Here is a 110,102-nt window from a genome sequence, read left to right as displayed (position 1 = left end):
TCCAATACCAGGTGCTGATCAAGCCCTCCCCCGACGGCATTCAGGAGACTTATCTCGCGTCATTGGAGGCTCTGGGCATCAGGGCCGCTGATCACGACATCCGCTTTGTGGAAGACAACTGGGAGTCCCCCACCCTCGGTGCCTGGGGTGTGGGCTGGGAAGTGTGGCTGGATGGCATGGAGGTCACTCAGTTCACCTATTTCCAACAGTGCGGTGGTCTGGATTGCAAACCCGTGTCGATTGAGATCACCTACGGCCTCGAGCGCCTGGCGATGTATCTCCAGGATGTGGAGAGCATCTGGGATCTGAGCTGGAATGCCCAGCGCAGTTACGGCGATATCTGGCTTCCTTTCGAGAAGGGTCAGTGCCATTTCAACTTCGAGGCGTCCAACCCAGAGCGGCTGAAGCAGCTGTTCGCGATCTATGAAGCCGAGGCCACGGATCTGATTGCCCAGAATCTGCCCGCTCCGGCCCTGGATTTCGTGCTCAAGTGCTCGCACACCTTCAATCTCCTCGAGGCCCGTGGCGTGATCTCGGTGACCGAACGCACGGCCACCATCGGCCGGATCCGCACGCTGGCCCGCCAGGTGGCAGAAGCCTGGCTGGCTGAGCGAGAAGCGCTCGGATTTCCCCTGCTGGAGCCGAGTGCGGCGGCTGCAGCGGTCTGATTCTTTTGCGGCCAATGGGGGAATCCTCGGTGCATCACTGATGCGGGTGCAGCATGAATTCGGCCCTGGCCACGGCGTTGCTCTTGCTGCTGGGAGCTCTGGGAGCGGCGCTGTCCCAGACCTGGCAGCACTGGTGCACGCTGCTCGCGGTGCTGGGTTTCGGTCTTGCCGTCCTGCGCCGATGGCTGCGGCTTTCTGGGCAATCGCTGGGCCTGATCACCCTTTTGCTGGCGCTGGTGATCGCCCGCTCCGGTCTGGCCGCTGAGCCGCGCCCCCACCCCCTCGATCCCAGTCACCGGATTCCGATGAAGGGCCCGGCTGAGGTGGTGACCCTCCAGGGACGGCTGCTGAACGAGGGACAGGTCCGTAATGGGCGTTGCCGGGCTCTTGTGGAGGTGAACCATCTCGATGGTGAGCGGCGCAGGGGGCGGACTGAACTCACCGTCGAGCCCTGTCAGCAGCCTCTGCATCTGGGCGATTGGATCGAAGTCATAGGGCCGCTACGCAGGCCGCGGCCTGCCGCCCACTCCTTGCTTCATGGGGGAGCGGAGCGGTTGGTCGCTCGAGGCAGTTGGAGTCAGATCCGCACTGACTCCATCCGGGTTTTGCGCCAGTCCTGGACGCCCTTGGCGGATGGCCGCCGGCACATTGCCGAGGCCTTCAGCGAGGCCGCCGGGCCAGCGCGCGGTGGACTGCTGGCCGCTCTCGTGCTGGGGAGTGCCCAAGTGAATCTGATGGCGGATCTGCGTGAGGCCTTCCGCGTGGCGGGGTTATCCCATGCTCTGGCCGCTTCGGGGTTTCATCTTTCCGTGCTGCTTGGCACCACCCTGGCGGCCACCCGCTCAGGTCCGTCTGCTCTGCGCATCGGGGCCGGGGGGAGTGCCATGGGCTTGTTTCTGGCGTTGGCCGGTGCCCAGCCCTCGGTGGTGCGGGCCGTGCTGATGGGGGCCGCCGCTCTCCTGATTCGTGAAGGGGGGCAGCGCAGTCGCCCTATCGGCGTGCTGGTGCTCACCCTGCTGCTCATGCTGCTGATGCATCCAGCCTGGGCCCGTTCCGTGGGATTTCAACTCAGCGCTGCAGCAACCGCTGGTTTGGTCTTGTCGGCGGCCTCCCTGGAACAGTGGCTTTGCACCCATGGGCCGGGGTGGCTGCGCCCTTTCGCCCCTGCCCTGTCCGTTCCCCTGGCGGCCCTGGCCTGGACCCTGCCCTTGCAGTTGCTCCACTTCGGTTCGGCCCCCCTCTACGCCCTGGTCAGCAATCTGCTGGCGGCTCCGTTGCTCGCTCCGCTCACCCTGTCGGCGATGGCGTTGGCCCTGCTTGTGCTGGTAGCGCCGGCGCCGATCACCGCCTTTGTTCTGCCCTGGCTGATCTGGCCCGTTCAGCAGTTGGCAGGCGTGCTGATCGCCGTGGTGCACTGGATCAGTGGCTGGCCATGGGCCCAGTTGCTCACCGGCCGTCCCCAACCGCTGGTGGTGCTTGCGTTCGCCCTTGCCTTGATCCCCTGGTGGTTACCCGCGCTTCGGCGTTGGCGTTGCCACGCCATTCCTCTGGCTCTGTTGGCCGTGGTGGTGCAGGGGTGGGTGCAGTTCAGTGATGACCTGATCAGGGTGGAGCAGTGGGGACGCCAGTGGCTGGTGCTGCGGCATCGCGGCCGTGCGGCTTTGTTGAGCAGCCATGGCGATGGCCTGAGTTGCCATGTGGCTAGGCAACTGGGCGAGGGGCTTGGCCATTCCCGTTTTGATTGGGTGGCGGTGATGGACCCTGTGGCCATGGACCAGTCCAAGTGTTGGAGTCCCCTGGCACATACCGTTGTGGCGGAGCACCAGGGGCAGCTGCCTCTGCGGTCCGGGCAGACGTTGACAAGTGCAGGCCTCGGTTTGCGCGTGACGGGTGCCAGAGGTCGACACCTGCAGGTTCAGGTGGGACAGCGGGTGTTTGCTCTGCGTCGCAGAGATCTGTTACCCCCACGTGGCGAGGTGGCTTGGGTGGGGCGTGGGGCGGAGCTCTAAAGTGATTGAGCGCATCACTGCGCAGGGAGAGGTGGCAGAGTCCGGTTGATTGCGCACGACTCGAAATCGTGTAGGGGTCACACCCTCGTGGGTTCGAATCCCACCCTCTCCGTTTTAATGAAACGACTGTTGAGACATCAGCGCTGAACGATTTGTTTTTGGCTGACTCAACTTGTTGGAATGGCCTGTCGGTGTTTGGTGCTTTTGCTTGAGTGCCTTCAGGTTGGTCATGATCCGAAAAATGCGTTTGAAGAACGAAGGAATCTTTGTTTTGATGAATTTACGACTGTGCATTAGTCGGGGTGATCGATGCTCAGAGTGTTCTTGGGTCTATCGTCGTTAATAGCCAGTGATTGTTAATAGGCTCAAGTTGAATTCGACCTGCCGCAGGTAATTCTGTGGCTTTTGTCTTTAAAGATGATGGCAAAAACATTTGAGAACCTCTGGGGTTAGAAGTTTTTCGGAGCCAGATGAGTTTTCGAGGGCGAGTGCCCCCGTTCCTCACCGGAATGGCCTCAGTTCCATGCCAATGCTGTTTGAAGGTTGCGGGCGACACCTGGCTGATGCCTTCACCACGCCACGCTGTGGTCATGAAGCATTTGTGTGTCGGTCAGGTTCTGCTCTGTCCAGCCAGCGGCATGCACTGGCAGGTGATGCACTCCATTCCAGGCCGACTGCGACTGCGTCGTGTGGACTGTTCCCTAGACCCTTCTCAGGTGCAGGCACTCATCCATCAGGCACTCCAGCGTCGTTGGGTCCGCCGTGTTCGGGCCAATGCCATGGCCGGCAGCCTCACGTTGGAGGGAGACCCGCGTCGTCTCACGCACAAACGAGCAGTCCTCATGCTCCTGCAGCAGTCGGCGCAGCAAGAGGTGGCTCTGTCCCTGTCCATAGCGCCGTCTGTCAATGCGCAGGCACTGCGTCGACTGTCTTTTGTGCTGGCCCTGTTCGGTGTCAATGCGCTTCTTGACCTGCCGATGCTGCTGCTGTTGCTTCCAGTGGGTCCGCTTTTATTCCTGCCGTTGTTGCGGGCCTTTTGGTCCGAACGGCGTGCAGGGCAGATTCCAGCCAAGACCCTGGATCTTCTTTGGTACGGCTCCCTCGCTTTTCGCGGTCATGGTCAGGCATTGCTGTTGGAGTGGGGGATTGAACTTGGCAATCATTCGCTCAAGCGTTGGACGCCTGGCCCTGAGCAGTGCACGTTGCTTCGGGAGCGTCTCGAGGACTTTCGCCAGCGTTGTTCGGTGAGGCTGCAGGCATCCGATGGGTCCGTGGCAGAGATTCCCAGTTCCAGCCTCAGGGCTGGTGATCATCTGCGTCTGTTGAAAGGCGAGCGATTGCCCTGTCACGGACAGGTGGTGCAAGGTGCAGGAACCGTTGCTTCGCTCTGGGCCGATGGTCGCTCTGTGCAGATCCCAGTCAGGCCTTTTCAACAGCTGCCTGCTGGGATCCGGCTGGTTAGTGGTGATCTTGTGATCCGGGTGATCGCAACAGAAGATCCCTTGCAACCAGAGGATCACTGCACCCAAGTCATGGCCTCGGAGGTCGCTCCACCTCCAATCATTGAGGCATCACGACGTCTGCACTCGCGCACCGTCCCTCTGATCCTGATGGCGGGAGGTGGTTTACTTCTGTCCGGACAGTCCAGCCGTGCGGCAGGACTGCTTCAGTTTGATCCCCTAAGCGACTGGGAGTTGAGCTGTTCATTGCAGTTAGGCGCTCTCCAACGGGATGCCTTGAATCTGGGCATGGTTCTGCAAAGACCTGAGACCTGTGCAGCGATAGCGGCCAGCCATCAGTTGTTGATCACGGAATCGGTGCTTGGCCGTTTCATGTCGATGGAACTGGAAAGCCTTCACCCATTAATGGATGCGAGTGCCGACGAACTGGTGCAGATCCTGGCCGGGTTCCGTTGCAAGCAACGACCATTCGGACTCACGGCTTACACCACGCTTCTTCAAGCCATGGATCTGGATCCATGCAGCGTGGAAGAGATCGAAATGAATGGTTCTCTCGGATGGCGTGGTCTGGTGTTGGGTGAGCGGATTGAGATTGGAGGCCCGAATCTTTTGCGTGCCCGTCAGCTCCAGCATTCAGGGGATCTCGGTCCTATTGGTCACTGGACCTGGATGTATGTGATTCGCTCCGGTCAATTGATTGGAGGGGTGGCCTTCAAGGTGAGTCAATCGCGACGGGTTTTAAGAGCTTTGCGAAGACTGGAACGCAATGGTGTGCAGATCACGCTCATGATGCGTTGGGACATGCAGTTCGCCAATCTGTTGCGCCAACGGCTCGATCTTCCCGAGCAGAATGTTGTGTTTGAGCCTGATGTGTCCAAGCAGTTGTCCTTGCTTGAGCAGGCTCGCTCCCAGGGACCGGTGATGCTGCTTGCAGGAGAGGATGCCGATATTCCCTTGATCGCAGCTGCTGATGTGGGGATGCGGATCTCTGACCTGGATCAGGCGTTCTCCCAGGAGCTTGCCGATGTTCTGATCGCAACTCGCTGTATTGATCAGCTCCCTGTGCTGGTCAATCTTTGCCAACGGTTCCAGAGACGGCAGACAGAGCAAGTGGTTTGGGTGCTCATGCCTCACTTGTTTGTGGTGTTGGTGAACCTTGTGATCCCACTCAACCCTTTGATTGCAGTGATTCTTGTGGATCTCCCCATTCTCACCGCGGATATCTTCAATTCCCGTTCTGGTGCATGCCTCACGCTTGGCAAGAGGGCTTAAGAGTTCAACCGCGTTTGGATGTCACGGTCACGGCAGGTTGGGTTGGCTTGTTGGTTTCAAGGTCCGCACGAGCTTCAGCGAGAAGGTCCGTGAAGGTTTCGCTGACCTCTGAAAAGCCGTGTCCCACTCCTTTCAAGAGTGCTCCTGTCGTGTCGGCCAGACGAATTCCAAGCTTGAGCCCCTGCTTGGTAATGGTGCGGCCGCTGTTGCTAACCGAGCGGCTCCAGTCGGTTTCCTTTCCACTAACGGCCTTGACGGCAGGTGCTACAGCAACAAGCGCAGCGCCGACGCCCATGGCCAGGAGAAATTCGAGTTCGAACATCGTGGTGAAGGGGCCGGAAGGAAAGGCCGATGAACATCCATTGAAAATTACTGCTTTATGCCGAAATAGCGGCGACTTGTGCTCATCAGGAGACAGCACCGAGCCACTCGATGGCTCCCTCTTCGAGGGTGTAACAAGCCGCTTCGATCCGAAGAGTTCCTTGCTTCACGCGCTCCTGCATTAACGCACTGCCATGAACCAAGCTGCGAGCCGATTCCATGCTGTTGGCTCGGCAGGCTGCCCCCACATCATTGGCGATACCAACGCGTTTGAGATTGGAGCGGATGGTGCCAACCAGATCGCTGAGTGCTGGAGTGAGCGTTTCCTCTGGAGTGCAGGCTGCTGTTACGGCTCCGCAGCGTTCGTGCCCCATCACCACAATGAGATGGATGCCCAGCGACAGCACGCCGTAGTCGAGAGAGCCAATGGTGTCGCTGTAACTTGTATTCCCTGCGGTGCGGACCACGTAAAGATCCCCAAATCCTGCATCAAAGAGCAGCTCAACGGGAACGCGCGAGTCGGAACAACTCAAGATGGCGGCCATCGGGCGTTGCCCATCCACCAGCTGCTTGAGCCTGTGAGCAGAGGAGTGGGGGTGTCGGGACTCTCCCGCCATAAATCGATCATGCCCCGCCTTCAAAGCTTGAAGACTCTGCTCCGGCGTCATCGTCATGTCTGTTCTCGTAGAAGGATTTTGGCCGCAGGGTGCCATGAATTGTCTCGTTGTTCTGGACACGGTGTCGTCATGACCACCCCGTTCTGAGTCGTTCACGACCAACATGACGCGGTGGTCCGTTGCTTGCCCGTGGCTGATGAGATGCTGACCCTGTCGAGACTCGAATCCGAGCTGGGACTCTCGCGCGCTGAGATTCTTGTCTTGGCTCAGCGGATTGGCATCAGTCCTGAGCGTCGAGGGCTGCGTACATTCCTGCGGGCGAGTGACGTTTCACGTTTGAGAGCTGCAGTCACCAGCGATGGTGGGGAGCTTGTACCGACCGAGCTTGAGCTGGTTCAGGCCCATGGCGAGGGTGATGCGTCGTCTTTGCCGGTCGTCAGTGGCGATTCCAATTGGATGAAAGCTGAGCAGTTCGCAGATCTGAGGCTGTTCAGGGAGCGTCTCGAGATCCTTGAACAGCTTGTGCGAACTGGCATCGAAGTGGACAGCCGCGAGCTGGCGGATCTTCTTCAGCTCAGGCGCCTACCTCCTTTGCAGGATCTCGACGATGGGAAAGGCTTTGAGAGACGAGGACTTCGTTGTCTGCGGATCCAGCGGTCGGGTCAGCGATCCTCATGGCGACTTGTGAAGGCTGCCAGCTGAGGTCTTGCATCCCCAGCGGGGTAACCCACCCGTTCAACGCTCAGGATGTTGTGCAGCTCAGCAATCAACATCGGTAGGTCGGCAAGAAGGATGGTCTGAAGCGGCGGGATCCAACCCACAACCGTTGCCAGGGTCGAAATGAGTTGTGTGGTGGTGATCAGTCCAAAGTTGCTGTTCTCTGTGGACTGCAATCTGCGGCTCAGCTCGATCAGTCTGGGAATCCATCCGGCGTTCGTGGGAATCGTCAGATCGCAGAGTTCAGAGATGAAGAGGCTGTCGTCTTCGACGCGCATGCCGATTGAGACATCGGCCAATTCAAGGGCTGCGAGGTCCTGGATCAGGTACCCCAGATACGCCACCCCAGTTTGGGATTGTCCTTGAAGGCGTCTCACCAGTGCGACCCGCTTGGCTCCGTCGCAACCTCCATGGATTTGGCCATCAGGAAGTCCCAGGCTGTGAACGCTGGCTTTCAGTTGTTTCGACGGAAGGGTGGAGACCACATGGAGCTTGATGCCTTGTCTCTTGAGCAAAGATGACGCTTGAATCCAATGATCATCAGGACACATCGTCATGGTGATCCTGCCGATTGCGTTGCCATCACGACGAATGGTTAGGGGATGCAGGATCTCAATGGCATCTGAGGAGGAAGGCGATTCCGTCACATCGGGCTCTACCAAGTAGCGCTGGCCATCGGCGGTCACCACATTGAAGCGTCGGGTTGCTGACTCGATCGTTACCGAGTCAATTGCTGTGGGCTTGTCGATCTCGCGTAGCTGATCGGCCCAGATCGAGGGGCCTCCCTCTTCTACTAACCAGGATTGGATTCCCGCGAGAAGTCTCACTAGGCTTCCTTCTGCTAAGCCATCCTCGATCCTGTGCTCCTCAAGGTTGATCCCACGGTGGTGGTTCAGGCTGCTGAAGGTCACCACAAGATGCTTGATCTTGCCAAAACTGCTCAGCGTGTTGGGGTTGTGAAGAGTGACGTTATGCAGCTTCAGATCAGCTACCGCTGTCAACCTGGCACCACTCACGCTCTGTTCCCAGTTGTGCAGGGGGGTGAATTGCAGGGGCGCGAACGCAGCATGGCCGGCACCAGTGGCAATCAAAGCACCGCTGCTTAGCAGCAGAAAAGGATTCATCCAGCGACCGATGGTTGCGAGATCGCCCGCTAAAACGTTGTCCTCGAGGCAGCTGTGTGTCTGCTGTTCTTGCAATAAGGCATAAGTGGGGTCGTTGTCGAGTTCCGTCTGCAGGCTCAGGACTCCCTGGCCTTTAATCACCAGCGCCCCGGCTTTGACGCCATCGCCTTGCTTCAACCAGCGTGGTTGCCAGTCTCCATTAATGCGTTTATCAATGACAAGCAGATCCCCGCACTCCACGCGCGAACGCAAGGGACACATTTGTTCGGCATGAATTCGATACTTTTGCCCGCGTTTCGCATCGGAAAGGCAGATGGGCTGTTGATCGGGATCCGGCGACGTGAGATGAATTCGCTCTTCGAGTCGCTGCAACAAGCGTTTTGGGCTTCCGGTTTCGTCGGAGGGCAGCATGGATTGCTGCATCAAGCCCGTTCCATCGTGAATGCTGAGATCCACGAGAACTTCCTCGGGAAGTCCTTGAATGAGCATGAGCCCGGAGAGTCCAAGCTCCATTAAGTCGTAATCGGTCTCCCCCTTGAAGAGAGATCGCAATCCTGCAAGAACCCTTGGCCAAATCATCACCGACGACAGGCCGACCAGCAGGGTGAGCGGCAGAGGGATCAAGAGATCAAACAGCAAGATCCCTGTGCAGACTCCACCGTGCAACAACACGCGGCTTGCGCGTTTTGACCGCACCAAAGCCTCGCAATCCGGTTCGAGTTGCGTGCCACCTGGATCGAGTGCCAGAGCAAGCAGCTCCTCCAGCTTCGGGCGGTGGTCGGAGCTCACATGAATGCAGAGACTTCCGGCAAGGGGGTTGATGCGGAATCCCAGCAGCCAGGGACAACCACCCAACACCAATCGGGTGTGGCGTAGTGTCTCAACGTTGAAGAGTGAAGGGTTCCAGCGAACCCTGACTCTGCCGGGAAGGTCACTGACCACTGTCCAGGGTTGGACATCTGAGGTGATCGAAACCATGGTTGTCATGGCAATCAGGGGGCGGATTGAACGAAGGGACGTCGCATCAGCAGTGAGAGTTCAAGACACCAAGTCGCCAGAAGAATCAGAACAGAACCCGGGGACAATGGCAGCAGGTGCGCTGGTAGGCCGATCAGTAGAAGCAGAAAGGCCATTAGGGCGAGAATCAAACTGAGTGCCAACGTGATGACATTGCCAATGGGTGGCAATGGGGATCTGATCGTTTTTACGGAAATCGCCAACACCTTGGGAGGAGGAGGCGTGACTCCCAAAGCATCGAGGGACGCCACCAGGGCGTGGGTTGCGACGTGCCAATTCAGTTCACCCTGAGCTGCTGTGGTGTGGAACGAAATCGAACCGGCCAGCCTGTTGCAACGGAACTGAATGCTGTGGTTGGTGAGGCGTTTGGAGAGTTCCCGTTCGAGTTGACTCCAGCACATGGTGGTCGCCGAATCAATCGTGTAGCGGCAACGCAGGGCGTTGCGGTGGCGCAAGGTCAGGCAGTCGCTGCTGCTCAAGCCACCGCCTCAGCGATCTCCAGCGGGTGGTAGATCTGCGTTGTTTCGCAGTAGCGCCAGCTGTGTCCGTCAGGATCTTGGAGGCGGCTCCAAGAGGGAAGTCCCCCTTTCTTGCGCATCGAGCTAATCCTTTGATGGGTTGTTCCCAAGCGCTTGGCAAGATCACTGGCGCGCAACGGTGCAGGCAGGTCGCAGCTTTGCGGTTCTGATAGGGGGGAAGGACGGAATCTGAGCGTGCGCATGGCATTACCAGCAGCGACCAAGGAGGACCCGTTGTTGATCAGCACCGCTGTGATCGGTCCCAGGGGGAAGAAGGTTCCGATGAGCAGTGCGCTGAGGTTGGGAACGCCAACGATGCCGATGTTCTCGCGGATGAGTTTGAAGGTGAGCCGAGACAGATCCTGTGCAGCGATTAGATCGGAAACACGATCGTTCGTGAGCACGATGTCAGCGGTTTCCCTGGCCAGGTCGCTGCCAGAAGCGAATGAAACAGACACATCGGCGTAGGCCAGAGCCGCTGAGTCATTGATGCCATCTCCCACGAACACCACCCGCTTGCCTTGGTCTTTGAACGCTTTCACCAGATCTGCTTTCTGATCGGGTAGCGCTTCCGCGTGCACTTCATCTGGATGTAGACCAAGCCGTGCGGCCACAGCGTGAGCAACGGTTGCGATGTCGCCGGTGAGCATGTGCGCTTGGATGCCGCGGCGGTGCAGTTCTTGCACCAGGGCGTGGCTGTCGGGACGCAGGGTATCGGCGGCGTGGAAAACACCGACGATGGCACCGTCGACGGCGAGAAAGACAGGTGTTGCTGTGTCCAGCTCTGGGCGAATCGGTAGTTCTGGCTCAGTCAAGCCTTCTTCGCGCAGCAATCGGGAGTTACCGATCAACACGGAATGGCCTTCGATCACAGCGGAGACTCCACGCCCAATCTTGTAATCCCAGGCATCAGGAGTGGCAGGATGCTGTTCTGAGAGTGCCGCGTATTGAACGATGGCCTCTGCAATCGGATGGTTCAGTCCCTGTTCGGCGGATGCCGCCAAATGCATCAGTGTCTCGGGCTCGAACGATGGGTCGAGCACATCGAAATGAACCACCGAGGGGTGCCCTTTGGTGAGTGTGCCTGTCTTATCGAAGACAACAACGTCGATCTCATCGAGGAGTTCGAGCGCACGTCCACTACGGATCAGGAGTCCTTGGCTACCTGCGCGTGTCAGGGCAGCCATGATCGCCGTTGGCACAGAAACCCTGAGGCCGGTGCCTAGGTCGAACATCAGCAGGGAGGCCGCCTGGGCGAGATTGCCTGCGCTTAGAAGCAGTGAGACTCCTGCCAACGCAAGAGTCGGCAACACAAAGCGGTTGGCAACCCTTGCTGCGACATTGCCCACCCGAGTGTCGAAAACAGGAGCTGAGTCGATCAGCGCTGTGATTTGACCGATGCGGGTGTCACAGCCCACAGCCGTGATGCGCATGATCATGGTTCCTTCAAGCAGGATGAATCCAGCCAAAACTTCATCACCTGCCTCAGCGTGTCGGGGGACAGATTCACCGGTGAGCTTCACAACATCGAAGCTGACTTCGCCTTTTTCAACGATTCCATCGCAGGGAATGCTGTCCCCTGGATAAAAAATGGCTCTGTCATTTGATCTGAGTTCAGAGCTGGGCACGATCGTTTCGTTGCCAGCATCATCAATACGGCGGACATCCGCCTCAAGGCCGGCCAGGAGATCGGAGCTAGCTGAATGCGCGATCCGTTGGGTGGCATCACGAACCGCTTCACCGCCCTCGATCATGCTGATCATCAACGCCGGGCCAACAAGGAACCCCTCGAGACTGTGAATACCCACGGCCAAAGCGTCGAGAGCATCGACGTTGATGCGGCGTTCATCCCGAAGGCCTTCCCATGCCCGACGGAAGCTCAGGCGGGCCGCGATGAGAATGAAGATCGCCACGCCCAGAGGTGGCAGCGATAAGGGGCCGGCGAGCAGTGCCAGTGCCAAGGAACTGACGGGAAGAATGATCCGGGAGGGGACGAAGGGCTCCTCCGCATCGCCATCCCTCAAGGCAACGTCCTGAACCGGAGGGCAGGCGTTGAATTGATGCATCAGTTCCCCATCGCTGGGGAGGGAATTCATCCAGCTGATCACGTCATTGTCACTCCATCCTGAGGTGGATGGAGGCAGGGTGATGATGAGTGATTGAGCCCAGGTGTTGACCCTGGCTGAGAGGATTTCAGGCTGACCGATCAACCAATGCTTCAACGCTTCAGGAGACTTGCGATCGCGAGGAAGACTCAAGCGGAGTCGCTGATCACTGCGATGAATGAGCTGAAAGCCAAGCGACTCCTCCCTCATGTTGAAGCAACCAGAGATGGTGGTGGAATGCGTCACTCGACAGTGACTTCAGTGACTTTCTTGGATTTGCTCGACTTAACAGCAGGCTCCTCTGTCCCTACAGAGGACTCCATTTCATGCTTGGCTTCAGCAACCAGATCTCCAAGCCCCTCGGCTGCTTCCGCCGCTCCGCGCGCAACTCCCTTGGCAGCAGCACCAGCTGCACTGGCCACGGTGACCCCCAATTTGATTCCACTTTTGGCCATGGACCGCCCGGTCTGGTTCATCGAATCGCCCAGTTGGGGATTGCCGAAACGCTTCACCATTGGTGCCAATGCAACTAGTCCGGCACCGACACCGAAGGCAAGTACGGTCTCCAGCTCGAACATTGCATGAACCACTCTTTCGAGGAACCTACTTGCTTTTTTTCGATTCAGCGATGTCAAAATTGATAGGAGGGCTTGAAACGTAGTGGTCAATACATTGCAAGGACAGACAGTGCCATCGCTGGTCTTCCTTTGCGCTGATCACTTGGAAATGGCCTCTGATCTGTTGATTGCACAACCTGATGAGGGCCCGGTGCTTGACCTTGCCGGGGATTTGTCGCTGGTTCTTCCAAGCGACTTTCCTCGCATCGTGAAGCCCTTCGCGATCGAGGCGCATTCCCGCATGCTTTGGAGTGAGCTGAAACAGCCCCTTACTCCTTGGCTTCTGATGCTGGGATTCGAGGATGTTGACCCCAAGCCTCCCTGGCTGCTTCCAGGACTCCGGGATCTCCAGGCCTTGCTATGGCTAGCTGAACAGCTGGATCACAAGATCAACTCCAGCGGTGATGGGGTTGTGACGGTGGTGCTTCCACCGGCTACCCAGGCTCTGGCCATGCTTCAACTGGCTCGTCAGGGCCCGGAGCTGCTCGATTCCCTTTGGGACCCCCTGTTGACCTGGTGGACCGAGACCCGGCGGAAGCTTTCACATTTTGACCGAATGCTGCGCTTGCAATTGCCTGCTGCTGACGCTCTAAGACCACCCGAGGTATGGAGAAGGCGGTTGCAGACACTCTCCACCTGTTTGAACAACCCTGCTCACAGCGAATTGGTGCTGGCGCTGATTGGAGATGCCGCACGCTGGCCTGTTCTGAGACGACGCTGCGCCCTGATGCCGCTCAATTCCCTTCCACTCAGTCGCATCGTTCTGCAGGGTCAGGGCTGGACCATGATCCCCTTGTCAGATTCGGGACTACCCATCCTCATCACTGCGCGCGACGGATTGGATCAACGGGATGCCATTCGACAATGGTGGGGCTCAGCATCGACGCCGCCTCCTTCTGTGCACTGGGGTCGTGGGGATCAGCAGGGGCGATTGACGCTCACTTGCCGTGTTTTCGCTCCCGGTGTCGAAAAAGCGGATCTGCGCATCACTTGCCGAGATCAAAAACTGGAAATCTCCGCATTGGAACAACGTCTGCACATCCCCTTGCCCGAAGAATGTCATGGATTCACACCTTTATCCGCAAGAGTTAAAGGCGTTTGCATCGAGATCGAATTCCGCTGAGAGGTAGGCGATGGCTCTGGCCTCCATCCCAACCACCAGGCCATTAAAAAGAAAGGCGTCCCAGGTAGGACAGGGAGCGCCCATCCCGCCACAGCAAGGGCCATTAGAACTTTGATACCACCCGTACGCGATCGCTGAAGCACGCCGGCCAATCCGCGTTCAGGGGGAATGACAAGGTGCGCGCAGGGAGCTTGCAGCACGTTCTTGAGGAGTTGTAATCCAATCTCGATGGATTGTTCCTTGTCGACACACCAGAGCACGAGCCCTCGTCCCGCCAGTGCGGAGCGAGCCATGACGCCCGATTCATCACGCTCAATCAGCCAGATCACGCTCCGCAGCATCTCTGGGCTGGGCTCAGACTTGAAGCGGATGCGGGCTCTGGCATGGAGTCGATGCTCCACCCCAAAGTGAGTGGTTTTATGCGCATCAACGCTCATGGCCGTGTCAAAAAACCTCCCTTAACTTAAGCATTGGGAGTAAAGACTCGTTTGGAACCGGTTCCTGACCTCTGAATGGATTTGAATCGTGAACAGGTGGTTCTGACGGCCTCCCCTTTTCCCCATCGGCTGTTCAGTGCGTTTCATGATCTAGAGCGCGCCAAGATCGCTGGCTCGATTGGTGTTGTTGTTGCCCTGATCATCTTCTGCTTGATGGGGGCGCGCTGGAATGTGCTTGATGAAGCCTTTTCTGTTGGGTTTCTCAGCGCTATGTTGCTCGACCTTGTCCGTTTCAATGTTTGTGCATCACGATTGAATCTTCCGCAGACACGAACGCTCTTCGGCCATGAAAGAGCTCGTCGCATGCGACTGATTCTCAGGACGGTTTTGTTTACATTTATGAGTATTGCCCTGTTGAGCTTAAGCATTAGCGACATTCATTCTGGTCAGAGTTTCTTGCCGGAATGGTTGAGAATTGTTGTTTACTTTCTGTCTATGTTCGCTACGTGGATGCAATTGCACAATGGTTTTGGCATCCACTATGCCAAGAGTTATTTTCAGCTCAACCCTCGCAGTGGCGAGAGCGGTGAGTCCCCTCAGGGATTGATCTTCGAAGGAAATGAACCAATTTTTACCGATTTTCTTTACGTCGCTTTCGCGGTAGGCCTCACCTATGCCATGAGTGATGTAACACTTGAAGATTCAAGGATTCGTAGAGTGGTGTGGTTTCACTCCATTGTGAGCTTTCTTTTTTATTCAACGGTGATTTCTGCTGTGCTCAACCTGGTCACTAGTGCCTGATTAGGAATGAAACAGCAGAACGAGCCCAAGGCTGACCTGATGAAATTCGCGTTCTTCGCGAGTGAGATCGAGTCCGACTTCCAGTCCCTCTTTGAGGGCATCGTCAAAGGGAGGGGTGAGAGGCTGGTTGTTGGATTGCCAGAGCGCGGCGATGCCCACAGGCGTGGCATGCCATCGAAAGTTGCCGGTTTCACCGATTGAGGGCTCCTTGAGGGACTCCTCGAGCAGGCTGTTGAGAGGGGTGCTGGTCGTTGCCATGCCCCAAGCTTCGGGACAAGTCGCCTCGGCGGCAATTGCCTGAGAGACTTCGTGATGAATCTGTCGCGTTGTGAGACGGCTTGATGCGGAGTCAAGGTCGTGTGCATTGGTTCTGTGCCGTTGCTGCTACTGGCCCCGCACGGCTGACGGATCGTTGTCTTTGCGGTTGATTGGGATGAGACGCAAGGGACAGGGATTGGTCGGTTCATCCCGGAAATCCGTGCTGAAGCCTTCGGCTTCCGGGATGAGCCGCCGTGCTTCTCGACGGCATCTCGAGCTGATTTCCGCTCCTGCCTCGAGCCTGACAGCCCTCACCCTCGTTCGCCGTCAAAGCCGAGTGGGGAGAACCATCAAGCGCAGTGGTGATGTGCTCTTTTCACTCGCCGTTCTCGCGTTGGGAGCACCGTTGTTTGGCTTGTTGGCAGCACTGGTGAAGCTCAGCTCTCCGGGACCGGTGTTTTATGTGCAGAAACGCGTTGGCCGGGGATACCGTCGCTTTGGCTGCATCAAATTCCGCACCATGCGAGCCGATGCGGATGCCGTGCTGGCTCAGGTGTTGGAGCGATCGCCAGCCATGCGTGCTGAGTTTGAGCGTGATTTCAAGCTGCGGGAAGATCCGCGGATTACGCCGATTGGCCGTTTCCTCAGGCGATCAAGCCTCGATGAACTTCCCCAGTTCCTCAATGTGTTGCGTGGAGAGATGAGCGTGGTGGGGCCCAGACCGATCGTCGATAAGGAAATTGAGCGCTACTCCGACTACATGGACGAGGTCCTGGCCGTCCGCCCAGGACTGACTGGGCTTTGGCAGGTAAGCGGTCGCAATAACCTCAGTTACGCAAAACGGGTTCGACTGGATCTGGCGTATGCCAGAGGTCGTTCATTCTTTCTGGATTCCGCCATCATTTTGCGCACATTTGGAGTTCTTCTGTTGCCGATGGATCGTGGCGCTTACTGATCCATAGGAATGAGGCATTACTCGAAAGAGCAGATCCAGCGTCTCCGCTTCCGTCATAGGGGTTACTTCCTACTCCTGGTCAATAAGTTGCTGTTTCTGCTTTTGCTCCCGTTTGCGGTTCAATATCCGTTTTTTCTGTCGGCTCTTCTGATCTCCTTGGCAGTCGTGCTGATGGGATTTGTTGTGCGTTACAGCCGAATCAAGCGTCAAATCAGGTCGATCTACGTTCTCGGATTTCTAGCGATTGCACTCGAAGTGATCTGGCACTTGGCCTTGTTTTTTCTGCCGGCTTTTGGTCATTGGCTCACGCTGCCGCATGTGCTCGTCTGGACTGTTTTTTTCTTCGTGAATGTTTTGTGGATGATTCGGTCGCTGATCCGAGAGCCGTTTGTGACTGTGGCTGTGGTGATGGGGGCTGCGCAGGGGTACCTCCTGATTGGGATTGCGGGTGGAGTTCTGCTGACTGCAGCTCTCGAGCTGCATCCATCGGCCTTTGATCTGTCCGTATTGACCCAGGGTGATCATGCGTCTCTCACAGGGGGCGGGGCGCTGGCTGTGGAGCGTTACGCCCCGGTGCTGATGGCGGCCTCGTTCAACCTGCTCACCACTGTTGGATCCGGAGTGATGAACTCTGCTGATGTCACGTCCCAAGTCATCGTCACGGTGATCACTGTGAGTGGCCAGCTGTATGTGGCCATTCTCATTGCCCTGATCTTGGGACGTTTTCACACCCGCTAAGTCATTGCTTCGTGAGCAGGCTCAGTCCTCCCGCTGCAAATAGCCACAGCGATTCCAGTCGCGCCGACAGATTGAGGATGGTTCGTACTCCGTGCGGGTCGGCTTCAGCGCCTCCAGCCTTCAGAAGGGGTTTGTCGATCCACGTGTCCCCATAGCGGTTGCTGCCTCCAAGCTGAACATCGGCGCAATGGGCGTAGATCGCTTCCGACCGTCCAGCGTTCGGTGAGGGATCCAGGGATCCATCCCGTTCCGCCGCCCGTACCAATGAGGGCCACATCCACCAGCTGCGGCTGATCAGGGGCAGCGTCACCATCACCAATCGGCACGGCAGCCAGGTGAGGGCGTCGTCCAAACGGGCGCCTGCTGTCCCCAGCCAGCGCAATCTTCCGCGCTTGTAGCCCAGCATGGAATCAAGGGTGCTGCTGGCCTTGAAACCCCAGGCGAGCGCGAGAGGGCCAGGACCCTGGAGCCAGCCTGCTCTCCAGAGAACAACGCCAACGAGCATCCAGAACAGGGGCGCGAAGACGCCATCAACGGCATTTTCACTGGCCGTTTCCGCTGCTGCGCGCAAAATCTCATTGCCGCAGAGCTGGTTCGTCTCCCGGCCCACAATCCAGCTCAGTCGCTCCCGTGCAAGGGTCGGCTCTGCGTCGTCCTGGTCTGGGAGGGCCTTCACCACGGCGATGACACTGTCGTGAAGGCTTCGTGCCGCCAGAGCACTGGCCAGCGCCATCACGAGGATCAAACCAGCAGCCCACTGCCAAAGTCCGCTGGACTGCAGCCAAAAACGCTCGATCAGCCATCCAGCGCCAACGCTGGTCAACACCAGCGCCGTCGTAATCAGACCACCACTCAAGCGCAGTTCCCTGGGACGATCTCCCGCCCAAGGTTCCAGCCGTTGCCTGAGATAGCGGATGGCTTGCCCCATCCACACCACGGGATGGGGCAACCACCGGGGATCTCCGATCAACCAGTCGAGACCGGCAGCGGCGATCACCAGGACGATGGGCTGAATGGTCCCTGGCTCAGGAGGCTTTCAACCAGCTGAACATCGACCGCAGGCCCTTGCCCACTTCCTCGATCTTGTGGTGACGGTCCTGTTCGCGGATCTTGTTCATCTCCGGCTTGCCGGCTTCGCATTCCGCCACGAAGTTCTTGGCGAAGGTGCCGTCCTGGATGTCGCTGAGGATGCGCTTCATTTCCGCCTTGGTGTCGGCCGTGATCAGGCGCGGACCGCTCACGTAGTCGCCGTATTCGGCGGTGTTGGAGATGGAGTCACGCATGGCCGACAAGCCACCCTTCACCATCAGATCCACGATCAGCTTCACCTCGTGCAGGCATTCGAAGTAAGCCAACTCGGGCTGGTAGCCAGCTTCCACCAGGGTTTCGAAACCTGCCTTCACCAGTTCGGAGAGGCCGCCGCAGAGCACAGCCTGTTCACCGAACAGATCGGTCTCGGTTTCCTCTTTGAAGTTGGTCTCCAGAATTCCGGCTCGGGTGCCACCAATTCCTTTGGCGTAGGCCATGGCCAGGCCTCGGGCTTGCCCAGACGCGTCCTGCTCGATCGCGAACAGGGCGGGCACGCCCTGACCGTTCTGGTATTCCCAGCGCACGGTGTGGCCCGGTCCCTTGGGGGCGATCATCACCACATCAACGTCGGCAGGAGGCTTGATCAGGCCGAAGCGGATGTTGAAGCCATGGGCGAAGCTCAGCACCTTGCCCGCTTTCAGATGCGGTGCAATTTCCTTGGCGTAAACGTCCTTCTGGAACTCATCGGGCAGCAGCACCATGATCCAGTCGGCTCGTTCTGCAGCCTCCGCCACAGAGAGCACTTCGAGGCCATCGGCCTTGGCTTTCTCAGCGGAGCGACTGCCTTCGTACAGACCGACAACCACCTCAACACCGCTGTCCTTGAGATTGAGGGCGTGGGCATGACCCTGGGAGCCATAGCCAACGATGGCTACCGTCTTGCCGCTGAGCAGCGAGAGATCGGCATCGGTGTCGTAGAAAAGCTGAGCCATCCGGACGGTGGTTGTGGAGCTTGGTAACGACTGAGCTTACGCAAGCGCCGGGTGGCTCAGGCCTCGTTCGGATGAGCGATCACGCGATCGATGAGGCCATAGTCCTTGGCCTCCTGGCTGCTGAGGAAGTAGTCACGATCGGTGTCCTTCTCGACTTTCTCGAAGCTTTGGCCGCTCATCTCTGCCATGGAGCGGTTGAGCATCTCTTTCATGCGCAAAATTTCCTGGGCTTCGATCTCGATGTCGCTGGCCTGCCGCTGCGCCGTTCCGCCCAGGGGTTGGTGGATCATGATCCGGCTGTGAGGCAGTGCCAGGCGCTTTCCTTTGGTACCGGCTGCAAGCAGAAACGCGCCCATCGAGGCGGCCAGGCCGACACAGATGGTGACCACGTCACTCTTGACGTACTGCATCGTGTCGTAGATGGCCAAGCCTGCTGTTACCGAGCCGCCGGGGGAATTGATGTAGAGGTAAATCGGCTTGCCGCTGTCCTCGGAATCGAGATACAGCATCTGAGCGACGAGGCTGTTGGCGACGGCATCATTGACTTCTGAGCCAAGAAACAAGATCCTCTCCACTCCCAGGCGGGTGTAGATGTCGACCCAGCGCTCCATCTGGCTGCCGGGAAGGCGGTAAGGGACGCTTGGGGTTCCGATGGGCATGGTTCCTGGGGGATGACGTGTGGGAGAGGGTGGGGATGAAAGGTGTTCAGGCGGCGGGAACCGGCGCCGGAAGATCCTTACGACTGGTGAGGACGCGATCGATCAGTCCGTAGTCCTTGGCTTGCTCAGGGGTGAGATAGCTCATGCGGTCGGAATCTTTCGACAGTTCCTCCACTGAGCGCCCGGTGTTAGTGGAAAGGATTTCAAGCATGGCGCGCTTGTTATGGAGAACCTCTTGCGCGCGGATCTGAATGTCGGTGGCTTGGCCGCGGGCACCACTACGGGGTTGGTGCAGCACGATTGAAGCGTGGGGAAGAGCTGCGCGCTGCCCTTTCGTGCCGGCTGAAAGGATCACTGCCGCCGTTCCCATCGCCTGGCCGATGCAGATGGTGTGAACAGGCGGTTTCACGTAACGAAGGGTGTCGCAGATCGCGAAGGCCTCGGTTTCAAAGCCGATGGCGTCACCGGTGTACCAGCTGGTGCCAGTGGAGTTGATATAGAAGTAAATCGGCTTATCGGGATTGTCGAACTCCAGATACAGGAGTTGGGCGATGATCAGCTCTGTGACATCGATGCCCACCTGACGCTTGGTGTCGTCATCTGAAAAGAGAGGAAGCCCGAGGTAGACGATTCTTTCCTTGAGCAGCAGCGACGGCAGATCCGGCGGTGGCGTTCTCATCACCGACGAGTCGCCGTAATACGGGGCTGACGTGGTCATCCGCTTCTCATCTCCTGTCGTGGCAGGAGCCTAGCGGGATTCCGGCGCCGGACGCTCATTGCTTTTGGACTTCCGGGGTGCTTTGGACGCCTTGCTCTCCTTGCCCACCACGCTTGGGGCACGATCTTGATCCAAACGGGCGAACACCATGCGTCCGCTGGGATTCTGGAGGGCACCAGTGATCACCACAGGGCGGCGTTCTCCAATCGCCGAGCGGGCATTTTCCACCACCACCATCGTGCCGTCCTCCAGGTAGGCCACACCTTGGTGATCCTCTTTGCCCTCTCGCACGATTTTTAGATTGAGTTCATCGCCGGGCTGCACTTCGGGACGCAACGCAATCACGAGTTCGCTGAGATTCATCACCTTCAGATCCTTCAGGCGGGCGACCTGGGCCAGGTTGAAATCTGCGGTTACCAGGGTGCCACCGGTGTCTTCAGTGAGCTGAAGCAGACGGTCATCGGTGCCAGCACCGTCGTAGCGGGTGGTGTTAATCACCAGGCGGCGCTCGTAGGCCTCTCGCAATTCATTGAGCAACTTGAGTCCACGGCGCCCTTTGCCGCGCTTCTCCAGGTTGTTGGAGTCAGCAAGCTGCTGCATCTCATCAATCACGGTCTGCGCCACGATCACCTTGCCTTCAAGCAGGCCGCAGCCGACCATTCCCCGGATGCGTCCGTCGATGATCACGCTGGTGTCAAGAATCTTGGCCGTTGCTGGTGTCAGAACACCATCAGCCACCAGCAACGCTTCCGTTGAGGTCGGATTGAAAAGCCTCAGAAGGGTCCGTCCGTGAACTTCGGCCAGGTTGTATCCCAAGACGCCGAAGAATCCGTTGCTGAGGATGGCTGCCAGGGGTTTCACCAAGGAGCTGGCTCCTGCCAAAGGCAGCAACAGGATTGGTGCTAGCAGCAGGTTGGCCACCAGAAGCCCGAGGATCAGTCCCACAGCCCGACTCACCAAGAGATCGGTGGGCATGGTGCGGACCTGCCGCATCAATTGCTGCCGCAGCCTGCGGAAGACCAGCCCTGCCACGATGCCGATGCCCGCTCCGGCAGCCGTGAGCCCGAAGCGCACCCACTGGGCATTCACATCATCGAGAAGCTCCTGGGGCAGCAGGTGCACTCCCATCCAGCCGGTGGCTGAACCGGAGATGAGAAACAGAATGAGAATGAGCGCTTCAACCATCGTGTTGGATTCCGGCTGCTCACTCCGTTTGAAGGCAGCATGCATCATCGTCGATCGTTTGGCTCGGGATGATGTCCGCACCCGCGCCCCGAAGCGCGTATCTCCATATTCCTTTTTGCCATCGCCGCTGCTTTTACTGCGATTTCGCAGTGGTCCCTCTCGGTGATCGCGTCAATGCGCTGGATGGTCCTGGCAGTCGTTCCATTGCGCTCTATCTGGACCAGATTCTTCAGGAGATCCGTGCGTCGCCACCAGGTCCTCCGCTGGCAACGGTCTACATCGGTGGCGGCACCCCGTCTCTGTTAACACCGGATCAGGTGGGATGCCTACTCGATGCCCTTGCGGATCGTTTCGGCCTGCAGCAAGGGGCAGAGATCACGTTGGAAATGGATCCAGCCAGCTTCTCTCTCGCTGAACTCACGGCGCTGGTCCGTCATGGGGTGAACCGGGTGAGCCTCGGTGGGCAGAGCTTCGATGACACTGTTCTTGCCGCTCTGGGGCGGCGGCATCGCCGGACGGACGTGCTTGAGGCCTGCCGCTGGATGCACCGCTTCCTGCAGGAGGGACGTCTTCGTAGCTGGAGCCTGGATCTGATCCGCAATCTTCCCGATCAGAGTGATGCGGCCTGGTCTGCTGCGTTGACAGAAGCTGTAGCGCTGCACCCTCCTCACCTCTCGATCTACGACCTCAGCATTGAGGCCGGCACCGTGTTCGCCAGACGCGAGCAGCAGGGCACGCTCATGCTGCCCGATGAGGACGGAGCCGCCGATCGAATCGCTTTCACGACGAAGCACCTTTTCGATGCGGGCTACTGCCGCTATGAGATTTCCAATTTCTCCAGGCCGGGGCATGCGTCCCGCCACAACCGCGTGTATTGGAGTGGTGCGGGATGGTGGGCCTTTGGTCTCGGCGCCACCAGTGCCCCCTGGGGCGAGCGATTCGCCAGGCCGCGCACTCGGGAGGCCTATGCCCTGTGGCTCGAGCAGCAACAGCGGGAAGGGCCCCATGCCTCGCTGCTGCTGGATAGTGCGCAGCCGCTCAGTCTCGAAGACCGACTGTTGGTGGGGCTACGCCGTCGGGAAGGGGTGGATTTGCTGCAACAAGCCCAGTGCTGTGGGTGGACGGCCCAGCGCTGTTCCTTGTATCTCCCTGCGTTGGAACAGCGTTGGCAGGAGTTCCTCACGCAAGGCTTGATGGTGAAACGGGGGCATCGCTGGCGACTCACAGACCCCCTTGGCATGGCCCTCAGCAATCAGATCCTGGTGGAGGTTGTGCAGTGGTGGGATCTGCTGCCGGCTGACGCTGCTCCTCCAGCCAGGAGCGAAGCGCTGCAATGCCCAGAGTCCTCCCATCCAGGCGCGCGGGGCTGAAGGGTGGTTGCCTGGGTGTCAGCCCCAGGAGATCGGCCGTCACGCTGACCTGGCCATCACAGTCCTGCCCAGCGCCGATTCCGATCACAGGGATTTGAAGGTTTCTGCGCATTCGGCCTGCAAGGGCCTCCGGCACGTGCTCCAGAACCATCGCAAAACAACCGGCCGTCTCGAGGCTGGTGGCCTGGCGTAGTAAGCGCTCCTGGCTCACTGGATCCTTCGCTTGGCGGCGGTACCCCAGCTGATGCACGGATTGGGGTGTCAGACCTAAGTGGCCCATGACGGGAATTCCCATCCTCACCAGCCGCTCGATCACCTCCACCACCTCCGGCTCGGCGCCTTCCAGCTTCACGCCGGCTGCTGAGGAGTGCTTCAGCAAGTGCCCTGCAGCGGCCACGGCACGGTCGAGACCGCACTGGTAGCTGAGAAAGGGCAGATCGGTGATCACCAAAGGCTGCTCGGATGCAGGCTTGCGCAACCCTCTGCAGACCGCCTGGGTGTGAAGCAGCATCTGCTCAAGGGTCACAGGCAGCGTGGTGGTGTGCCCAAGGCTCACCATCGCCAACGAGTCCCCGACCAGCACGATGTCAGCTCCTGCTTCTTCGACGACTGAGGCGCTCAGGGCATCCCAAGCCGTGAGCATCGTGATGGGGCGGCCGGATTGTTTGAACCGGATCAGATCAGAGGCTCTCAACCTCTTCCTCTAGGCAGCGGGAGTCCATTGCTAACATCCGAAGTGACTCGGACCCATGCGGTTCAGACGCCCAAACCTGGTCAGATCCGGAAGGCAGCAGCCACACGGGATGCTCGGGACAGGCGTGGATTCCGGGTCACCCCTCTTCATCTCCTGCTGATCGGCAGCGCATGCTCAGCGGAGGATCACCTTCAGTTCGCTTGATCCTGACGGGATTGACGCTGACGCAAAAACTCGGGAATTCTGGCTCCAGACTCTGACGTTTCAGGGGCTACATACGCCGAAGGTGCCGCTTTGGGAATGCTGCGCTCACTGCGATAGGGCTGACCGTTTTCGAACCCGGTGGCAATCACTGTCACGTGAATTTCCCCTTCGAGAGCCTCATCCACCACAGCTCCCACGATGATGTTGGCTTCGGGATCCACCACGTCGTAGATCACTTCGGACGCGCTGGTCATGTCTTCAAGGGTCATGTCACGACCGCCACTGATGTTGATCACGCATCCTTTGGCGCCATCGATCCGGGCCGCTTCAAGCAGTGGGCTGTTGATCGCGGTCTGAGCTGCTTCGATGGCACGGGAGCGTCCGGATCCAACACCGATGCCAAGAAGAGCCGTGCCGGCTTCGGTCATCACCGAACGCACATCGGCAAAATCCACATTCACTAGGCCTGGGCAGGTGATGATGTCGCTGATTCCCTTCACACCCATGCGCAACACATCGTCGGCGCTGCGGAATGCTTCTTGAAGGGGAGCACCTGCGATGGCATCCCTGAGCCTGTCATTGGGGATCACAATCAGGGTGTCCACATGTTCCGCCAGGCGAGCGATCCCTTCATCGGCCTGGCGCATCCGCCGGCGACCTTCAAATCCAAAGGGTTTGGTGACGATGCCAACGGTGAGAGCGCCACTTTCCTTGGCGACCTCAGCAACAACGGGTGCAGCGCCGGTGCCGGTTCCGCCTCCCATGCCGGCAGCGATGAAGACCAGGTCAGCACCCTGGATGGCCTGCTGAAGATCAGCGCGGGATTCTTCAGCCGCTTTCTGACCGATGTTGGGATTGCCCCCAGCGCCAAGACCCCTGGTGAGGGTTTGACCGAGTTGAACCCGATGTTCGGCGGATGACTGAATCAGGGCTTGGGCATCCGTATTGAGGACCCGATAAGCAACTCCTTCGAGATCGCTCATGATCATGCGATTAACGGCATTGCTGCCACCACCGCCAACGCCGATCACCTCAATGCGGGCTGACTGACTGGGAAGAATCCCTTCGGCTGCAGGAGACGACGATATTTGACCGTTCACCATCTCCATTGGTACCGCTGACCCGTTGAGCTGCGTTTGCATTATGTCCCTGCGAGTGACGATCGCCGACAGTGAGGACACACTCGGTTTCCTTCTCAGAGAACGCAACCAGTGGTCAGGATTCGCTCGCTTTCTTTGCCGCTTTTGCCGGCAATTGCAGTTCGGGCTTGCTCGGGTCTGATAGATCAATGCTGGTGTCGCTCTGACCTCGCAGCTGGGCTGGAAGGCTGCGTGTCAACTGGACCACAGTGTTGAGCTGCTGGTCGAGGAGGGCTCCATTGGAGCCGAGTTTGACGAGTCCGAGAGAGGCCGTGCGCAGGCTGAGATCTCCATCGGGAGCCACATGGATCACCTCCAAGGGGCTGCCCAGCTGATCTCTTTGCTCGAGCAGCTTGGCGATGGTTGAGCGGCGGCTTGGGATCCAGCCCTGCACACGAACGGCACTCGCCGGTGCCTCGCCCTGGCGCGCCACGGTTAGGGGCATCCAGTGCCCTTCACGATCCACCATGCCTTGCTCCATTCCCCCAGCTCCACTGCGTGTAGCTGCGGCGATGGGGCGTCGGTCTTGCAGTTCCACCTCGAGGCCTGGTGGCAGTAACCGCCGTTGCACGGTTACCGACTGCACAGGCAATTCCGCCATCAGGCGACGTTCCAGCGTGCTCGGTTTCAACGACAGCAGCGGAAGTGGAAAGCGCAGCCGCCCTGCTTTGGCGACGTTGTCTGGGCCGAGGCGATCACTACCGACGACTTGGAGCTGGTCGATGGAGCGCAGCGTCCAGCCTGCACTGAGAAGGATCCAGGCCAGCGCGGTGGACGATCCGGTGAAGACCAGGATCCGCCAGGCCTGAATCAACTGGTCGCGCCGTCGCTCTCGCCTTAACCGCCTGCGACGTTCAACGCTTGGAGGCAGCGGACCCGAGGATTTCGAAGCCCGACGCTGGATGGATTGGGTCTGACTGCGGGGCATCAGAGGTCACAGCGGGCCTTGGCCATCAGCTGCTCCATCCAGCGACGGGCCCGTTCCGCATCGGAAAAAGGAACGTCCATCTGCAGCCCTTCGCCGATCAGCCGTAGACGGCACTGACCCTGGGATTCCTCGGAGAGCGGTGTGTCTCCCGAAGCAAGAGACATCAGCTCAACCAGTTCCAGGGTCTTGATCACAAACCGCCCCTCTTCTCGGAAACTTCCGGCGTGAAAACTGCTCCAACTGAGTTCACCCTCCTTGAGGCGGGCCGCTCCACACCCATCCAGTTTGGCGAGCTCCGACGACTGACTCCACTGTCTGAACAGTGACTGTCTCCGGCGTTCAAGCCAACCCAAAGCGGCCAGCAACACGAACACCAGCAGCAGTGGAAGCCAGAGCAGTCCGTGCATCATCGCGGCGTGACCAGCATCAATCGACTCATTCTTGCGCTGTATCGACCAGCTCCGCCACCAATTGCGGCAATGGGATACCTGTGGCCTCCCAGAGCGTGGGATACATGCTCTGGGAGGTAAAGCCAGGCAGGGTGTTGATTTCATTGAGCCAGATCTGGCCGGACGTTTCGTCGTAGAAGACATCCACGCGGGCCTGGCCGAAGGCATTGACGGCATGGCAAGCCCGAATCGCCATCGCCTGGATCTGCTGGCTCACCGATGCTGGAAGTGGAGCGGGAATCAGCGTGTGACTGCGTCCCTCGGTGTACTTGGTTTCGTAGTCATACCAATCGGCGTCAAAGCGGATCTCCCCCACCACAGAGGCCCGCAGATGTCGCCGCCCCAGCACGGCACATTCCAGTTCTCTGGCTTTGACGCCTTGTTCGACAAGCAGCCTTGGGTCGAGTGCGGCCGCCTGGTGCAAGCCGGCCAGCAGCTCATCCCTGTTGCACGCTTTGGTGATGCCCACCGATGAACCCAGGTTGGCGGGTTTGACAAAACAGGGGTAACCCAGCTCCTGCTCCAGCCGGGTGAGGAGCTGCTCGCGTTGCTCCGGGTCCTCGAGGTCGGTCGCATTCAGGCCCACATAAGGAACCTGAGACAGTCCAGCTGCGGCAAAGGCGGCTTTCATGGCCAGCTTGTCCATTCCCACAGCGGATCCGAGCACCCCGGAGCCAACGAAGGGTTTGTTCATCAGCGTGAACAGGCCCTGCACCGTCCCGTCTTCACCGTTGGGACCATGGAGAACTGGATACCAAAGATCCACTGTGTCGGGATCGACCGGCCAGTGACGGAGCCCAGGAGCCGGCAGAGGTTGGGGCAGGTCGTTGGCGTCGAGGGCCCTGTTCTGATCAAGCGCACGCTGGGCAACGGTCGGCTCCCACCAGCGACCATCGCGATCGATGTAGAGCGGGATCACCTCGAACCGCTCCTGATTCTCCGTGGCCCTCAACGCCTGGATCACCGTCAGGGCTGATCGGATCGACACGGCATGCTCGCCGGATGCTCCTCCGAACACCACGCCAACGCGGAGAGGGGAAGTCGGCATGGGGGCGTTGTCGGTACGTCGGGTTGCCCCGCAACGTATCAGCAGTTCAGAGGAGTGCCACTGAGTGAGAAGGAGCGCACGGCATCGATGCGCACCTGAACCAGGTCACCGGCACTGAAGCGACGACCTTCTCCGTTTTCAGAGCGGAAAAATGTGAGTCTGTTGGTGCGGGTGCGCCCCATCAACTGGGATGGATCTTTGGGATTGATTCCCTCAGCAAGCACCTCTTCCACCCGGCCGGAGTAGCGCCCGTTGCGTTCCCGCGCGCAGCGCTCCACCAGAGCGTTGATTTCTCTGAGTCGCTCCACCTTGATGTCTTCAGGCAGCTGGTTGTCCCAGTCTGCGGCGGGGGTGTTTGGGCGCGGTGAGTAAGCGGCCGTGTTCACTTGGTCGAAACCGATCTCTTCGATCAGCGCCAGGGTCCGCCGGTATTGGGCATCGGTTTCACCAGGGAAGGCCACGATCACATCCGCACTCAATGAGGCATCGGGCATGCGCTCGCGGATTCTGTCGATGATGCGCCTGTAGCGCTCCACGGTGTAGCCCCGGGCCATGGCCCGGAGCACGTCGTTGTCACCGCTTTGGAACGGGATGTGGAAGTGCTCGCAGAGTTTGGGGAGGTCGGCACAAGCGTCGATCAGGCGCTCAGTGAAATAGCGGGGGTGACTGGTGGCGAAGCGGATCCGCTCAATGCCCTCAACGGAGTGCACGTGATGGAGCAGATCGGTGAGAGTGTGCTGCCGGCGGCCCTCGGGCGTGATTCCCGGCAGGTCACGTCCGTAAGCATCGATGTTCTGCCCCAGCAGGGTGATCTCCTTGAAGCCCTGGGCCGCGAGCCCTTCCATCTCAAACTTGATGGCATCTGGAAGCCGTGACTGCTCCTTGCCGCGGACGGAAGGAACCACGCAGTAGGTGCAGCGCTCGTTGCAGCCGTAAATCACATTCACCCAACCGCAGATGCTGCTGTCGCGTCTGGCGGTGGTGATGTCTTCGAGAATGTGATGCTCTTCGGTGGCAACCACTTGCTGGCCGCTGTCCACTTGCTGCAGCAGCGTTTCGAGGCGGTTGGCGTGCTGAGGCCCCATCACCAGGTCGAGCTCCGGCACCCGTCTGAGCAGCGACTCACCTTCCTGCTGCGCCACACAGCCCGCCACCACCAAGGTGAGATTCGGGTTCGTGCGTTTGCGTTGGGCCTGGCGTCCTAAATAGCTGTAGACCTTCTGCTCCGCGTTGTCGCGAATGGTGCAGGTGTTGTAGAGCACCAGATCGGCATCCAGTTCGGCGCTTGCCTCCCGGTAGCCCATGGATTCGAGAATCCCTGCCATGCGCTCGGAATCGGCCTTGTTCATCTGGCAGCCGAACGTGGTGATCCAGTAGCTGCCGCGCTCCCGGCTCGGCAGCGTTTGGGTGGTGGGCGAGGCGGTCACGGTCAAGGCAGAGAGCCGTCCGAGGGATCGGCGGCGTCGAAAGCTGCTTTCAGTGTCGGATACGGCGGTGCTGTGCCACCTTGTGGATTGGTGCTCGCGGGCTATGGGCTGGAGTCTGCGTCGATTTCCCCTTACCAAGGCGGTGCCTTTGGCGATCAGCAGGGGAACCACGTCCGTCGTGGAACGCCTGGAACTCCGCCTCGACCACGGCGGGACTGTGGGGTTAGGGGAAACCGGTGGGCTGGATACGGGCCATCGCGCCTATGCCCTGGAGGGCATTGAGGCTGAACTTCAAGCTCTATTGCCGATCTTGGAGTCCTTGAATCCTCAGGACCGTCATGGCCTGGCACCTTGGTTGACCCCCCTCTCTCCGCCGGCGCGGTGTGCTGTGGATCTGGCCCTCTGGGGCTGGTGGGGAAAGCAGCTGGGGCAACCGATCTGGACGTTGTTGTCGTTGGCAGGGACCAGCGAAGTGGCCACGAGCGTCACCCTTGGTCTCGCCTCTGTTGAGAAGGTCCTGGAGCGTCTTGAGCGCTGGTGGCGTCAGATGCCGGCGACGCGCATCAAGCTCAAACTCGGTAGCCCCGAGGGGCTGGAGCACGACCGCGCCCTGTTGCAGGCGGTGGCCATCGCTCTTCGGGAGCGCTCCCAGCGGATGGCGGTGGCCCATGAACTTCAGGTGGATGCCAATGGAGGTTGGACGCTTGAGCAGGCCAAGGCGATGCAGGTGGACCTGGAGCAGGCGGGGGTGGTGTTGCTCGAGCAACCGTTGCCCGCTCGTCTTGATCCGGAGGAGGATCTGGAGGGATTTGCAGCGCTACGCCCCACTTGCAATCTCCCTTTGGTTGCTGATGAGAGCTGTTGGGATCTGAAGGATCTGCTTCGGTTGGCGCCCCATGTGGACGGTGTGAATCTCAAACTTCTCAAGACCGGTGGTCTCTCGGAGGCCTGGCTGATGGCCCAGCTGGCTGAACGGCTTGATCTGGATCTGATGGTGGGCTGTTACTCCGACAGCACCTTGCTGAATGCAGCTGCGGCGCAGTTGCTTGCCTGCATCCGTTGGCCTGACTTGGACAGCCACCTCAATCTGCTGGACGATCCTTATGAGGGCTTGCCCCTCAAAGGGGATCGACTGCTGCCACCGCCAGGGAGCGGCTTGGGTGTTACGCCACTGGAGGCCTCCTGATGCTTTCTGACCAGGATCCTGTGGTGCTTCTCCAGCACGGAGGCCTCGACAGCCTCACCGGCAAGACCGGTCTGGCGATGTTGCGGCATCGGCGCGGACCGATCGTGGCGGTGATTGACCCAGACCATGCCGGCCAGCGTTTGGAGACCGTGACCGGGATTTCCAGGTCTGTTCCGGTGGTGAGGGATCTGGGTGAGGCCCTTCCCTTTCGACCGTCTGTGGCCGTGGTGGGCCTGGCTCCCTCCGGTGGGGTGCTGCCAGCGGCTCTGCGGTCGGATGTGTTGTCTGCTCTGAAAGCGGGGCTTTCGGTGGCCAGCGGCTTGCACACCCATCTGGCCGATGATCCGGAGCTCAGCGCGGCGGTTCAGCCTGGATGCTGGATCTGGGATCTCCGCTGCGAGCCCAAGGGACTCAGGGTTGGTCAGGCCAGGGCTGCCGCTTTGCCCTGCAAGCGCGTTCTGGCTGTTGGAACTGATATGGCTGTCGGCAAGATGAGTGCCTGCCTGGCGGTTCAAGAAGCGGCGCAGCGACTCGCTGTGCCCGTGGCCTTCGTGGGCACAGGTCAGGCCGGAATTCTGATTAGCGGCCAGGGGGTCCCTCTCGACGCCGTACGGGTCGACTACGCCGCAGGTGCGGTGGAGGCGGCGGTCCTCAGCGCAGCGTCCGCAGTAGCGGATGATGCGCTGCTGCTGGTGGAGGGACAGGGATCGCTCTGTCACCCCGGTTCGACGGCCACCCTTCCGTTGCTGCGCGGCACCCAGCCAACAGCCTTGCTCATGGTGCATCGCGCCGATCAGAGCTGCATTCATCGTTTGCCAGACATTGCCCTTCCTCCCCTGGAGGATCTGATTCAGCTCTGTGAGGGGCTGGCTTCCATCGGCCGACCGCACGGCGCTGGACCTCCACCCCGGGTTAGAGCGGTGGCCCTGAATACGGCAGGACTGAGCGCTGAGGAGTGCGCGCGTTCCTGCGCAAAACTCAGTGAGAGACTATCGCTCCCTTGCGTTGATCCGATCAGGCATGGAGCGGAGGCTCTGCTCGAGGCCTTGATGGCTCCGTGAGCCACAAAAAATGTGAAGGGCGAGCGAGGGGATTCGAACCCCCGAATAGCGGCGCCACAAGCCGCTGCCTTAACCACTTGGCGACGCCCGCCGCGTCGGTAAGAATCTACCAATCCGCCCCCCAGGCCCTGCGTACGTCCCCCGCCCATCGGCGCTGGTCTCCGGCGACAGCGATCGCCATGGCTCTCTTGCTTGGGGGGAGCGTCACCGCCCTGGCAGTCACCAATCCCACCAAGGAGGACTACAGCGCTCATGCCGGTACCCAATTGGTCAGTCTGGCGACCGACGAGCTCTGCTCTCAACGCACGCTGCCCCTGGTGTTGCAGCTCTGGATCAAGGACTGCCCCCGGTTGATCGCTGACCAAGAGGCCACGCTTGCGTCGCTCGCCACCCAGTTCACACGGCGCTGGAATTTGGGCGTGGCCAGCGTCTACGTGACCACAGTGGGGGGGCAGGATCTGCTGCCAACGTTGCGTCTCCCTCGCTACTCCGTCACGACCTTGGGGGTTGCCGGTCGGTTTTTGGTCCTGAAGACCCAGTCCGATGCTGGACAGTTGGAATGAGGCCGCAAGACGCTGGAACTCTGCGTGGCCGCTGCCCGACCAGCCTTGTTGACTTGCCTCCTGGCGTGGCACCAGAGCGGCCTGCAGATGGCCTGCTCTCTGTGGAGCTGCGCTGGATGGACGGCAGGATTACGTCCGTCTTGCCTGTTGCAGACGCTCAGGGCATGGTGCTGCCCCGGTTGGTCGAGCCCCATGCCCATCTCGATAAAGCGTTCTCCTGGACTGACTACCCCAATCGCTCGGGGACCTATGCCGGAGCGATGGAGGCCAACATGCGCGAACATCGCACCCGCACCGCTGATCGGGTCCAAGAACGCAGTGAGCGGGCGCTGGCATTGGCCTGGCGCCATGGCCTTCGGGCCATTCGCACGCACATCGACAGTCTGGGGCCAGGGGCCGCCTGCAGCTGGGAGGTGTTGACGGAAAGGCGGCAGCAATGGAAAAAGCGCATTGAGCTCCAGCTGGTGGCGCTCGTACCGATCGCCCATTGGTCCACTCCGGAGGGAGAGCAGCTGGCCTCTCAGGTGGCAGCGGCCGAGGGCGTGATCGGTGGTGTGATCGAACCCCCCTGTCGCGGCAGGGCCCCCCGCCAAGCGCTGCGACATCTCCTAGCGCTGGCGGAGCGCCTGGGATGCCCCGTTGATCTGCACATCGATGAGGCGTCGGAGCATCCTGCGGCCGGGGTTCGGCAACTCCTTCGGGTTCTCAGCACGATGGAGGTGTCAGTGCCAATAACCTGCAGCCATGCCAGCAGCCTTTCGCTGTTGAATCCAGGCTCGCTCCGGCGTCTGGGGGAGCGGATGGCGGAGCATCATCTGCAGGTCGTAGCCCTGCCTCTCACCAATGGATGGCTCCTTGGGCGTCGAGGGCAGGCCACACCGGTGCAACGACCCCTCGCTCCGATCCGCCAGCTCCGTGATCGCGGTGTGTGTGTGGCTGTGGGGGGAGACAACGTGCAGGATCCCTGGTTTCCAGGAGGAAACCTGGACCCTCTGGCTTTGATGGCCATGAGTGTTCCCCTTGCTCAGCTGGCTCCTTGGGATGAGGAGGGGATGGCTCCATTCAGCACGGATGCCGCCCGTTTGCTGGGCCTTGCTTGGGATGGAGTGCTGCGCCCCGGTGCTCCTGCGGATCTGATCCATCTGCCCGCTGGCGGCTGGCCCGAACTGCTCTCGACTCCTCCCCAGCGCAAGGTGCTGGCAGGTGGCGTTTGGGTTCAGGATTGAAAGGTCGTTCCTCTGATCGTGACGTCCATGGTTCCTGAGATGTTGCGTGCGGAACTGGCGGCAGTGCCAGGCCTCACCCTGCTTGAACGTTCAGAAGATCTGGATCGTTACTCCAAAGATGCCTACGACTACTCACCGGTGTTGGAGGAGCGTCTGGCGCCTTGCCGGGCGGCGTTGGTGGTGCGCCCCGAAACGGTGGATGCCGTGGTGGGTGTGGCTGCGGCCTGTAGCCGTCATGGCATTGCGCTCACCCTGAGGGGCGCCGGCACCGGCAATTACGGACAGAGCGTCCCCCTCGAGGGAGGGGTGGTGATGCTGATGGGACGCTTGCGTGCCGTCCGCAGGATCGAGGCGACGACCGGTGTCGTCACGGTGGAATGTGGCTGCCTCTTGAAGGATCTCGATCAGACGCTGCGTGGCCACGGTCGTCAGCTGCGCCTGCTTCCCAGCACCTGGCGCAGCGCCACGATCGGCGGCTTCATCGCTGGTGGGTCCGGTGGAATCGGATCGGTGCGCTGGGGGTTTCTGCGCGATCCGGGCCACTTACTCGGTCTCGAGGTGGTGACGATGGAGCCGGAACCAAAGCGGCTTCAGTTGGAGGCCTCCGATGCGGAGGCGCTGAATCATGCCTACGGGACCAACGGGATCATCACCGCATTGACGCTCGCCACAGCGCCAACAGTGGAGTGGCAGGAGGTGGTGATCGACTGCCTTGATTGGCCATCCGCTGTGGAGCTAGCGCAACGCTGCTGTGGCTCGGCGTTGGACCTCCATCTCTGCACTGTGCTGGAGGGTGACGTTGTGGCTCAGTTGCCGGCCTGGGATTTCCCTGACACAAAGGCGAATCGTGTGCTCCTGCTGGCGGCTCCCGATGCGGTGAGCACGGTGGAGCGGTTGGCGGCCGACTGCGGAGCGGCAGTGGTGTACTGCGGTGCGGAGATGCACCATGCCGGTCATGGTCTGCGGGAACTGACTTGGAATCACACCACCCTGCACATGCGCCAGAGCGAACCGGGTTGGACTTACCTGCAGATGCTGCTTCCGCAACCTGAATTGGACTGCCTGCAAGCGCTTAAGCAGACCTGGGGAGGGGATGTGCTTCTTCATCTGGAAGCGGTGCGTCAGCAGGGTGTGCAGCGGCTTGCGGCCCTACCGCTGGTGCGCTGGCGTGGGGCTGACGAGCTGGAGCGTTTAATGCAGCAGTGCCGAGACCTCGGGGCTCTGATCTTCAACCCTCATGTGATCACCGTTGAGGGCGGAGGGCTTGGCGTCGTTGATGGCGACCAGGTGGCCGCCAAGCAGCGGATGGATCCGGCGGGTCTTCTGAACCCCGGGAAGCTGGGTGGGTTTAGCAGCTGAGGCTGTCGCGGGTCAGCACACCGGTGGTGGGGTTTACCCCCTCGGCCTCTTGGCAGAGCCTGCGCTGGTCATCCCTGTCCAGCAGGGCATCGCTGAAATCCGCGCCATCCACCTGAGCCCCGGCGAAGCTGCTTCCAGAGGCGATCACGCCAATCAAGACGGCATCTCGCAGATCCGTTCCTGTGAAATCCGCACGATCCATCAGGGCATCACTGAGGTCGGCGCCATGGAAGTTGGCATCGGCAAACGCACCCTGCGTGAAGATCGCCCCTTGCAGATTGGCTCCGCTGAAATCAGCGCCCTTGCCCGCCGCGCCGGCAAAGGAGGTGTTGCTGAGGGCCTGATCATGAAAATCAACGCCGTTTTGATTGGTCAGGGTGTAGTCCACCCGTTCCTGAAACAACGCTCTGTCCTGCAGGCCCACCCCGGCTGAGGTGTCGAGGGCCATTGCGGGGTCGCACAGGACGGTGATCACCAGAGTGATGGCGGTGATGAGTTTCAGCAGCGGAGGCATCATCGACGGGCACAGCATTGGATCACTCTGCCTGCAATTGATCCGTCTCCAGCAGATGACCGATTAGGTACAACGAACCGGCGATGACTGGGGCGGCTTGGGGCCACCCGTCCTGCGCGAGCTGGGTGAGCGCCCCAGTGACATCTGCGGCACCCCTGAGCTGGTGGGCAAGCTCAGGAACGTCAAGCTGCAGCTGCTCCACGCTCCAGCTGCGGTGCTCTGGAACGGGAATGATCCAGGCCAGATCGTTGGGCTGCAGCAGGTGCTTCAGCATGGCTGGGGCTTGCTTGTGTGCCTGAATCGCCAGCACCCAACGTTGCGCCTGATCGGTAGCCAACCAGCGGCATCGCTCCTTGGCCAAGGCAGCAGCAGCTGGCGGATTGTGGGCTCCATCAACGCGCACCGGTCGCCCATGCCACTGCATCCACTGCAGCCGGCCTGGCCAGCGGGCCTTCGCAAAGCCATGGCGCATGGCATCCACTGTGATGCCCGTGCTGATATCGCGACCGATCCATTCCAGGGCAGCCCTGGCCACAGCTGCATTGCTTCGCTGAAGATCTCCGGGCAGGCCGAGTGTCCAATCGTTGGCGAGCGGTTCCACCCAGTGAAGGCTGGCGTCCATGGCTGCAGCTCTGCCCTCCAGCACCCGCTGCACCTCTGGGCGCTGCGCCGCACTCACCACGTGGCTTCCTGGTGCAATGGCCGCGGCTTTCTCGGCTGCGATCTCCTCCAGGGTGGCCCCAAGATGTTCCCGGTGGTCCAGGCCAATGGAGCCCACCGCGATCAGGCGGCGATGGGGATGGGCTGTGGTGGCGTCCAGCCGGCCACCCAAACCGGCCTCCAGAACTAACCAGTCGGGGCGCTCCCTTTCGAAATGCACCAGGGCAGCACAGATCAGCTGTTCGAATGGGGTGAGCCGGAAGGTGGACACCACCGGCTGCAAGCTCTGCAGCAGGCAGCGAAGCTCCTCGATGGTGATCAGTCTTTCGTTCACGCGGATGCGCTCGCACCAGCTCAGCAGGTGGGGCGAGATGGTGAGGCCTGAGCGCAGCCCGGCGGCCATCAATCCATGGTGAATGAAGCAGGCGATGGATCCCTTGCCATTGGTCCCCACCACCTGCACCGCGGGGATCCCAGCAGCCGGATGCTGCAGGTCCCTTAGAGCCTCCTGCATGCGGTCGAGGGAGAGGTCCATCCCCCTGAGATCGAAGCGCGGCAGCAGATCACCCAGATCATCTCTGCCGGATCCCGGGTGAAGTGGTTTCACATCAGCTGCTGGAGCGCCCGATCCAGTCGGGTGAGCAAGGTCTGGATTTCCCTGGGCCCGATCACTAGGGGAGGCACCATGCGCACCACCGCAGCACCGGCAGGCACCAGCAGCAGCTGCTCTTCAAGGGCGGCCTTCACCACATCGGCGGCTGAAAATTCGCAGCTGTCCCGGAGAACAAGACCCTGCAGCAGTCCCCAGCCGCGACTCCCCGCTAGGTGGTCGGGATAACGCTCCACCAGGTTGTTCAGTCCTTGATTCAGTTGCGCTCCCCGCGCCTGCACGTTCTTCAGCAGATCGCGTCGCAGAAGTTCGCTGGCCACGGTGAGACCCGCACGGCAAGCGAAGGGATTGCCGCCGAAGGTGCTGGCGTGATCACCGGGTTCGAACACGTCAGCGTGCTGACTCACCAGCAGGGCTCCGATCACGTGCCCTCCTCCAAGGCCTTTGGCCAGGGTGAGGGCATCCGGTGTGACGCCGAGTTGTTGATATCCCCAGAGTGTGCCCGTGCGGCCCATCCCCACTTGCACTTCATCAAAGATCAGCAGAATGTCGCGCTCGCTGCAAAGCCTGCGGATGCGCTGCATCACAGCGGGATCGCCAGGATTCACACCGCCTTCGCCCTGGAGTGGTTCGATCAGAACAGCAGCCACCTTGGGGCCGTTCTCTTCCAGCTGCATTAGCAGCTGCTCGAAAGCATCGCCATCGTTGTAAGGGAAGAATTCGAATCCTTCCACCATGGGCTCGAATCCCTGGTGGTAACGGGGTTGACCGGTGGCACTCACCGCTGCCAACGTTCGGCCATGAAAACTGGCAGCGGCTGTGATGATCACCGGCCGTTCGATCCCGCGGCGCTTGTGGCCATGCTTTCGCGCCAGCTTGATGGCGGCTTCGTTGGCCTCCGCTCCTGAATTGCAGAAGAACACGCTGTCTGCGCAGCTGTTGGCCACCAGCCACTGCGCCAGTTGTTCCTGTTCAGGAATTTTGTAAAGGTTGGAGACGTGCTGAAGCGTCTTCAGCTGGCGGGAGAGGGCACGCCGAAGGATTCGATCGCTGTGGCCGAGTGTGCAGGTGGCGATCCCAGCGACGGCATCGAGGTGTCGTCGGTTCTGGTCGTCCCACACCCAGCACCCACGACCCTTCACAAGGGACAGAGGGAAGCGGTTGTAGGTGCCCATCACCGCTGAGGACATCGAATCAGCTTTGGGCTCCACCATGACGCTGTGCGATCGGTACTCCGTAGGGGAGATTGAAAATTCAGTCTCTCAGTGTTCGATGCGATCCGCTGGAGGTGAAGTAGGAGCGGTGGGACTTGAACCCACATGCCCGAAGGCGCTCGATTTTGAGTCGAGTCCGTCTACCAATTCCGGCACGCTCCCCCGCTCTCGACATTAAGCGACCAACCCGAGCCCCTGATCAGGGGAGGTGCCGCTCAAGCACGGCACCGCAAGCACGCAGCTTGTCTTCAATGCCGGCATAGCCCCGGTCGAGATGGTTAAGACCACACACCTGACTGTTGCCTCGGGCGACGAGGCCGGCAAGAACCATGGCGGCTGCAGCCCTTAAATCCGTGCCGTTCACCGGGGCAGCACTCAGGTTTGAGACACCCTCAACGACGGCCGTGTTCCCCTGAATGCGAATGGCTGCCCCCATCCTCTGCAGCTCAGCCACGTGTTGCATCCTGTTCTCGTAGATCTTCTCCGTAATCACGCTCGTGCCGTTGGCTGTTGCCAGCAGAGCCATGAAAGGAGCTTGCAGATCGGTAGGGAAACCAGGAAATGGCTGGGTGGTGATGTCGACGCCCTTGATCTCTCCAGGGGTGATGGTGATGCCATCTCCGTCGATCTCGAGCGCACAGCCACAGTCGCGCAGTTTCTGCAACACGGCGTTCAGATGGTCGGGAATAACCGGTGCAATCCGAAGGGGAGAACGGGTGATTGCTGCTGCGAGCAGAAAGGTTCCAGCCTCGATGCGATCAGGAATCACGGAATATTCACAACCATGCAAGCTGTCCACTCCATGGATCGTGATCGTGGGACCACCAGCTCCGGTGATGCGTGCCCCCATGGCATTGAGCAGGTTGGCAAGATCCTGAACCTCGGGCTCCTGCGCAGCGTTTTCGATCACGCTGGTTCCTTCTGCCAGGGTTGCGGCCATCAGGATCGTTTCCGTGGCGCCCACGCTCGGGCAGTCCAACACGATCGAGGCACCTTTCAGGCGCTTGCTCTCACCGGGAACTGCCGCTGTCACGACACCGTGTTCCACAGTCACCGAAGCACCTAAGGCTTTCAATCCCCGGATGTGCTCAACCACCGGTCGTGCACCGATGCGGCATCCACCAGGAAGGGGCACTTTGGCGTATCCCATCCTCGCGAGAATCGATCCGATCGCAAAAAAGCTGGCCCTAAGACCATTCACCAGTTCGTAGGGAGGTTCTGCGCTTGTGAGACTCGACGCCTGCAACTCCACGGTTTCTGAGCGGCGACGAACCTTCACCCCAAGCGACACCAAAATATTTTCCATCCCATCGATGTCGGTCAGGGGGGGGACGTTGTGGAGCGTGAGACGCTCGGAGGTCAGAAGTGATGCTGTCATCAGTACCAGAGCCGAATTCTTGGCTCCGCTGACCCTTAGCTCTCCCTGAAGCTTGTGCCCCCCATCAATGGCGAGATGCGGCTTGAGAATGTCCTGAGACGGAGGCGCCGCGGTTGTCATTCCTCGCTTTCAACAGAAGTCTGCCCATCTTGACGAGATCGCTTGAGACCGTCTAGACGGCCGGCGCTCAAACTGGCTTGACAGCACCTGGGGAGTCGGCCCTTCGATGACCTATGGTCGCTAAGTCGCCTACGCGACACACGCCAGCGGATGTGGCGGAATTGGTAGACGCGCTAGTTTCAGGTACTAGTGGCAGCAATGTCGTGGGAGTTCAAGTCTCCCCATCCGCACTATGTTGTTAGAGCTTGCGCCTCTAATCGCTGACCATGATCGTGCTGAAGATTTCCAACTCTTCTGAGGTGGTTGCGTCGAAGGTCGGCAAATTCCTCGAATTTTTGACACCCGATTCCGTTGATCAATCAGCGGTGGAAGATCAGGTGATCAAAAAAATGGTCGAGAACCTCGCCGCCGAGGGGCTCAAAGGTGAGATCGCTTCAGTCAATGGACTGGATATCGATGGATCGGATCTGGCCATTCACGAAGGACTGAAGGTGCGGAAGCACACCACGTTCTGACGTGTCGGCGATTTCAGGGGCTGAGGGTGAGCCGATTTCGAGTCGGCGCAATCCCCTGATCAAACGGATTCGCTCTTTGCAAAGCAGAGCCGGCCGGGAGAACGAGCAGTGCCTTCTGCTCGAGGGAACACACCAAGTGCAAGAACTTCTTGTTCATGCCCAAGCTTGGATCGATCCTCTGCATGTTCTGGCCACACCGCTGTGGTTTCAGCGCCACCGAACTTTGCTTGCCGCGTTGCCTGGGCCGGTTCGGTTGCAATTGATGAGTTCAGAAGCGCTCGGCGCTGCTTTGTCCACCGTGCATCCCGATGGGGTTGCTTGCCTGTGGCCGCTCGAGCGCTTGCCCTCCCCAGATCCCCATCCGAACTTCATTCTTGCGCTCGATCGCCTGCAGGATCCCGGCAATGTCGGAACCCTGCTGCGAACAGCGTTGGCAGCCGATGTCGAACAGGTTTGGATGGGGGCTGGGGCTGATCCACTGGGCTCGAAGGTGGTGCGGTCTGCTGCTGGAGCGATCCTTGCGTTGCCCTACCGCCGTTTCGGACCTACGGACGCCCTGGGGGTCGAACAACTGGCCACCGTCCTCCAGGACGCAAGAGCCAGAGGACTGCAGGTGGTGGCAACCCTCGTTCCTGATGCTGGAACAGGTCTCGAGGTGCAGCCGTATTGGCAGTTGGACTGGTGTCGCCCCACCGTGCTGGTGCTTGGTAATGAGGGGGCCGGCTTGCATCCCAGGCTGCTGGCCTGCTGCAGCCATGGCGTGACCCTCCCTCACGGTCGGAAGGTGGAATCATTGAATGTGGCAGCAGCGGCTGTTCCCCTTCTCTTGGAACGCCGACGGGCGACAATGACGGCTCCCATGCAGCAGTCCGGGTGAGCGACGCCAGTTTCGACTTCGATGTGATCGTGATCGGTGCCGGTTATGGCGGTTTCGATGCCGCGAAGCATGCGGCTGAGCATGGCCTGAAGGTGGCGATTATCGAGTCGCGCGATATGGGCGGGACTTGTGTGAACCGCGGCTGCGTTCCCTCCAAGGCTCTGCTCGCTGCCTCAGGCCGTGTTCGCGAGCTGGCCGATGCCGAGCATCTTGCCGGTTTCGGAATCCATGCCGCCCCAGTGCGCTTCGAACGCCAGAAAATCGCTGATCACGCCAATCAACTCGTGGCCACGATTCGCGGAAACCTCACCAAAACATTGGAGAGGGCTGGTGTGACCATCATTCGTGGCCAGGGCCGGCTGGAGTCGGCTCAAGCCGTGGGCGTGAGGGAGATCAGTGGTGTGGACAGGGTGATCACGGCTAAGGATGTGATTCTGGCGACAGGTTCGGATCCCTTTGTACCGCCTGGTATCGAGACCGATGGTCGCAGTGTGTTCACCAGCGATGAGGCGGTCAGCCTGGAGTGGCTCCCGCGCTGGCTCGCCATCATCGGCAGCGGTTATATCGGTCTGGAATTCGCAGACGTCTATACGGCGCTCGGCTGCGAGGTCACGATGATTGAGGCTCTGGATCGGGTGATGCCGACCTTTGACCCCGACATCGCCAGAATCGCCGCGCGTCACTTGATTGATGGGCGGGATATTGATGCACGGTCAGGGGTTCTGGCCCAATCGATCAAACCGGGGGCTCCGGTTCAGATTGAACTGGTCGATATGCAGACCCGCGAGCCTGTGGAGACCCTTGAGGTGGATGCTGTTCTGGTGGCCACCGGTCGGGTCCCAAGGAGCCGCAACCTCAACCTGGACAAGCTCGGCGTTGAAACCCAGCGCGGGTTCGTGCCGATCAACGACAGCATGCAGGTGATGGCCAACGGCCAGCCGGTCCCCCATCTCTGGGCGGTCGGTGACGTCACCGGAAAACTGATGCTGGCGCACACGGCTGCTGCGCAGGGGACGGTGGCCATCGACAACATCCTTGGCCACAGCCGCGAGATCGATTACCGCAGCATTCCTGCTGCCACCTTCACCCATCCGGAGATCAGTTCAGTGGGGCTCAGTGAGGCTGATGCCAAGCAGTTGGCCGCCGATCAGGGGTTTGAGCTGGGCGTGGTGCGCAGTTACTTCAAGGCCAATTCCAAGGCGCTCGCTGAATTGGACAGCGATGGTCTGATGAAGCTTCTGTTCAACAAGGCCTCTGGAGAGGTGTTGGGAGCCCACATCTATGGATTGCATGCCGCCGATCTGATTCAGGAGGTGGCGAATGCTGTGGCCCGTCGACAAAGCGTGCGTCAGCTCTCCACTGAAGTTCATACCCATCCAACCCTCAGTGAAGTGGTGGAGGTGGCTTACAAGCAGGCGGCAGCCTCCCTTCTCACACCTGCCTGATTCCTTTCTTCCCGTATCTGCCATGGAGATCCGTCGTCGACCGCCCAACCCGAAGGTTCAGGTGGCCCACCTCGAGTACGCCATCCCCCACCAGGACGGTGAGCCTCGCAACATTCTCGAGAAGATTGTCTGGGAGAAGGACCGTGAGATTGAGACGTCCCGTCAGCGCATGCCCCTTGTGCAGCTGAAGGCACGGGTTGCAGAACTGCCTCCACCGCTGGATTTCCTGGGAGCTTTGCGTCAAGCCCCTTGCGCTCCTGCCGTCATTGCTGAAGTCAAGAAGGCCAGTCCCAGCAAAGGCGTCATTCGTGAGGATTTCGATCCCGTCGCCATTGCCAAGGCCTATGCCGCTGGAGGGGCCAGTTGCCTGTCGGTGCTCACGGATCGAACCTTTTTTCAGGGCGGTTTCGATGTGCTGGTGGCTGTGCGTGAAGCCGTGGAACTGCCGTTGTTGTGCAAGGACTTCATTCTTAGTCCGCATCAGCTGTATCAGGCGCGCGCTGCTGGTGCGGATGCAGCTCTGCTGATCGCAGCCATCCTTTCAGATCAGGATCTCGCCTATCTGCAGAAGGTGGCGGCCACCCTTGGTCTCACTGTTCTGGTGGAAGTGCACGATGCCGAGGAGATGGAGCGCATCCTCACCCTTGGAGGCTTCCCTCTCATTGGCATTAACAATCGCGACCTCACCAGCTTTGAGACGGATCTGGCCACAACGGAGTCACTTTCGGAACGGTTTGGTGACCGCCTGCGCGCGCAAGATGCCCTTCTGGTCAGTGAGTCGGGTCTGTTCACTCGCTCCGATTTGAATCGCGTTCAACGCAGCGGTGCGGGTGCGGTGCTCGTCGGGGAAGCACTGATGCGCCAAGAGAACGTGGAGCAGGGTCTGCGCGATTTGATCGCAGGCTGATGGCCTCCCTTTGATCGCTGCATTAAAAAGCCCCCGCTGAGCGGGGGCTTGATGCTGGATCAGCGTCTGATCAGGCAGCTGCCAGGTTGGCGGCCACGAAGTCCCAATTCACCAGCTTGTCGAGATAGGTGCTGATGTAATCGGGGCGGCGGTTCTGATAGTCGAGGTAGTAGGCGTGCTCCCATACGTCCATGGTGAGAAGAGCCTTCTGACCGTGGGCGAGGGGGAGATCAGCGTTGGCGGTTTTGGTGATCTTCAGAGTGCCGTTCTCGATGATCAGCCAGGCCCAGCCGCTGCCGAACTGGGTGGCGCCTGCAGCCTTGAACTGCTCTACGAAGGCGTCGTAGCTGCCGAAGTCGGCGTTGATCTTGTCCAGAAGGGCTCCGCTGGGCTGACCACCACCACCGGGCTTCATGCACTGCCAGTAGAAGCTGTGGTTCCAGACCTGAGCTGCGTTGTTGAACACGCCGGCCTTGCTGGAATCACCGGAAACAGCGGAAATCACCTCTTCCAGGCTTTTGCCATCGAGATCTGTGCCCTCGATCGCCTTGTTCAGGTTGGTGACGTAGCCGTTGTGGTGCTTGCCGTGGTGAAACTCGAGCGTGGAGCGGGAAATGTGGGGCTCCAGTGCATCGAGGGCGTAGGGCAGCGCAGGGAGGGTATGGGCCATGGGGAGGGCAACCGAGCAGCGGGATCCTAACGACAGTGCGTGACCTTCAGCTGTTGCCCTCGCAGCGGGCTCAACCTTTCACTTCAAGCAACTCCACTTCAAAGATCAGGGTGGCGTTGGGGGGAATGACACCACCGGCTCCACGGGTTCCGTATCCCAGATCGGGAGGAATCACCAGCTTGCGCTTGCCGCCCACTTTCATTCCTTGAACACCTTCGTCCCAACCCTTGATCACCCGGCCAGCACCGAGGGGGAAGCTGAACGGGGTCCCGCGGTCGTAGCTGGCGTCGAACTGACGGCCGTCCTCGAGGGTGCCGCGGTAATGCACCACCACGGTTTGGCCGGAGGAGGCTTCGGCGCCGGTCCCCACCACGAGATCGGTGATCCGCAGACCGCTGGCTGTGATTTCAGGCTTTTCGGCACTCATTGCACCTCCGAGAGCGGACGCATCAGCCTGATTGGTGTCGGGTGCCATAGCAAAGAGGGTTGGGTTGGTCTCGTCGGGGTCCAGTTCCATCGCCGAGGAGGCCTGCACGTCAGCCGTCTGAGCGGCGGCGGCCTGAATGGTGGTGGAGGGTGATGCTGCAATCACAGTGGACGGTGCCACGATCTGACTCACCAGCGCCACCATCAGGCACGCCACACACACGGCAGAACTGATCAGAATGTCGCGCACTGGAGCTCCCTTTGTTCCGGATGAGTCTGGCAGGTTCAGTCCTGGCGTTCGCGCTGGCGGAGTTGTTGCTCCAGTCGGTCGATGCGGCCGCGCAGCTCATCAACTTCCTTCTGGCTGGGAAGGCCCAGATCCTGCAGAAGATTGTCGCGGTTGCGCTCCAGATTGCGCCCCATCTGCTGCTCGAGTTCAGGGGTTTCCCCCCGCAGGGCTTTCAGGACGTCGTCTACCAGAGCCGAGGCTTGGCTGGCGTCGAGACGTCCACTACTCACCCACTCCTGGGTGACGCCACGCAGGCGGTCGGCCACCAGGGTGGTGGTGCCAAGACCTCGGAGCAGTATCTGTTGGAGAGGGTTGGCGTTCTCCATCGCGGATGTCGAGCGTTGTGACTTCAGGATGACGTCAACGTCTGGGGGGCACCATGGGCAATGACCGATCCCAGATCCTGCTCCGGGCTCTTCTGGGAGGTTTGCTTGCGGGCACCGGTTTGAGCCTGTCGGGGCTTTGGTGGATGTTGCCTGCGCTGGCCTTGCTGTGGTCTGTGGCGTTGAACCCTGTGGCCGCAGCCCTCTGGGGGGGGCTCGCTGTGGCGATTAGCCATCGCTGGCTTCTTGCCCTGCACCCACTCACCTGGTTAGGGGTGCCAGAGCTGCTCAGTCTTCCCCTGGCTGCTGCTGTTTGGCTGGGCTGTGTGCTGGCCGCGGCGTTGTTGTTGAGCGGCTGGAGTGGGTTGGTTCGGCTGCTGCCAGGGCGGGGTGGTGCGTTGCAGGCGCTTGTTGCGTCCCTGGTCTGGGGCCTTGGAGAAACCCTGCTGTCTCGAAGCCCACTGTTCTGGATCGGTGTGGGAGGGAGCGTGTTGCCCGCCGACCCGGCCCTGGGTGGATTGGCGCGCTGGTTTGGCGCCGGAGGTCTGGCGGCTTTGCAAGTGTTTTTGGGCTGGTGCTTGTGCACGCTGCTGGCCAGCGCTGATCGCGACCGCAAGCGTTGTCGGCTGCTGGGGATCGGAGTGCTTGGCTTGGCGCTCCTACACGCTCTCGGTGTTGCGGCACTGGTCGGGATCGATCGTCCCGATGTCTTCAGTCAACCCCTGAACCTGGCTCTCTGGCAGCCCGCGATTCCCACCAGAGAGAAATTCAGTGCTGAGCGTCAGAGTCAGTTCCCCCGACTGCTGCGCGCGGCACTGACCAGCGCTGAAGCTGATGGGGCTGATCTGCTGATCGCCCCGGAGGGAACGTTGTCGCTGGATCGGGAGAACCTGCTGGTGGAGCCTGTCCCTCTGATCAGCGGTGGCTTTCGCTGGGTTGCGGGCCGCCAGCGCAGTGCTCTGTTGTTGCTGCAAGGGGATGATGCAACTCCTGCCGCTGTGATCGACAAGCATCGTCTGGTCCCCCTGGGGGAATGGACTCCGGCCTTGCCAGGCCTTGCGGGGCTTTCCGCAGTGGGTGGTCTCGAACCGGGGGAGGCGTCCAGGCTCTGGCGCTGGGGAGGCCCTCCTGTTCAGGTCGCGATCTGTTACGAGATCTCCAACGGCACGGCCCTCGCCCAGGCGGCGGCAAGAGGGGGGCAATGGATTCTCACCGCGGCCAATCTGGATCCTTATCCCTTGCTGTTGCAGCACCAGTTTCTGGCTCTGGCGCAATTACGCAGTGTGGAGACGGCCCGACCGTTGGTGTCGGCAGCCAATACGGGCCCCACGGCTGCGATCAATGCCCAGGGAGAGGTCACGTCTCGATTGACAGCGATGCGCCCTGGCGTGCTCACCGTGCAGGTGCAGCCCAGCTCCGTTGTGACCCCTTATGCACGACTGCGCGAGTGGCCCCTGGTGGGTCTTTTGTTGATCGCTGCCGCGACGCTGCTCAGGCTGAGGTCTGGATCAGTCCTCCCCCCAGAACCGCGTCACCGTCGTAAAACACCGCCGCCTGGCCAGGCGTGATCGAAAACTGGGGTTCGTCAAAGTCAAGTGTGCAGCGGTGGGGGCGGTCGGCCGCAGCATCCGCTGCCTCCGCGTCCATGGTGGTGAGTTGGGCGGGAACAGGAGCGCTGCGGTAGCGCACCTGCACGTGCACCTTTTGACGCTGCCCTGGTGGCGGTGGAGCGATTGAGACCCAGTTGATGGCGCCCACAACGCAATGGCTGCGACCCGCCTGATCGCGCGTGGCGACGACGACCCGGTTCATCGCGGCATCCAGGCGCACCACGTGCAGGGGCTCGCTCCAGGCGACGCCCAGTCCCTTGCGCTGCCCGATGGTGAAGTGCTCGATGCCGTCGTGTTCTCCCACGACCGTTCCATCTTGAAGAACGATTTCCCCTTCCCGCGGAGGCAGGTAAGCATCCAGAAAGGCGCGCATGGATCCATGGTGATCGGCGAGGCAGAGGTCTTGGCTTTCCGGTTTGGCCGCCGTGCGCAGTCCATGGCGAGCGGCCTCCAATCGGGTGTCGGGCTTGGTGAGTTCTCCAAGGGGGAACACCACGCGGGCGAGCACCTCCTGGGTGAGGTCGTAGAGGAAGTAGCTCTGGTCTTTGCGCGCATCAAGGCCGCGCAACAGGCGCCATCGGCCCGTGGTCTCGTCAAAACGGAGTCGGGCGTAATGGCCGGTGGCAATCCGGGCGAGACCGCGTTCTTCCTGGGCCCACTGCAGCATGGGCGAGAACTTCACGGCCCGGTTGCAACGCGAACAGGGCAAGGGTGTGATGCCGGCCTGGTAGCCCTCAATCAGGCCATTCACGATCTCGCGCTGGAAGGTGTCGCGTGAATCCACAACGTGATGAGGAATCTCGAGTTGCTCGCAGATCCCAGCGGCGTCCACCAGTCCCTCTGCGCAGCAGGCTCCCTTCCCGCTCATCAACCAAAGGGTGAGGCCTTCCACCTTCCAGCCGGCCTCAACCAGTAAGGCTGCGGTGAGAGAGCTGTCCACACCACCGGAAAGCCCCACGGCAACACGATGCTCTCCGGGCCAGTGGCGCAAGCGATCCAGGGCTTCCGCTCCGGCGGGTGTGGCGGCGGTAACTGGAAACGCGGCCGGCATGGGCTGACGGACAGAAATGGGCTTCTCTCTCCATAGTGAGGTCCCATGGGCCCCCCTCCATGCCTTGGCCAGCTGTCGATGCTGATCATCTGCTGGTTCGCAGTGATCAGATGCTGGAGCTGGAGCAGCAGTGGCTGGCCAGCGGGCTGCCCGTCGCTGCCTTGATGGAAACGGTCGGCCAGAGGATGGCGGAGTGGTGTCTGCAGCGTCCCGCTCGTCTGGCCCAAGGGGTTTTGGTGCTTGTGGGGCCTGGCCATAACGGAGGCGATGGCCTGGTTCTGGGCCGAAAGTTGCTGGAGAGCGGCATCACCGTGCGTGTTTGGGCCCCGTTGCCTCTGCGGCAGTCCCTCACCCGCGAACACTGGCGGCACTTGCTCTGGCTGGGGGTGGATGTGCAGGAGTCCGAGCCTGACCCCGCTGATCCAGCCCTGTGGATTGATGCGCTGTTTGGTCTCGGCCAGACGCGACCCCTGCCTGATCCGGTGGCGCAGCTGTTGCAGCAGCGTCAGCTCTACGCACCCGGACAGTTGATCAGCCTGGATTGCCCAGCCGGTCTGGACAGTGATTCAGGCGCTCCATTGGGAGCCGCGGTCGCCGTGGCCTCCGACACCCTTACCGTGGCTTTCATCAAGCAGGGACTGGTTCAGGACGCGGCTCTGCCCTCGGCTGGCATCGTGCATCGCATCGATCCAGGGGTACCACCAGGGCTGATGGCTTCCCTGGTGTCTCCCCCCGTGCTTCAGGTGGGGGCCCCAGACCTCAAGACCCTGCCGGTCCCTGATGAGAGAGGTACTGCGATGAAGTATGAGCGTGGACGCTTGCTGCTCATCGCTGGCAGCGAGCGTTATCGCGGTGCGGCTCACCTTGCGGTGCGAGGAGCCTTGGCCAGTGGTGCCGGCAGTGTGCGGGCCGCTCTCCCGAAAGCGGTGGATCAACAGCTCTGGCAATGGGCCCCGGAAGTGGTTTCAGAGCCTGCACTGGAGTGCGATGCCAGTGGTGCACTGCTGTGGGGTCCTGCTTTGCAGCAAAGCGATCTCAGTCGCTTGGATGCCGTGCTGCTGGGGCCCGGTCTGGGATTGATGGAAGGGGTCTGGCGAGGCTGGGCTGAACCTTTGTTGACCTTCCGGGGCCTTTTGGTGCTTGATGCCGATGCTCTCAATCAACTGTCCGGGGAGGTTGATGGCTGGCGCTGGTTCCTGAAGCGGATGGGACCCACTTGGATCACCCCCCACCCCCAGGAATTTGAACGTCTTTTCCCCTGCTGCGATCAGCACTCTCCGCTGGAGCGCGCTGCCACCGCTGCGGAGCGCAGCGGTGTGGTGGTGTTGCTGAAGGGTGCACATAGCGTGATCGCGGACCCTTCGGGATCTGTGCGTCAGTTGGTGGGTACGGATCGCCAGGTCGCTCGCACCGGGTTCGGGGATCTGTTGGCAGGTCTGGCCGGGGGCTGGGGAGCACGACTGCAGGCTGCCGCTGGCCCTGTGGATGGGGCGGGCCTGGCAGCGGCGGGATTGCTGCATGCTCAGGCCGCGTGCCGCTGCAGCCGTGGCAGTGGGGCTCTCACCATCGCTGATCAACTCATGCAATTGGTGCGATCACTGACACAATTGAGTGATGAGCTGAAGTAATTATTTAGGTTTCAACACCTGATGACGCAATTGCGATTGGTTTGTGTCGTTTTCCACGTACGAATCTGAAGGGTTGCTGAAAACACATCCAATTATGTGAATTCCGTAGGACAGTCGCACCACGTCATAAGTCCATCCCCATGCCCTCAGCCGCAGCCGGGGTTTCTGAAACCCAGAGACGACGAAGCAGTGATCCAATCAGTTGGTATCTCGCAACGATCGGAAGAATTCCTTTGCTGACGCCCGCTGAGGAAATTGAGCTTGGAAATCAAGTGCAGCAGCTGATGCAGCTCACTGAAGATGGTTCGATTGCCGCGGATAGCGATCAATTTGACGGCAAGCAGCGCCGCTTGATTCGCGTGGGTCAGCGTGCCAAGCAACGGATGATGAAAGCCAACCTGAGATTGGTCGTAAGCGTCGCAAAGAAATATCAGGGCAAGGGTCTAGAGCTTCTCGATTTGATACAAGAAGGGTCTTTGGGTCTCGAGCGAGCTGTTGAAAAATTTGACCCGACCCGTGGTTACAAATTCTCCACTTATGCCTTCTGGTGGATTCGTCAGAGCATGACCCGGGCGATTGCTTGTCAGTCGCGCACGATCCGTTTGCCGGTCCACCTGAGCGAACGTCTTACCACCATCCGCAAGGTCAGTTTGGATTTGGCTCACAAGCTGGGAGCCATGCCAAGCCGCCTCGAAATTGCCGAGGCGATGGATATGCCGGTTGAGGAGCTTGACTCCCTGCTACGGCAGGCGCTCACCACCAGCAGCCTGGATGCACCCGTGAACGGAGAGGAAGGTCGCAGTTTCTTGGGAGATCTGATTGCTGATTCCTCCCTTGAAGAGCCTCTCGACAGGGTGGAACAGCGCATGCATCACGAACAGCTCGGTCGCTGGATGAGTCATCTCAGTGATCAGGAGCAGCACGTGCTCACGTTGCGTTTCGGCTTGAACGGCAACGAACGCCATACGCTGGCGGAAATCGGGCGCCTCCTCGACGTGTCACGCGAGCGGGTTCGTCAGGTTGAGCTCAAGGCCCTGCGCAAGCTCCGCAATCTCACCCGTCGGGTGGCTCCCACGTTCTGAGTCTCATCTTGCAGACTTCACGGACCGAATCGATTCGTTGAAGCCACCGCTCGTCTACCACGAGGCCTACAGCGCTCCGCTCCCCAGTAGCCATCGGTTTCCGATGGCGAAGTTTCGGGAACTCGAGCGCTGCCTGTTCGACTGTGGACTGGCGGATTCCAGCCAGATGCATCGCCCCCTGCCTGTGCCGCGACGCTGGCTTGAGCTTGTGCATCAGAGGCAGTACCACGAAGCCTTCGCTAGAGACCGCCTGGATCGGCAGGCGCAGCGAAGGATTGGTTTGCCCGCCACAACGCCTCTGGTTCAACGCACCTGGCTCGCTGTGGGTGGAACTGTGCTCACGGCCAGGCTTGCCTTGCGCCATGGCTTGGCCTGTCATCTCGCTGGTGGCACCCACCATGCCTTTCCTGATTTCGGCAGCGGCTTCTGCATCTTCAATGATCTGGCTGTCTGTTCGCGGGTTCTGATCGAGCAGGAAGGCCTCCAGCGGCTGCTTGTTGTTGATCTGGATGTGCACCAAGGGGATGCCACCGCCCTGATCTTCCGCGGCGATGAACGCGTGTTCACCTTTTCAGCGCATGCCGCGTCAAACTTCCCTTCCCGAAAGCAGGTCAGCGATCTCGATCTGCCTCTAGGCGATGGACTCGAAGACAGGTCCTATCTGGAAACCATCGGCGACCATCTCCCCGGTGTTCTGGATCGTCTACGTCCTCAGTTGGTTCTCTACAACGCGGGAGTCGATCCCCACCGGGATGATCGGCTTGGACGTCTCGCCCTCACGGATCTTGGCCTTCTCCAGCGGGATCATCTGGTTCTCGATGCCTGCATGCGCCGCGGAATCCCAGTGGCCACTGTCATCGGTGGGGGATATGACGCCATGATCCCCCTTGTGAAACGGCATGCCTTGGTGTTCCGCGCTGCTGCGGATCAGGCGCGGTTGCACGGTCTGTGATTCAGTCGTCAGCCCAGATGTAACGGGTCAGTTCGGACCCATCGGGTTCTGGAGCGCTGAGCGCGAAGTCCACGCAATCCTGTACCTCGGCATCGATTTCCTTCTCGATCGCCCGAAGCTCCTCAGCAGACACCAGATTGGCGGCCAACAGATCCCTCTCCAGCGCTTTTAAGGGGTCGCGTTTGGCCCAGAACTGCTTTTCCTCCTCAGCCCTCAATTCGTCCGGGTCGGCGAGGGAGTGGCCCCGGAATCGATAGGTGAGGCATTCCAGGACAGTCGGGCCTTCTCCGGCCCTGGCCCGTTCCACCGCCCTCTGGGCTGCGGCGCGGACAGCGAGCACATCCATGCCATCCACTTCTTCACCAGCCATGCCGAAGGCACCAGCCTTGCGCCAGATTTCGGGATCGCTCGTGGCGCGATCGTGGGCCATGCCGATGGCCCACTTGTTGTTCTCCACCACGAAAAGGATGGGTAGCTTCCAGAGTTGTGCCATGTTCAGGCACTCAAAGAACTGGCCGTTGTTGCACGTTCCATCGCCGAAGAAAGCCGCGGTGACTGCATTGCTGCTGGAATCACCAAGAGCATCACGCTTGTAGCGGCTGGTGAAAGCGGCGCCAAGCGCAACGGGAATTCCCTCGCCAATGAAGGCGAAACCTCCCAGAAGATGGTGTTCCTTTGAGAACAGGTGCATCGAGCCACCGCGACCCTTGCTGCAACCTGTTTCCTTCCCGAACAGCTCGCTCATGACCTCACGGGCCGGAACACCGGCGCTCAGGGCGTGCACGTGGTCGCGGTAGGTGCTGCAGAACCAGTCGTGCTGGCGCTTCATGGCGCCGATGACACCCGTGCTCACTGCCTCCTGGCCGTTGTACAAATGCACGAAGCCAAACATCTTGCCGCGGTAATACATCTCCGCGCACTTGTCTTCGAAGCGTCGTCCGAGGGTCATGTCCCGGTAGAGCTCCAGACCCGTCGTGCGATCCACCGAGGCTCTTTGGGCGGTGACCAGACTGGATAAACGCTCCGCGTGGGCCCCGACAAGACCGCCCTGGGATTGGGTTCGTGATTCGGTGCCCACTGCGATGTCCTGGCTCATGGCACTGCGTGATCGACCACCGACTTTAGGGGGCAGCGGTGAATCAATGGGCAAAACCCCAGACACTGTCTACAGTCTGCAGCCAATGGTGAGTTTGCTGGTGGACCTGCCCATCGACCATTTCCGGCTGCTGGGTGTCAGTCCCACCGCCGAAGCCGAAATGGTCCTCAGGACCCTTCAGCTGCGCCTGGATCGCGCTCCTGACCAGGGCTTCACTCACGATGCTCTGACCCAGCGTGCTGAGCTTCTGAGGCTGTCAGCGGATCTCCTCAGCGATCCCTTGCGTCGAGGGGAGTACGAGGCGACGCTGCTGGAACTGGGGCGCAACCACCCCGGGGAAACGGCTGGTTTGGAACTCGCCTCCAACCGTGAGGTTGCCGGTTTGATGTTGCTCTGGGAGGCCCATGCCCCCCACGAAACCTTTCAGATGGCCCGCCAGGCGCTGCAACCGCCGCAGGCTCCGGCCCTGGGCAGCGGCCGCGAGTCGGATTTGTCGCTGCTGGCGGCGCTTGCCTGCCGGGATGCCGCCGCTCAGGACAGGGATCAGCGCCGCTATGAATCGGCAGCGACCCTGCTGCAGGAGGGATTGCAGCTGCTTCAGCGCATGGGGAAGTTGCCGGATCAGCGCCAAACGCTGGAAAGCGAACTCCGCCAACTCAGGCCCTATCGAATCCTGGATCTGCTCAGCCGCGATCTTGCCGAGCAATCCGCGCGCCGCGAAGGTCTGGCCATGCTGGAAGCCTTCATTCTCGAGCGTGGAGGACTCGAGGGAGCTTCTGCGGATGCTGAAGGCCCCGGCGAGGCGATCGGTGCCATGGACCAGGGTGCCTTTGAACTGTTCTTCCAGCAGATCCGCCGCTTCCTGACGGTTCAAGAGCAAGTGGATCTTTTCGGCCATCTGCAGGAAGCCGGCTCGATCGACGCGTCCTTTCTTGGGGTGATGGCGCTGGCCGCGGCTGGTTTCTCCCAACGCAAGCCTGAACGGGTTCAGGATGCCCGCACCAAGCTTGAGGCTTTGGTGCTCGAGGGCTTCGATACGAAGCCTCTTCTGGGTTGCCTGGATCTGCTGCTCGGTGATGTGGATCGAGCCGAACGTCGCTTTTCCACCAGTTCTGACCCGGCGTTGAAAGCCTGGATGGACGACCACCCAGGCGATGTGCTGGCGGCTCTCTGCGATTACTGCCGCACCTGGCTTGGGCGTGATGTGCTGCCGGGTTACCGGGATGTGGATGCTGACGCAGTTGATCTCGAGACCTGGTTCGCTGATCGCGATGTGCAGGCTTATGTGGAGAGCCTGGAACGGAAGCAGGCGAGGCAGGCAACGTTCACGCCAGCCATGGCTGACGATCTTCCCCCTTTGGGACTCGACCCTGATGGCACCTTGCCGATGACGATTCCAGCGCCGGTGATGGCGGATGACAGCAGCGAATCCCAGGCGGACCCGTCCGAGCGTTCTGCTGCGCGTCCGTTCGCCGGGTTGCGCATGCCCCAACTGAGCTGGCCAGCGTGGCCTTCACTCTCAGTTCCTGAAATTCCGCGCCCAAGCCGCTCGGTGCTCATTGGCTCGGGTGTGTTCGCTGCGCTGGTGGCAGTGGTGGCGGCCGGCAGTCTGATCGGCTTGCGTCAAGCAGCGGATCCCAGTGCAGCTGATGGTCAGGCGTCGGCTCCAGCCAAGGAGGAACCCCTGCCTCAGGCCAATGACGCCTCTCCCATTGCCACGCTCAAGCCGGAGCAAACAGCGTCTGACCCTCCGAAGCCAGCGACGTTGGCCCCTCTGAAGGCCCAGCAGCCGACGACAGCGCAACTGCAGCGCCTGGTTCAGGGCTGGTTGGATGGCAAAGCTGCTGTTTTGCAGGGTGAAGGCACGGCCCAGTCGCGGTTGCAGGCGATCGCCAGGCCTGGATTGATCAGCCAGGTCCGCCAGGAGCGGGCGGCCGATCAGGCCGGCGGGTTGAAGCAAACGATCCAGGCTTCGATCACGTCGGTGCAGCTTGTGAGCGAAACGCCGCAGCGCATTGAATTGCTGGCTGAGGTCGATTACCGCGACCAGACCACCACCACAGCGGGCCGCGTCGTGGCGACGACGGAGCCTTCGATGATTCGTGTGACTTACATCCTTGGTCGGGATGCCGATGGATGGCGCCTGCAGGCCTACATCCCTGGTTGACCAGGATGCATCCGAAAGGCCCTGATGGCTTGATGCAACGTGGGGAATAGCCAGGGCTCGATGCTGTCGCTGTTCATTCCCATGGCCTTCAATCCGTTCAGTACTTCGGTCCGCCGTCCGGCGAGCACCAGGCGGATCCCCTCGGAGGCCAGCACATGATTGAGCTGTTGGAGGGCGTTGACGCCACTGATGTCGATGCGATCCATCGGGATGGCATCGACCACGAACCACTGCGGCTTGGAATCCGCTTCGGCAATGGCTCGGCGGGATTGCTCGAGGAAGTGGTCGGCGTTGAAGAACACCAGGGGTGCGTTGAAGCGGAACAGCAGCAGTCCGGGAAGTGCCTTTCCATCCGGATGGGTCTGCAGGGAATGGAATCCCTGAAGCCCTTTCACCCGCCCGAGCAGCTCTACTCGGGGGCGGGCCGTGTGTTTAACAAAACGGATCACTGCGAGCGCCACAGCGATCAGAATTCCGTTGATCGCACCCAGGGTCACCACCCCCAGGGATGTGATCAAGGACAGGGCGAATTCCTTGCGATCGAGTGTCCAGAGACGCTTCAGGCTGGCCAGATCGAACAGGGAGTAAGCCGCCAGCATCAGCACCGCCCCGAGGGCCGCCAGCGGCACAAATTGCATCGGCCCGGTGAACCACAGCAAGATCGACGCCAAAGCTGCCGCCGCCACCAGGCCGGTGACCTGGCTTCGCCCCCCACTGGTCACAGCCATGGCTGTGCGCGAATCGGCTCCGGTGACGGCAAAACCGCCGGATAGGGCCGACGCCACGTTGGCAATCCCATAGGCCACCAGTTCCCGATCGACATCGATGCGATATCCGCCGCGGGAGGCGAAGCTCCGGCAGGTGATCGTGCCGCTGGTGAACAACACCAGGGCCACACCAGCCGAGGATCCAGCCAGAGACGGGAGGGCGTTGAGCGGGGCCGAAGGCAGCTTCAGCGGCGGCAGGCCGGCTTGCACCGGGGCCAGCACCGCCACGTTCAAGCTGGTGAGATCCAGCAACCAGACGGCGATCGCTCCGAGCACCAGCACCAGCAGGGCCGCGGGGATGCGCGGGAGCAGGCGCTGGCTCAGCAACAGAACGGCAAAGCTGAACAGTCCCACCAACAGGGTGGGTGCATGGGTCTGCGGCAGTTTCTGGAGGATCTCCAGCAGCCTGGGAATGATTCCTCCGCTGTCCACCGAGAAGCCCAGCAGTTTGCCCACCTGGCCCAGGACAATGCTCAGAGCGATGCCGTTGAGAAATCCGATCAGGATCGGACGGGAGAGGAAGTCGGCCAGCACGCCGAGGCGGAACAGGCTGGCCAGGATGCAGAACAGTCCGGTGAACAGGGTGAGCACCATCACCATCGCGGCATAAAGCCCCGGATCTCCTCCTGCCAGAGGTGTCACCGCTGCCGCGATCATGGCGCAGGTCGCGGCGTCAGGATTGACCATCAGCTGTCTGGACGTGCCGAACAGGGCATACGCCAGCAAGGGGAGAATGCTGGCGTAGAGACCGGTCACGGGGTCGAGCCCGGCCAGTTCGGCGTAGGCGATTGACACCGGAAGAGCCACGGCTGCCACCGAAAGGCCTGCAAGCAGATCGCGGAACAGGTCCTGAGAGGGGCGATAGCCCCGCAGGGCCACAAGGCCTGGGGCCAATGAGGCGAGTCGCATGGCATCACGCTCCGCTGCAACCCTAGAAATCACTGCCGAGCCCGGCCACTTTTACGATCAGAGATCTGCAACCGCCACGTCACCGATGTTCGATGAGCTGTCAGCCCGCTTTGAAGATGCGGTCAAGGGGCTGAGAGGTCAGGACAAGATCTCCGACAGCAATGTGGAGGGGGCCCTCAAAGATGTGCGTCGCGCCCTGTTGGAAGCGGACGTGAGCCTTCCTGTTGTGAAGGACTTTGTGGCCGATGTGCGTGAGAAGGCCGTTGGCTCCGACGTGGTGCGTGGCGTCAGCCCGGATCAGAAGTTCATCCAGGTTGTGCACGAGCAGCTGGTTGAGGTGATGGGTGGCGGTAACGCTCCGCTGGCCCAGGCCGAGGAGGCACCCACCGTTGTGTTGATGGCCGGTCTGCAGGGGGCTGGTAAAACAACTGCCACGGCCAAGCTTGGCCTGCATCTCAAGGATCAGGGACGCCGGGCTCTGATGGTTGGCGCCGATGTGTACCGTCCGGCGGCCATTGAGCAGCTGAAGACCCTCGGTGGGCAGATCGGTGTGGAAGTCTTCAGTCTCGGCGCTGATGCCAAACCCGAAGCCATTGCGGCTGCCGGTTTGGCCAAGGCGAAGGAGGAGGGGTTCGACACCCTGCTGGTGGATACAGCGGGTCGCCTCCAAATCGACACCGAGATGATGGAGGAGATGGTGCGGATTCGCACCGCCGTGCAGCCGGATGAAGTGCTGCTGGTGGTGGATTCGATGATTGGTCAGGAAGCGGCCGAGCTCACCCGTGCCTTCCATGAACAGGTCGGCATCACAGGCGCGGTGCTGACCAAGTTGGATGGCGACTCCCGTGGTGGTGCAGCGCTGTCGATCCGCAAGGTGAGCGGCCAGCCGATCAAGTTCATCGGAACGGGCGAGAAGGTGGAGGCTCTGCAGCCCTTCCACCCGGAGCGGATGGCCAGCCGCATCCTCGGCATGGGCGATGTGCTGACCCTGGTGGAGAAGGCTCAGAAGGAGGTGGAGCTGGCTGATGTCGAAAAGATGCAGAAAAAGCTGCAAGAAGCCACGTTCGACTTCTCTGATTTCGTGCAGCAAATGCGCCTGATCAAGCGCATGGGATCGCTCGGTGGCTTGATGAAGATGATCCCGGGGATGAACAAGATCGATGACGGCATGCTCAAGCAGGGCGAGCAGCAGCTGAAGAAGATCGAAGCGATGATCGGGTCGATGACGCAGCAGGAGCGGGAGAATCCCGATCTGCTGGCGGGGCAGCCCTCCCGGCGACGCCGGATTGCCCGGGGAAGTGGTCACCAGCCCGCCGATGTGGACAAGGTGCTGGCGGATTTCCAGAAGATGCGTGGCTTCATGCAACAGATGACCCAAGGCGGAGGGATGCCGGGCATGGGTGGCTTCCCTGGAATGGGCGGAGGCATGCCTGGAATGGGCGGATTCCCCGGCATGGGTGGCGGCATGCCCGGGATGCCGGGGGGAATGCCGGCGGGCCGGGCTGGGCGCGGCGGCGGGACCCCTCGCCGGCAGCGTCCGGTCAAGAAGAAAAAGGGCTTCGGGCAGCTTTGATCCCCCGGCAAGGTAAGTTGGTTGTTTGGCGCTCGTTTCACCTGCGCCGATTGTTTCCACCTCAGCAAGCGCCACGATGATCAAGCTCCGCCTGAAGCGGTTCGGTAAGAAGCGGGAAGCGAGCTTCCGCCTCGTGGCGTGCAACAGCACTTCCCGCCGCGACGGACGCCCCCTGCAGGAGCTCGGGTACTACAACCCCCGCACCAAAGAGACCCGCCTCGACGCTGAAGCGCTGCGTGAGCGTCTGGGGCAGGGTGCCCAGCCCACCGATGCGGTGCGCACCCTTCTCGAGAAGGGTGGCTTGATTGAGAAAACCGTGCGTCCGGCTGAAGTCGTCGGCAAGCTCAAGCAGGCGGCGAAGCGTGAAGCGGATGCCAAGCAAGCGGCCAAGGAGGCTGCTGAAGCCAAAGCTGCGGCGGAAGCCGAGGCCAAGGCTGCTGCTGAAGCCGAATCTGGCGAAGAGGCTGCTGAAGAAGCACCTGCCGAAGCCTGATCAGCAGCATGTCCGAGGCTGCCTCAGACGGTTGCTTCGTCTTTGATTTACCCCACACGGAAGCCGCTCTCGCACTTGCTGGAGGCCCCTCTGGTCAGACCCTCCGTCAACTTGAGGCTCTGACCGGGGCATCCCTTGTCATAAGGGGATTGCAGCTGGTGATCCAAGGCCGTCCAAGTCAGTTGGAGCGGACCGCTGCAACGGTGGAATTGCTGCGCAAATTTTGGCAGGAGGGTGAGTCGATCTCCCCGGTGGATTTGCAATCCGCTTTGCAGGCCCTCGACACAGGGCGCGATCGCGAGCACGACGCCATGGGTCAGCAGGTGCTGGCCAAAAATCAACGGGGTTCGCTCTTGCGTCCGCGCACGTTGCGTCAGAAGACCTACGTGGAAGCGATGGAGCGCAACGATCTCACGTTTGCTCTCGGACCAGCAGGCACGGGCAAGACGTTTCTGGCCACGGTTCTGGCCGTGCGCATGCTCACGGAGCGCAAAGTGGAGCGATTGGTGCTGACCAGGCCTGCTGTGGAAGCCGGCGAGCGCTTGGGTTTTCTGCCCGGCGACCTTCAGCAGAAGGTGGATCCTTATCTGAGGCCTCTGTACGACGCGTTGCACGTGCTCCTGGGGCCCGAAAAAACGGCCGCCATGCTGGAAAAAGGGGTGATTGAAGTGGCCCCGCTGGCTTACATGCGCGGCCGCACGCTGGCGGAATCCTTCGTGATCCTTGATGAGGCACAGAACACCACGCCGGCTCAGATGCGCATGGTGTTGACCCGTTTGGGGGAACGATCGCGCATGGTGGTCACCGGTGACATCACCCAGGTGGATCTGCCGCCAGGTCAGCTGAGTGGTTTGGTGGAAGCCTCCGAGGTCCTCGATGGGGTGGAAGGTGTGGCTGTCTGCCGCCTTACATCCGCCGATGTGGTGCGCCACCCCCTCGTCCAGCGGGTGGTGGAGGCCTATGCCCTTCGTGACAAAACCCATCCCCGCCGGGAGGGGCCTCCCGCGCGCCGCTCGATGGGGAGATCCGCACCGAGGTAATGCCCACAACCCTGTTGCAGCTGGCAGGATGATCCCAGTGATCTGGGGCGTTATGCCAGCCAGCAGCAATTTTCAAGACGCCATTCGCGAGGCGCAATCCAGCGCCCTCGTTGGTCCCAATGTTGTGAACAAGGCCCTTCCCTATGTGGGAGGCGGCATGGCCCTGACAGCAGCTGGGGTTGTGGGCGGTATGGCCACGATGGCCTCCATCGGCTTTCAGGCCTTCAACGGGTTGTCGCTTGTGGCGATCATCCCCTGGTTCATTCTGTTCTTTGTGGCCCAGAACGCGGCCAGCAAGGGGAATAACGGCACTGCGTTGCCTCTGATGGCCGCGTTCAGCCTGCTCACAGGTTTCACGCTTACCGGTCTCGTGGTGCAGGCCATTGCCGTTGCAGGGGTGGCCTCCATCGGCATTGCAGCCCTGGCCACTGGCCTCACCTTCGTGGTCGCCTCTGTGGTCGGCCGGCGCATGAGCGACAGTGTCGGTCAGGCGCTCACGGCTGTGGTGGGCCTCGGCTTGATGGGGCTGATCATCGCCATGCTCGGCATTTTCGTGGCCGGTTTCTTTATTCCTGGCATCTACGCCGCCACCAACCTGGCGATTGCAGGTCTGGGCACGGTTCTGTTCGTGGGCATGGCCTTTGTGGACTTCTACACCATGCCCCGCACCTACCGGGATGATCAGTACCTGGCCGGTGCTCTGGGGATGTACCTCACCTACATCAATCTGTTCATCTTCATTCTTCGCTTGGTGATCGCACTCCAGGGCGGTGGTCGCCGCGACTGACGGCAACCTCTTGTCTGAGAGCTTCAGAATGTTGAGCCCTGGCGATTCGCCGGGGCTTTTTGATTGGGGCCGAGTTCGCCGGAGCGTCCTGTCTCCAGGCCATAAAAAACCCGGGACACCTCCCGGGAACTGTGCCGACTGATCCCCATCACCCGGCCGTCGAGCCATCAAGATAGTGCGCTGATCACAGGATGCGTCTCAGCTTCAGATTGGTCTAATAGTGCTGCATCACGTTCCTTCATGTTCGCAGCCACCAGATGTGGTGCTGGATTTTGGTTTGATCTCTGGCTATGGTCAGGTTTCCCCATCACCCGGCCCAGAGCTTCCAGCTTTGGGCTTTTTTATTGGCAGATCACACCAGATATGGCGTGGCCGGTTTGCCAGCTGTCATATCTCCGCAACAGCTTCGACGGCCTCGCCGATGGCATTCTTCTGTTCATCGTCGTAACCCCAGCGCTCAAGAAAGCTGAGGTCGTCGCCACGGCTGTGGCTGGCTGCATCGAGCAGGGTCTCCAGTCGCTCCTTCACTCGTTGGCTGTCGAGCTGGCGCAGCAATTCGGTGCAGCGTTGATTCACCCGCTCGGATCCCATGGCTTGCGCTTCATCGCCGTTGTTGCGGTGATGCACCACCATCGCCGCGCTCATGGCCAGATTGCGTGCGGTGAGATCCACCACCCCATCGCCCGCCTCACGCAACTTGACCACGAGAGGCTCCGGCAGTCGGTCCATCAAGGTGCTTTCGCCGGCAAGGCTCACCACAAAGAATCCCCTGGCTCCATCGCGGCTTGCGAGCAGCTCTGAGGCGCGATCGGCCATCACCTCATCGCTGATCTCTTCGTCATCCCACTGTTTCAACCAGGTGGCAGCGATCTCCATTGCCTCCTGAAAGCTGGGGGTTCTATTTGTCATGGCCAATTGGTGCCCGCACCATCAGGCTATTTCTCTGAATCAGACAGGGCCGTGACCCCGCAGACTGGGACCATGCAAGTCACTCCTTTAACGGAGGGTTACCGCTCCGGCTTTGTGGCCCTGATCGGGCGTCCCAATGTCGGTAAGTCCACGCTGGTCAATCAGCTGGTGGGCGACAAGGTGGCGATCACCTCTCCGGTGGCTCAGACAACCCGCAACCGCCTGCGCGCGATCCTCACCACAGAGGAGGCTCAACTGATCCTGGTGGACACTCCAGGGATCCACAAGCCCCATCACCTGCTTGGAGAACGCCTGGTGCAGAGCGCCAAGTCGGCCATCGGTGAAGTGGATCAGGTGCTCCTGCTGCTGGAGGGAAGCGAACCCCCGGGCAGGGGGGATGCCTTCATCGTCAATCTCCTGCGCCAGCAACGGCTGCCAGTGCAGGTCGTCCTCAATAAATGGGATCAGGTTCCCACGGCGCGACGACCGGAGGCCGATGCTGCTTACCGCGATCTGCTGGCGGAGTCGGGGTGGCCCATCCACCATTGCTGCGCGCTCACTGGTGAAGGTTGCCCTGAGCTCGTGCAGGCCGTCACTGCCTTGATGCCGGAGGGGCCCCAGCTTTATCCGCCGGAGATGGTCAGTGACCAGCCTGAACGGCTGTTGATGGCAGAACTGATTCGCGAGCAGGTGCTGCTTCTCACCCGGGAGGAAGTGCCCCACAGCGTTGCGGTCAGCATCGACAGGGTGGAGGAGATGCCATCCAAAGGGAAGGGATCGGGCCGAACTGCTGTGCTGGCCACCGTCCTTGTGGAACGCAAGAGTCAGAAGGGAATTCTGATCGGCAAGGGTGGCGCCATGCTCAAGACCATCGGCCAGGGCGCGCGCCTACAGATGCAAACCCTGATTGATGGTCCGGTGTATCTGGAGTTGTTCGTGAAGGTGGTCCCCGATTGGCGCAGTAAGCCGCAGCGGCTCGCGGAGCTGGGCTACGCCGAAGAAGGCCGCTGAACCATGTCCTGCGAGAATGGGCCCATGGATGAAACCGCTTTCCCCCCGGCCGATCTGGAGGCCTTCCTGCAGTTGTGTGCAGGCCGCTGGATGAGTCTGCGCAGTCGATTTGATCTGAAAGGTGCCGAGGACGAATGGCATGCCAGCGACCGTGGTGAAGTCACGGTGAAGACGGCGCTCCAGGATTCAGCCTTGACGCTCACGGTGGAGGCGGCGGATGGCGCGTCCAGTGAGCTTCTGTTTGCAGCGAACGGTGAGCTGATGCTGCGCTCGCAGGCCTCACAACGCCAAGGGCACTGGCAGTTTCGTCCCGACGCCAGTGTGGAACTGGAGGTGATGGAAGGCGATACCCGGGTGCGCGAGCGCATCTGGTTCATCAAGCCCAACCTGCGGCTGCGCAGCACCACTGCCACGGCGGCGGAGGGAACCCCTGTTCAAGCCCGTTTCTGTTCCGAGATTCGGCGCGTGTCACCGCCCCAGCCCTGATCCGCGATGGCTCCCTACCGGCTCGATGTGGTCACCCTGGCCCCGCAGGCCTTCGCGCCTCTAGGCGAGCTGGGGGTGATCGGGCGCGCTTTTAACGCTGGTCGCGCGGAGCTGGTGCTCCACAATCCGCGCGATTACGCCAACGATCGCTACCGCAAGGTCGACGATGAGCCCTACGGCGGTGGCGCGGGGATGGTGCTCAAGCCTGAGCCGGTGTTTGCGGCCTTCGATGCGATTCCAGTTTGCGGGCGTCGCCGGGTGCTGCTGATGACGCCCCAAGGGCATCCGTTGCAGCAAGCCGATCTGCAGCGTTGGTGCACTGATCACGATCAGCTTGTGCTGCTCTGCGGCCATTACGAGGGGTTTGACGAGCGCATTCGATCCCTTGCTGATGAAGAGGTGTCCCTCGGCGACTTTGTGCTCACCGGCGGTGAGTTGCCGGCGATGACGATCATCAACGGTGTGGTGCGCTTGCTACCGGGGACGGTCGGTAGCGTTGAATCCCTCGTGGAGGAAAGCCACAGCGATGGCCTGCTGGAGCATCCGCACTACACCCGTCCAGCCGAGTTTCGAGGGATGGGAGTGCCCGAGGTGTTGCGCAGCGGGGATCACGGTGCCATTGCCCGCTGGCGTCAGAAGCAGCGCGAGCAGCGAACGGCGGCGCGCCGACCGGATCTGATGCAACGCTGGCAGCAGCGCGTCGGCGCTGACAATGAACCAGAGAACAGGGCCTGAATGACGCTTCGCATCGGCAACGGCTACGACATCCATCGGCTGGTGGCCGGCCGGCCGCTGATTCTCGGTGGTCAGCGCCTTGAGCACCCCGATGGTGTGGGGCTCGATGGCCACAGCGATGCCGATGTGCTGGTGCACGCGATCATGGATGCCCTCCTCGGGGCTTTGTCCCTGGGGGACATCGGCTTGTACTTTCCGCCCACGGATCCCCAGTGGAAGGGGGCTGACAGCCTGGAGCTGCTACGCCAGGTTGTGGCGCTGATCCAGCAGCGCGGCTGGCAGGTGGTGAATGTGGATTCGGTGGTGATTGCTGAACGCCCCAAACTCAAGCCGCACATCGAGGCCATGCGCACCGCCATCGCCACGGCGATGGGGATTGCGCCTGAGCAGGTGGGAGTGAAGGCCACCACCAATGAACGCCTTGGTCCGGAAGGTCGCGAAGAGGGCATCGCCTGTCATGCCGTTGCCCTGTTGAGCCAATGATCACGACCCCGAAGAGTGGGCTGCGCCGCGCTCTGTTTAGGGTGATTGGCCCCCTTCTTTTTCTGTTGATTGCTCTTGCTGGTCACGATGATCTTCGCCTGATCGCCTTCGCAGACCCCGAAGGTGGTTATGACGTTGCCGTGGTGGAGCATCTGCGCATTCAGGTGCCTGAACAGGCGCGGGATGCCTGGATGGAGGCTGAACGGGGGAGCTGGGAGCCGTGGCTCGCTCAGCAGAAAGGTTTTCTGGGTCGGGATCTGCTTTGGGATCCCAGCACAGAAGAGGGCACGTTGTTGATCCGCTGGAGCAGTCGGGAGGCTTGGAAGGCGATTCCTCAGGAGGAGGTGGAGGCTGTGCAACAGCGGTTCGAGCTGATCGCCCTTCAGGCCTTGGGGCAGGACCAGGGGAATCCTTTCCCACTGGTGTATGAAGGCGAACTTCTAACCCAGTGACGGTGGATGAAGCCCGTCTCGACCTTCAGCGTCGTCAGCGCCTGGGGATGGTGGAGGCTGTGTGGGGCGAGCACAAAAGTGCTGAGCAGATCACAGCCATCCTGCACAGCATGCGGGCTGCGGGAGAGTTGGCGTTGGTGACCCGGGTGAATCCTGCCAAGGCAGCCGCGGTTATGGAGGCCTTGCCGACCGTGCGATGGCACTGCGATGCAGGTTGCCTTACGGATGGAGTGCTCCCGACTCCGTCCCAGGGTGTGGCGGTAGGCGTGCTCAGTGGCGGCACAAGCGATCGACGCGTTGCCGCTGAAGCGGAACTCTCCCTGCAGGTGCATGGTGTGGCCACCAAGATGCTGCTGGATGTGGGCGTGGCAGGCCTGCATCGCCTCCTGGCGGTGCTGCCATCGCTCCAGCCCTTGGATGTGTTGATTGCCTGCGCCGGGATGGAAGGGGCCCTGCCCACGGTGCTGGCTGGGTTAGTGCCCCAACCGGTGATCGGAGTGCCTGTGTCCGTGGGGTATGGGGTCAGTGCAGGTGGGCGTGCCGCCCTCGAGGGCATGCTGGCGAGCTGCGCACCCGGCCTCACCGTGGTGAATATCGACAACGGCTACGGCGCAGCGATGGCCGCTTTGCGCATTCTCCAGGGCCGTGCGTTCAATCCTGAACGGTCAGGTCTGAAGGGTTAATCCGTCAACGGGTGGGGCAGGAGGTTGGCAACGGGCTCCTCGGGATCCAGTTCCAGCGTGGCCTCCACCCAGAGACGCAGGGAACGGGGTAGACGATCTTGTTGATAGCGCTGAATGGCTTCCATCAGCACGCTGGAATTCACCCAAGACGGGGTTCGGGCCGACATCGAACCAAAGCAGCATCCGCACGGTGCAGTGACTCACCCAAGCGGGCAAGAGGGACGGTTGGAGATCCGGAATCGGTTTAGGAGGCTTGGTCGTATTTCGTCCCCAATCGCCAAAGCTCATTGCTGTGGTTGGGTGATTCGACGTCCCTGAGCGTGCGCACCAGTTCAAAGAGATCGTTGCGATCAAGCTCCCCGTTCGTCTGCCACTGCATTGATCTTGGATCTGGTCGGGATGCAGGGGCCAATGAACTGATGCGTTACTAGTGATTTCAACCTATCGATCTCGTGCGCTTTTTACGCGTTTCATGACATCAAATCTGCGGAAGATTTTCTTAAACCTGCTCAGAGGTGTTGGAGGTTGGGGTAGGCCGTCACCAGTTCATCGGCGCTGAGAACGTCGCCAGCACCATCGGGTTGCCAGATCACCTCGAGAGCAATGAGATCGCTGGAGGCTGTCGAACCCAGAATTCGCAGGGATTCTCGCAGATCTTCACCGTTGTCGGCTTTCTTGAGGGTCACGGGGCGGCGGCTGGCCACCAGGAGCGTCACCACGATGAATTCATTGGTGGCATCGGCATCACCGCGACTCGCGATGGTGTCAACGTTCGACCGGACACCCCCCACGTTGGTGGTGAGTTCTTCGCGCAGTTTGCTGCGCTCGGTCATGGAGAGGCGATTGAAGGTGGATTCAGCCGCGTTGAAGGGAACGCTGCCGGATTCGGCATTGGCGTAAACCCAAAGATCCGGTTGGCGCAAGAGGGCCAAGGTGGTGTCCTGCAGCACCCGCTGAAGGCCACTGGCGGAACTGGTGTCGGCCGATGAGGCAAGCGCACGGAGATCCGTCTGAAGATCCTTGGCGCTGGCCAGAAGGCCGATCTGCAGTTGAAGCAGCGACACCGGACCCATCGGGATTTCCCGAGGGCCGTCGTAACCACCGACGCCACCGCCGATTGCAGGACGTCCGCCACCTCCACGGACTGCATTCACCACCACCCCGACGATGGCCATCAACACCAGGAATCCCAGCAGTCCGCCACCGCCGAAGCCGAAAATTGGAATGATGAAGGGGAAGCCGAAACCGCCGCCGTAGCCCCTGTTGTAGCCGCCGTTGTATCCCCCTCTGACGCCACCGCCATAGCCACCGCTCCGGGGCATGCTTGGGGCCCTGAAGCTGCCGCCTCCAATTCGGCCACCACGGGCCGCATCGCTGGGAAGCGGATGGATTAAGAGAAGACCCACCAGCAGCACTGGCACCATCAAGCCCGAGAGCAAGCGGTGGATTGCGCGGTTGGAGAGGCGATTCGGCGAATGGGCCAAAACGACGTTAAAAACTGAGCTGATCCTAGGAACCACCACCCACAATGGTGACGATCTCCAGGCTGTCACCGTCCTGAACGGGTTGGCCCCCCCAGCGTTCAGGAGTAAGGATCAGGCCATTGAATTCCACGACCACCAACCTTGGGTGATGGCCGAGGGCGTCGATGACCTGATCGAGATGGGTGAGGGCTCCATTGAGCTCACGTGCCTCTCCGTTCACGGTGAGTTGCATGGCAGATCGACGGTTCAGATGAGCAGATCCAGCAGCTGCCGGCTGGCAAGCGCTGGATCGTCGGACGCCATGATCGCGCTCACCACAGCCACCCGGTTGGCGCCAGCCTCAAGCACCTGGGGCAACGTTGTGGCGGTGATGCCGCCGATGGCAAACCAAGGAATGCGGGCTGCTGCGCAGGCCTCCTTCACCCAGTTCAGTCCGGCGGGTTGGCGATCGGCTTTGGTGGCGGTGGCGAACACCGGCCCTACGCCCGCATAATCCGCCCCTTCCTGTTGCGCTGCCTCAAGCTGTGCCAGCGCATGGGTGCTGCGTCCGATCAGCTTCTCGTTGCCGAGAAGACGACGGGCCTCGTGCTGCGGCAGATCCTCCTGGCCGAGATGAACACCGTCGGCATTCACGAGCAGGGCGAGGTCGATGCGGTCATTCACGATGAACAGGGCGTTGTGCGCTCGGCAGAGCTGCGCCAGTTGCTGTGCCTCCTGAAGCCGCAGGCCATCGGAGCCGTGTTTGCGCCGGTACTGCACCAGGGTGACGCCTGACTCCAGGGCCGCCTTCACGTTGTGCATGAGCCGGTCAGGGTTGTCGTCGGCGCCGGGATCCGTGATCAGGCAAAGCTTGGCGTCAGCCAGCTGTTGCTGGCGACGGTTGTGCCCGCAGGCCTCAAGGATGCGCACCTCATGGTCGTAAAGCGCGTAGCGCACGGCGGCCGCCGTGCGGGCGAGAACGGCATCACCCGTGCGGGCGAATTCCTCGATCACCCGCAGGGCTTCCTGCACGCGGCTGGCGTTGGCCTTCACGATGGCGACGCTGTCGCTGCGGTTGTCCTGCGCCGGATGGCCCAACCCAGCCGCAGCGTCGGTGGCGGTGGAGCGGGCCTGTCGGTAAGCGTCGTCATGCAGCTGACCAAGCTGTTGACGCCAGTCCTTGAGTGGCACCACAAGGTCCTGACGATCGAGGCCAAACCGACACCAGTCTTCGATTACGCGCAGCCCCTCTCGGGCCCGATCGAGGTTGGCATCGATCAGCCTTGCCACACGCGGATCAGTGCTGGGGGCGACAGGCATCGATTCCATGGCACTCTGGGCAGGATCTCATGCCTAACGCGGCGATGGAGAACGGAGGATCTGACAGCACCATGCACGTGCTGGTGTGGGGAATCATTTTGCTCGGAGGGATCAGCGTCTTCATCGTCTGGGGCTTGGCGAACGCCTATCCGGCTTGAGCCCTGAGCGCCTCTTTGGCTGCGACGGCATCCCGTCCGATCTGGGCACTGAGCTCCTTCAAGCCTGAAAAACGCTGCTGGCCGCGGAGACGCTGCACGGGCTCCACCTTGATCCAGCGACCCTCGAGTTCCATTTCAAAATCGAGGAGATGCACCTCCACAGCGGAGGGGGATCCCGGATCAACGGTGGGTTGAGGGCCGAGATTCATCACCGCCGGCAGTCGCGTGCCATCACCATCCACCCAAGCCCAGGCCGCGTACACCCCGAGCCCGGGTAGGAATTTGCGGCCATCCACTTGCAGATTGGCTGTCGGCCATCCCAGACCGCGACCCAGCCCCCGGCCGCGTACCACCTCCCCTTGGAAGCGATAGGCACGGCCGAGCAGGTTGGCGGCTCTGTGCAACTCTCCCGCGCTGAGCGCCGCGCGGATGCGGCTGCTGCTCATCCGCCCTTCTTCGTCCTCCAGGATCGGGACGACGCTCACTTTCACGCCAGCGGCTGAGGCCAGGTGAGCCAGGGTGTTGGTGTCGCCCTCGCGGCCGCGACCGAAACGGAAGTTGGCCCCAACGGCAATGTGACGCGCCTGCAGAGTGGCCAACAGCACTTGCTCCACGAAGTCGGCGGCGCTCAGTTGGGCCAGCTGCTTCGTGAAGGGCACCAGCACCAGCTGTTCGATTCCCAGGGGCTCGAGCAGATGCAGCTTTTCATCCGGGAGATCCAGGCGCAGCCGCGGCTCTCCGTGCAGAACCTCCCGCGGATGGGGCCAGAAACTCACAACGGTGGGATGGCCGCCGAAGGGGGCTGTGGTGATGGCCTTGATCACACGCCGGTGGCCGGCATGGAGACCATCAAAACTGCCCAGGGCGAGCGCAGTGGGGGTGCGGGCCTGCTGAGGTGAGCAGAGAGGGATCAACGGGCCGTGCACAGTGCGGTGGTTGGTGGCAAGTTTGGACGACAGACGACCAAGCCCGCATGGCCGACCGGCTCGATTTCCAGATGCTGGCCCTTGGCCTGAAGCGGACAGCCTGGATTCGCTTCTGGATCCAGACCGCCCTCGGTGTGGTGGTGGTCGGGGTGCTGCTCTTCAACAACATCGGCGGCAGCCTCTCCAGGAACGCAGATCGCGCGGTGGGATTGAGTCCAGGACTGTCCCTCACCACCCTGTCGTTCTTTGTGTTGCTGTTCAGCCTCTGGCAAGGCTGGCTGATCGTGCGCTTAGGGCGTGCACTCGCCAGTGGCGTGCGCCCGAGTCGCGCAGAAGCCAGCCGATTGATCAAGCGTGGAATCTTTGCGGATCTCCTCGGGCTGGTGCTGGCGGCGGTTGGCTATCAGTCGCTGGCAGGGGCCCTGTTTGTGCAGGCGTCTTCTCAGACTCCAGGAATTGCGATCGGTAGCCAGGGTGCTGCTGAGAATCTGGCGATTACATCGCTGGAGATGCTCTCTGTTTTGAGCAACACGCAGGTGTTGTTCGCCCACCTGATCGGATTGCTGTTTTCGCTCTGGCTGCTGCAGCGGATTTACCGAACCCGCTGACCGTTGAGCTCCAGGCGAGGAAGGCCTCCGAGGGGGCCACGCCAGAACAGCTCCGGTTGGATTGGTGTGAGCGACGGGCTGTTGGCTTCAATCTGGGCCACATCCGTGGGCCAGTCCCGCGGGCCATCCCCGCCGGATTCCAGGTCTTCCACCACTTCCCCTGCCAGCCAGTAATAGGTGCGGCCGCGCGGATCCTTGCGAGGGCTGAATTGCTCGTCGTAGCGGCGGATTGAGAGGCGCGTCCAGCGCAGAGGACCCATCACCTCAGGGCGGCAAGGGGGGATGTTCAAGTTGAGAAGCAGATTCTCAGGCCATTGATCACGCAGCGCGGCTGTGGCCACGTCCACGGCCAGGGCGGCGGCACCCTGGAAGTCGCGCCACTGGAAACAGGCACTGCTGATGGCCATCGACGGCAGCCCCTCGAGGGTCCCTTCCATGGCCGCGGCAACGGTGCCGGAGCAGAACACATCGGTGCCCAGATTCGGGCCGTGATTGATGCCGGTCAACACCAGGTCCGGCGCCTCCTGCATCAGTTCGAACAAGGCCAGCTTCATGCAGTCGGCAGGCGTGCCGCTGCAAGCCCAGGCGCTGATTCCCGCTTCGAAGAGGCTGTCGGCTTTTTCGGCTCGGATCGGGGTCTGGAGGGTGAGTCCATGGCCGGTGGCGGATCGCTCGCGATCGGGGCAAACCACCGTCACCTGGTGCCCTGCTGCGGCCGCTGCAGCCGCCAGAGCACGGATGCCGTCGGCGAATACCCCGTCGTCATTGCTGATCAGGATCCGCAAGGGGGCCATGGAATCAAAAGCCGATGGGGCGAACCTAGTCGTGATCACTGCTTACAGTCAGCTGCCGTCTTGTCAAAGCCGTGAGCGCCACCGTCACCCTGCAGCAGCTCACCGATCAGCTGGAGGCCCTTGAGGCCGAAGCGGCTGAGGCCATCGCCGCCGCTGCCGATGCCGAGGCCCTCGAGCAGTTGCGGGTGGGCTTGCTCGGCAAGAAAGGCCGTCTCTCCGGTGTGCTCGGAGCCATGGGCAAGTTGCCTGGCAACGAGCGGCCGCTGGTGGGTCAGCGCGCCAATGTGTTGAAAACCCAGGTGCAGACGCTCCTGGGAAAGCGCCTCCTGGCCGTGAAACAGGCCGCGATGGAGGCTCGTATTGCAGAGGAGACTCTGGATGTCACTGCTCCTCCGGTAGGCGTTCCCATGGGGCATCGCCACCCCTTGATCAGCACCACTGAGGAGATCGTTGATCTGTTTTGCGGTCTTGGTTATCAGGTGGAGGAGGGGCCCGAGGTGGAGACCGACCATCACAATTTCACCGCCCTCAACATTCCCCCGGAGCACCCGGCCAGGGACATGCAGGACACGTTCTATTTGAAGGACAACCTGCTGCTGCGCACGCACACCTCACCGGTGCAGATCAGGCATCTGGAAAACAACCCACCGCCGGTGCGCATCGTGGCCCCCGGGCGCGTTTATCGCCGGGATGCCGTGGACGCCACCCATTCTCCGGTGTTCCACCAGGTGGAGGTGCTGGCCATTGATGAAGGCTTGGATTTCAGTCACCTGCGCGGCACGGTGATGGCCTTTCTCAAGGCCTTTTTCGGAGATCTGCCGGTGCGTTTCCGCGCCAGCTACTTCCCGTTCACAGAGCCTTCCGCTGAGGTGGATGTGCAGTGGCGGGGTCGCTGGCTTGAAGTGATGGGTTGCGGGATGGTGGACCCTGCGGTGCTCGAAGGCCTGGGGCTTGATCCTGAGCGCTGGAGTGGTTTTGCCGCTGGTCTTGGCGTGGAACGTTTCTGCATGGTCCGCCATGGCATTGACGACATCCGCCGGCTCTACACCAGCGATCTGCGCTTCCTCGAGCAGTTCTGAGGCAAGGGCTGATCCTTAATAGGCGCATTTCGCTGAAGAGTGATGCCCGATCTCTGCGTTCTCTCCATGATCCGGGGAGACGTGATTCGGCTTGAGCGGTGTCTGTGCTTTCGGTGTTCGATGGTTCCGCGCGAGCCCTGGAGATCGTTCAGGTTCTCTCGAAGCATGAATGGGCGTTTCTCTCCCAGCTTCTGCGTCGTGGTGATGCCGAAGAGACCAGGCTTCCCTTGCCATCGGTGCTGTGCAACATCCTCACGGAGCTGGGACCGGTGTACGTGAAGCTGGGTCAGTTGCTCAGCACCCGTCCGGATCTGCTCGGTGAGGCCTACATCGAGGCCCTTAGTGATCTGCAGGCCAACGTGCCGCCAGTGCCCTGGGAGAGGGTGCGTCCCCAACTGGAAGAGCAGCTGAACAGCGAGGTCACGCAGGCCTTCAGAACGTTCGACCACGATCCGATTGCAGCTGGCAGTGTGGGGCAGGTGTATCGGGCGTCTCTGCAGGATGGAGTGCCGGTGGCCGTGAAGGTGCTGCGGCCAGGCATCGAGGCCCAGGTGGCTGAGGACGGCCGTCTGCTGCGCAAGATTGCGGCCCTGGCTTCAGCCACCGCGTTGGGGAGTCAGTACGACTTCGTCGGGCTGGCTGACCAGGTGCTGGACGCCTTGGGCCGAGAGCTGGATTTCCGCATCGAAGCCCAGAACACCCTGCGATTGGAGCGCTGCCTGGAGGCCTCTTCATTTGTTCCCGAGGGGCAGCTGCGCTTGCCCCAGGTGGTGCAGAACCTGTCCGGTCAGCGGGTGTTGGTGCTGGAGTGGATTGATGGTGACGCCATCCTCACGGACCAAGCGCGCCTCTCCCTCAGCCAGGGGCCGGGGGTTGGTCCTACCACCACGGCGCTTCTGGGAGCCTTTGTAGAGCAGTACTTCGTGGAGGGGTTTTTCCATGCCGATCCCCACCCTGGGAATCTGAAGGTGTTGAGCGATGGCAGCGTGGTGCTGCTCGATGCCGGCATGGTCGGCGTGTTCGACCCGCGCACTCGCAGCAATCTGTTGGATCTGGTGCTGGCACTGATCAATCAGGATGGTGCCAGGGCCACCGATCTGCTGGAACAGATCGCTCCGGCAGCCCGCGGGGTGAAGGTGGACCGGCAACAACTCCAGCGCCAGCTGGATGCGTTGATTGCCAGCAGCTTCTCCAAACCCCTGGAAGAGCTCAATTTCGCCCTGTTTTTGGCCGACCTTCTGCAGTTGGCGAACCGCACGGGTTTGCGCGTGCCCGGAACGCTTGGGCTGTTTGTGAAGTCGGTCACCAATTTGGAAGGTGTGGGCTGCTCGCTCAACCCTGCGTTCAGTTTCACCGGAGAAATGCAGCCCCTGGTGGCTCAATTGCTGGCGCGCTCGGTGATGCTGCCGCAGGAGCGTTTGATGCAGTTCGGCCTGGATCTGCGCAATTTCTCCCTTGAAGCGCCGCGTCAACTCAGTCAGCTGCTGCGGCGGTTCAGCAGTGATGAGCTGGTGTTTGCTCTGCAGCTTGAGGGGCTGGAGTCGTTGCGCGCCACGCTGGAGCGACTGTCGCAGCGGGTGTCGCTGGCGATTCTGGTGGCTGCACTCCTGCTTAGCGCCACGCTGATGGCGACGCTCGCCCAGCAGGAATTGCTGCGCAATGTGAGCGAAGGCCTGTTCATCGGCGCCACGCTCTTCGGGCTCTGGTTGATCGTGTCCCTGCTTCGCTCCAACCGACGCTGATTCAGAGCTGATCAACAAAGATCCCATCTGGGGCCATCAAGCTGGGCTTTCTCATAAAGTGAGCGCGCTGTTGCTTGATGCGATCGGTGCCCCGGGTCGGACTGATCGTCAATGATGGCAAGCCTTTGGCGGTCGAAACTGCCGCCACCATTCAGGCGCGCCTGGAACGCGGCGGTCATGAGGTGGTGCGGGTGAGTAGCTCCGGCGGGATGGTGGGCTTTGCCAATCCCGACCAGCACCTGCGCATGCTCGGATACAACGCCTGTGTTCCCGAAGGCTTTGATCCATCGATGGCGCTGGCGATCGTGCTGGGGGGTGATGGCACGGTGCTCTCGGCGGCGCGTCAGACCGCGCCGGTGGGCGTGCCGATTCTCACGATCAACACGGGGCATCTCGGCTTCTTGGCTGAGGCTTACCTCGATGATCTCGATCGGGCCCTGGATCAAGTGCTCACAGAGCAGTGGACGATTGAGGAGCGCGCCAATCTGGTGGTGAGCGTGATGCGTGGCGATCAGCGCCGCTGGGAGGCTTTGTCGCTCAACGAGATGGCTCTGCACCGTGAACCACTCACGAGCATGTGTCACTTCGAGATCGCCATCGGCCGCCATGCACCGGTGGATATCTCGGCGGATGGCGTCATTCTCTCGACCCCCACCGGATCCACGGCTTATGCGCTCAGCGCCGGAGGACCGGTGATCACGCCGGATTGTCCGGTGCTGCAGCTGACGCCGATCGCTCCTCACTCGCTGGCCTCACGGGCTCTGGTGTTCAGCGATCAGGAGCCCGTGACCGTGTTTCCCGCCACGCCGGAACGACTGATGATGGTGGTGGATGGCAGTGCCGGCTGTTACGTGTGGCCTGAAGATCGGGTGCTGATCCGGCGCAGCGACCATCCCGTTCGTTTTGTGCGCCTGACAGACCATGAGTTTTTCCAGGTGCTGCGCAACAAACTGGGCTGGGGTCTTCCCCATGTGGCCAAGCCTGATCGCGCATGACTGTGCATGACCCGCTGACGCGCGCGAGCGATGAACGCCCATTGGTGTTGTTGCTGGGCCAGGAGGCTCTGGCTCTCGCGGACCGGCTTTTGGCTTCCGGCTATCAATCCCAAGTGGGTGCTGCTGCTGGTCCCAGTGGTGTGCCGGCGGCGGCCCTGGTGGGATCGGATGCGATTGATCAGGTGGGCTCGCTCAGAGATCGCTTTGGGTCGATGCCAATCCTGATCGGCGTCAGCGAAGACACGATTGAGGCCCGTGAAGCTTGTTTCAGCTGCGGTGCCGATGACTTCTGGTTCACCAACGCTGGTGCGAGCGATCTGTTGCAGAGGCTGCGCTTGCACCTGGCGATTCAGGAGCGCAGCCAGTTGCGACGTCCCTTGTTGAAGGTGGGCGATCTGAGTGTGGACATCAGCTGCCGGCAGGTTCGGCGTGGCCAGAGGCCCGTCGCCCTCACGGCCCGTGAATATGCCCTGCTGATGTTGCTGATGGAGGAGCGGGGCACTGTTGTGGGCCGCGACCGGATCTTGCGCGAGGTCTGGAACGACGAGCAGGGATCCTCCAGCAATGTGATCGAGGTGTATGTGCGTTACCTGCGTCAGAAGCTGGAGGAGGGGGGGGAGTCGCGGCTGATCCATACGATCCGCGGCCGCGGCTACTGCCTCAATGATGGTGCGCCAAGACTCGACCCCAGCTGATGGAGCTGCCGCCACCACCGCAAATCCTGCCCATTGAGGCGCGTTGGTGCCTGCAGCCACGCGCAGAGGCCTGTATTGCCCTTGAGGTGGCCGATACACCAAGGGAGCAGCAGCTCGGCCTGATGCAACGTCCGGCGTTGCCGCCGCTGCGAGGCATGTGGTTTCCGGCTAGTCCGCCCCGCCCCCTGCGCTTCTGGATGCTGAACACCCTCGCCCCGCTCGATCTGGTGTTCGTGCGCGACGGACAGGTGCTCGACATCGTTGCTGCTGTGCCGGTCTGCCGATCACTTCCCTGCCCGTCCTACTGGGCGGATGCCGATGGCAACGGGCGGGCGGACTTTGCTGATGGTGTGGTGGAGATCGGCGCGGGCGAGGCGGCGCGCCTGGGAATCAAGCTCGGCGATCCTGTGGCCATCGAAGACGTTGATCACGAGAACGTGTCATTGCCGTAGCTTTTTCGTAACGCTTGCGTAGCGTTGGCGTTCGTTTTGGCCTCAACCAAAGAAGCCTTTGGATTGCAGGAACAGGCCGATGGCCAGCAACGGCCCGAAGCCGGCGATCAGCACGGTGATCTTCATGCGGATCGGGGACACCTGTTTGTTCTTCTGAATCGACATGACGGCTGACGCTGTTCTCGGCCTGATTCTGAGGCTCAAGGCCGTGCATTCGTGCCTTTGAGGATCAGAACGGGATTCATCGGCGCCAGGCGGGTGCCCTCGGCCAGAGGCTGACCGCGCCAGGCCTGTTGCTGGCTGATCTGCAGCTGCAGCCCAGCCTGCTCGAGCACTGGCCGCAGTTCGGCCAGTGCCTCCAGGGTGGCCAGGGGGATCACCACCACACCGCCAGGCCTGAGGCGATCGATCACTCCCTTGAGCAGGGTTGCGCGTTGGCGTCCGCCTCCTCCCACCAGCACGCGATCAGGATCTGGAAGCTGAGGCAGCAGCGTCAGAGCATCCCCTTCCAGCACGGAGGCCGGCGCAACGCCGAGGCGTTGGGCATTGGCCTGGATCAACGCCCCGCCGCCGCTTCGGCGTTCGATTGCCATCAGCTGCAGCTGCGGGCGCAGGCGCAGGGCCTCCAGGCCCACACTCCCTGTGCCAGCCCCCAGATCCCAGAGCACGCCTTGCTCCGGCAGGTCGAGATCCGCGAGTAGCTGAATGCGCACCTCCCGTTTGGTCATCAGCCCAGGGCGGTCGTCGTGCTGCAGGTAGTCGCCATCGGCAATCCCAAACAAAGGAAGAGCCCCTGGCGCGGATGCGGCGGGAGGTTGGGCCAGCAGCACAACCAGGTGCAGAGGATGAAGGTCATCCGGGCAAGGCTGGTTTGCTTCGAGGCACTGCACGCGTTCGTCGTGGTGACCGAGGGCTTCACACAGCCAGAGGCTGTAGCTCGATTCGAGTCCGCTGCCGCGCAGAGTCGCGCGGACCTCTTCGACGCCTCCTCGGCCTGGATCGGTGAGCACCGCCAGGGAGGCTGGCCGTTTCTGCAACCGCTGGGCCAGAGAGCTGGGATCACGGCCGTGCAGGCTGATCCATTCGGCTCCCTGCCAGGGTCTGCCCAGGCGGGCGAAGGCCAGCTGCATGGAGGAGGGGGCTGGGTGGAAACGCAGCCGTTCGCTGCCCAGCCGCTCAATCAATACACGACCAATCCCGAACCAGAGAGGATCGCCACTGGCCAGCACCACAATCCGCAGGGTTGGCGCCAGGGGGCCGAGGGCGTCACTGAGGGCAATCGGGTCATCGCTGACCAAGCGCTGCTGGTCGTCGGCGCGACTGCCGAGCCAATCCACAAGCTGGGGCAGCAAGCGTTTTGGCGCTGCCACCAGGTCAGCGTTCTGCACCAGGCTTTGGTGCATCGGAGGTAGGGACGCAGGGGCGCCGGCGTCGGTCCCGATCACATCGATCATCACTTCATTGTGCTGATGGGTGCCCTTGGTGGCGCTGGTCCCAATCAGGCAAATCTCTGGTGGGAGGCCCTGCACTTAGCGGACTCGTTTTCAAACACTGGCTAGAGAGGGTTCGTGTTGAACCTTGGCAATGTCAGTGCGTCCTTTCGTCCGTCGCAGCTCCCTCGCGCTTTTGGCCTCAGCCATCACAGCAGGGGTGTTGGTGACCTCCTGCGGCAAGTCGGAGGAGAGCAAGACGTCTTCGACTGGCAGCGATTGTCCGAAAGCAGCGGTGGTTCAGGAGGGCACAACCGTGACACCGGTGACCAAAGCCAATTACGCCGTTGCCGAAACTGAAGTGATTCTGGCGGATTACGTTCGCAAGATCGCCAAGGGCACCTGCAGCGCTGGCGTGGGTGTGCTCCTCCACCAGCGTGCAGCCATGGATCCAAAGGAGCGCACCATCCTGCGCCCCAATTTCGACACGTTGTATTCCTTTGCGGTGCTTGATCTCGAGAGTCCCGCCACCGTGGTCCTTCCTGAAACGGATCGCTACCAGATTCTCGAAGTGATCGATGAAGAGCATTGGATTCCCCTGATCAGTGACAAACCAGGCCGTTATGAGTTGACCAAGGAGTCAGTTGGTAGTCGCTATGCCTTTGCTTTCGTGCGTACGCAGGTGAATGTGCAGGATCCAGAGGATCTCAAGAAAGCAGCTGCTGCGCAGGATGGGATCAAGCTTGAGCAAGCCAAGAAAGGAGAATTTGTCTCGAAGAAGAAATACGACATGAAGGAGATCCTTGCTTTGCGTGAGGATTACAACAAGCGTCGGGAACCTGAAGGTGTGACGTCAGAGATGGCGTTCGGAAAGAAGGGTGAATTGACAGAGGAATTGCGTAACTTTGGTGTTGCTGTTGGCTGGGGCGGCCTTCCTAAAGAGGGAGCCGTTTATCCCTTCCCCAAAGTGGTCGATTCCACTGAGCCTCACACGCTCACTTTGAAAGATGTTCCCAGTGATCCCCGTGCCTTCTGGTCAGTGACTGTCTATGACCAGAAGGGGTTTGCAACCGGTGAAAGTTATAATATTAACAGTGCGTTTGCCAAAAAGAATGAGAATGGAGAATATGTGATTCACTTGGGTGGAGATAAGAGCCAGGACAATTACCTTGATATCTATCCAGGTTGGAATGTTGCTCTGCGGGTTTACTCGCCGACCGAGGCCTATTTCGATGGAAGTTGGACACCACCTCAGTTTGAGCCTGCAAAGTAATTCATTGCTTTGATATGCATCTTTAAGTTTTTCGTAGCCTTGAATTCATGATTAAAAATTTCCCCAATTCCGCTGCTGCGGCCCTACTTGGTGTCGCTCTGATCGCTGGTGGATGCGCTCAGACCAAAGCTCCCGATGCATCCTCTGATGCACAATCTGATGCAACAGCAAAAGCATCATCTCCATCGCAAGTTCCCAAGCCGGGGGATTGCCCGAAGCCTGCCGTTGAGATCCAAAGTGAAGAGGTTGTGCCCGTTACCAAGGCCAACTACGCCGCAGCAGAAACCCAAACCGTGATGGCCGCTTATGTGGGCAAAATTGCCAAGGCCACCTGCAGTGGAGGTGTTGGGGTGTTGTGGAACGACAGCAAGGCTGCTGATCCCAAGGATCGAACGGTGATCCGGATTAATTTCGATACCCTCTATTCCTGGTTGGTTCTTGATCTCAACAGCCCAGCCACGATCACATTGCCTGAAACGGGTGGTCGTTATCAGAGCGCCATGGTTGTGAATGATGAAGGATATACCTATGTGCATCAAGATCCCGGTGAATACAAGCTCACCAAGGAGGCCGTTGGCAGTCGCTATGCAACGGTGGCCTTCCGTACCGGTGTGAACATTCAGGACCCAGCTGATGTTGCGAAGGCGCAGGCCTTGCAGGCCAAGCTTGCGGTGAAGCAGGCACAAAAAGGGACCTTCATTCAGCCCAACCAATGGAATAAGGAGCAAATGCTTGCCCTGCGCGCCGACTACAACAAGGAGCGCAACGAGAAGGGGATCCAGTCGGAGGCCTTGTATGGGCGGAAGGGAGTCGTTTCTCCTGAGCAGAACAATATGGGAGTCGCCGTTGGCATTGGTGGACTTCCCAAAGAGGGAGCGGTTTACCTCTTCTACACACCCACATCAACGGACCCACAGACACTCACCCTTAAAGATGTTCCCAATGGTGATAATGCCTTCTGGTCGTTGACTGTGTACGACAAGGAGGGCTTCCCCACCGGTGAGCCGTTCAATTTGAACAGTGCCTTTGCGAAAATGAATGACCAAGGTGAGGTTGTTGTTCACTTTGGTGGTGATAAAAACCAAGACAACTATCTTGCAATCTATCCAGGATGGAATGCCACCTTGCGCATCTACAAACCCAAGCCTGCCTATTTCGACGGCAGTTGGGAGCGGCCTGAATTGAAGTTAGCTCAGTAGCGGGCTGGTTTCGTTTTGGTTGAGGGCCCCTCTTGATAGGGCCCTCAGCATCAGGACTTGAATGTTGCTGATCGGTCGCGCAGGCTTGCAGTGAAGGCGACAACACAGATGCCCCAGATCACTCCTTTCACGATGATCCCACTAACATCGTCAATCGGGTGATCAGGCCTAAAGGTAGCGCCTCTCAAGTAGGCCTCGAGATGAGCAAAGAAGGGCACAAACATTCCGCCTGCGCTGTATCCCCATGCCCCAGCGAGATACATGGAGGATTGGCTTCGTTTGGCCGTGCAGGCCGCGGCAGCCAGAAGTAACAAAATGCCTGAGCCATAGTCCTCAAGCATCGTTGTGGCGTTGATGGCGAAATAGTCGAGGCCGCGACGTGCAGTCTCGCCAAGGATGAAGATAGCTCCCATGGCATAGGCCATGGCTTGGGTTCCTTTCATATTGAAGAGAAGTACTTCTTAGGCTCAGTTTGCTCGCGCTGAATAGTTTGCGCTGGTCTTGTTTGGGAAAACTTGCGATTTTTGTCTGCACTGGTTGAGCTGCACAGATTGAACAGATGGAACAACAGAGCTTTGCTTTTTAAACCATTGCACGAATGGGATCATGATTAAACCTTCCTTGACTGACGCCTCTGGAAGTTGTCCCTAGCTTCCAAATAGTGAATTCTGTCTTCGGATGACCATGACGCGTCGGCTGAGTCCGGTTTTCAAAGGACTCTCCACTGTCACCCTTGCTGCTTTGCTCGCTGTGGGCTGTTCCAGTAAGGCTGGTGGAGGCAATCAGTCTTTGAACAAAGGCAGCGGTGATGTCCCTAAGGGGTATACATCGCCTATTCCGAAGGCGCTGATGACGCCGGATACGGTGAAAACCAGTGCCGGTACGTTCAACTTCTTTGATGGCATGCCCGATGCGGCCACTGCCAAGGCCAGCTTCGACAACCTCAAGTTCATCAGGGCTTATGAGACGTTCCTTACCTTGATGCCCGCGGCCAGCATCGAGATGTTGCGGGCTGGGCATGCTTCTCAGGGAGTGACGGATCACACCAAGGTCATGTTGATGGCCCCACTGAATTCCAACCCCCTCTTTCTCACGGGTAACACCGATACGGTGTATGGGTCCACCTTCTTCAATTTGAAGAATACAGGGCCGTTGGTGATCGAGATTCCGGCAGGTCTTGGTCCTGGCACCATCAATGATGCATTCTTCCGCTTCGTGGCTGATACCGGGGCTCCCGGGCCGGACAAGGGCAAAGGTGGTAAATATCTGATCCTCGGCCCTGACGATAAGGAGCCTGAGAATACCGATGGTTATTTTGTTTTCCGCTCTCCCAGTTACTCCAACTGGTTGATTTTAAGAGCCTTCCTCGATGATGAGGGTAAGCCAGATCAGGCTGTTGCGAACTATAAGAAAGGCCTAAGGCTCTACCCGCTTTCGCAGAAAGATGACCCTCCAGCAATGACCTTTATTCAAGGAGGTGAAGGTGTATTTAATACGGTTCATGCGAATAATTTCCACTTCTTTGAAGAGCTTGACACTGTGATTCAGCGGGAGCCGATCAATCTGCTTGATCCTGAATTAAGAGGTTTGGCGTCATCGATTGGTCTGGAAAAAGGCAAGCCTTTTGCACCCAGCGCACAGGATCGAGAACTCCTGGAGGAGGCGGTACAGGTGGGAGTGGCTTATGTGCGCGCTGACATGGGCAAACCCCGCAACCCCGAGGTTTATTTCTACGAAGGTAAGCAGTGGTTCACACCGTTTGGTGGTGGGAGCTACGAATGGTTGATTGATGGCGGTAAAGGAGGTCGGAATCTCGACGCTCGCAATAATTTCTTCTGGGGATACACCGTCAACACGCCAGCGATGGTGCTGAAGATGGTGGGTGTTGGCTCCCAGTACGGGGTGGTGGCTACAGATTCCACTGGCGCCTATCTCGATGGCAGCAAGACCTACAAATTAACTGTTGAGGCCGATGTTCCGGCGAAGGATTTCTGGTCGATGGTTGTTTATGACCCTCAGACCCGGTCTGAGCTGCAGACCGATCAGCTTCTTCCCAGCAAGAACAGCAAGCGCAATCAAGACATGGTTGTGAATGCTGACGGAACCACTGATCTCTATTTCGGCCCCTCAGCGCCGAAAGGTATGGAAGCGAATTGGATTCAAACGGTTCCTGGTAAGGGCTGGTTCGCTGTCTTCCGTCTCTATGGCCCGCTTCAACCTTGGTTCGACAAAACCTGGCAGCTCAACGACATCGAGCAGGTCAAGTGAGCCCTGTCATTCCTGAAATTTCTCCCACCTTTCGCTCTCCCATGAAACGCTTCACCCGCCTTCAGCTTGTTCTCGCTTCCGCTCTGCTCGTAGCCGGAAGTGGGGTTGTTCTCAAAGCCAACAGCCTCATTCCCAAGGGCTACAACACGCCAATCCCTGGGGATGTGTTGACGCCGGATTCGGTTCAAACCCGAATCGGCACATTCAATTATTTCGATGGTTTCCCCGATGATGAAACCATGCGCAAGGCACGCCGTCAGGTCGACCTTGGTCGTGGTGTTCAGACATTCCTGAACTTCATTCCTGCAGCATCCCTCGAGATGCTCTATGTCGGTCACCGTGATGGCTATGGCTTGAAGCCGAATCGAGACATCGGGTTGTTCGAAGAGCTGATGAGCTCCACATCCCTCTGGCTCACTGGGAACACCGACACGGTGTACGCCTCAGCCTTTTTGGATCTCAGTGAAGGTCCTGTTGTGGTGGAAGTTCCCCCGGGTACAGGGCCTGGAACTGTCAATGATGCCTTCTTCCGTTTTGTTGTAGATATGGGCGGCCCTGGTCCAGATAAAGGCAAGGGCGGCAAGTATTTGATCCTTGGTCCTGGTCAGGAAGCTCCGGCTAGCACGGAGGGCTATTTCGTGGCCAGAACCCCGAGCAAGATCAACTGGCTGATCCTTCGGGGCTTCCTCGATCAGCAAGGCAAGCCCGATACAGCAAAAGCGGCATTCATGAATGGCCTCAAGGTGTATCCCTTCGCTGAAAGGAACAACCCGCCTGCCAACACGTTCACGAACCTTACCGGTTCAGACGTGAACACGATCCATGCCAATGACTTCAAGTTCTACGAAGAACTCAATGATGTGATCCAGCGTGAGCCCTCGGAGGTGTTCTCTCCTGAACTCCTGGGGATGGCTTCAGCAATCGGTATTCAAAAAGGGAAGCCGTTTAAGCCATCGAAGGAACAAAAAGCACTGCTGACTGAAGCAGTTGCCATCGGTAATGCCACGGCACGTTCGATTCTGTTTGCTCCGCAGGATCCCAAGGCCTATATCTATCCCGGTAAAGCCGGCTACTGGCAAACCGGCTTCCCAGGCGGAAACCATGACTATGTCGTCAATGGCGGCAAAGGTGGGCGTGACATGGATGGACGCACCCTGTTCTTCTATCTCGCCACAGTGAATACTCCGGCGATGGTGCTGGAACTTCCTGGTGTGGGTTCGCAGTACGCCTTCAGTTCTCGGGACAGTAGTGGTGCCTATCTGGATGGCTCCAAAACCTACAAACTCAACATCCCTGCCAATCCCCCTGCGAAGAGGTTCTGGTCGTTTGTTGTTTACGACCCGCAAACCCGCTCCATGTTGCAGAGCAAGGAGATGCCCTACCCCAGCAAAAACAACAAGCGCAATCCCGAGATGGCCAAGAATGCCGACGGCAGCATTGATCTGTATTTCGGCCCTGAAGCCCCTGCTGGGAAAGAGGCCAACTGGGTGAAGACGGTTCCAGGAAAGGGTTGGTTCGGCATCTTCCGTCTTTACGGGCCAGGTCAGGAGTGGTTTGACCGCTCCTGGAAGCTGGGAGCGATTGAAAAAACCTGACCATGGCAGGCATGGCTCTCCACTGACGTCATGCTCACGCTCTGACTGTTTCGCACACTTATCCAACGCAATGTCCTATGGCTCGATCTGTTGATGTGGTTGTGATTGGCGGTGGTTTCGCCGGAATCACAGCAGCCCGTGATCTGCAAAAACGGGGTTTCAATGTGCTCGTCTTGGAAGCGCGTGACCGCTTGGGTGGGCGCACCTGGAGTGCCGATCGCAATGGCTTTCATGTCGAGCTTGGCGGCACCTGGGTGCATTGGACCCAACCCTTCGTATGGGCCGAGAAGGAGCGTTATGGCCTCGAGGTGCAGGAGACTCCAGGCTGTGTTGCCGAGCGGGTGGCGATCAAGATTGACGGCCAGGTTCAGGAGCTGCAGGAGGCGCAGCTGGGTGAATTCGTGGAGGGTTTTCAACGCTTTTTCGCTGAAGCGAAGGGCGTTTGGGAGCGTCCCTACGACGTTCACCACTGCTGGGATGCGGTGTGTGAACGTGATGGCCTGACCGTTGCTGATCGTCTGAACGCACTTGATCTCACGCCCCTGCAGCGCACCAGCATTGGTGGATTTCTGGAGATCCTCTGCATGAATCAACCGCAGAATGGCTCCTATGTGGAGATGATGCGCTGCTGGTCGCTCACCGGTTGGAATTACGAGCTGTTCAACGACACCGCTGCCCGTTACAAGTTCACGCATGGCACGGGTGCTCTGGTGGAGGCGATGGTTGCTGACGGTGGGTTTGATGTGGCGTTGAATACGCCTGTCAGATCCGTTCAGCAATCCAGTGAGGGCGTTTGTGTCACCACAGAGTCGGGGGAACAGGTGATGGCCAAACGCGCCGTGGTGACCATTCCGTTGAATGTGCTGCACAGCGTGGAGTTTGAACCACCTCTTTCTGATGTGAAGTTGGAAGCCTCCCGGCTTAAGCACGTTGGCGGTGGATACAAAGTGTTTTTTGAAGTGGAGGGTGATCCTGGTGCGGTGATGACCTTGTCGCGTTCCACTGATTCACCGCTCATCGGCAGCTTCACCTACAAACGAGGAGAACAGCACTCCGTGCTGGCTGGGTTCAGTCTGGAATCTGGAGCTCTGGACAAGTCGGTTCAGGAGTGGCAAGTGGTGCTGGAGGAATTCATCCCCGGCGTGAAGTTACTGTCCACGTTCGGGCACGACTGGGGTGCAGATAATCTGTCCCAAGGGAGTTGGGCGACCTACCGGCCTGGAACTGTGGCTCGTTTCAATGATGAATTGCCTCGTCAGGAAGGCCATGTCTTCTTTGCCTCTGGCGACCATGCCCAGGGATGGCGCGGATTCATTGAAGGAGCCATTGCCAGTGGCTCCCGCACGGCTGTGACGGTGGCTGAATCAATCAAATAGCCAGCGCAGGCCTAGGTTCACGCCGCTTTGATCAACGCTGTAGGAGTTGCCACCGCCTCCGGCGTAATCAAGGCCGAAATACTTGTAGGAAAGGGAGATCTGAGCTGAGTTCCCCAGGGCATAGGCAATGCCTGCCTGCGCGGTTCCACTCAGATCCTGCTCTCCGCTCAGACCGAATCCGCCTGCATCGAGGTAGGCAAAGGCTTGCCAGTCTTCACTGATGGCATAGGTGCCAAAGACACCAATCAGCGGTTGCGCCCAGGTGTTGCCGTAACTCTCACTTGAGGATTTCTTCAGCTCACGGGTTAGCTCTCTGTTGACGCGTCGTCCCTCTACGGAGAGGGTTGATTCGTTGTTCAGCGTGAAGTTGGTGCGAATGTTGGCATCGATGATTCGGGCTCCCACCAGGCCAATGAAACTGCTGCTGCCTTTCTCCATTCGTGGTTTTTGAATCGCTCCTCCCCGGTACCGGAAGGCCAGATCGACGACTGTTTGATTGGCATCAACCTCCAGATCCAGATCGCCTTCGACGCGCAGAGTGCGTTTTCGAAGGCGACTCGGAAGATCCAGTCGGTTGCGTAAGGGGTTGCTGGTTTCGTTGTAGAAGGAAGCAGATTGGCTGTCTGACAGGCTGCCGTGGTACACACCGGCCATGAATCCGATGCGGCCGTACTCCACCTGGGCTTTAAAGGTGAGTGCCTCATCCAGTGTGTTGATGACATCCGACAGTGGAAGCGCTGAGTTCGTTCTGTTGCCATTCACCTCTGTGGTTGTGTAGGTGGTGGGCACCAAGAAGGCGTAGAGATCGAGATACACCCGCCAAGCATCTTCAAGATTCTGCTCTTCATCGCGCTCTTCACCGCTCTCCTCGTCGATGCTCTGGCTCAGGACCAATGGCGCCATGGGCATCGAGCCGATCTCCGACTCTTGCGTTCGTGAGGGCATTGGCGCTGGCATGGGCTCAGCAGCAGCGCGCAATTCAGGGATTGCAATCAATGCAATTAGAGGAAGTATGAATCTGCGCATCAACTCAAAATTACAGGACTCAACTTAGGGATTCCTGGCAAGAGCGGCCTGCTCCGGTGATCCCGTTTGTGCAGACTATGGTGCTGTAAGACCCATTCCCTGAGGCCATTGATCTAGAACTCGCCGTACTTACAAAACGATCGTGATGGCGGCATTGAAGGTTTTGGCGTTCTCGCCTCTCTGCTGGCTCGTGGCAGGAGCGTTGCTGGGTCCTTCTGTCAGCGCACAGGTCACTGACCAGCCTCTCGTCGCAGATCCGGCGGATTTTGATTTCACTCCCCTGCTTCTGACCGAAGCAACCATTGCTCAGAATGGTGCGGATCAGTCTCAGTCTGGTACAGGAAATGAGCCTGTTTCTGTGACCCCTGGAGAATCGAAGGCGAAGGAAGAAGGGTCTCTCGCCAAGGCAGCGCAGAATCCAATTGCGAGCTTGATCAGTCTTCCGATTCAATGGAATTCCACGCCTTCAACCCAGTGGGCTCCAAATGTCACAATCCCATCTCCTGATCCTTCTCTTCCCCCCTATCGCACCAACTTCAAGGCGAATCAAACGCAAAATGTTGTCAATGTGCAGCCTGTCATTCCCTTCAAGGTGAGTGAGGGGTTGACGCTGGTGACACGCACGATTGTTCCCTTCATCTCTCAGCCATGGGCTCGGGGTACATCCATTCAGTCATTGGGGGATATCAATCCCTCTGTCTTCTTCGTGCCAACACTGAAGGGTAATTTCACCGTTGGCGTTGGGCCAACGATGGTGATTCCATCGGCAACTGACAATCGCCTTAGCTCGAAGCGTTGGAGTGCGGGGCCGACAGGTGTTCTTGTTTATACAAAGGGGCCAATTGTTGCCGGTGGTTTGATCAATAATATCTGGTCGTTTTCAGGAGAAGCTGGTCGCGATGTGAACAAGATGTTGATTCAACCTTTTCTGAATTACAACCTGCCGAAGGGTTGGTACCTCACCAGCTCCCCCATCATTACTGCTAACTGGAATCAAGCTGAAAACAAAGGTTGGACTGTTCCGGTCGGGGCTGGTGTTGGTCGTGTTTTCGTTTTAGGGACGCAACCTGTGAATGCATCGCTGAGTGCCTATTACAATGCAGTTAAGCCAGAGGTGGCCGGTCAAACTCTGATTGGAGATTGGACGTTCCGCGCTCAGGTTCAGTTCCTTTTCCCAACGGGAGGGTAGTCAGGTTCCATTCTCTTGCAATGTTTGGCTAGGACTTTCCTCGAACAGGTTTTGATAGGCCCTGGCAAAATGACCTCTGCTGTAAAAATTAAAGTGTTGGGCGATATCTGTAACGTTGCGAAGCGTGGCTTTGCTTCTCGCTTCTTCGCTACGCAGCATCCAATTCACCTGTTCAAGACGAATGATTTTCATCAACTCCATTGGACCCATTTCGAAGGCATCTTTTGTGCCTTGGATGAGGGTTCGTCTGGAGCAATAGAGTTGTTTGCTGATAGAGTCTAGATTTAGCTTTTCGCTTCCGCGATTGAAGCCAAGTTGGATAAAGTCTTTGACCAATAACTGGCGTTGCGTTAATTCAAATGGATAGCAATCGATTTCTTTCGTACTCGCAAAAAAGTCTAGAAAATGCTTGATTATTGTGTTTCCTGTTTGTTGTCGAGTAAAATGGTCAGTGGTTGAATCGCTGATTGCCTCCTCAAGTAAAATTTTGAGCTTATTGTGTTTGCTCGGGGTGATCTGAGCGCTGTTGCAATTTAGGAATTGTTCTTTTAAAGCCTCTGCGTTGTGTAGGTCCAGGATGGTGTTGATTTTATTGGCTGACGTGATTGCAAAATAGGTTGTGGTGTTTGCTGTGAGTTGAAAGTGTGATTCTCTGAGGTTTGATTTGAATCCGTTGATTGAATATTTGGGTACAGGCAGCGTATGCGTTTTGTGTTCATCGGCCACTCCCGATGATTCTAGGCAAAAGCTCATGCAGTCGGGCCCGCGATCTCCATTCAAGAGCAAGCATTGATTGCTGCTGATTTCAAGAATGGTGATTGAGTCGAAATTGGCGTAACTGAATCGGCCTGATAATCGCCCTTGGCTAAGTTGAATGGCCTCAAACGTTTTGCCGAGGCGCTTCAGGTGGGAAGCCAGTTCGGTAGCGGATTTGAACGGAGCAGACCAGCGACAAGGTTGATGTAAAGAAAGTCTTATGACTTTCTCGAGATGCTCTTGGCGGTAGTCCTTGCTGCGCATCGAACTCATTGCATAACCCTATATTAATTTCTCTAAGGCCTTTGCTGGCCTGCTGAGTGTCAATTGTTTGAATGCACCCCCTCCAGCGTTGTTCCGATCAGTTTGTCGCCGGGGGATGCATCAGGCCTTCAGTCTTGGCCCAGGCGCTTCGCTTCTACAAACCGCACTGGCGTTCTGGGTTGAACGCTGTGATCCCTGTTCTCTCTGGGTTGCTGCTCGAACCTTTGGCCTGGCTCCAGACTGCTCTGTACTCCAGGCGTTTGGCGACGATTCAGCCACCGGATGATCCTGTTGTGGTGATCGGGCATTGGCGCAGCGGCACCACTTACCTGCATCAACTGCTGGCGTCGGATCCAGCTGCGGCTACGGCGAGGAATGCCTTAACGGTGGCTCCGCAGGTGGGCCTCCTTTTGAAGCCTTGGATCGTGGGCTTCTTGAATCGGATCATCAGCGCGCATCGCCCGATCGATGCGGTGCCTTGGTCTGCACTGGATCCTCAGGAGGACGAACTCGGTTTGGTGCGGCTCACCTTGGACACCAACATGGCCGGAGTGGCATTCCCGCGTTGTTATCCCCGATGTTTTCGCCGTTATGTGCTGGCCTCCACGGCAGCCTTCCGGCGTGAGCTTGCGAGGTTCACCAAGCTCACCTGGTTGCACGACGGGGAAGGGAAGACCCATCTCGTGATCAAAAATTCAGCCCACACAGCACGTATTCCCCTGCTCTTGCACTTGTATCCCAAGGCTCGTTTTGTGTTGCTCAAGCGCGATCCAATCGCGTCGATTCGCTCCCTGGTGCAGGTGAAGCAGCGCTTGGGGGGGCTGATGGGATTTCAGGCTGTGCCCGATCAACTGCAACAGGTTGAGGAAACCGTGGCGGCCCACGCTGAGCTGATGGGCGCCTTTGCGGCGTCCCGTGCCCAGATCCCACCTGGGCGGTTGGTGGAGGTGGCCTATACCGATCTGGTGGCATCACCCATCACAACGGTGGAGAGGATTTATCGAAACCTCGGAATCGCTGGCTGGCAGCAGGCCCGAGCGGCGATTCAGGCGAGAGCGTCCCAGGCGAGGACCTATCGCCCCTCTCCTGTGCAGTTGGAAGCGGCGGCGGAGCAGCGGTTGCAGGAGCTGATCGCCCAGCAACCGCCGCATTCCTGAACCGTTATTGACCAAAGGCCACTTGGCATGCGGCGTTCAGCAGTTGTGCCTCATCGGCATTGCGCGGTGTGGCGCCGTTGAGTGTCCCCTGGCGGCAGTCGGCACTGAAGCGCACCGTGCTTCCCCCGTCATTCACCTCAAACGTCACCACATCGCCCGTGGCGGTCACGCTTGGGTAATAGAGGTAGTAATCGGAGTCGGGAACCTCGATGTAGCTCACCTCATTGCTTTGCGCTGATGTCACGAGGCTGTTGATCACGCCAAAAGTGGCCAGACCAGCCAGGCCCCAGGCCGCAGCCTGACCGGGATACCACCCCCAGTTGTTGTAGTAGGAGCTTCCGTACCATCCATAGGTCCAGGGTCGGTTGTTGGTCCAGTTGTTGTTGCTGTACCAACCATTGCCATAGCGATCCCAGTTGTTGACCACATCACGGCGTGTATCGGCCCTTGTATCGACGCGATCCGTGCGGTTGTTCTGGCGGCTGTTGGTGCGGTCCGTCCGTCCCTGCTGGCGGGCATCGATGTTGCTGCCGCGCGTGGTCTGGCGGGTATCGCGGTTGCCCTGACGGGTGCTTTGGCGTGTGCCGCTGTTGCTGCGCACTTGGCCCTGACGCGTGCTGCGATTGCCCTGGCGGGTGCTTTGGCGGTTGCCACGGGTTGTTTGACGGGTGGTCTGACGACTGCCGCTGTAGGAGCTGAAGCCGGTTCGACCGCTGCTCCTTGATCCACTGCTGCGCGAGCCACCACCTCTGGACCCACCACCTCTAGACCCACCACCGCGGCGTTGGCTCAGGAGCTGTTCTTGCGCGGACTCCTGATGGATGGCGTCGTCGCTGGAGAGGGCGGCCAGGCCGGCCGCGGGTTGCAGGGAGAGGAGCAGGCCGAGGCATCCTGCGATCGGTCGTGTGCAGCGGTTTCTGATGGTTTTTGTCATTGCTTGATGGCCTCCTTGAGGCGGTCACAACCGTTGTCAAAACAGGCCACATCCACGCGACCATTGGGAGCGAAGGCCATGCCCACCCGGGTTCGGCCCTGCATGGCATCACCGCTGTTGATCAGAACGTCGGCCAGGAATGAGGGGTTCTTCACGCAGAAGGCCTCATCGTTGAAGCACAACTCTTCTGTTTTGAAGTTGATCAACGCGTTCTTCACCGAGATCCAGGGCTTGGCGTTGCTGCCTCGGCCCTCAATGCGCACGAAGGGATCTTCGATCACGCGATAGCTCACGGTGCGGGAGCCGAACTGATGGCGGTATTCGGTGGTGTCGTCGACGTTGACCGCCTGCACGCGACAGGCAAAGGATCGATCGCCGGTTCTGCAGGTGGTGTCCAGGCTGTACAGCTCTTCGGCCATCACCACGGGTGCGCTGAAACTGCCAAGCAGGACTGACAGGCCTGCCAGCACCGCAGCGCGACGCTGATTGGGCATGGGTTTTTGGGGTGGCGGAGGTGTCAACGCCTCCATGTCGTCACCATGACAATCGATCGTGCTGGTGGCAGTAGATCTGCACAGGTGGGATCAATGCGCCAGGCGGCGGTACGTTGGCGCCCAGACGTCAACACGGTTGTGGTCCAGTCCTTCGTCCTTGCAGTGCTGGTGGTGTTATTGGTGCCGACGCCAGCGCGAGCGGTGGATGATTGCGGCTTGATCAAGCGTTTGATGAACACGCTTGGTGCGTCGATGGCGCGCAACCGCATGCTGATCGCCGCGTCGCAGGCTTCAGGGGACAATCCGCAGCAGGCGGAGGAGGCCAGTGCGCTCCTGGCGCGCCAAACCAAGGATTTTCGCGAGTTGCGGGAGGATTACGTGCGCAATCAATGCGGTGATGACTGGGATTGATTCACGGCAGCTTTCGCGTCGTCAGCGTCTGCATGAATTGCTGCTGGCCCTGATCGCCCGGGAGGACGACCTCGAGCTGATGGATGGCGAGGGGCCTGCAGGACTGGCGGGCTCGGCAACAGGTGAAGGGGCTGTTGTGGCGGCCCGCTGGTTGGAGCGCAACCAGCGGGTGTTTCAGAAGTATCAGGCTCTGGTGCGTACGGCGGTCACCCTCGACGCGTTGCTCGATGATGAGCAGCGTTCGGATCCCTAGGCCCGATCCCTAGGGCCTGGATGCTGAGTCGACGCCAGCTTGATCAAGGAGCTGCTGCTCTCTGCCGATGATCAGCAGCAACAGGCTGATGATCAGCAGTAGGGCGGTGATGGCGGCCACCACCCAAAGGGTTCCAGCCAAGCCCTGGGCATAGGACCTGCCGATCGCCTCCGTTAACGCTGATCCTGCGCTGTCTGCGCCTGAGCTGGTTCCGCTTCGCAGCAGTTGCTTCACCTGCTGCATGGCAGCAGCCACATCCCCTTCAGGAACACCGTTTTCGAGCAGTTTCAGGCGGAGATCGGTGAATCCGAATCCACTCACCATCGCGCCACTGGCTGCCAGGCCAAGGGCGAATCCGAGTTGGCCTGTGGTTGTGCGGAAGGCCGTGACAGCTCCGAAACTGTCGGATGGAGCTTCCTGCACAAACAGGGCTGATTGGGGGACGGCCACGAAGGCCAGCCCCAGGCCCACCAGCACCAGTGCCGGCAGCAGCATGGGATAGGGGGTATCGGCCCGAATGCCTCCCAGCAGCGCCACCCCAGCCACCAACACCAGGCTTCCCCAGCCCATCAGCTGGAGCATGCGGCGTCCCGGTCGCATGAGCCGTCCGGCCACGATGCCGCCGCCACCGAAGCAGATCAAGAGTGGCAATTGGCCAAGGGCAACCTGGGTGGTGCTGAAGCGCTGCACCACCTGCCAGAAATTGCTGGTCTGCAGTTGAACGACCGACTGGGCGAAGTTCCAGCCGATCCCGCTCACCACGGCGGCGGCAAACAGTCCCCGTTCATAGAGCCCGGGCGGAAACATCGGCTGGCTGCTGCGTCGTTCCAGCTGGTAGTGCACAGCGAAGAGCACCAGGCCCGCCACGGTCGGCAGCCAGAATTCCACGCGCGTGAGCCCAGACACGGCTTGGCTCACGCCGTAGAGAAACAGCACCATGGCAGCGGCAATGCTCACCAGGCCGGGGCCATCGGCGCGCAGTTCCCGGTTGGCAGGCATTGGCGGCACCAGTGCGGGAAGGGCCAGCAGGCAGAGAGCGCTGATCAGAGGGACCAGCGCCATCGCCAGTCGCCAGCTGAGGTTGGCCAGGGTGCCTCCCGCCAAGGAGCCAAGGATGAAGCCGATGATGATCAGCAGATTCCATAACCCAAGGGCACGGCCCAGGGTTTGCGGGGTGCTGACGAAGCGAACGGCCGCAAATGTTGCAGCGAGCACGGAGCCCAGGGCGATGCCTGTGAACGCCCGCCCCACCAGAAACAGGCCCGTGTCCGGGGCCAGCACGGTGATGCTGTTGCCCGCGATCGTCAGGAGTAGGGAGGCCGCCAGGATGCGCCGCCGTCCGAGGCGATCTCCGAGAAACCCCATCACCAGAACGGTGGCGGCTTGCGCCAGGGTTGAGGTGCTGGCTGCCAGCGCCAGGGTCGCTCCATGCATGTCCATCGCTTGGCTGGCCTTGACCAGCGCGATGTTGGCCACGCTGGGATCGATCAACTGCAGGCTGGCCAGGATGCCCAGATAGGGAACGGTGAGCGCGGACACGCTCAGGGTCGTTGGCGATGACGTGCTCATGGACAGACAGGCATGGGATTGGCCGTGATCTCCTCGGATGGCCAGTGCTGTTGCTGGGAACCGCTGCGACGGATCGCCACCAGTCGGCTGCAGCGCGACTCCCCGTCACGCCAGGGCCGCTGTGGCGATTGATCCAGCTGCACCCGCTCGCCGACCCGATCCAAGCGCAGGGGGCCGCCGGGTTGCTCTTCCAGCCACACCTCTCCTTTCAGCCGCAGCAGTGCCGGATCGAGGGAGGCCAACCATTGCAGCAGCACCTGCCGTGGGATGGGATGTTGCCGCTGCCAGCATTCGCTTTCCACCAAGGCTTCGGCGCCGGGATGGAACGGTGCTGGCTCCTTGCAACTGCGCAAGCTTTTCAGGTGCTCCTGGAGCCAGCGCTGACGCCGCTCAACCTGCGCGGGATCCAGGCGATCCACTTTTGTGGGCACGATGAGATCCACTCCTTCGAACTGGCGCTGCACCAGGTCGCCGACCCAGCGGTCATGCCAGAGGGACTCGATCCGCTCCAGGTCCACGAGTAGAAGGATGTTCTCCAGGTGCAGGCCGTAGAGCCTCACCTGTTCCCCCACCCGCAGGGGCAGGGCCATGCCGCTGGTTTCGATCAGCAATCGGCGCGGCCGCCTGGGTACGGCGGCCAGTTGCAGCAGGGCCTCGCCCAGGCCATCGCGCAGGCTGCAGCAGAGGCACCCCTGGGTGAGTTCGATCACCTGGCCATGGGTTGCGCGCAGGCGTTGGGCGTCGATGTTGATCGAGCCCAGATCATTCACCAGCACGGCTGTGTTGGCATGGGCTGGATTCTCCAGCCAGCGGTTAATGCGACTGGTTTTTCCGGCGCCGAGATAGCCCCCCACCAGGGTGGTCGGTAACCCCAGAAGGGATTGCAGTTCAGAGGGAGCCATGCACGCAGGCTCCGTCTTTGATGGTGGCGATCACCTCAATGCCATTGAGGTCGTCTGGATTGACGGTCGTGGGGTCTTGATCGAGCACCACCAGATCAGCGCGTTTGCCCACCTCAAGGCTGCCTTTGCTTGTTTCCTCACGCAGCTGCCAGGCGGCCTCGAGGGTGAGAGCCATCAACGCCTGTTCAGCGCTCACACGCTCCCCCTCACCCAGCACGGTTCCGCTGCGACTGCGCCGCTGCATCGCGGTTTGCACCATCCGCATCGGCTCAATTGGTGTCACCGAGAAGTCGTTGTGGTTGGAGCAATGCAGGCCCAGGCGCATGGCGGAGGCCATGGGGCTGAGGCGGCTGCAGCGATCGGCTCCCAGATTGGCGAGGTGTACATCGCCATAGAAAAAGGCGTGCACCGTGAAAAAACTGGGATGCAGCCCGAGTTCCACGTACTCCTCCAGCTGACCGGGGGCCATGAACTGGGAGTGGATGATCACCGTGCGGTGGTCCTGGTCTGCCTGAAGACCGGCCTTGCGCACTGCTTCGATCATCATCGCGATCGCGGCATCGCCGTTGCAGTGCGCGAAAAGTTGAATGCCCTGGCGGCTCAGAGTGGCCACGGCTTTGTTCAATTCTTCCGGCGGCACGATCGGTTGCCCCCGCCAGTTGGCTTCACCGTTCGGTCCCCCGGTGAGCAGGGGTTCGCTCCAGAACGCAGTCTTCCCCTGAGGAGAACCATCCAGGAGCAACTTGATGCCCTGCAGCTTGAACCGGTTGTGATAAGTGCCGAAGGCATCCCGCGCGGCTTCGGGCAGCTCGAGGCTGTGGTGATGCCCATCGGGAAAGCGCTCACTGAGGATCTTCGGCACCTCCAGCACCAGGGGGAGGGACACGACATCCACCAGCAGTCGCCCCTCTGAGGCTCCCCGCTGCAACATTGTCAGATCGGCTGCGGTGGTGGCTCCCTCCTGAATGGTGGTGATGCCTTTGCAGGTGTAAAGGGCCTGAGCCGCGGCAAACCGCTCGAGCAACGCCTCTTGAGAGGGTTTCGGCATTTGCACGAACAGGGGGATGAACGCGGTTTCCATCACCAGGCCTGCAGGTTCCTGGCTTCCCGCCCGCCTCACGATCACCCCGCCGGCCGGATCCGGTGTGGCTGCGTCGTAGCCCACCAGCTCCAGGGCTTTGCTGTTGAGCACGGCACCGTGGTTGGAGTTGTGAATGAGCATCACGGGGTTATCGGGCGTGATGGGGTCGATGTCGGCCCGGTCGAGCCCACGGCCGTCGGCAAGTCCATCGGGGTCATAGCCGTAGCCCACCATCCACTGTCCTGGTGCCAGTGGATGGGCCGTGAGGTGATCGCGCAGCACCTGCTGCAGGCTGGCGATGTCCGTGACCGGACCGGCTGGCGGCCGCTGGATGTTGGCCCAGTCCACCACCATCAGGGCATTGCTGAAATGCCCGTGGGCATCGATGAAGCCGGGCAGCAGCGTGTGCCCAGCCAGGTCCACCACCTGGGTTGTCGGCCCTTGGCAGGCCATCACCTGCTCCTGCGATCCCACGGCTTGAATCAGCCCATCGCGGATGGCCATCGCTTCAGCTCTGGGCTGGGCTGGATTCATGGTGATCAGCGTGCCCCCCTGCAGGATCAGGTCGGCGGAGGTGTGCGCGCTCATGAAAACGTGCTGAAGCCTGCTGCTCTGCTGGTAGCCATCCCCTGGCTTGTCTGACAAGGTCTGGCAATCTGGGGCGACCTTCCGCCGTTTCATGGCTCCCTTCGGTCTGTCTGCCCTGCGCTCGCTCATGCGGCGCAGTTCCCGGCCGCAGGCCTGGACGCCTCCTGAGGCCAGTTGGAGCCGGCCGTTCGGTTTGGGCTGGGATCAGCCCTACACGGTGCGTTACGCCAGCAATCTCGATGACGGCCCCTGGCACGGCATGCCCCTGGGGGGCTTTGGTGCTGGCTGCATCGGCCGCAGCTCCCGCGGTGACTTCAACCTCTGGCACCTCGATGGTGGAGAGCACTGGTATGGAACGATCCCCGACTGCCAGTTCGCCCTGTTCGAAAGCAACGGCAGCAGCAAACGGGCCCACGCTTTAGCCGTGAAGCCCGAGGCGGATGCCTCACGCCCCAACAGCGGTGAGCCCCTGGCTGCCTGGGATTGGTATCCCGCCAGCACGCCGGAGCGCAGCACCGGCACCTACGCCGCCCGCTATCCCCTGAGCTGGACCCGTTACGAGGGTGTGTACGACGCCGAGGTGAGTTGCGAGGCGTTCAGCCCGATTCTTCCAGGCGACTACCAACGCACCAGTTACCCGGTGGCCGTGTTCCGCTGGACCCTGTGCAATCCCAGCGATCAACCGTTGGATCTGTCGTTGCTGCTGAGTTGGCGCAACACCGTGGGTTGGTTCTTCAACACCGACCCCTCGGCAGAGGTGCACTTCCGCGACGACGGCAGCCCGGAGCACAACTACGCGCCGGCGATCGGCCAGGGCGAAGGACAACGCAACCGTTGGTTGGATCAAGAGGGTGTGCGCGGCATTGTGTTGGAGGGCCAGCGCAGTGAGCCGATCGGAGAGGGCCAGGGTCAGTGGTGTCTGGCGGTGCCGGACGCCCTGAAGGGCGTGGAAGTGCTGCGCTGCAGCCGTTGGGACCCTACGGGCGATGGCCAGGAGATCTGGCAATCGTTCGCTGCGGAGGGCCGCATTCCCAACAGCAACAACGATCGCTCCAGCCGTGCGGGCGAGCAAGCCAGTGCAGCGATCGCCCTCACGTTCACCCTGGCTCCCGGGGAATCGCGAGAGATTCCAATTGCGATCAGCTGGGATCTGCCGGTTACCGCCTTCGCGACCGGTGTGCGTGATCTGCGCCGCTACACCGATTTCTTCGGAGCCGATGGTCGCAATGCTGCGGCGTTGGCAGCGGAAGCGCTGCGCGACTGGCGCCAGTGGCGTGAGCTGATTGATGCCTGGCAGGCACCGGTGCTGGCGCGCAAGGAGCTGCCGGAAGCCTTGCGTATGGCTCTGTTTAATGAGCTCTACGACCTGGCCAGTGGCGGAAGCCTCTGGACCGCGGCATCGAGTAAGGATCCCCACGGCCGCTTCGGCGTGCTCGAGTGCCTCGACTACGCCTGGTACGAAAGTTTGGATGTGCGGCTCTATGGCTCCTTTGCCCTGCTGCAGCTCTGGCCGGAGCTCGACAAGGCCGTGCTGCGCAGTTTCGCCAGAGCGATCCCGGCGGCGGATGCCACCCAGCGGCCGATCGGTTGGTATTTCACCCAAGGGCGCGGCCGTGTGGAAGCCGATCGCAAGGTGGAGGGGGCCACGCCGCACGACCTGGGGGCTCCCAACGAAGTGCCCTTTGATGCCACCAATTACACGGCGTATCAGGATTGCAATCTCTGGAAAGACCTCGCCAGTGACTTTGTGCTGCAGGTGTGGCGCACCTTCAAGCTGGCACCCACCGGCGAAGATCTCACATTTCTGGCCGATTGCTGGCCTGCGGCGGTGCAGGCCTTGCACTACCTGAAGCGTTTTGATGTGAACAACGACGGCTTGCCCGACAACGGAGGTGCTCCTGACCAGACCTTCGACGACTGGCCGCTGAAGGGGGTGAGTGCCTACTGCGGGGCGTTGTGGATCGCTGCGCTGGAAGCCGCTCTGGCCATGGCCCAACGATTGCAGCAGGAGCTGGGGCTGGACACGGGCAGCGATCAGCACACCTTCAGCGCCTGGCTTGAGCAATCGCGCAGCAACTTTGATCGTCTGCTCTGGAATGGCGAGTACTACGACATCGATGCCGAAAGCGGTACGCCGGTGGTGATGGCCGATCAGCTCTGTGGTGATTTCTATGCGCGTCTGCTGGGGCTGGAGCCGGTGGTGAGTGAGGCCAACAGCCGCAGCACGCTCAAGGCCGTGAAGGAGAGCTGCTTTGAGAAGTTCCAAGGCGGCAGCCTCGGGGTGGCCAATGGTCTGCGCCGCGATGGCACACCCCTGGATCCCAATGGCACCCATCCCTTGGAGGTGTGGACGGGCATCAACTTCGGCATTGCCAGCTACTACCGCCTGATGGGCGAAGGCCAAACCGCGGAAGCGATCTGCTCAGCGGTTGTGGAGCAGGTGTACAGCGGTGGTCTGCAGTTCCGCACGCCGGAGGCGATCACAGCGGTGAACACCTTCCGGGCTTGCCACTACCTACGGGCGATGGCGATCTGGGGACTGTGGGCAACGCACACGGATTGGCAACGGATTCCGGGGGCGGAGCGGGGTTAGTCAGTTCAACGACACCTGCAAAGGGCGATCGAGCTTCAGGGTTTCGTGATCGTTCTGGTTGGTGTCGCTCAGCTCCAGATTGAAAAAAGACGCGGAGTCAGCATCAAACAACGGCCCCGCATGCCAGGTGCCTAGATGCAATTTGATGCCTTCGCCGGCCTCGATGCGCAGCAGCCAGGCCTTGGAGGCATCGAGCAACGGTCCTTCGGTGTCTGGCGGAGCCAGCAGCAGCCAGAACGGGCGTGCTTCGGCCGAACTCAGGCATTGGGTGGCGTTCACGTGGCGGGTCATCGCCGTAATCCGCAGGGGTCTGCGGGGGATGCGCATCACGTAATAACGCAGCGTCCCGGGCCCGAAGCTGAGCTGCGCGTCCTGCTCCCCGGGCAGGGTCATGTCGTCCACCTCGCGCAAGGCCGTGCCGCAGGCGGGCAGGCGTGGGTCCAGCAGGGATCCCGCTTTCAGGGGTTGATGCTCGATCATGGGAGCACTGTTCGCGCTTGATTCATGCTCGCGTTGCGTCGTCTGCTTTGCACACTGCTGGTTGCCGTAACGCTGTTGCTGCTCACCCCGATGGCCGTGAGCGCGCAGGTGCATGAACACCAGGATGAGAACGGGGCACCGATGTTGCGCAGCCTCGAAAGCCTGCGCGATCTCGATTACCAGAGTTGGCAGGCGGTGGCCTATCGCACCGGCCAGCCGGGCAACCCTGTGGTGCTGCGTATCGTGGGCTACCCCGGAAAACTGCGCCTCGAACACCCCTCCCCCCTGCTTGTGCAGGCCGGCGTGAAGGAGTGGCAGCTCGACGACATCACTCTTGAGAATCCAGTTCTGGCCAGTGATGGCCGGGAAGCAGCCGCTGAATTTGCCCTCGACCCCCTGCTCAACGATCTCAGCAACAACCGCCCGCTGCGTTTGTTCCTTCCCGGTGTGTTCAACGAAATGCCCGTCCCCCCCTATGTGGTGGGCGAGTGGCGTGAGGTGCAGACGGAGCCTCTTGGATCATGAGGGCGGTCGCTGACCCTGATCAGCGCTGGATTCCCTGGATGCGCCGGGCCCTGGCGCTGGCGGCCTTGGCCGATGGCTACACCAGTCCCAATCCCTTGGTAGGCGCCGTAGTGCTCGATCCCTCCGGCGCATTGGTGGGGGAGGGGTTTCATGCTCGGGCTGGTGAACCCCATGCCGAAGTGGGGGCCTTGGCCCAGGCCGGTGATGCCGCCCGCGGCGGCACGATCATCGTCACCTTGGAGCCCTGCTGCCATCACGGCCGCACCCCGCCCTGCACCGACGCCGTGATTCAGGCAGGAATCGCTCGGGTGGTGGTGGCACTCACCGATCCCGACCCTCGTGTTGCCGGCGGTGGTTTGCAGCGACTGCGGGATGCCGGAGTGGAGGTGATCTCCGGGGTGCTTGAGGCTGAAGCAGCCCACCAGAACCGCGCCTTCGTGCACCGCGTGCGCACCGGCCGGCCCTGGGGGCTTCTCAAGTGGGCCATGAGCCTCGACGGCCGCACCGCCTTGCCCAATGGCGCCAGCCAGTGGATCAGCGGTCCCAGCGCCCGCAGCTGGGTGCACCGTTTGCGGGCCCAGTGTGATGCGGTGATTGTGGGGGGCGGCACCGTGCGCGCTGACGACCCCCTGCTCACCAGCCGGGGCTTGCGCAGCCCCGAACCGCTGCGGGTGGTGCTGAGCCGCAGTCTTGATTTGCCCGATCAGGCCCAGCTTTGGGATCAATCCGTCGCTCCCACCCTCGTGGTGCACGGCCTGGACGCGCCGGCGGACGCAAGGAGCCGCTTGGACGCTGTCGGTGTGCAGCGGCAGGAGCTGCAGGCCTGCGAGCCCGGCGCTCTGATGGAGGTGTTGGCCCAGCAGGGCTGCAATCGGGTGCTCTGGGAGTGCGGCCCGGGGCTGGCCTCTGCCGCCATCCAGCAGGGTTGTGTGCAGGACATCGCGGCGGTGATTGCACCCAAGCTGCTGGGCGGTGAGCCGGCGCGCACCCCTCTGGGAACTCTGGGCTTCCAGGCCATGAACGAGGTGGTGGAGCTGCAGGGCCTGCATCAGCAGCGCCTCGCCCACGATCTGTTGCTGCAGGCGACCCTCAGTCCCCTTTCAGATCCGTGCTGAAGCGGCCGATCAGCACGCCCATCACCACCGCCAGATAGAGGGGGCCGATGATGCTCGTGGCGATGCTCAACATTCGGGCCAGTGGCAGAACGGGATTGATGTCCCCGTAGCCCACGGTGGTGAGACACACAAAGGCGTAGTAGTTGATCTCTGCAAACGAGCTGCTCACCATCAGCACGCTGTCGGAGCTGAGTTCCATCATTGAGGCCATGGTCAGCGGCCTGAAGCTCCCGTGCTGAATCGTTTCCACAGCCCCCATCACCAGACCGGCGGTGAGGCCCAGGTGCAGATATCCCGCAGCGGCCCCCATCAGCACCCGTTCATTCACCTTGGTTTCGCTGGCCAGGGCACGCACCAGCCGGATCACACTCCAGCCCACCAGCAAGCACCAGCTGGTGACCAGGGGGATGCCGCTGCTCTCCAGCTTCACCGGTGTGATCAGCCATATCCACTGCGACACCACCGCGAACAGCCCCAGAGCTTGATAAAGCCGGTCGCTCCAGGGGTGGGCGTTGCCGCTGCTGCCCAGCACCCGCGTGAACCAGAGAGCGATCAGGGAGTAGCAGGGAGCGCCGAGCCAGTTCAGGGGCGGAAAGGCGAAGCTGATCAGCACGACCAGAGTGAGAGCCAGCAGCACCCGGTAATCCCGCTGGCCGGGGCCATTGCGTTGCTGCAGCAGAAAAGACGGAAAGCTCGGCACGGTCGGCGTCGGTCTTCTGGAAGTCTCACCACAGCGCGGCTGTTTGTCTTCAACGTCGATCGGGATTGTGTTGTTCCAGGCGGTCTTCGATCTCACGGTCACCGGCGTAACGCCCGATCAGCACCCCCATCACCACCGCCAGGTAAAGCGGTCCGGCAATGCCAGTCGCTACGGCCAGCATCCTGGCCAGGGGAAGCTCGGGGTTGATATCTCCAAAGCCAACGGTGGTGAGGCAGATGAAGGCGAAGTAATTGATCTGAGCGAACACCGGCCCTGACTCGATCACCGTGTTGTTCTGGCCAGCAGCATCTGTGATTGAGATGTCGAGGGGTTCGAAGCTGCCTGGCTGAATGGTTTCCACTGCGCTCATCACCAGCCCGGCCGTGAGCCCCAGCAGCAGATAGCCCGCAGCAGCCCCCATTAGCATGGCGGCGGTGACCCGCCGTTCGCTGGCCAAGCGTTCCACCAGGCGGATCACGCTCCACCCCACTAGGACCCCCCAGCTCAACACCAGCGGCATGCCGCTGGTCTCCCAGCGCACCGGGGTGAGCAGCCACAGCAGCAAAGCCGACAGCGCCACGAGTCCCAGTGCTTGGTAAAGACGATCCTGCAGGGTGAGCACTGGCTTGCGGATCATCACCAACTGGGTGAGCAGCAGGGCGATCAGGGCATAGCCGAGGCTTCCCAGCCAGGTGATTCTTGGAAAGGCGAAGCTGACCAGCACCAGCAGGCAGAGGCCTAGCAGCAGTTCATAAATCCGTTCCCTCCTTTGCTTGCGCCGCCATTCCGATCGCATCGTGTTTGTGGTTGCTCAGGCCGAGGATGGCGGCAATTGGCGGCTGATGCACCTTCCAATGTTGACCCTCGCTGATCTGCCTTCGATCTGGACGCCATCACCGGATTGCACAGGATTCAGTGTTGTTAGACGCCTCCGGCTCGGTGGTGATCAGCGGATGCCGATGGGTTGGATCGCGCTGAGTGATCCGCTTGAGCTGCTGCTGTTTCATTGGGTCTGGTTTGCAGGCCAGGAAGATAAGCAGTGGTTCATGCATCCCGGCTCTCGCTCGCTCTGGCTCTGCGAGCGCGATCGCCGCGAGCTGCATCACTTTTATGGCCGCCACCGGAATCAGCCGTTATTTCAACGCTTGGATGACGGCACGCTCAGGCTCTCTTGCGACAGGCGCGACTTTCCAGTTCAAGATGCATCGGCTCTGGATCGGCAACCGTTGCTTGTGGCCATGAGGCCCTTCAACGAGTACAGCGTTACCCACTTCGGGCATTTCGTGATTGAGCTGTTGCCGCTGCTGCTGCTTGCTCGACGTCTCCAGCAGAAACTGTTGCTCAGCCGCCCCTTGCCGGTTTGGGCGACTGAGCTGCTGCAGCTTGCTGACCTCAGGGATCTCGAGAGCTGGGTTCTTCCCCTGCCATGCCGTCAGGGATCGTCGGTCTGCCTGGGGCGCGGGGATCTGTCCGCGCACGTGGTGCGTGGGCAGTTGCTCAGGCTCCAGCCAGGTTTTGCCGCATCACTGCTGCAGGAGATCGCGCATTGTGGACCTTCGGAGCGCCCGCTCATGTCGGGGGCATCCGCAAAGGTGGCCGTGTTGAGTCGCTCCCATCTCCCCAAGCATCAGCGTTGGATGAATGAGGCTGAACTTCTCTCCATGGAGTGCCAGCACACCTATCAACGTGTGGTCCCAGAACAGCTCGGGGTGCTGGGGCTGCGCGAAGCACTCCGCCGCGAAGGGATCCACGTGGTTGTGATGGCGATCGGCTCTGCGGCTTATCAGCTTTTTCTCGATCAAGAGGGTCGGCTCCCGGTTGTTTTGCTCTGTGGAAATCTCAATCCCGACGATCCAAGCCGGTGGCTCGGGACCTTCGAACCATTCCGCCAACGCTGTTGGCTGCTCTTCCACAAACGCCCTGTCAATGGCGACTGGAATGCTCCGTTCTCGCACCACCCCAATCATGTGGATCAGGTGGTCACCCTTGCCAGCTCAGGGATGAGCCCACGCGATCCATTGGCTATCGGCCATGGGGTTTGGATCCTCCCGCCAGGTGTCTCATTCGGCGTAACCCCTCGATTTGGAGTGGATTTCGGGTGATGCCTTTGATCCCGTTCGGTTCTCCACCCAACTCATTCGGCCGAGAACGAAATCACAGCTTTAGTTTGGGTGCATCATCGGGACCCGCAACATGCCGATCCGCGAGGACGACAACCGCCCCAACCGTCGCTTTGGAATTATCAACCTCGTGTTGATCGGTTTCGGAGTACTTCTGCTGGTCAGTAGTTTTCTGCCCAACCAGGGCATGCAGCAGGTGCCTCGGGTTCCCTATTCCCTTTTCATTGATCAGGTGAATGATGGCGCCGTGAAGCGCGCTTACATCACCCAGGACCAGATTCGCTACGAGTTGGCCGAAGCCGAAGAAGGTGCTCCTTCGGTGCTGGCAACCACGCCGATTTTCGACATGGATCTCCCCCAGCGCCTGGAGAGCAAGGGCGTGGAATTCGCAGCGGCACCGCCGAAGAAACCCAACATCTTCACCACGATCCTCAGTTGGGTGGTTCCCCCGCTGATCTTCATCCTTGTGCTGCAGTTCTTCGCCCGCCGTTCCATGGGCGCCGGCGGGGCCCAGGGAGCGCTCAACTTCACCAAGAGCAAGGCCAAGGTCTACGTGCCCGATGAGCAATCCCGGGTGACCTTTAACGATGTGGCGGGTGTGGATGAGGCCAAGGACGAACTCACCGAAATCGTCGATTTCCTCAAAACCCCTGAGCGTTACACCGAGATCGGGGCTCGGATTCCCAAGGGTGTGTTGTTGGTTGGCCCTCCTGGAACGGGCAAGACTCTTCTCTCCAAAGCCGTCGCCGGCGAAGCCGGTGTGCCGTTTTTCATCATCAGCGGCTCGGAATTCGTTGAGCTCTTTGTGGGCGCCGGCGCGGCCAGGGTGCGCGATCTGTTTGAGCAGGCCAAAAAGAACGCTCCTTGCATCATTTTCATCGACGAACTGGATGCGATTGGTAAGAGTCGTTCAGGCTCGATGGGCGTTGTCGGCGGCAACGATGAGCGGGAGCAGACCCTCAACCAGCTGCTCACCGAAATGGATGGCTTTGCCTCCAAAGACAAGCCCGTGATTGTGCTGGCTGCCACCAACCAGCCCGAGGTTCTTGATGCGGCGCTGCTGCGTCCCGGACGTTTTGATCGCCAGGTGCTCGTGGATCGCCCGGATCTGTCCGGTCGCAAAACGATTCTCGAGATCTACGCCAAAAAGGTGAAGCTGGCTGAGGGTGTGGATCTTGATCGCATCGCTCAGGCCACCAGTGGCTTCGCCGGTGCTGATCTGGCCAACCTGGTGAATGAAGCGGCCTTGTTGGCAGCTCGCAATAAGCAGACCTCGGTGCAGCAAGGGGATCTCAATGAGGCGATCGAGCGTGTCGTCGCCGGTCTTGAGAAGAAGAGCCGGGTGATGCAGGACGACGAAAAGAAGGTTGTGGCGTACCACGAAGTCGGTCACGCGATCGTGGGTCACCTGATGCCCGGGGGCAGCAAGGTGGCGAAGATCTCCATCGTTCCTCGCGGCATGAGTGCCTTGGGGTACACCCTGCAACTCCCCACCGAGGAGCGTTTCCTCAATTCCCGCGAAGACCTGGAAGGACAGATCGCCACCCTCTTGGGCGGCCGATCAGCTGAGGAAATTGTGTTTGGCAAAATCACCACTGGAGCCGCCAACGACCTTCAGCGGGCGACCGACATCGCTGAGCAGATGGTGGGCACCTACGGCATGAGTGACACCCTCGGACCACTGGCTTACGACAAGCAGGGTGGCGGTCGCTTCCTCGGCGGTGGCAACAACCCTCGCCGCACGGTGAGTGATGCCACTGCGCAGGCCATTGATCGGGAAGTGCGGGCCCTGGTGGATAACGCCCATGAGCAGGCCCTGGCGATCCTTCGCCAGAACATGGCTCTTCTCGAAACCATCGCTCAGAAGATCCTTGAGAAAGAAGTGATCGAAGGCGACGACCTCAAGGAAATGCTGGCTGCCAGCGTGATGCCTGAGGCCGTTGCGGCCTGAGGCTTGACGGATGCACCACTTGTCCCTGATAACAGCTGTTTGAAGCCCAGCCATGGCGTCCGCCTCCACCAGTGTCGCCGCCGCTCTCACTGCGTTGAGCGGCAGCGACTTCCTTTCGTCAGCCGATGTTTCTGCAGAACAGACTGCGGCATTGCTACAGCTGGCCATTCAGCTCAAAAACGGCGAGCGTCGGATTGATCTGGGCAATCGGGTGCTGGGGTTGATCTTCACCAAAGCGTCAACGCGCACCCGGGTGAGCTTTCAGGTGGCCATGGCCCGCCTCGGTGGTCAAACCGTTGACCTCAATCCCCAGGTCACCCAACTCGGTCGCGGCGAGCCTCTGGAAGACACCGCACGTGTGCTCAGCCGCTTCTGCGATGTGCTGGCGATTCGCACCTTCGCCCAGCAGGAGTTGGCGGATTACGCCCACTGGGCCTCCATCCCGGTGATCAATGCGCTTACCGATCTGGAGCACCCCTGCCAAGCCCTCGCTGATTTCCTCACGATGCAGGAGGTGTTCGGCGATCTGCAGGGTCAGACCCTGGCGTATGTGGGAGATGGCAACAATGTGGCTCACTCATTGATGCTCTGTGGCGCCTTGCTTGGCGTGAATGTGCGCATCGGTTGCCCTGAGGGATTTGAGCCACTCCCTGGGGTGGTGGATCAGGCGCGTGCGTTGTCTGTTGGCGGTGCGCAGATCAGCGTGATCACGGATCCAGTGGAGGCCGTGCGAGGGGCGCAAGCGCTTTACACCGATGTGTGGGCGTCCATGGGCCAGGAGCAGGAACAAGCCGAACGTGAGCGGGCTTTTCAGGGCTTCTGCCTCAACGAGGATCTGTTGGCGGAGGCTGATTCCCGCGCCATCGTGTTGCACTGCTTGCCGGCACACCGCGGCGAGGAGATCAGTGCCGGTGTGATGGAGGGCCCCTCAAGTCGGATCTTCGATCAGGCCGAAAACCGTTTGCATGCCCAGCAGGCGTTGTTGGCGGCCGTTCTGGGCGGACTCTGAAGGCGTGGGCGCCTCACCCGATCCGATTGTTCTACCGGGTGGTTCCACCACCGTGGTGTTGATTCATGGCTACACCGGATCACCTGCTGAGATGGGTCTGCTGGCCGACTCTTTGCAGCGCGAGGGCTATGGGGTGGAGTGCCCCTTGCTCGCTGGGCATGGCACCTGCCTCGAGGATCTGATGCCGGTGGATCCTGATCAATGGCTCAATCAGATCGAGGCCGTGGTCGATCGCTTGCAGCAGCAAGGTCAGAGCGTGGTGGTGGGTGGTTTGTCGTTGGGATCGATCCTGGCGTTGCAAGTGGCGCGGCGGCGACCGTCCATCCAAGGTGTGATCACCTATTCACCACCGATCATCAGCGGTGATCCGCGTGCTCTGATCGCACCGTTGCTGGCCAAGGTTCTGGCTTCGGTTCCGCGGCCCCCTGATGACTTCGTTGATCCCACCACCGCTGAGCGCATCTGGACCTACAACCGCTGGCCATCTCGCTGCAGCGTGAAGGTTCTGGAGCTGATTGCCGACACGCGCCGCCATCTGGCGGAGGTGAGGCAACCCTTGCTGGTGATGGCCAGTCGTCTTGATCGGGTGATCACGGTGCGCGGTGTGAATCGTCTGCGTCAGCGGGTCAGCTCTTCTGCTGTGGAGCTTCAGTGGTTAGAGAACAGCGGACACCTGATCACCACAGACGCGGAATGGCGCACCGTGGCGTCTGTGACCGCCGCGTTCATCAAGCGCCTCAGCACGACTCACGCAGCCATCAATACCAAGGGTTGAACCCATCTCAGGGTCTTCGGACTGGCCCAATTAGGGGAGTGCGGACAGGTGCCGCAAGGCCATAGAACACAACCACTCCATCGCCGCCCGCCTTGGTGGAGTTTCTGCGGGGTGGATCGCTCATGGCCACCGCATCCAGAACATTCCAGTTGTTGGCGTACCAGACATTTCCTGCCGGGTCGATCGCTACGTCGGTCACCGACTGGGTGTTGCCATTCACGTAGGTGTGGATCAGATCTCCGCTGCTGCGTCCTTCGGGGCATTGGCGAGGATCAGCACCGCATAGCTGTAGCAGCCCGGTGCCGAGGAAATTACCCACCCAGACGTTGTCCTTCCCGTCAATTGACAACCCCCAAGGCACATTCAGGCTGCTGCCCTGCTTGGCTTTCTGTTTGAGAACGGCACGGCGGGGTGAGGCACCATCGCTGGCGGGGATCAAGTGAATCGTTCCTGTTGGAAGTTGCTTGGAATGGGCCGCGAGGTTGCGGTAGGCCACCTCAAATTCCTTCATGATCGGAATCTCGCCGGACGGGAATGTCGGTGCAGGAAAACCAGGTGTCATGTTGCTGGCAACCCAAGTATTCCCTCGGCTGTCATGGGCGATTCCGCGCACCCCTAAGCCCACTGTGATCTGCTGCGCTTGGGCCGGCTCATCTGCGGCAAAGACAGTGACATTGTTACCCCGGGAATTACTGATCCAAACTCTGTTGGATCGATCAATCGCGATGCCGAACGGAGCCTTTAAGCCGTCGACCTGAACAATCCGCCCGCGGTTGTGATCACCGCCAGGAAAGTGCACAAGCTGATCCCGGGTGGAATCTGCGACCCAAACATCACCGTTGCGGGCAATGCCAATGCCCTGACCCTGTCCGATGCGGCCATCCAACGTGATGCCCTGGGCTGGGCCGAGGGGGCGACCTTGTAAATCGAAGACTCCAATGGTGCTGCTGAACGACGACAGCCATACCTTCTCTTCACCCACTGCCGTACCCCAGCCAACGCCGTCGATTCCCATACCGGTAAAGCCAGTGATGGCAGGTGAAAGTGGGGATCCATCGGGCCTGAGTGCCGCCAGTCCTCCGCCGATGCCGCGGATCGACCCAGACTGGGATCCCGGCATCCAGTTTTGACCGCTCCACATGGTTCCATCAGCGGCGAAGCTGATCCGCCCGGCGCTGTAAACACCGCCACCACTGAATTTCAAAGAAAGGGCGAAATCCTCAGGACGCCACGAGAGATACGGCAGGTAGGTCACCTCACTCCGTCGCTCCTCTGGATTGGCCGTTACCGGGGCCGGGTAGGCCTTGTCGAATAGATCGAACAATGCCCCTGCTCCCTGCCAGGGGCGGCGGGCCAGGCTCTGGGCCACGCCCAGGGTGCTCCCCATGCCGCTGCGATCAAACGTCAGCAGTTGGCTGCAGGCATCCTGTCGACTCGGCAGACCGCAGAGGGCCAGCAGATTTCCGAGCGTTCCAAGGCGTGCCAAGGTTGTGGATTGGGGGCCATTGTTGGCGTCAATCACCGTTCGCCCCCAGGTGCCGCTGCTCTTGTCCACGAAGTGCTCAACGTTGTTGGCTGCAATCGAGAGCGCCATGGGAGACCCTGAGAGGTCCTTGCCCTGCAGGAACTGGGCTGCCGTCACGCTTGAGGCGATGGTTCCCAGCTCGTTGAGTACGACCCGTTGCGGTCGCCGCTTCCCCAGAAGCAGCAGCTGGCTGATCGGACCGGAATGGGCGAGCAGGTAAAGCTGCTGGTTGGCATCACTGGGGAGTCCCAACTTGAAGCGTCCCTGACCATCCGTGCGGGTGCTTCCCAGCGAGATTGCTTTTTGACGGCCGTTGGCGGCCATCAGGATCACCTCAGCGTTAGGGAGCGCCTTCCCTGCAGCCAGAACCCGCCCCCTGATCGGAACGGGTTGGTTCACTTCGGCCTGCGTTGCCACTGTGCTGAGCACGGTCGCTGCCACAGCGGTTGAGAGTCCCTTGACCAGGAGTTGCACGGGGATCTTGGCTTCATTCATGCCCACAACTTGCCACCACCAGCTGACGATGGCCTGGTCAAGTCATCGTCAGATTCACAAGGTCTACTCAAGCCAGGGGTACGCCTGTGCCACCTTCGAGTAACACGGCGGTGCCGCTGACGGAGACCATCATCATTCCCCCTTCACCAAACACTTCGTAATCCAAATCAACGCCAACGATCGCGTTGGCTTGCATCAGCGTTGCTCGATTTTTCATTTCTTCGATCGCGTTATCACGAGCTGTCATTAAGGCGTCTTCGTAAGCTTTCGATCGCCCTCCGATCACATCCGTGATGCTTGCCAGGATGTCTCGGAAAATATTTGCCCCAATGATGGTTTCACCAGTAACGAGCCCCCGGTAGTGAAGGATCTTCCGCCCTTCAATGGTGGGGGTCGTGGTGATCAGCATGAGGGCATTGCTCTTTTTGTCGTGTTAGCCATCCAACGGAGGATGTGGCGGTTGGCTTGAAGATGCTTCAAGCGCGCTCCCTTAATCGGCTTAGGGTCTGGAAACTCTCTGCGCTCGTGATGGACCAGCAGGAACGGGACAACTGGAAGCAAATCATGGAAGCGTTGGAGGCCTCCGGTGACACGGAGAGCGCTTTTTACCGACGGGCGAAAGCCATCAGTGAGGGAGAGCCTGATCCGATGGCGGAGATGGAGATGCCGTCATGAGCATTGATCCCCTCGAGCGCGGACTTGAGCAGTCGTTTGAAACGGAGAAATGGGGCCGCTTCATTCGGGAGTGCGACGACCTTGAAACCCTCCGCGAAACTGCCCTTTCGCTGCTTCAGCAGCTCGCCCAGCTCAAAGCAGCCAGTTCCTGGATGGCGTCGCGGGCGTCGGAATCGGAAAACGCCAAGCTCAAAATGCTGGCAGAGCTGATCCGTCAACGGACCGAGTCCGCCCCAGACCAAGAGGTGTCGTGATGATGCGGATGTTGCGTCTTGGTGGTGCGTCCCTGCTGGCCGCGCTGGCCCTCGGGGCACCAGCTCCAGCTGAAACCTGGCAGCCTCAGACGGAATCGCCGATGTGGGCGAAAACGCGCGAACAGCTCACGCAGTCCGGCGACCTGCCGGCACGCCCCTGGCTGTTCATGGAGGGACTGCATACTCCTGCGCTTCGTGCTGGGGAGTATCTCGCTGATCCGACGCGCACTCGCATGGGGGTGGAGTTTGATGGCGCGCTGCTGATTCAGAAAAAAGACGCTGACAACTGGGCGGTTCGTTTGGTGCGCATGCGTGCGCTCTGCAACCAGCAACGCTTGCAGCGTTTGTCTGCCCAGGGGACGTGGGTGGATTACGTAGGCCGTGATGGCACTTCTGCCAAGGTTCAGTGGATCTGCGGATTGCAGCGGCCTGGTTGAGCCCTTGCGCGATTCGCTTCTCACCGGTACACATGTATTGACGAACATTTGCATTGCCGGTGCCCGCTGGATCCCCCGAGCCGCTCACGTCTGCTCAGCAGGAGTTGTACGAATGGCTTGCTGACTACATCGGCAGCCATCACCACAGCCCCTCGATTCGTCAGATGATGCAGGCCATGGGTCTGCGCTCCCCTGCGCCGGTTCAGAGCCGGCTGCGTCACCTTCAGCAGAAAGGGTGGATTACCTGGCAGGAGGGGCAGGCGCGCACGCTGCAGTTGCTAGGGGGTGTGGCGTCAGGCATTCCCGTGCTGGGCGCTGTCGCGGCTGGCGGATTGGTGGAAACCTTTGATGACGTGCAGGAGCGGCTAGACCTGGCTCCTGTTCTGGAAACCCGCGGGTTGTTTGCTCTCACGGTGAACGGTGACTCGATGGTGGATGCGCACATCGCCGATGGTGATGTGGTGCTGATGGAGCCCGTCACGGAGCCATCCCGCTTGCGTGAAGGAACGATCGTGAGCGCATTGGTGCCGGGCAGCGGAACCACCCTCAAGCATTTCCACCGTGATGGTGCGGTGGTTCGGCTGGAGGCGGCCAATCCTGCCTATGAGCCGATCGAGCTGCCTGCTGATCAAGTGCAGGTGCAAGGAAAGCTGGCTGCCGTGTGGCGGCAGGTGTAGCGCCGAACCCTTCGCCCTCGTGGCGTTGTAAGCTTCGACACGACGTAGGGACGGCTAAGGCTTTCTTTGCGGATTGGGGCCATAGCTCAGCTGGTAGAGCACCTGCATGGCATGCAGGGGGTCAGGAGTTCGAGTCTCCTTGGCTCCACTAGGTTTTCAGCTAGTGGGACACCCCACCGATGACAAAAGCGGTAGTAAAACCGCCTAGAGGTAGTGCGATTGCGCGTCCACAATCATCACCATGTGCCCAGACGAGGCATCGGCGTACGCTTCTAGCGCACGAAAGCCATCAGCAAGCAGCCGTCTCCTAGTAATGCTGTAGCTGCTTCATCTCATCAGCCAATGTCGCCGCTGACTCTGCTGTCTCGTTCGAATGGGACGACCTGACGTTCCTTCAGTGGGGATTGCTTCCAGCAGTTGCTTCTGCTTTTGCTGCACCGACTTGGTAAAAGGAGGTGGAGTGAGCATCTGAGAGTTGAGGATTGCAGCTCACCTTCAAAAGCCAAAATAGAGCGATGGAAAACCCACAGAAAGCCATTGACAAGCTCCAGCAGGAGATCGACCACGAGCGCGCGGCTGTTGAGGGGGCTGTGAGGAAATCAACCACTTCAAACCTTGCGTCTAAAACATCGTCTTCAGGGATTGTGCTGACCTTGGCGGGAGGGCTCGTCGTGCTGGGCTTAAGTTTCACTTACGCGCAAATGCTTGGGAGGCAGGCCGTGACACGGCTCACGGCGGGGAGTTTCGGCGGGGCTGCAGGGCTGCTCGTTGGTTTTGCTATTGGTCGTCAAGAAAAGAGTCGACGAAAGTAGACGATTTCAGCTGGGAATGCTTTCAGCACAAGTGGTGACTGGGTTCTGAGCTGTTCACCAGGATTTCACCAGACCTGTTCCAGGGCTGCACCAGTGCTCTGCACTG

The 110,102-nt window shown here is 60.4% G+C and carries 110 protein-coding genes, 5 tRNA genes, 1 other RNA gene and 1 pseudogene (1 of these 117 running past the window's edge); 65 read left to right on the top strand and 52 right to left on the bottom strand.

Going from position 1 to position 110,102, the window contains the following annotated elements; all coding sequences use genetic code 11:
- The 4 genes from glyQ to SynPROS71_RS09535 all read left to right on the top strand — a co-directional run.
- Positions 1-668: the 3' portion of a glycine--tRNA ligase subunit alpha gene (gene glyQ, locus SynPROS71_RS09550; RefSeq protein ID WP_186594746.1), read on the top strand. Its footprint begins 223 nt before the window's first position; only the last 668 of its 891 coding nucleotides appear in the window; the start codon falls outside the window, past its left edge; it ends in the stop codon at positions 666-668.
- 53 nt (positions 669-721) lie between these two features.
- Positions 722-2,677: a ComEC/Rec2 family competence protein gene (locus tag SynPROS71_RS09545; RefSeq protein WP_186594745.1), complete on the top strand. Its 1,956-nt coding sequence runs from the start codon at positions 722-724 to the stop codon at positions 2,675-2,677.
- A gap of 25 nt (positions 2,678-2,702) precedes the next feature.
- Positions 2,703-2,789: transfer RNA gene (locus SynPROS71_RS09540), tRNA-Ser, on the top strand.
- A 478-nt stretch (positions 2,790-3,267) separates the two neighbouring features.
- Positions 3,268-5,409, top strand: a complete 2,142-nt coding sequence (locus SynPROS71_RS09535; RefSeq protein WP_186594743.1) for a hypothetical protein — start codon at positions 3,268-3,270, stop codon at positions 5,407-5,409.
- A 4-nt stretch (positions 5,410-5,413) separates the two neighbouring features.
- Here SynPROS71_RS09535 and SynPROS71_RS09530 read toward each other — a convergent pair whose 3' ends face one another.
- Both SynPROS71_RS09530 and SynPROS71_RS09525 read right to left on the bottom strand, forming a co-directional pair.
- Positions 5,414-5,731 carry a hypothetical protein gene (locus SynPROS71_RS09530; protein WP_186594741.1) on the bottom strand — a complete coding sequence of 106 codons (318 nt, stop codon included), beginning with the start codon at positions 5,729-5,731 and terminating at the stop codon, positions 5,414-5,416.
- A gap of 85 nt (positions 5,732-5,816) precedes the next feature.
- Positions 5,817-6,347 (bottom strand): carbonic anhydrase, encoded by a 531-nt coding sequence (locus tag SynPROS71_RS09525; RefSeq protein WP_255442097.1) that lies wholly within the window; start codon positions 6,345-6,347, stop codon positions 5,817-5,819.
- Positions 6,348-6,548: 201 nt separating this feature from the next.
- Between SynPROS71_RS09525 and SynPROS71_RS09520 the strand changes: the two genes are divergently transcribed.
- Positions 6,549-7,049: a hypothetical protein gene (locus SynPROS71_RS09520; RefSeq protein WP_186594737.1), complete on the top strand. Its 501-nt coding sequence runs from the start codon at positions 6,549-6,551 to the stop codon at positions 7,047-7,049.
- Here the strand turns inward: SynPROS71_RS09520 and SynPROS71_RS09515 are convergent.
- Genes SynPROS71_RS09515 through SynPROS71_RS09500 form a run of 4 tightly spaced genes read right to left on the bottom strand, consistent with a single transcriptional unit; the run spans position 7,010 to position 12,463 of the window.
- The gene (locus SynPROS71_RS09515; protein WP_186594735.1) at positions 7,010-9,175 is read right to left on the bottom strand and encodes a hypothetical protein; all 2,166 of its coding nucleotides are present in this window, start codon (positions 9,173-9,175) and stop codon (positions 7,010-7,012) included. The two genes, SynPROS71_RS09520 and SynPROS71_RS09515, sit on opposite strands and share 40 nt — an antisense overlap.
- Before the next feature lie 5 nt (positions 9,176-9,180).
- Positions 9,181-9,684: a hypothetical protein gene (locus tag SynPROS71_RS09510; RefSeq protein ID WP_186594733.1), complete on the bottom strand. Its 504-nt coding sequence runs from the start codon at positions 9,682-9,684 to the stop codon at positions 9,181-9,183.
- On the bottom strand, positions 9,681-12,074 hold the full coding sequence (locus SynPROS71_RS09505) for a heavy metal translocating P-type ATPase (protein WP_255442096.1): 2,394 nt from the start codon (positions 12,072-12,074) through the stop codon (positions 9,681-9,683). Before SynPROS71_RS09505 ends, SynPROS71_RS09510 begins: the two co-directional genes overlap by 4 nt.
- Positions 12,071-12,463 carry a hypothetical protein gene (locus SynPROS71_RS09500; RefSeq protein ID WP_255442095.1) on the bottom strand — a complete coding sequence of 131 codons (393 nt, stop codon included), beginning with the start codon at positions 12,461-12,463 and terminating at the stop codon, positions 12,071-12,073. Before SynPROS71_RS09500 ends, SynPROS71_RS09505 begins: the two co-directional genes overlap by 4 nt.
- 91 nt (positions 12,464-12,554) lie before the next feature.
- Here SynPROS71_RS09500 and SynPROS71_RS09495 point away from each other — a divergent pair, with 91 nt between their 5' ends.
- Both SynPROS71_RS09495 and SynPROS71_RS09490 read left to right on the top strand, forming a co-directional pair.
- Entirely contained in the window at positions 12,555-13,568 is a 1,014-nt protein-coding gene (locus SynPROS71_RS09495; protein WP_186594732.1) for a hypothetical protein, read from the top strand.
- A gap of 512 nt (positions 13,569-14,080) precedes the next feature.
- Positions 14,081-14,806, top strand: coding sequence for a DUF1345 domain-containing protein (locus tag SynPROS71_RS09490; protein ID WP_186594731.1), 726 nt, complete (start codon positions 14,081-14,083; stop codon positions 14,804-14,806).
- Here SynPROS71_RS09490 and SynPROS71_RS09485 read toward each other — a convergent pair whose 3' ends face one another.
- Complete coding sequence (locus SynPROS71_RS09485; protein ID WP_186594730.1) at positions 14,807-15,064, bottom strand: hypothetical protein; 258 nt, start codon at positions 15,062-15,064, stop codon at positions 14,807-14,809.
- A gap of 244 nt (positions 15,065-15,308) precedes the next feature.
- Here SynPROS71_RS09485 and SynPROS71_RS09480 point away from each other — a divergent pair, with 244 nt between their 5' ends.
- Both SynPROS71_RS09480 and SynPROS71_RS09475 read left to right on the top strand, forming a co-directional pair.
- Positions 15,309-16,019 carry a sugar transferase gene (locus SynPROS71_RS09480; RefSeq protein WP_370586872.1) on the top strand — a complete coding sequence of 237 codons (711 nt, stop codon included), beginning with the start codon at positions 15,309-15,311 and terminating at the stop codon, positions 16,017-16,019.
- Positions 16,020-16,028: 9 nt separating this feature from the next.
- Entirely contained in the window at positions 16,029-16,757 is a 729-nt protein-coding gene (locus SynPROS71_RS09475) for a hypothetical protein (RefSeq protein WP_186594728.1), read from the top strand.
- 1 nt (position 16,758) lies between these two features.
- On the opposite strand, the gene cbiB is transcribed toward SynPROS71_RS09475, so the two are convergent.
- Genes cbiB through SynPROS71_RS09450 form a run of 5 tightly spaced genes read right to left on the bottom strand, consistent with a single transcriptional unit; the run spans position 16,759 to position 21,340 of the window.
- Complete coding sequence (gene cbiB / locus SynPROS71_RS09470; RefSeq protein WP_255442508.1) at positions 16,759-17,772, bottom strand: adenosylcobinamide-phosphate synthase CbiB; 1,014 nt, start codon at positions 17,770-17,772, stop codon at positions 16,759-16,761.
- 10 nt (positions 17,773-17,782) lie between these two features.
- A complete protein-coding gene (gene ilvC, locus SynPROS71_RS09465; protein WP_186594727.1) occupies positions 17,783-18,778 on the bottom strand; it encodes a ketol-acid reductoisomerase in 996 nt (331 codons plus the stop codon).
- A 56-nt stretch (positions 18,779-18,834) separates the two neighbouring features.
- Complete coding sequence (locus SynPROS71_RS09460) at positions 18,835-19,437, bottom strand: ATP-dependent Clp protease proteolytic subunit (protein ID WP_186594725.1); 603 nt, start codon at positions 19,435-19,437, stop codon at positions 18,835-18,837.
- A gap of 46 nt (positions 19,438-19,483) precedes the next feature.
- The gene (locus SynPROS71_RS09455) at positions 19,484-20,155 is read right to left on the bottom strand and encodes an ATP-dependent Clp protease proteolytic subunit (RefSeq protein ID WP_186594724.1); all 672 of its coding nucleotides are present in this window, start codon (positions 20,153-20,155) and stop codon (positions 19,484-19,486) included.
- A 30-nt stretch (positions 20,156-20,185) separates the two neighbouring features.
- Entirely contained in the window at positions 20,186-21,340 is a 1,155-nt protein-coding gene (locus SynPROS71_RS09450; protein WP_186594722.1) for a PIN/TRAM domain-containing protein, read from the bottom strand.
- A gap of 71 nt (positions 21,341-21,411) precedes the next feature.
- On the opposite strand from SynPROS71_RS09450, the pseudogene SynPROS71_RS09445 reads away from it, so the two are divergent.
- Positions 21,412-22,698: pseudogene (locus SynPROS71_RS09445) on the top strand (coproporphyrinogen-III oxidase family protein); the annotation flags it as partial.
- Here SynPROS71_RS09445 and panB read toward each other — a convergent pair.
- Positions 22,586-23,404 (bottom strand): 3-methyl-2-oxobutanoate hydroxymethyltransferase, encoded by an 819-nt coding sequence (panB, locus tag SynPROS71_RS09440; RefSeq protein WP_186594720.1) that lies wholly within the window; start codon positions 23,402-23,404, stop codon positions 22,586-22,588. The pseudogene SynPROS71_RS09445 and the gene panB overlap by 113 nt on opposite strands.
- Before the next feature lie 44 nt (positions 23,405-23,448).
- Between panB and ffs the strand changes: the two genes are divergently transcribed.
- An RNA gene (gene ffs, locus SynPROS71_RS09435) (signal recognition particle sRNA small type) lies at positions 23,449-23,545 on the top strand.
- A 50-nt stretch (positions 23,546-23,595) separates the two neighbouring features.
- On the opposite strand, the gene ftsZ is transcribed toward ffs, so the two are convergent.
- The 5 genes from ftsZ to miaB all read right to left on the bottom strand — a co-directional run bounded on the left by ftsZ (position 23,596) and on the right by miaB (position 28,605).
- Entirely contained in the window at positions 23,596-24,750 is a 1,155-nt protein-coding gene (gene ftsZ / locus SynPROS71_RS09430; RefSeq protein WP_186594718.1) for a cell division protein FtsZ, read from the bottom strand.
- Positions 24,751-24,823: 73 nt separating this feature from the next.
- On the bottom strand, positions 24,824-25,675 hold the full coding sequence (locus SynPROS71_RS09425; RefSeq protein WP_186594716.1) for a cell division protein FtsQ/DivIB: 852 nt from the start codon (positions 25,673-25,675) through the stop codon (positions 24,824-24,826).
- Positions 25,675-26,085 carry a hypothetical protein gene (locus SynPROS71_RS09420; RefSeq protein WP_186594714.1) on the bottom strand — a complete coding sequence of 137 codons (411 nt, stop codon included), beginning with the start codon at positions 26,083-26,085 and terminating at the stop codon, positions 25,675-25,677. The genes SynPROS71_RS09425 and SynPROS71_RS09420 overlap by 1 nt, the downstream gene beginning before the upstream one ends.
- A 25-nt stretch (positions 26,086-26,110) precedes the next feature.
- Positions 26,111-27,172: a D-alanine--D-alanine ligase family protein gene (locus SynPROS71_RS09415; RefSeq protein ID WP_186594712.1), complete on the bottom strand. Its 1,062-nt coding sequence runs from the start codon at positions 27,170-27,172 to the stop codon at positions 26,111-26,113.
- A 38-nt stretch (positions 27,173-27,210) separates the two neighbouring features.
- A complete protein-coding gene (gene miaB, locus SynPROS71_RS09410; protein WP_186594710.1) occupies positions 27,211-28,605 on the bottom strand; it encodes a tRNA (N6-isopentenyl adenosine(37)-C2)-methylthiotransferase MiaB in 1,395 nt (464 codons plus the stop codon).
- A gap of 97 nt (positions 28,606-28,702) precedes the next feature.
- On the opposite strand from miaB, the gene SynPROS71_RS09405 reads away from it, so the two are divergent.
- Positions 28,703-29,785 (top strand): enolase C-terminal domain-like protein, encoded by a 1,083-nt coding sequence (locus SynPROS71_RS09405; protein ID WP_186594709.1) that lies wholly within the window; start codon positions 28,703-28,705, stop codon positions 29,783-29,785.
- Positions 29,785-30,846 carry a DUF1611 domain-containing protein gene (locus tag SynPROS71_RS09400; RefSeq protein ID WP_186594707.1) on the top strand — a complete coding sequence of 354 codons (1,062 nt, stop codon included), beginning with the start codon at positions 29,785-29,787 and terminating at the stop codon, positions 30,844-30,846. The genes SynPROS71_RS09405 and SynPROS71_RS09400 overlap by 1 nt, the downstream gene beginning before the upstream one ends.
- A gap of 18 nt (positions 30,847-30,864) precedes the next feature.
- On the opposite strand, the gene SynPROS71_RS09395 is transcribed toward SynPROS71_RS09400, so the two are convergent.
- Positions 30,865-30,937, bottom strand: a tRNA-His gene (locus tag SynPROS71_RS09395).
- Between SynPROS71_RS09395 and SynPROS71_RS09390 the strand changes: the two genes are divergently transcribed.
- The 3 genes from SynPROS71_RS09390 to SynPROS71_RS09380 are packed head-to-tail and all read left to right on the top strand — an operon-like array spanning position 30,924 to position 33,994.
- Positions 30,924-31,409 (top strand): DUF4359 domain-containing protein, encoded by a 486-nt coding sequence (locus SynPROS71_RS09390; RefSeq protein ID WP_255442093.1) that lies wholly within the window; start codon positions 30,924-30,926, stop codon positions 31,407-31,409. The genes SynPROS71_RS09395 and SynPROS71_RS09390 overlap by 14 nt on opposite strands.
- Positions 31,406-32,635, top strand: coding sequence for an amidohydrolase family protein (locus SynPROS71_RS09385; protein WP_186594705.1), 1,230 nt, complete (start codon positions 31,406-31,408; stop codon positions 32,633-32,635). The genes SynPROS71_RS09390 and SynPROS71_RS09385 overlap by 4 nt, the downstream gene beginning before the upstream one ends.
- A 27-nt stretch (positions 32,636-32,662) precedes the next feature.
- Entirely contained in the window at positions 32,663-33,994 is a 1,332-nt protein-coding gene (locus SynPROS71_RS09380; protein WP_186594704.1) for an FAD-binding oxidoreductase, read from the top strand.
- Here the strand turns inward: SynPROS71_RS09380 and SynPROS71_RS09375 are convergent.
- From SynPROS71_RS09375 to murA, 5 genes are all read right to left on the bottom strand, one after another.
- On the bottom strand, positions 33,984-34,508 hold the full coding sequence (locus tag SynPROS71_RS09375) for a pentapeptide repeat-containing protein (protein WP_255442092.1): 525 nt from the start codon (positions 34,506-34,508) through the stop codon (positions 33,984-33,986). The two genes, SynPROS71_RS09380 and SynPROS71_RS09375, sit on opposite strands and share 11 nt — an antisense overlap.
- Positions 34,509-34,530: 22 nt before the next feature.
- A complete protein-coding gene (locus SynPROS71_RS09370; protein WP_186594702.1) occupies positions 34,531-35,775 on the bottom strand; it encodes a folylpolyglutamate synthase/dihydrofolate synthase family protein in 1,245 nt (414 codons plus the stop codon).
- Positions 35,772-36,992, bottom strand: a complete 1,221-nt coding sequence (locus tag SynPROS71_RS09365; RefSeq protein WP_186594701.1) for an aspartate aminotransferase family protein — start codon at positions 36,990-36,992, stop codon at positions 35,772-35,774. The genes SynPROS71_RS09370 and SynPROS71_RS09365 overlap by 4 nt, the downstream gene beginning before the upstream one ends.
- An 80-nt stretch (positions 36,993-37,072) precedes the next feature.
- A tRNA-Leu gene (locus SynPROS71_RS09360) sits at positions 37,073-37,154 on the bottom strand.
- Between the two features lie 37 nt (positions 37,155-37,191).
- A complete protein-coding gene (gene murA / locus SynPROS71_RS09355; RefSeq protein WP_186594700.1) occupies positions 37,192-38,490 on the bottom strand; it encodes a UDP-N-acetylglucosamine 1-carboxyvinyltransferase in 1,299 nt (432 codons plus the stop codon).
- A 146-nt stretch (positions 38,491-38,636) separates the two neighbouring features.
- Between murA and SynPROS71_RS09350 the strand changes: the two genes are divergently transcribed.
- From SynPROS71_RS09350 to trpC, 5 genes are all read left to right on the top strand, one after another.
- Positions 38,637-38,720, top strand: a tRNA-Leu gene (locus tag SynPROS71_RS09350).
- 36 nt (positions 38,721-38,756) lie between these two features.
- Positions 38,757-39,005: a hypothetical protein gene (locus SynPROS71_RS09345; protein ID WP_186594699.1), complete on the top strand. Its 249-nt coding sequence runs from the start codon at positions 38,757-38,759 to the stop codon at positions 39,003-39,005.
- A 1-nt stretch (position 39,006) separates the two neighbouring features.
- The gene (locus SynPROS71_RS09340) at positions 39,007-39,882 is read left to right on the top strand and encodes an RNA methyltransferase (RefSeq protein WP_186594697.1); all 876 of its coding nucleotides are present in this window, start codon (positions 39,007-39,009) and stop codon (positions 39,880-39,882) included.
- Complete coding sequence (gene lpdA, locus SynPROS71_RS09335; protein ID WP_186594695.1) at positions 39,879-41,327, top strand: dihydrolipoyl dehydrogenase; 1,449 nt, start codon at positions 39,879-39,881, stop codon at positions 41,325-41,327. Before SynPROS71_RS09340 ends, lpdA begins: the two co-directional genes overlap by 4 nt.
- A gap of 22 nt (positions 41,328-41,349) precedes the next feature.
- Complete coding sequence (gene trpC, locus SynPROS71_RS09330; protein ID WP_186594693.1) at positions 41,350-42,234, top strand: indole-3-glycerol phosphate synthase TrpC; 885 nt, start codon at positions 41,350-41,352, stop codon at positions 42,232-42,234.
- A 70-nt stretch (positions 42,235-42,304) separates the two neighbouring features.
- On the opposite strand, the gene SynPROS71_RS09325 is transcribed toward trpC, so the two are convergent.
- From SynPROS71_RS09325 to SynPROS71_RS09315, 3 genes are all read right to left on the bottom strand, one after another.
- Entirely contained in the window at positions 42,305-42,904 is a 600-nt protein-coding gene (locus SynPROS71_RS09325) for a superoxide dismutase (protein ID WP_186594692.1), read from the bottom strand.
- Between the two features lie 70 nt (positions 42,905-42,974).
- On the bottom strand, positions 42,975-43,580 hold the full coding sequence (locus tag SynPROS71_RS09320; protein ID WP_186594690.1) for an FKBP-type peptidyl-prolyl cis-trans isomerase: 606 nt from the start codon (positions 43,578-43,580) through the stop codon (positions 42,975-42,977).
- 35 nt (positions 43,581-43,615) lie between these two features.
- Positions 43,616-43,945 (bottom strand): phasin family protein, encoded by a 330-nt coding sequence (locus SynPROS71_RS09315; protein WP_186594688.1) that lies wholly within the window; start codon positions 43,943-43,945, stop codon positions 43,616-43,618.
- 53 nt (positions 43,946-43,998) lie between these two features.
- On the opposite strand from SynPROS71_RS09315, the gene SynPROS71_RS09310 reads away from it, so the two are divergent.
- Complete coding sequence (locus tag SynPROS71_RS09310) at positions 43,999-45,510, top strand: apolipoprotein N-acyltransferase (RefSeq protein WP_186594686.1); 1,512 nt, start codon at positions 43,999-44,001, stop codon at positions 45,508-45,510.
- On the opposite strand, the gene mnmA is transcribed toward SynPROS71_RS09310, so the two are convergent.
- Positions 45,434-46,603: a tRNA 2-thiouridine(34) synthase MnmA gene (mnmA, locus tag SynPROS71_RS09305; protein ID WP_186594684.1), complete on the bottom strand. Its 1,170-nt coding sequence runs from the start codon at positions 46,601-46,603 to the stop codon at positions 45,434-45,436. The genes SynPROS71_RS09310 and mnmA overlap by 77 nt on opposite strands.
- Before the next feature lie 59 nt (positions 46,604-46,662).
- On the opposite strand from mnmA, the gene SynPROS71_RS09300 reads away from it, so the two are divergent.
- The 3 genes from SynPROS71_RS09300 to SynPROS71_RS09290 all read left to right on the top strand — a co-directional run bounded on the left by SynPROS71_RS09300 (position 46,663) and on the right by SynPROS71_RS09290 (position 50,265).
- Entirely contained in the window at positions 46,663-48,231 is a 1,569-nt protein-coding gene (locus SynPROS71_RS09300) for an NAD(P)H-hydrate dehydratase (RefSeq protein ID WP_186594682.1), read from the top strand.
- Between the two features lie 140 nt (positions 48,232-48,371).
- A complete protein-coding gene (locus SynPROS71_RS09295) occupies positions 48,372-49,313 on the top strand; it encodes an RpoD/SigA family RNA polymerase sigma factor (protein ID WP_011933634.1) in 942 nt (313 codons plus the stop codon).
- A gap of 37 nt (positions 49,314-49,350) precedes the next feature.
- On the top strand, positions 49,351-50,265 hold the full coding sequence (locus SynPROS71_RS09290) for a histone deacetylase (protein ID WP_186594680.1): 915 nt from the start codon (positions 49,351-49,353) through the stop codon (positions 50,263-50,265).
- Position 50,266: 1 nt separating this feature from the next.
- Here SynPROS71_RS09290 and pdhA read toward each other — a convergent pair whose 3' ends face one another.
- A complete protein-coding gene (gene pdhA, locus SynPROS71_RS09285; RefSeq protein ID WP_186594678.1) occupies positions 50,267-51,361 on the bottom strand; it encodes a pyruvate dehydrogenase (acetyl-transferring) E1 component subunit alpha in 1,095 nt (364 codons plus the stop codon).
- 85 nt (positions 51,362-51,446) lie between these two features.
- Here pdhA and SynPROS71_RS09280 point away from each other — a divergent pair, with 85 nt between their 5' ends.
- Complete coding sequence (locus SynPROS71_RS09280; protein ID WP_255442090.1) at positions 51,447-53,528, top strand: IMS domain-containing protein; 2,082 nt, start codon at positions 51,447-51,449, stop codon at positions 53,526-53,528.
- Here the strand turns inward: SynPROS71_RS09280 and SynPROS71_RS09275 are convergent.
- Complete coding sequence (locus SynPROS71_RS09275; RefSeq protein WP_186594677.1) at positions 53,513-55,204, bottom strand: SulP family inorganic anion transporter; 1,692 nt, start codon at positions 55,202-55,204, stop codon at positions 53,513-53,515. The genes SynPROS71_RS09280 and SynPROS71_RS09275 overlap by 16 nt on opposite strands.
- A gap of 85 nt (positions 55,205-55,289) precedes the next feature.
- Here SynPROS71_RS09275 and ffh point away from each other — a divergent pair, with 85 nt between their 5' ends.
- From ffh to SynPROS71_RS09255, 4 genes are all read left to right on the top strand, one after another.
- Complete coding sequence (gene ffh, locus SynPROS71_RS09270) at positions 55,290-56,777, top strand: signal recognition particle protein (protein ID WP_186594676.1); 1,488 nt, start codon at positions 55,290-55,292, stop codon at positions 56,775-56,777.
- Between the two features lie 76 nt (positions 56,778-56,853).
- Positions 56,854-57,270 carry a 30S ribosomal protein S16 gene (gene rpsP, locus SynPROS71_RS09265; protein WP_186594675.1) on the top strand — a complete coding sequence of 139 codons (417 nt, stop codon included), beginning with the start codon at positions 56,854-56,856 and terminating at the stop codon, positions 57,268-57,270.
- 8 nt (positions 57,271-57,278) lie between these two features.
- A complete protein-coding gene (locus tag SynPROS71_RS09260) occupies positions 57,279-58,310 on the top strand; it encodes a PhoH family protein (protein WP_186594674.1) in 1,032 nt (343 codons plus the stop codon).
- Positions 58,311-58,362: 52 nt separating this feature from the next.
- Entirely contained in the window at positions 58,363-59,097 is a 735-nt protein-coding gene (locus tag SynPROS71_RS09255) for a Bax inhibitor-1 family protein (protein ID WP_186594673.1), read from the top strand.
- A 387-nt stretch (positions 59,098-59,484) separates the two neighbouring features.
- On the opposite strand, the gene SynPROS71_RS09250 is transcribed toward SynPROS71_RS09255, so the two are convergent.
- Positions 59,485-60,006 (bottom strand): hypothetical protein, encoded by a 522-nt coding sequence (locus SynPROS71_RS09250; protein WP_186594672.1) that lies wholly within the window; start codon positions 60,004-60,006, stop codon positions 59,485-59,487.
- Positions 60,007-60,078: 72 nt separating this feature from the next.
- Here SynPROS71_RS09250 and era point away from each other — a divergent pair, with 72 nt between their 5' ends.
- The 6 genes from era to larB are packed head-to-tail and all read left to right on the top strand — an operon-like array spanning position 60,079 to position 63,856.
- Positions 60,079-61,017, top strand: a complete 939-nt coding sequence (gene era / locus SynPROS71_RS09245; protein ID WP_186594671.1) for a GTPase Era — start codon at positions 60,079-60,081, stop codon at positions 61,015-61,017.
- A gap of 24 nt (positions 61,018-61,041) precedes the next feature.
- Entirely contained in the window at positions 61,042-61,503 is a 462-nt protein-coding gene (locus tag SynPROS71_RS09240; protein ID WP_186594669.1) for a phycobiliprotein lyase, read from the top strand.
- Positions 61,504-61,509: 6 nt separating this feature from the next.
- Positions 61,510-62,238, top strand: a complete 729-nt coding sequence (gene trmD / locus SynPROS71_RS13915; RefSeq protein WP_255442088.1) for a tRNA (guanosine(37)-N1)-methyltransferase TrmD — start codon at positions 61,510-61,512, stop codon at positions 62,236-62,238.
- Positions 62,239-62,721, top strand: coding sequence for a 2-C-methyl-D-erythritol 2,4-cyclodiphosphate synthase (gene ispF / locus SynPROS71_RS13910; protein ID WP_255442087.1), 483 nt, complete (start codon positions 62,239-62,241; stop codon positions 62,719-62,721).
- Complete coding sequence (locus tag SynPROS71_RS09230) at positions 62,718-63,173, top strand: TIGR03792 family protein (RefSeq protein WP_186594667.1); 456 nt, start codon at positions 62,718-62,720, stop codon at positions 63,171-63,173. Before ispF ends, SynPROS71_RS09230 begins: the two co-directional genes overlap by 4 nt.
- Positions 63,170-63,856: a nickel pincer cofactor biosynthesis protein LarB gene (gene larB / locus SynPROS71_RS09225; protein WP_186594665.1), complete on the top strand. Its 687-nt coding sequence runs from the start codon at positions 63,170-63,172 to the stop codon at positions 63,854-63,856. The genes SynPROS71_RS09230 and larB overlap by 4 nt, the downstream gene beginning before the upstream one ends.
- On the opposite strand, the gene SynPROS71_RS09220 is transcribed toward larB, so the two are convergent.
- The 4 genes from SynPROS71_RS09220 to SynPROS71_RS09205 form a co-directional block, all read right to left on the bottom strand.
- Complete coding sequence (locus tag SynPROS71_RS09220; RefSeq protein WP_186594656.1) at positions 63,853-64,023, bottom strand: hypothetical protein; 171 nt, start codon at positions 64,021-64,023, stop codon at positions 63,853-63,855. The two genes, larB and SynPROS71_RS09220, sit on opposite strands and share 4 nt — an antisense overlap.
- Positions 64,024-64,365: 342 nt before the next feature.
- Complete coding sequence (locus SynPROS71_RS09215; RefSeq protein ID WP_186594653.1) at positions 64,366-65,340, bottom strand: DUF1517 domain-containing protein; 975 nt, start codon at positions 65,338-65,340, stop codon at positions 64,366-64,368.
- 25 nt (positions 65,341-65,365) lie between these two features.
- A complete protein-coding gene (gene thiS, locus SynPROS71_RS09210) occupies positions 65,366-65,572 on the bottom strand; it encodes a sulfur carrier protein ThiS (protein WP_186594651.1) in 207 nt (68 codons plus the stop codon).
- Between the two features lie 14 nt (positions 65,573-65,586).
- Entirely contained in the window at positions 65,587-66,648 is a 1,062-nt protein-coding gene (locus tag SynPROS71_RS09205) for a thiamine phosphate synthase (protein WP_186594650.1), read from the bottom strand.
- Positions 66,649-66,668: 20 nt separating this feature from the next.
- On the opposite strand from SynPROS71_RS09205, the gene SynPROS71_RS13905 reads away from it, so the two are divergent.
- On the top strand, positions 66,669-66,797 hold the full coding sequence (locus SynPROS71_RS13905) for a hypothetical protein (protein WP_255442541.1): 129 nt from the start codon (positions 66,669-66,671) through the stop codon (positions 66,795-66,797).
- On the opposite strand, the gene SynPROS71_RS09200 is transcribed toward SynPROS71_RS13905, so the two are convergent.
- Positions 66,785-67,711 (bottom strand): bifunctional riboflavin kinase/FAD synthetase, encoded by a 927-nt coding sequence (locus tag SynPROS71_RS09200; RefSeq protein WP_186594648.1) that lies wholly within the window; start codon positions 67,709-67,711, stop codon positions 66,785-66,787. The genes SynPROS71_RS13905 and SynPROS71_RS09200 overlap by 13 nt on opposite strands.
- A 59-nt stretch (positions 67,712-67,770) precedes the next feature.
- Here SynPROS71_RS09200 and SynPROS71_RS09195 point away from each other — a divergent pair, with 59 nt between their 5' ends.
- Positions 67,771-68,331 carry a DUF3611 family protein gene (locus SynPROS71_RS09195; RefSeq protein ID WP_186594646.1) on the top strand — a complete coding sequence of 187 codons (561 nt, stop codon included), beginning with the start codon at positions 67,771-67,773 and terminating at the stop codon, positions 68,329-68,331.
- On the opposite strand, the gene surE is transcribed toward SynPROS71_RS09195, so the two are convergent.
- On the bottom strand, positions 68,316-69,125 hold the full coding sequence (gene surE / locus SynPROS71_RS09190) for a 5'/3'-nucleotidase SurE (RefSeq protein ID WP_186594644.1): 810 nt from the start codon (positions 69,123-69,125) through the stop codon (positions 68,316-68,318). The genes SynPROS71_RS09195 and surE overlap by 16 nt on opposite strands.
- Positions 69,126-69,196: 71 nt before the next feature.
- On the opposite strand from surE, the gene pheS reads away from it, so the two are divergent.
- The 5 genes from pheS to SynPROS71_RS09165 all read left to right on the top strand — a co-directional run bounded on the left by pheS (position 69,197) and on the right by SynPROS71_RS09165 (position 74,088).
- A complete protein-coding gene (pheS, locus tag SynPROS71_RS09185; RefSeq protein WP_186594642.1) occupies positions 69,197-70,204 on the top strand; it encodes a phenylalanine--tRNA ligase subunit alpha in 1,008 nt (335 codons plus the stop codon).
- Between the two features lie 98 nt (positions 70,205-70,302).
- Positions 70,303-71,946, top strand: a complete 1,644-nt coding sequence (locus tag SynPROS71_RS09180; protein ID WP_186594640.1) for an AarF/ABC1/UbiB kinase family protein — start codon at positions 70,303-70,305, stop codon at positions 71,944-71,946.
- 86 nt (positions 71,947-72,032) lie between these two features.
- Positions 72,033-72,941: an NAD(+) kinase gene (locus SynPROS71_RS09175; protein ID WP_186598019.1), complete on the top strand. Its 909-nt coding sequence runs from the start codon at positions 72,033-72,035 to the stop codon at positions 72,939-72,941.
- Positions 72,938-73,636: a winged helix family transcriptional regulator gene (locus tag SynPROS71_RS09170; RefSeq protein ID WP_186594638.1), complete on the top strand. Its 699-nt coding sequence runs from the start codon at positions 72,938-72,940 to the stop codon at positions 73,634-73,636. The genes SynPROS71_RS09175 and SynPROS71_RS09170 overlap by 4 nt, the downstream gene beginning before the upstream one ends.
- A complete protein-coding gene (locus SynPROS71_RS09165; protein ID WP_186594636.1) occupies positions 73,636-74,088 on the top strand; it encodes a DUF192 domain-containing protein in 453 nt (150 codons plus the stop codon). The genes SynPROS71_RS09170 and SynPROS71_RS09165 overlap by 1 nt, the downstream gene beginning before the upstream one ends.
- A gap of 42 nt (positions 74,089-74,130) precedes the next feature.
- Here the strand turns inward: SynPROS71_RS09165 and SynPROS71_RS13900 are convergent, their stop codons facing one another.
- Both SynPROS71_RS13900 and cbiE read right to left on the bottom strand, forming a co-directional pair.
- A complete protein-coding gene (locus SynPROS71_RS13900; protein WP_255440098.1) occupies positions 74,131-74,253 on the bottom strand; it encodes a hypothetical protein in 123 nt (40 codons plus the stop codon).
- Positions 74,254-74,288: 35 nt separating this feature from the next.
- Positions 74,289-75,542, bottom strand: a complete 1,254-nt coding sequence (gene cbiE, locus SynPROS71_RS09160; protein ID WP_186598018.1) for a precorrin-6y C5,15-methyltransferase (decarboxylating) subunit CbiE — start codon at positions 75,540-75,542, stop codon at positions 74,289-74,291.
- Positions 75,543-75,672: 130 nt separating this feature from the next.
- Here cbiE and SynPROS71_RS09155 point away from each other — a divergent pair, with 130 nt between their 5' ends.
- Together SynPROS71_RS09155 and SynPROS71_RS09150 are read left to right on the top strand one after the other, a co-directional pair.
- Entirely contained in the window at positions 75,673-76,791 is a 1,119-nt protein-coding gene (locus tag SynPROS71_RS09155) for a DUF1254 domain-containing protein (RefSeq protein ID WP_186594634.1), read from the top strand.
- A gap of 47 nt (positions 76,792-76,838) precedes the next feature.
- The gene (locus SynPROS71_RS09150) at positions 76,839-77,990 is read left to right on the top strand and encodes a DUF1254 domain-containing protein (protein WP_186594632.1); all 1,152 of its coding nucleotides are present in this window, start codon (positions 76,839-76,841) and stop codon (positions 77,988-77,990) included.
- Positions 77,991-78,040: 50 nt separating this feature from the next.
- Here SynPROS71_RS09150 and SynPROS71_RS09145 read toward each other — a convergent pair whose 3' ends face one another.
- Complete coding sequence (locus SynPROS71_RS09145; RefSeq protein WP_186471532.1) at positions 78,041-78,433, bottom strand: hypothetical protein; 393 nt, start codon at positions 78,431-78,433, stop codon at positions 78,041-78,043.
- A 241-nt stretch (positions 78,434-78,674) separates the two neighbouring features.
- Here SynPROS71_RS09145 and SynPROS71_RS09140 point away from each other — a divergent pair, with 241 nt between their 5' ends.
- From SynPROS71_RS09140 to SynPROS71_RS09130, 3 genes are all read left to right on the top strand, one after another.
- Positions 78,675-80,258 (top strand): DUF1254 domain-containing protein, encoded by a 1,584-nt coding sequence (locus SynPROS71_RS09140; RefSeq protein ID WP_370586816.1) that lies wholly within the window; start codon positions 78,675-78,677, stop codon positions 80,256-80,258.
- Positions 80,259-80,299: 41 nt separating this feature from the next.
- The gene (locus tag SynPROS71_RS09135; protein WP_186471530.1) at positions 80,300-81,853 is read left to right on the top strand and encodes a DUF1254 domain-containing protein; all 1,554 of its coding nucleotides are present in this window, start codon (positions 80,300-80,302) and stop codon (positions 81,851-81,853) included.
- A gap of 77 nt (positions 81,854-81,930) precedes the next feature.
- A complete protein-coding gene (locus tag SynPROS71_RS09130) occupies positions 81,931-83,229 on the top strand; it encodes an NAD(P)/FAD-dependent oxidoreductase (protein ID WP_186471529.1) in 1,299 nt (432 codons plus the stop codon).
- Here SynPROS71_RS09130 and SynPROS71_RS09125 read toward each other — a convergent pair.
- A complete protein-coding gene (locus tag SynPROS71_RS09125; protein ID WP_255442085.1) occupies positions 83,218-84,174 on the bottom strand; it encodes an outer membrane protein in 957 nt (318 codons plus the stop codon). The two genes, SynPROS71_RS09130 and SynPROS71_RS09125, sit on opposite strands and share 12 nt — an antisense overlap.
- A 226-nt stretch (positions 84,175-84,400) precedes the next feature.
- Here SynPROS71_RS09125 and SynPROS71_RS09120 point away from each other — a divergent pair, with 226 nt between their 5' ends.
- Positions 84,401-85,444, top strand: coding sequence for a neuromedin U (locus SynPROS71_RS09120; protein ID WP_186594626.1), 1,044 nt, complete (start codon positions 84,401-84,403; stop codon positions 85,442-85,444).
- Here SynPROS71_RS09120 and SynPROS71_RS09115 read toward each other — a convergent pair whose 3' ends face one another.
- The gene (locus SynPROS71_RS09115; RefSeq protein WP_186594624.1) at positions 85,445-86,464 is read right to left on the bottom strand and encodes a helix-turn-helix transcriptional regulator; all 1,020 of its coding nucleotides are present in this window, start codon (positions 86,462-86,464) and stop codon (positions 85,445-85,447) included.
- 134 nt (positions 86,465-86,598) lie between these two features.
- Here SynPROS71_RS09115 and SynPROS71_RS09110 point away from each other — a divergent pair, with 134 nt between their 5' ends.
- Complete coding sequence (locus tag SynPROS71_RS09110; protein WP_370586815.1) at positions 86,599-87,621, top strand: sulfotransferase; 1,023 nt, start codon at positions 86,599-86,601, stop codon at positions 87,619-87,621.
- A 4-nt stretch (positions 87,622-87,625) separates the two neighbouring features.
- Here the strand turns inward: SynPROS71_RS09110 and SynPROS71_RS09105 are convergent, their stop codons facing one another.
- Together SynPROS71_RS09105 and SynPROS71_RS09100 are read right to left on the bottom strand one after the other, a co-directional pair.
- A complete protein-coding gene (locus SynPROS71_RS09105; RefSeq protein ID WP_186594620.1) occupies positions 87,626-88,555 on the bottom strand; it encodes a hypothetical protein in 930 nt (309 codons plus the stop codon).
- On the bottom strand, positions 88,552-89,049 hold the full coding sequence (locus SynPROS71_RS09100) for a hypothetical protein (RefSeq protein WP_186594619.1): 498 nt from the start codon (positions 89,047-89,049) through the stop codon (positions 88,552-88,554). Before SynPROS71_RS09100 ends, SynPROS71_RS09105 begins: the two co-directional genes overlap by 4 nt.
- A gap of 45 nt (positions 89,050-89,094) precedes the next feature.
- On the opposite strand from SynPROS71_RS09100, the gene SynPROS71_RS09095 reads away from it, so the two are divergent.
- Together SynPROS71_RS09095 and SynPROS71_RS09090 are read left to right on the top strand one after the other, a co-directional pair.
- Complete coding sequence (locus SynPROS71_RS09095; protein ID WP_186594618.1) at positions 89,095-89,460, top strand: hypothetical protein; 366 nt, start codon at positions 89,095-89,097, stop codon at positions 89,458-89,460.
- On the top strand, positions 89,447-89,713 hold the full coding sequence (locus SynPROS71_RS09090) for a hypothetical protein (protein ID WP_186594617.1): 267 nt from the start codon (positions 89,447-89,449) through the stop codon (positions 89,711-89,713). The genes SynPROS71_RS09095 and SynPROS71_RS09090 overlap by 14 nt, the downstream gene beginning before the upstream one ends.
- 9 nt (positions 89,714-89,722) lie before the next feature.
- Here SynPROS71_RS09090 and SynPROS71_RS09085 read toward each other — a convergent pair whose 3' ends face one another.
- From SynPROS71_RS09085 to SynPROS71_RS09075, 3 genes are read right to left on the bottom strand one after another with little or no spacing between them, the layout of a single operon-like run.
- On the bottom strand, positions 89,723-91,282 hold the full coding sequence (locus SynPROS71_RS09085; RefSeq protein ID WP_186594616.1) for an MFS transporter: 1,560 nt from the start codon (positions 91,280-91,282) through the stop codon (positions 89,723-89,725).
- Positions 91,279-92,184 carry a GTP-binding protein gene (locus SynPROS71_RS09080; protein WP_186594615.1) on the bottom strand — a complete coding sequence of 302 codons (906 nt, stop codon included), beginning with the start codon at positions 92,182-92,184 and terminating at the stop codon, positions 91,279-91,281. Before SynPROS71_RS09080 ends, SynPROS71_RS09085 begins: the two co-directional genes overlap by 4 nt.
- Positions 92,171-93,853 carry an amidohydrolase gene (locus SynPROS71_RS09075; protein WP_186594614.1) on the bottom strand — a complete coding sequence of 561 codons (1,683 nt, stop codon included), beginning with the start codon at positions 93,851-93,853 and terminating at the stop codon, positions 92,171-92,173. Before SynPROS71_RS09075 ends, SynPROS71_RS09080 begins: the two co-directional genes overlap by 14 nt.
- Before the next feature lie 91 nt (positions 93,854-93,944).
- Between SynPROS71_RS09075 and SynPROS71_RS09070 the strand changes: the two genes are divergently transcribed.
- Positions 93,945-96,446: a GH116 family glycosyl hydrolase gene (locus SynPROS71_RS09070; RefSeq protein ID WP_186598017.1), complete on the top strand. Its 2,502-nt coding sequence runs from the start codon at positions 93,945-93,947 to the stop codon at positions 96,444-96,446.
- Here SynPROS71_RS09070 and SynPROS71_RS09065 read toward each other — a convergent pair whose 3' ends face one another.
- A complete protein-coding gene (locus SynPROS71_RS09065; protein ID WP_186594613.1) occupies positions 96,447-96,926 on the bottom strand; it encodes an ureidoglycolate lyase in 480 nt (159 codons plus the stop codon).
- 24 nt (positions 96,927-96,950) lie between these two features.
- On the opposite strand from SynPROS71_RS09065, the gene SynPROS71_RS09060 reads away from it, so the two are divergent.
- Positions 96,951-97,451: a DUF3122 domain-containing protein gene (locus SynPROS71_RS09060; protein ID WP_186594612.1), complete on the top strand. Its 501-nt coding sequence runs from the start codon at positions 96,951-96,953 to the stop codon at positions 97,449-97,451.
- The gene (gene ribD, locus SynPROS71_RS09055; RefSeq protein WP_186594611.1) at positions 97,448-98,566 is read left to right on the top strand and encodes a bifunctional diaminohydroxyphosphoribosylaminopyrimidine deaminase/5-amino-6-(5-phosphoribosylamino)uracil reductase RibD; all 1,119 of its coding nucleotides are present in this window, start codon (positions 97,448-97,450) and stop codon (positions 98,564-98,566) included. The genes SynPROS71_RS09060 and ribD overlap by 4 nt, the downstream gene beginning before the upstream one ends.
- Here ribD and SynPROS71_RS09050 read toward each other — a convergent pair.
- Positions 98,541-99,266 carry a potassium channel family protein gene (locus SynPROS71_RS09050; RefSeq protein WP_186594609.1) on the bottom strand — a complete coding sequence of 242 codons (726 nt, stop codon included), beginning with the start codon at positions 99,264-99,266 and terminating at the stop codon, positions 98,541-98,543. The two genes, ribD and SynPROS71_RS09050, sit on opposite strands and share 26 nt — an antisense overlap.
- A 49-nt stretch (positions 99,267-99,315) precedes the next feature.
- Positions 99,316-100,062 (bottom strand): potassium channel family protein, encoded by a 747-nt coding sequence (locus SynPROS71_RS09045; protein WP_186594607.1) that lies wholly within the window; start codon positions 100,060-100,062, stop codon positions 99,316-99,318.
- Between SynPROS71_RS09045 and SynPROS71_RS09040 the strand changes: the two genes are divergently transcribed.
- From SynPROS71_RS09040 to SynPROS71_RS09025, 4 genes are all read left to right on the top strand, one after another.
- A complete protein-coding gene (locus SynPROS71_RS09040) occupies positions 100,040-101,368 on the top strand; it encodes a hypothetical protein (RefSeq protein WP_186594605.1) in 1,329 nt (442 codons plus the stop codon). The genes SynPROS71_RS09045 and SynPROS71_RS09040 overlap by 23 nt on opposite strands.
- A 91-nt stretch (positions 101,369-101,459) precedes the next feature.
- Positions 101,460-103,337, top strand: a complete 1,878-nt coding sequence (gene ftsH, locus SynPROS71_RS09035; RefSeq protein ID WP_186594603.1) for an ATP-dependent zinc metalloprotease FtsH — start codon at positions 101,460-101,462, stop codon at positions 103,335-103,337.
- Positions 103,338-103,389: 52 nt separating this feature from the next.
- Positions 103,390-104,346 (top strand): ornithine carbamoyltransferase, encoded by a 957-nt coding sequence (gene argF / locus SynPROS71_RS09030; RefSeq protein ID WP_186594601.1) that lies wholly within the window; start codon positions 103,390-103,392, stop codon positions 104,344-104,346.
- A 4-nt stretch (positions 104,347-104,350) separates the two neighbouring features.
- Positions 104,351-105,121, top strand: a complete 771-nt coding sequence (locus tag SynPROS71_RS09025) for a carboxylesterase (RefSeq protein ID WP_255442084.1) — start codon at positions 104,351-104,353, stop codon at positions 105,119-105,121.
- Between the two features lie 7 nt (positions 105,122-105,128).
- Here the strand turns inward: SynPROS71_RS09025 and SynPROS71_RS09020 are convergent, their stop codons facing one another.
- Both SynPROS71_RS09020 and SynPROS71_RS09015 read right to left on the bottom strand, forming a co-directional pair.
- The gene (locus SynPROS71_RS09020) at positions 105,129-107,141 is read right to left on the bottom strand and encodes a hypothetical protein (RefSeq protein ID WP_186594597.1); all 2,013 of its coding nucleotides are present in this window, start codon (positions 107,139-107,141) and stop codon (positions 105,129-105,131) included.
- Positions 107,142-107,208: 67 nt separating this feature from the next.
- Complete coding sequence (locus tag SynPROS71_RS09015; protein ID WP_011933582.1) at positions 107,209-107,550, bottom strand: YbjQ family protein; 342 nt, start codon at positions 107,548-107,550, stop codon at positions 107,209-107,211.
- 119 nt (positions 107,551-107,669) lie between these two features.
- On the opposite strand from SynPROS71_RS09015, the gene SynPROS71_RS09010 reads away from it, so the two are divergent.
- From SynPROS71_RS09010 to SynPROS71_RS08985, 6 genes are all read left to right on the top strand, one after another.
- On the top strand, positions 107,670-107,816 hold the full coding sequence (locus tag SynPROS71_RS09010) for a hypothetical protein (RefSeq protein ID WP_186594595.1): 147 nt from the start codon (positions 107,670-107,672) through the stop codon (positions 107,814-107,816).
- Positions 107,813-108,070 (top strand): hypothetical protein, encoded by a 258-nt coding sequence (locus SynPROS71_RS09005; protein WP_186594593.1) that lies wholly within the window; start codon positions 107,813-107,815, stop codon positions 108,068-108,070. Before SynPROS71_RS09010 ends, SynPROS71_RS09005 begins: the two co-directional genes overlap by 4 nt.
- A 2-nt stretch (positions 108,071-108,072) precedes the next feature.
- Positions 108,073-108,507 (top strand): hypothetical protein, encoded by a 435-nt coding sequence (locus SynPROS71_RS09000; RefSeq protein ID WP_255442083.1) that lies wholly within the window; start codon positions 108,073-108,075, stop codon positions 108,505-108,507.
- Between the two features lie 53 nt (positions 108,508-108,560).
- Positions 108,561-109,184 (top strand): transcriptional repressor LexA, encoded by a 624-nt coding sequence (gene lexA, locus SynPROS71_RS08995; RefSeq protein ID WP_011933578.1) that lies wholly within the window; start codon positions 108,561-108,563, stop codon positions 109,182-109,184.
- 75 nt (positions 109,185-109,259) lie between these two features.
- Positions 109,260-109,332: transfer RNA gene (locus SynPROS71_RS08990), tRNA-Ala, on the top strand.
- A gap of 334 nt (positions 109,333-109,666) precedes the next feature.
- Positions 109,667-109,996 carry a hypothetical protein gene (locus SynPROS71_RS08985; RefSeq protein ID WP_186594591.1) on the top strand — a complete coding sequence of 110 codons (330 nt, stop codon included), beginning with the start codon at positions 109,667-109,669 and terminating at the stop codon, positions 109,994-109,996.
- Positions 109,997-110,102 lie beyond the last annotated feature (106 nt).

The organism is Synechococcus sp. PROS-7-1, from assembly GCF_014279795.1.
Taxonomy (GTDB): domain Bacteria; phylum Cyanobacteriota; class Cyanobacteriia; order PCC-6307; family Cyanobiaceae; genus Synechococcus_C.
The sequence above is the reverse complement of the archived record's forward strand: the minus strand, read 5'-3'. Positions and strand labels throughout refer to the sequence as shown.

Bases quoted from the DNA above. Each gene is read 5' to 3' on its own strand.
- SynPROS71_RS09545 (WP_186594745.1), top strand. From the start codon at position 722: ATGAATTCGGCCCTGGCCACGGCGTTGCTCTTGCTGCTGGGAGCTCTG.
- SynPROS71_RS09535 (WP_186594743.1), top strand. From the start codon at position 3,268: ATGAAGCATTTGTGTGTCGGTCAGGTTCTGCTCTGTCCAGCCAGCGGC.
- SynPROS71_RS09530 (WP_186594741.1), bottom strand. From the start codon at position 5,731: ATGTTCGAACTCGAATTTCTCCTGGCCATGGGCGTCGGCGCTGCGCTT.
- SynPROS71_RS09525 (WP_255442097.1), bottom strand. From the start codon at position 6,347: ATGGCGGGAGAGTCCCGACACCCCCACTCCTCTGCTCACAGGCTCAAG.
- SynPROS71_RS09520 (WP_186594737.1), top strand. From the start codon at position 6,549: ATGCTGACCCTGTCGAGACTCGAATCCGAGCTGGGACTCTCGCGCGCT.
- SynPROS71_RS09515 (WP_186594735.1), bottom strand. From the start codon at position 9,175: ATGACAACCATGGTTTCGATCACCTCAGATGTCCAACCCTGGACAGTG.
- SynPROS71_RS09495 (WP_186594732.1), top strand. From the start codon at position 12,555: ATGGCCTCTGATCTGTTGATTGCACAACCTGATGAGGGCCCGGTGCTT.
- SynPROS71_RS09490 (WP_186594731.1), top strand. From the start codon at position 14,081: ATGGATTTGAATCGTGAACAGGTGGTTCTGACGGCCTCCCCTTTTCCC.
- SynPROS71_RS09485 (WP_186594730.1), bottom strand. From the start codon at position 15,064: ATGGCAACGACCAGCACCCCTCTCAACAGCCTGCTCGAGGAGTCCCTC.
- SynPROS71_RS09480 (WP_370586872.1), top strand. From the start codon at position 15,309: ATGAGCCGCCGTGCTTCTCGACGGCATCTCGAGCTGATTTCCGCTCCT.
- SynPROS71_RS09475 (WP_186594728.1), top strand. From the start codon at position 16,029: ATGAGGCATTACTCGAAAGAGCAGATCCAGCGTCTCCGCTTCCGTCAT.
- ilvC (WP_186594727.1), bottom strand. From the start codon at position 18,778: ATGGCTCAGCTTTTCTACGACACCGATGCCGATCTCTCGCTGCTCAGC.
- SynPROS71_RS09460 (WP_186594725.1), bottom strand. From the start codon at position 19,437: ATGCCCATCGGAACCCCAAGCGTCCCTTACCGCCTTCCCGGCAGCCAG.
- SynPROS71_RS09455 (WP_186594724.1), bottom strand. From the start codon at position 20,155: ATGACCACGTCAGCCCCGTATTACGGCGACTCGTCGGTGATGAGAACG.
- SynPROS71_RS09450 (WP_186594722.1), bottom strand. From the start codon at position 21,340: ATGGTTGAAGCGCTCATTCTCATTCTGTTTCTCATCTCCGGTTCAGCC.
- ftsZ (WP_186594718.1), bottom strand. From the start codon at position 24,750: ATGCAAACGCAGCTCAACGGGTCAGCGGTACCAATGGAGATGGTGAAC.
- SynPROS71_RS09425 (WP_186594716.1), bottom strand. From the start codon at position 25,675: ATGCCCCGCAGTCAGACCCAATCCATCCAGCGTCGGGCTTCGAAATCC.
- SynPROS71_RS09420 (WP_186594714.1), bottom strand. From the start codon at position 26,085: ATGATGCACGGACTGCTCTGGCTTCCACTGCTGCTGGTGTTCGTGTTG.
- SynPROS71_RS09415 (WP_186594712.1), bottom strand. From the start codon at position 27,172: ATGCCGACTTCCCCTCTCCGCGTTGGCGTGGTGTTCGGAGGAGCATCC.
- SynPROS71_RS09405 (WP_186594709.1), top strand. From the start codon at position 28,703: ATGGGCTGGAGTCTGCGTCGATTTCCCCTTACCAAGGCGGTGCCTTTG.
- SynPROS71_RS09400 (WP_186594707.1), top strand. From the start codon at position 29,785: ATGCTTTCTGACCAGGATCCTGTGGTGCTTCTCCAGCACGGAGGCCTC.
- SynPROS71_RS09385 (WP_186594705.1), top strand. From the start codon at position 31,406: ATGAGGCCGCAAGACGCTGGAACTCTGCGTGGCCGCTGCCCGACCAGC.
- SynPROS71_RS09380 (WP_186594704.1), top strand. From the start codon at position 32,663: ATGGTTCCTGAGATGTTGCGTGCGGAACTGGCGGCAGTGCCAGGCCTC.
- SynPROS71_RS09375 (WP_255442092.1), bottom strand. From the start codon at position 34,508: ATGCCTCCGCTGCTGAAACTCATCACCGCCATCACTCTGGTGATCACC.
- SynPROS71_RS09365 (WP_186594701.1), bottom strand. From the start codon at position 36,992: ATGGTGGAGCCCAAAGCTGATTCGATGTCCTCAGCGGTGATGGGCACC.
- murA (WP_186594700.1), bottom strand. From the start codon at position 38,490: ATGACAACCGCGGCGCCTCCGTCTCAGGACATTCTCAAGCCGCATCTC.
- SynPROS71_RS09345 (WP_186594699.1), top strand. From the start codon at position 38,757: ATGATCGTGCTGAAGATTTCCAACTCTTCTGAGGTGGTTGCGTCGAAG.
- trpC (WP_186594693.1), top strand. From the start codon at position 41,350: ATGGAGATCCGTCGTCGACCGCCCAACCCGAAGGTTCAGGTGGCCCAC.
- SynPROS71_RS09325 (WP_186594692.1), bottom strand. From the start codon at position 42,904: ATGGCCCATACCCTCCCTGCGCTGCCCTACGCCCTCGATGCACTGGAG.
- SynPROS71_RS09315 (WP_186594688.1), bottom strand. From the start codon at position 43,945: ATGGAGAACGCCAACCCTCTCCAACAGATACTGCTCCGAGGTCTTGGC.
- SynPROS71_RS09310 (WP_186594686.1), top strand. From the start codon at position 43,999: ATGGGCAATGACCGATCCCAGATCCTGCTCCGGGCTCTTCTGGGAGGT.
- mnmA (WP_186594684.1), bottom strand. From the start codon at position 46,603: ATGCCGGCCGCGTTTCCAGTTACCGCCGCCACACCCGCCGGAGCGGAA.
- SynPROS71_RS09300 (WP_186594682.1), top strand. From the start codon at position 46,663: ATGCCTTGGCCAGCTGTCGATGCTGATCATCTGCTGGTTCGCAGTGAT.
- SynPROS71_RS09295 (WP_011933634.1), top strand. From the start codon at position 48,372: ATGCCCTCAGCCGCAGCCGGGGTTTCTGAAACCCAGAGACGACGAAGC.
- pdhA (WP_186594678.1), bottom strand. From the start codon at position 51,361: ATGAGCCAGGACATCGCAGTGGGCACCGAATCACGAACCCAATCCCAG.
- SynPROS71_RS09280 (WP_255442090.1), top strand. From the start codon at position 51,447: ATGGTGAGTTTGCTGGTGGACCTGCCCATCGACCATTTCCGGCTGCTG.
- SynPROS71_RS09275 (WP_186594677.1), bottom strand. From the start codon at position 55,204: ATGCGACTCGCCTCATTGGCCCCAGGCCTTGTGGCCCTGCGGGGCTAT.
- ffh (WP_186594676.1), top strand. From the start codon at position 55,290: ATGTTCGATGAGCTGTCAGCCCGCTTTGAAGATGCGGTCAAGGGGCTG.
- rpsP (WP_186594675.1), top strand. From the start codon at position 56,854: ATGATCAAGCTCCGCCTGAAGCGGTTCGGTAAGAAGCGGGAAGCGAGC.
- SynPROS71_RS09260 (WP_186594674.1), top strand. From the start codon at position 57,279: ATGTCCGAGGCTGCCTCAGACGGTTGCTTCGTCTTTGATTTACCCCAC.
- SynPROS71_RS09255 (WP_186594673.1), top strand. From the start codon at position 58,363: ATGCCAGCCAGCAGCAATTTTCAAGACGCCATTCGCGAGGCGCAATCC.
- SynPROS71_RS09250 (WP_186594672.1), bottom strand. From the start codon at position 60,006: ATGACAAATAGAACCCCCAGCTTTCAGGAGGCAATGGAGATCGCTGCC.
- era (WP_186594671.1), top strand. From the start codon at position 60,079: ATGCAAGTCACTCCTTTAACGGAGGGTTACCGCTCCGGCTTTGTGGCC.
- SynPROS71_RS09240 (WP_186594669.1), top strand. From the start codon at position 61,042: ATGGATGAAACCGCTTTCCCCCCGGCCGATCTGGAGGCCTTCCTGCAG.
- trmD (WP_255442088.1), top strand. From the start codon at position 61,510: ATGGCTCCCTACCGGCTCGATGTGGTCACCCTGGCCCCGCAGGCCTTC.
- ispF (WP_255442087.1), top strand. From the start codon at position 62,239: ATGACGCTTCGCATCGGCAACGGCTACGACATCCATCGGCTGGTGGCC.
- SynPROS71_RS09230 (WP_186594667.1), top strand. From the start codon at position 62,718: ATGATCACGACCCCGAAGAGTGGGCTGCGCCGCGCTCTGTTTAGGGTG.
- SynPROS71_RS09220 (WP_186594656.1), bottom strand. From the start codon at position 64,023: ATGTCGGCCCGAACCCCGTCTTGGGTGAATTCCAGCGTGCTGATGGAA.
- thiS (WP_186594651.1), bottom strand. From the start codon at position 65,572: ATGCAACTCACCGTGAACGGAGAGGCACGTGAGCTCAATGGAGCCCTC.
- SynPROS71_RS09205 (WP_186594650.1), bottom strand. From the start codon at position 66,648: ATGGAATCGATGCCTGTCGCCCCCAGCACTGATCCGCGTGTGGCAAGG.
- SynPROS71_RS13905 (WP_255442541.1), top strand. From the start codon at position 66,669: ATGCCTAACGCGGCGATGGAGAACGGAGGATCTGACAGCACCATGCAC.
- SynPROS71_RS09195 (WP_186594646.1), top strand. From the start codon at position 67,771: ATGGCCGACCGGCTCGATTTCCAGATGCTGGCCCTTGGCCTGAAGCGG.
- surE (WP_186594644.1), bottom strand. From the start codon at position 69,125: ATGGCCCCCTTGCGGATCCTGATCAGCAATGACGACGGGGTATTCGCC.
- SynPROS71_RS09170 (WP_186594638.1), top strand. From the start codon at position 72,938: ATGACTGTGCATGACCCGCTGACGCGCGCGAGCGATGAACGCCCATTG.
- SynPROS71_RS09165 (WP_186594636.1), top strand. From the start codon at position 73,636: ATGGAGCTGCCGCCACCACCGCAAATCCTGCCCATTGAGGCGCGTTGG.
- SynPROS71_RS13900 (WP_255440098.1), bottom strand. From the start codon at position 74,253: ATGTCGATTCAGAAGAACAAACAGGTGTCCCCGATCCGCATGAAGATC.
- cbiE (WP_186598018.1), bottom strand. From the start codon at position 75,542: ATGATCGATGTGATCGGGACCGACGCCGGCGCCCCTGCGTCCCTACCT.
- SynPROS71_RS09155 (WP_186594634.1), top strand. From the start codon at position 75,673: ATGTCAGTGCGTCCTTTCGTCCGTCGCAGCTCCCTCGCGCTTTTGGCC.
- SynPROS71_RS09150 (WP_186594632.1), top strand. From the start codon at position 76,839: ATGATTAAAAATTTCCCCAATTCCGCTGCTGCGGCCCTACTTGGTGTC.
- SynPROS71_RS09145 (WP_186471532.1), bottom strand. From the start codon at position 78,433: ATGAAAGGAACCCAAGCCATGGCCTATGCCATGGGAGCTATCTTCATC.
- SynPROS71_RS09140 (WP_370586816.1), top strand. From the start codon at position 78,675: ATGACGCGTCGGCTGAGTCCGGTTTTCAAAGGACTCTCCACTGTCACC.
- SynPROS71_RS09135 (WP_186471530.1), top strand. From the start codon at position 80,300: ATGAAACGCTTCACCCGCCTTCAGCTTGTTCTCGCTTCCGCTCTGCTC.
- SynPROS71_RS09130 (WP_186471529.1), top strand. From the start codon at position 81,931: ATGGCTCGATCTGTTGATGTGGTTGTGATTGGCGGTGGTTTCGCCGGA.
- SynPROS71_RS09125 (WP_255442085.1), bottom strand. From the start codon at position 84,174: ATGCCCTCACGAACGCAAGAGTCGGAGATCGGCTCGATGCCCATGGCG.
- SynPROS71_RS09120 (WP_186594626.1), top strand. From the start codon at position 84,401: ATGGCGGCATTGAAGGTTTTGGCGTTCTCGCCTCTCTGCTGGCTCGTG.
- SynPROS71_RS09115 (WP_186594624.1), bottom strand. From the start codon at position 86,464: ATGCGCAGCAAGGACTACCGCCAAGAGCATCTCGAGAAAGTCATAAGA.
- SynPROS71_RS09105 (WP_186594620.1), bottom strand. From the start codon at position 88,555: ATGACAAAAACCATCAGAAACCGCTGCACACGACCGATCGCAGGATGC.
- SynPROS71_RS09100 (WP_186594619.1), bottom strand. From the start codon at position 89,049: ATGCCCAATCAGCGTCGCGCTGCGGTGCTGGCAGGCCTGTCAGTCCTG.
- SynPROS71_RS09095 (WP_186594618.1), top strand. From the start codon at position 89,095: ATGACAATCGATCGTGCTGGTGGCAGTAGATCTGCACAGGTGGGATCA.
- SynPROS71_RS09090 (WP_186594617.1), top strand. From the start codon at position 89,447: ATGACTGGGATTGATTCACGGCAGCTTTCGCGTCGTCAGCGTCTGCAT.
- SynPROS71_RS09085 (WP_186594616.1), bottom strand. From the start codon at position 91,282: ATGAGCACGTCATCGCCAACGACCCTGAGCGTGTCCGCGCTCACCGTT.
- SynPROS71_RS09080 (WP_186594615.1), bottom strand. From the start codon at position 92,184: ATGGCTCCCTCTGAACTGCAATCCCTTCTGGGGTTACCGACCACCCTG.
- SynPROS71_RS09075 (WP_186594614.1), bottom strand. From the start codon at position 93,853: ATGAGCGCGCACACCTCCGCCGACCTGATCCTGCAGGGGGGCACGCTG.
- SynPROS71_RS09070 (WP_186598017.1), top strand. From the start codon at position 93,945: ATGGCTCCCTTCGGTCTGTCTGCCCTGCGCTCGCTCATGCGGCGCAGT.
- SynPROS71_RS09065 (WP_186594613.1), bottom strand. From the start codon at position 96,926: ATGATCGAGCATCAACCCCTGAAAGCGGGATCCCTGCTGGACCCACGC.
- SynPROS71_RS09060 (WP_186594612.1), top strand. From the start codon at position 96,951: ATGCTCGCGTTGCGTCGTCTGCTTTGCACACTGCTGGTTGCCGTAACG.
- ribD (WP_186594611.1), top strand. From the start codon at position 97,448: ATGAGGGCGGTCGCTGACCCTGATCAGCGCTGGATTCCCTGGATGCGC.
- SynPROS71_RS09045 (WP_186594607.1), bottom strand. From the start codon at position 100,062: ATGCGATCGGAATGGCGGCGCAAGCAAAGGAGGGAACGGATTTATGAA.
- ftsH (WP_186594603.1), top strand. From the start codon at position 101,460: ATGCCGATCCGCGAGGACGACAACCGCCCCAACCGTCGCTTTGGAATT.
- argF (WP_186594601.1), top strand. From the start codon at position 103,390: ATGGCGTCCGCCTCCACCAGTGTCGCCGCCGCTCTCACTGCGTTGAGC.
- SynPROS71_RS09020 (WP_186594597.1), bottom strand. From the start codon at position 107,141: ATGAATGAAGCCAAGATCCCCGTGCAACTCCTGGTCAAGGGACTCTCA.
- SynPROS71_RS09015 (WP_011933582.1), bottom strand. From the start codon at position 107,550: ATGCTGATCACCACGACCCCCACCATTGAAGGGCGGAAGATCCTTCAC.
- SynPROS71_RS09010 (WP_186594595.1), top strand. From the start codon at position 107,670: ATGGACCAGCAGGAACGGGACAACTGGAAGCAAATCATGGAAGCGTTG.
- SynPROS71_RS09005 (WP_186594593.1), top strand. From the start codon at position 107,813: ATGAGCATTGATCCCCTCGAGCGCGGACTTGAGCAGTCGTTTGAAACG.
- SynPROS71_RS09000 (WP_255442083.1), top strand. From the start codon at position 108,073: ATGCGGATGTTGCGTCTTGGTGGTGCGTCCCTGCTGGCCGCGCTGGCC.